The sequence below is a fragment of the Pseudomonas hamedanensis genome, assembly GCF_014268595.2.
In the GTDB taxonomy this organism is placed as follows: domain Bacteria; phylum Pseudomonadota; class Gammaproteobacteria; order Pseudomonadales; family Pseudomonadaceae; genus Aquipseudomonas; species Aquipseudomonas hamedanensis.
This window is the reverse complement of the sequence record NZ_CP077091.1, coordinates 2,439,969-2,553,674: the sequence shown is the minus strand read 5'-3', so window position 1 is coordinate 2,553,674 and position 113,706 is coordinate 2,439,969. Positions and strand designations below refer to the sequence as shown.

109 protein-coding genes, 2 tRNA genes, 1 pseudogene and 1 riboswitch (1 of these 113 cut by a window edge) are annotated in these 113,706 nt (G+C 59.7%); of the genes and pseudogenes, 61 read left to right on the top strand and 51 right to left on the bottom strand.

Annotated elements, in window-relative coordinates; genetic code table 11:
- From HU739_RS10990 to HU739_RS10960, 7 genes are all read left to right on the top strand, one after another.
- Positions 1–796 carry the 3' portion of a hydroxymethylglutaryl-CoA lyase gene (locus tag HU739_RS10990; RefSeq protein ID WP_186548960.1) on the top strand. It extends 131 nt beyond the left edge of the window, so 796 of the gene's 927 nt are visible here — the last part of the coding sequence; its start codon lies beyond the left edge, outside the window; the stop codon is at positions 794–796.
- Between the two features lie 173 nt (positions 797–969).
- On the top strand, positions 970–2,301 hold the full coding sequence (locus tag HU739_RS10985; RefSeq protein ID WP_186548958.1) for an MFS transporter: 1,332 nt from the start codon (positions 970–972) through the stop codon (positions 2,299–2,301).
- Positions 2,302–2,446: 145 nt separating this feature from the next.
- Positions 2,447–3,181 carry a PA3715 family protein gene (locus HU739_RS10980; RefSeq protein ID WP_186548956.1) on the top strand — a complete coding sequence of 245 codons (735 nt, stop codon included), beginning with the start codon at positions 2,447–2,449 and terminating at the stop codon, positions 3,179–3,181.
- A 39-nt stretch (positions 3,182–3,220) separates the two neighbouring features.
- Positions 3,221–3,937 (top strand): PA3715 family protein, encoded by a 717-nt coding sequence (locus HU739_RS10975; RefSeq protein ID WP_186548954.1) that lies wholly within the window; start codon positions 3,221–3,223, stop codon positions 3,935–3,937.
- 4 nt (positions 3,938–3,941) lie between these two features.
- On the top strand, positions 3,942–4,358 hold the full coding sequence (fos, locus tag HU739_RS10970) for a fosfomycin resistance glutathione transferase (protein ID WP_186548952.1): 417 nt from the start codon (positions 3,942–3,944) through the stop codon (positions 4,356–4,358).
- A 60-nt stretch (positions 4,359–4,418) separates the two neighbouring features.
- Complete coding sequence (locus HU739_RS10965) at positions 4,419–5,057, top strand: LysE family translocator (RefSeq protein ID WP_186548950.1); 639 nt, start codon at positions 4,419–4,421, stop codon at positions 5,055–5,057.
- A 192-nt stretch (positions 5,058–5,249) separates the two neighbouring features.
- Positions 5,250–5,753, top strand: coding sequence for a DUF4142 domain-containing protein (locus HU739_RS10960; RefSeq protein WP_186548949.1), 504 nt, complete (start codon positions 5,250–5,252; stop codon positions 5,751–5,753).
- 217 nt (positions 5,754–5,970) lie between these two features.
- Here HU739_RS10960 and HU739_RS10955 read toward each other — a convergent pair whose 3' ends face one another.
- Entirely contained in the window at positions 5,971–6,381 is a 411-nt protein-coding gene (locus tag HU739_RS10955; protein WP_186548947.1) for a low affinity iron permease family protein, read from the bottom strand.
- Between the two features lie 136 nt (positions 6,382–6,517).
- Here HU739_RS10955 and tam point away from each other — a divergent pair, with 136 nt between their 5' ends.
- From tam to HU739_RS26740, 3 genes are read left to right on the top strand one after another with little or no spacing between them, the layout of a single operon-like run.
- Complete coding sequence (gene tam, locus HU739_RS10950) at positions 6,518–7,324, top strand: trans-aconitate 2-methyltransferase (RefSeq protein ID WP_225922828.1); 807 nt, start codon at positions 6,518–6,520, stop codon at positions 7,322–7,324.
- Between the two features lie 31 nt (positions 7,325–7,355).
- Positions 7,356–7,697, top strand: coding sequence for a HipA domain-containing protein (locus HU739_RS26745; protein ID WP_225922827.1), 342 nt, complete (start codon positions 7,356–7,358; stop codon positions 7,695–7,697).
- The gene (locus HU739_RS26740) at positions 7,663–8,049 is read left to right on the top strand and encodes a hypothetical protein (RefSeq protein ID WP_225922826.1); all 387 of its coding nucleotides are present in this window, start codon (positions 7,663–7,665) and stop codon (positions 8,047–8,049) included. Before HU739_RS26745 ends, HU739_RS26740 begins: the two co-directional genes overlap by 35 nt.
- Before the next feature lie 93 nt (positions 8,050–8,142).
- Here the strand turns inward: HU739_RS26740 and HU739_RS10940 are convergent, their stop codons facing one another.
- The 14 genes from HU739_RS10940 to HU739_RS10875 form a co-directional block, all read right to left on the bottom strand.
- A complete protein-coding gene (locus HU739_RS10940; RefSeq protein ID WP_186548943.1) occupies positions 8,143–8,301 on the bottom strand; it encodes a hypothetical protein in 159 nt (52 codons plus the stop codon).
- On the bottom strand, positions 8,298–9,047 hold the full coding sequence (locus HU739_RS10935) for a zeta toxin family protein (RefSeq protein WP_186548941.1): 750 nt from the start codon (positions 9,045–9,047) through the stop codon (positions 8,298–8,300). The genes HU739_RS10940 and HU739_RS10935 overlap by 4 nt, the downstream gene beginning before the upstream one ends.
- 328 nt (positions 9,048–9,375) lie before the next feature.
- Positions 9,376–9,449, bottom strand: a tRNA-Gly gene (locus tag HU739_RS10930).
- A 158-nt stretch (positions 9,450–9,607) separates the two neighbouring features.
- Positions 9,608–10,492 carry an alpha/beta fold hydrolase gene (locus HU739_RS10925; RefSeq protein WP_186548939.1) on the bottom strand — a complete coding sequence of 295 codons (885 nt, stop codon included), beginning with the start codon at positions 10,490–10,492 and terminating at the stop codon, positions 9,608–9,610.
- Between the two features lie 315 nt (positions 10,493–10,807).
- Positions 10,808–11,500: a pseudouridine synthase gene (locus HU739_RS10920; RefSeq protein WP_186548937.1), complete on the bottom strand. Its 693-nt coding sequence runs from the start codon at positions 11,498–11,500 to the stop codon at positions 10,808–10,810.
- 33 nt (positions 11,501–11,533) lie between these two features.
- Entirely contained in the window at positions 11,534–11,764 is a 231-nt protein-coding gene (locus tag HU739_RS10915; RefSeq protein WP_186548935.1) for a cysteine-rich CWC family protein, read from the bottom strand.
- Positions 11,757–13,244: a sensor domain-containing diguanylate cyclase gene (locus tag HU739_RS10910; protein WP_186548933.1), complete on the bottom strand. Its 1,488-nt coding sequence runs from the start codon at positions 13,242–13,244 to the stop codon at positions 11,757–11,759. The genes HU739_RS10915 and HU739_RS10910 overlap by 8 nt, the downstream gene beginning before the upstream one ends.
- Before the next feature lie 226 nt (positions 13,245–13,470).
- Positions 13,471–15,246, bottom strand: a complete 1,776-nt coding sequence (gene atzF, locus HU739_RS10905) for an allophanate hydrolase (RefSeq protein ID WP_186548931.1) — start codon at positions 15,244–15,246, stop codon at positions 13,471–13,473.
- Between the two features lie 24 nt (positions 15,247–15,270).
- Positions 15,271–18,903, bottom strand: a complete 3,633-nt coding sequence (gene uca / locus HU739_RS10900; RefSeq protein WP_186548929.1) for an urea carboxylase — start codon at positions 18,901–18,903, stop codon at positions 15,271–15,273.
- 274 nt (positions 18,904–19,177) lie between these two features.
- Positions 19,178–19,819, bottom strand: coding sequence for an urea amidolyase associated protein UAAP2 (locus tag HU739_RS10895; RefSeq protein ID WP_186548927.1), 642 nt, complete (start codon positions 19,817–19,819; stop codon positions 19,178–19,180).
- Positions 19,820–19,830: 11 nt separating this feature from the next.
- A complete protein-coding gene (locus HU739_RS10890; protein ID WP_186548925.1) occupies positions 19,831–20,556 on the bottom strand; it encodes an urea amidolyase associated protein UAAP1 in 726 nt (241 codons plus the stop codon).
- Positions 20,557–20,581: 25 nt separating this feature from the next.
- Positions 20,582–21,370: an ABC transporter ATP-binding protein gene (locus HU739_RS10885; RefSeq protein WP_186548923.1), complete on the bottom strand. Its 789-nt coding sequence runs from the start codon at positions 21,368–21,370 to the stop codon at positions 20,582–20,584.
- Positions 21,367–22,182, bottom strand: coding sequence for an ABC transporter permease (locus tag HU739_RS10880; RefSeq protein ID WP_186548921.1), 816 nt, complete (start codon positions 22,180–22,182; stop codon positions 21,367–21,369). The genes HU739_RS10885 and HU739_RS10880 overlap by 4 nt, the downstream gene beginning before the upstream one ends.
- A gap of 18 nt (positions 22,183–22,200) precedes the next feature.
- On the bottom strand, positions 22,201–23,268 hold the full coding sequence (locus HU739_RS10875) for a putative urea ABC transporter substrate-binding protein (RefSeq protein ID WP_186548919.1): 1,068 nt from the start codon (positions 23,266–23,268) through the stop codon (positions 22,201–22,203).
- A 63-nt stretch (positions 23,269–23,331) separates the two neighbouring features.
- Positions 23,332–23,432: riboswitch (guanidine-I (ykkC/yxkD leader) on the bottom strand.
- Positions 23,433–23,782: 350 nt separating this feature from the next.
- Between HU739_RS10875 and HU739_RS10870 the strand changes: the two genes are divergently transcribed.
- The 5 genes from HU739_RS10870 to HU739_RS26895 all read left to right on the top strand — a co-directional run bounded on the left by HU739_RS10870 (position 23,783) and on the right by HU739_RS26895 (position 32,015).
- On the top strand, positions 23,783–24,187 hold the full coding sequence (locus HU739_RS10870; RefSeq protein WP_186548917.1) for a hypothetical protein: 405 nt from the start codon (positions 23,783–23,785) through the stop codon (positions 24,185–24,187).
- Between the two features lie 194 nt (positions 24,188–24,381).
- Positions 24,382–25,626 carry a glycosyltransferase family 4 protein gene (locus tag HU739_RS10865; RefSeq protein ID WP_186548914.1) on the top strand — a complete coding sequence of 415 codons (1,245 nt, stop codon included), beginning with the start codon at positions 24,382–24,384 and terminating at the stop codon, positions 25,624–25,626.
- A 1-nt stretch (position 25,627) separates the two neighbouring features.
- Entirely contained in the window at positions 25,628–26,482 is an 855-nt protein-coding gene (locus HU739_RS10860) for a hypothetical protein (RefSeq protein WP_186548912.1), read from the top strand.
- Positions 26,483–26,484: 2 nt separating this feature from the next.
- The gene (locus HU739_RS10855; protein WP_225922825.1) at positions 26,485–30,450 is read left to right on the top strand and encodes a calcium-binding protein; all 3,966 of its coding nucleotides are present in this window, start codon (positions 26,485–26,487) and stop codon (positions 30,448–30,450) included.
- Between the two features lie 65 nt (positions 30,451–30,515).
- Entirely contained in the window at positions 30,516–32,015 is a 1,500-nt protein-coding gene (locus HU739_RS26895; protein ID WP_264082148.1) for a calcium-binding protein, read from the top strand.
- 64 nt (positions 32,016–32,079) lie between these two features.
- Here the strand turns inward: HU739_RS26895 and HU739_RS10850 are convergent, their stop codons facing one another.
- A complete protein-coding gene (locus HU739_RS10850; RefSeq protein ID WP_186548910.1) occupies positions 32,080–33,192 on the bottom strand; it encodes an enoyl-CoA hydratase/isomerase family protein in 1,113 nt (370 codons plus the stop codon).
- 132 nt (positions 33,193–33,324) lie between these two features.
- Between HU739_RS10850 and ung the strand changes: the two genes are divergently transcribed.
- Complete coding sequence (ung, locus tag HU739_RS10845; RefSeq protein WP_186548908.1) at positions 33,325–34,017, top strand: uracil-DNA glycosylase; 693 nt, start codon at positions 33,325–33,327, stop codon at positions 34,015–34,017.
- 90 nt (positions 34,018–34,107) lie between these two features.
- Here ung and HU739_RS10840 read toward each other — a convergent pair whose 3' ends face one another.
- From HU739_RS10840 to HU739_RS10825, 4 genes are read right to left on the bottom strand one after another with little or no spacing between them, the layout of a single operon-like run.
- Positions 34,108–35,142, bottom strand: a complete 1,035-nt coding sequence (locus tag HU739_RS10840) for an AbrB family transcriptional regulator (protein ID WP_186548906.1) — start codon at positions 35,140–35,142, stop codon at positions 34,108–34,110.
- A complete protein-coding gene (locus tag HU739_RS10835; RefSeq protein WP_186548904.1) occupies positions 35,135–36,649 on the bottom strand; it encodes a tripartite tricarboxylate transporter permease in 1,515 nt (504 codons plus the stop codon). Before HU739_RS10835 ends, HU739_RS10840 begins: the two co-directional genes overlap by 8 nt.
- Before the next feature lies 1 nt (position 36,650).
- Positions 36,651–37,109, bottom strand: coding sequence for a tripartite tricarboxylate transporter TctB family protein (locus HU739_RS10830; protein WP_186548901.1), 459 nt, complete (start codon positions 37,107–37,109; stop codon positions 36,651–36,653).
- Between the two features lie 56 nt (positions 37,110–37,165).
- On the bottom strand, positions 37,166–38,143 hold the full coding sequence (locus HU739_RS10825) for a Bug family tripartite tricarboxylate transporter substrate binding protein (protein WP_186548899.1): 978 nt from the start codon (positions 38,141–38,143) through the stop codon (positions 37,166–37,168).
- A gap of 449 nt (positions 38,144–38,592) precedes the next feature.
- Between HU739_RS10825 and HU739_RS10820 the strand changes: the two genes are divergently transcribed.
- Together HU739_RS10820 and HU739_RS10815 are read left to right on the top strand one after the other, a co-directional pair.
- Complete coding sequence (locus tag HU739_RS10820; protein WP_186548897.1) at positions 38,593–39,264, top strand: response regulator; 672 nt, start codon at positions 38,593–38,595, stop codon at positions 39,262–39,264.
- Entirely contained in the window at positions 39,257–40,642 is a 1,386-nt protein-coding gene (locus tag HU739_RS10815; RefSeq protein WP_186548895.1) for a sensor histidine kinase, read from the top strand. The genes HU739_RS10820 and HU739_RS10815 overlap by 8 nt, the downstream gene beginning before the upstream one ends.
- 175 nt (positions 40,643–40,817) lie before the next feature.
- Here the strand turns inward: HU739_RS10815 and HU739_RS10810 are convergent, their stop codons facing one another.
- Both HU739_RS10810 and ygfZ read right to left on the bottom strand, forming a co-directional pair.
- Entirely contained in the window at positions 40,818–41,639 is an 822-nt protein-coding gene (locus HU739_RS10810) for an HDOD domain-containing protein (RefSeq protein ID WP_186548892.1), read from the bottom strand.
- A 34-nt stretch (positions 41,640–41,673) separates the two neighbouring features.
- Positions 41,674–42,615 carry a CAF17-like 4Fe-4S cluster assembly/insertion protein YgfZ gene (gene ygfZ / locus HU739_RS10805; RefSeq protein WP_186548890.1) on the bottom strand — a complete coding sequence of 314 codons (942 nt, stop codon included), beginning with the start codon at positions 42,613–42,615 and terminating at the stop codon, positions 41,674–41,676.
- A gap of 150 nt (positions 42,616–42,765) precedes the next feature.
- On the opposite strand from ygfZ, the gene HU739_RS10800 reads away from it, so the two are divergent.
- Both HU739_RS10800 and HU739_RS10795 read left to right on the top strand, forming a co-directional pair.
- A complete protein-coding gene (locus HU739_RS10800; RefSeq protein ID WP_186548888.1) occupies positions 42,766–43,020 on the top strand; it encodes an FAD assembly factor SdhE in 255 nt (84 codons plus the stop codon).
- Positions 43,004–43,456 (top strand): protein YgfX, encoded by a 453-nt coding sequence (locus HU739_RS10795; protein WP_186548886.1) that lies wholly within the window; start codon positions 43,004–43,006, stop codon positions 43,454–43,456. Before HU739_RS10800 ends, HU739_RS10795 begins: the two co-directional genes overlap by 17 nt.
- On the opposite strand, the gene nadB is transcribed toward HU739_RS10795, so the two are convergent.
- Complete coding sequence (nadB, locus tag HU739_RS10790) at positions 43,425–45,041, bottom strand: L-aspartate oxidase (RefSeq protein ID WP_186548884.1); 1,617 nt, start codon at positions 45,039–45,041, stop codon at positions 43,425–43,427. The genes HU739_RS10795 and nadB overlap by 32 nt on opposite strands.
- 557 nt (positions 45,042–45,598) lie before the next feature.
- Between nadB and rpoE the strand changes: the two genes are divergently transcribed.
- The 4 genes from rpoE (at position 45,599) to HU739_RS10770 (ending at position 49,411) form a co-directional block, all read left to right on the top strand.
- Positions 45,599–46,180 (top strand): RNA polymerase sigma factor RpoE, encoded by a 582-nt coding sequence (rpoE, locus tag HU739_RS10785; protein WP_003172477.1) that lies wholly within the window; start codon positions 45,599–45,601, stop codon positions 46,178–46,180.
- 30 nt (positions 46,181–46,210) lie between these two features.
- Complete coding sequence (locus HU739_RS10780; protein WP_186548882.1) at positions 46,211–46,798, top strand: sigma-E factor negative regulatory protein; 588 nt, start codon at positions 46,211–46,213, stop codon at positions 46,796–46,798.
- Between the two features lie 8 nt (positions 46,799–46,806).
- The gene (locus tag HU739_RS10775) at positions 46,807–47,772 is read left to right on the top strand and encodes a MucB/RseB C-terminal domain-containing protein (protein WP_186548880.1); all 966 of its coding nucleotides are present in this window, start codon (positions 46,807–46,809) and stop codon (positions 47,770–47,772) included.
- Positions 47,773–47,980: 208 nt separating this feature from the next.
- Positions 47,981–49,411: a DegQ family serine endoprotease gene (locus HU739_RS10770; protein WP_186548878.1), complete on the top strand. Its 1,431-nt coding sequence runs from the start codon at positions 47,981–47,983 to the stop codon at positions 49,409–49,411.
- Positions 49,412–49,492: 81 nt separating this feature from the next.
- Here the strand turns inward: HU739_RS10770 and HU739_RS10765 are convergent, their stop codons facing one another.
- Complete coding sequence (locus tag HU739_RS10765; protein WP_186548876.1) at positions 49,493–50,926, bottom strand: M48 family metalloprotease; 1,434 nt, start codon at positions 50,924–50,926, stop codon at positions 49,493–49,495.
- A gap of 98 nt (positions 50,927–51,024) precedes the next feature.
- On the opposite strand from HU739_RS10765, the gene HU739_RS10760 reads away from it, so the two are divergent.
- Together HU739_RS10760 and HU739_RS10755 are read left to right on the top strand one after the other, a co-directional pair.
- Positions 51,025–51,264: a sulfurtransferase TusA family protein gene (locus tag HU739_RS10760; RefSeq protein WP_186548874.1), complete on the top strand. Its 240-nt coding sequence runs from the start codon at positions 51,025–51,027 to the stop codon at positions 51,262–51,264.
- 32 nt (positions 51,265–51,296) lie between these two features.
- Positions 51,297–52,367, top strand: a complete 1,071-nt coding sequence (locus HU739_RS10755) for an AI-2E family transporter (RefSeq protein ID WP_186548872.1) — start codon at positions 51,297–51,299, stop codon at positions 52,365–52,367.
- A 120-nt stretch (positions 52,368–52,487) separates the two neighbouring features.
- Here the strand turns inward: HU739_RS10755 and HU739_RS10750 are convergent, their stop codons facing one another.
- A complete protein-coding gene (locus HU739_RS10750; protein WP_186548870.1) occupies positions 52,488–52,961 on the bottom strand; it encodes a peroxiredoxin in 474 nt (157 codons plus the stop codon).
- Between the two features lie 10 nt (positions 52,962–52,971).
- Positions 52,972–53,532, bottom strand: coding sequence for a glycine cleavage system protein R (locus HU739_RS10745; protein WP_007958014.1), 561 nt, complete (start codon positions 53,530–53,532; stop codon positions 52,972–52,974).
- A gap of 327 nt (positions 53,533–53,859) precedes the next feature.
- On the opposite strand from HU739_RS10745, the gene dapA reads away from it, so the two are divergent.
- The 5 genes from dapA to HU739_RS10720 all read left to right on the top strand — a co-directional run bounded on the left by dapA (position 53,860) and on the right by HU739_RS10720 (position 57,554).
- Positions 53,860–54,738 (top strand): 4-hydroxy-tetrahydrodipicolinate synthase, encoded by an 879-nt coding sequence (gene dapA / locus HU739_RS10740; protein ID WP_186548868.1) that lies wholly within the window; start codon positions 53,860–53,862, stop codon positions 54,736–54,738.
- Positions 54,739–54,755: 17 nt separating this feature from the next.
- Complete coding sequence (gene bamC / locus HU739_RS10735; RefSeq protein ID WP_186548866.1) at positions 54,756–55,871, top strand: outer membrane protein assembly factor BamC; 1,116 nt, start codon at positions 54,756–54,758, stop codon at positions 55,869–55,871.
- Between the two features lie 6 nt (positions 55,872–55,877).
- A complete protein-coding gene (locus tag HU739_RS10730; protein ID WP_186548864.1) occupies positions 55,878–56,639 on the top strand; it encodes an MBL fold metallo-hydrolase in 762 nt (253 codons plus the stop codon).
- Positions 56,640–56,667: 28 nt separating this feature from the next.
- Positions 56,668–57,381, top strand: coding sequence for a phosphoribosylaminoimidazolesuccinocarboxamide synthase (purC, locus tag HU739_RS10725; protein WP_007963288.1), 714 nt, complete (start codon positions 56,668–56,670; stop codon positions 57,379–57,381).
- Positions 57,382–57,464: 83 nt separating this feature from the next.
- Positions 57,465–57,554 (top strand) — tRNA-Ser (locus tag HU739_RS10720).
- Between the two features lie 146 nt (positions 57,555–57,700).
- Here the strand turns inward: HU739_RS10720 and HU739_RS26725 are convergent.
- From HU739_RS26725 to HU739_RS10690, 6 genes and pseudogenes are all read right to left on the bottom strand, one after another.
- Positions 57,701–58,423, bottom strand: a complete 723-nt coding sequence (locus HU739_RS26725) for an HNH endonuclease (protein WP_225922824.1) — start codon at positions 58,421–58,423, stop codon at positions 57,701–57,703.
- Positions 58,424–58,653: 230 nt separating this feature from the next.
- Entirely contained in the window at positions 58,654–59,019 is a 366-nt protein-coding gene (locus HU739_RS10710; protein WP_186548862.1) for a DUF7079 family protein, read from the bottom strand.
- A pseudogene (locus tag HU739_RS10705) lies at positions 59,004–59,787 on the bottom strand (hypothetical protein). The gene HU739_RS10710 and the pseudogene HU739_RS10705 overlap by 16 nt, the downstream one beginning before the upstream one ends.
- A 10-nt stretch (positions 59,788–59,797) precedes the next feature.
- On the bottom strand, positions 59,798–60,343 hold the full coding sequence (locus HU739_RS10700; RefSeq protein WP_186548860.1) for a PAAR domain-containing protein: 546 nt from the start codon (positions 60,341–60,343) through the stop codon (positions 59,798–59,800).
- Between the two features lie 347 nt (positions 60,344–60,690).
- Entirely contained in the window at positions 60,691–61,452 is a 762-nt protein-coding gene (locus HU739_RS10695) for a hypothetical protein (RefSeq protein ID WP_186548857.1), read from the bottom strand.
- 221 nt (positions 61,453–61,673) lie between these two features.
- The gene (locus tag HU739_RS10690; protein ID WP_186548855.1) at positions 61,674–61,865 is read right to left on the bottom strand and encodes a YegP family protein; all 192 of its coding nucleotides are present in this window, start codon (positions 61,863–61,865) and stop codon (positions 61,674–61,676) included.
- Positions 61,866–62,142: 277 nt separating this feature from the next.
- Between HU739_RS10690 and HU739_RS10685 the strand changes: the two genes are divergently transcribed.
- From HU739_RS10685 to HU739_RS10660, 6 genes are all read left to right on the top strand, one after another.
- Complete coding sequence (locus HU739_RS10685) at positions 62,143–63,108, top strand: glycosyltransferase family 2 protein (RefSeq protein ID WP_186548853.1); 966 nt, start codon at positions 62,143–62,145, stop codon at positions 63,106–63,108.
- A gap of 3 nt (positions 63,109–63,111) precedes the next feature.
- Positions 63,112–63,822: a class I SAM-dependent methyltransferase gene (locus HU739_RS10680; RefSeq protein WP_186548851.1), complete on the top strand. Its 711-nt coding sequence runs from the start codon at positions 63,112–63,114 to the stop codon at positions 63,820–63,822.
- Positions 63,819–64,205, top strand: coding sequence for a GtrA family protein (locus tag HU739_RS10675; protein ID WP_186548849.1), 387 nt, complete (start codon positions 63,819–63,821; stop codon positions 64,203–64,205). The genes HU739_RS10680 and HU739_RS10675 overlap by 4 nt, the downstream gene beginning before the upstream one ends.
- On the top strand, positions 64,202–66,298 hold the full coding sequence (locus HU739_RS10670; RefSeq protein ID WP_186548847.1) for a DUF6311 domain-containing protein: 2,097 nt from the start codon (positions 64,202–64,204) through the stop codon (positions 66,296–66,298). Before HU739_RS10675 ends, HU739_RS10670 begins: the two co-directional genes overlap by 4 nt.
- Before the next feature lie 86 nt (positions 66,299–66,384).
- A complete protein-coding gene (locus tag HU739_RS10665; protein WP_186548845.1) occupies positions 66,385–67,305 on the top strand; it encodes a LysR substrate-binding domain-containing protein in 921 nt (306 codons plus the stop codon).
- A 239-nt stretch (positions 67,306–67,544) separates the two neighbouring features.
- Positions 67,545–67,910, top strand: coding sequence for a 5-carboxymethyl-2-hydroxymuconate Delta-isomerase (locus tag HU739_RS10660; protein ID WP_186548844.1), 366 nt, complete (start codon positions 67,545–67,547; stop codon positions 67,908–67,910).
- A gap of 3 nt (positions 67,911–67,913) precedes the next feature.
- Here the strand turns inward: HU739_RS10660 and HU739_RS10655 are convergent, their stop codons facing one another.
- Together HU739_RS10655 and HU739_RS10650 are read right to left on the bottom strand one after the other, a co-directional pair.
- The gene (locus HU739_RS10655; protein WP_186548842.1) at positions 67,914–68,849 is read right to left on the bottom strand and encodes a LysR family transcriptional regulator; all 936 of its coding nucleotides are present in this window, start codon (positions 68,847–68,849) and stop codon (positions 67,914–67,916) included.
- A 185-nt stretch (positions 68,850–69,034) separates the two neighbouring features.
- A complete protein-coding gene (locus tag HU739_RS10650; RefSeq protein ID WP_186548840.1) occupies positions 69,035–70,219 on the bottom strand; it encodes a cyanate transporter in 1,185 nt (394 codons plus the stop codon).
- Between the two features lie 401 nt (positions 70,220–70,620).
- On the opposite strand from HU739_RS10650, the gene HU739_RS10645 reads away from it, so the two are divergent.
- From HU739_RS10645 to HU739_RS10630, 4 genes are all read left to right on the top strand, one after another.
- A complete protein-coding gene (locus tag HU739_RS10645) occupies positions 70,621–72,270 on the top strand; it encodes a phosphoethanolamine transferase (protein ID WP_186548838.1) in 1,650 nt (549 codons plus the stop codon).
- 163 nt (positions 72,271–72,433) lie between these two features.
- Positions 72,434–73,567, top strand: coding sequence for a ribonuclease D (rnd, locus tag HU739_RS10640; protein ID WP_186548836.1), 1,134 nt, complete (start codon positions 72,434–72,436; stop codon positions 73,565–73,567).
- Positions 73,564–73,857 (top strand): YcgL domain-containing protein, encoded by a 294-nt coding sequence (locus HU739_RS10635; RefSeq protein ID WP_186548834.1) that lies wholly within the window; start codon positions 73,564–73,566, stop codon positions 73,855–73,857. Before rnd ends, HU739_RS10635 begins: the two co-directional genes overlap by 4 nt.
- A gap of 105 nt (positions 73,858–73,962) precedes the next feature.
- On the top strand, positions 73,963–74,895 hold the full coding sequence (locus HU739_RS10630; protein ID WP_186548832.1) for a D-2-hydroxyacid dehydrogenase: 933 nt from the start codon (positions 73,963–73,965) through the stop codon (positions 74,893–74,895).
- Between the two features lie 167 nt (positions 74,896–75,062).
- On the opposite strand, the gene HU739_RS10625 is transcribed toward HU739_RS10630, so the two are convergent.
- On the bottom strand, positions 75,063–75,656 hold the full coding sequence (locus HU739_RS10625) for a nitroreductase family protein (protein WP_186548830.1): 594 nt from the start codon (positions 75,654–75,656) through the stop codon (positions 75,063–75,065).
- Positions 75,657–75,821: 165 nt separating this feature from the next.
- Between HU739_RS10625 and HU739_RS10620 the strand changes: the two genes are divergently transcribed.
- The gene (locus HU739_RS10620; RefSeq protein WP_064594159.1) at positions 75,822–76,271 is read left to right on the top strand and encodes a YcgN family cysteine cluster protein; all 450 of its coding nucleotides are present in this window, start codon (positions 75,822–75,824) and stop codon (positions 76,269–76,271) included.
- Between the two features lie 118 nt (positions 76,272–76,389).
- On the opposite strand, the gene HU739_RS10615 is transcribed toward HU739_RS10620, so the two are convergent.
- The 4 genes from HU739_RS10615 to HU739_RS10600 all read right to left on the bottom strand — a co-directional run bounded on the left by HU739_RS10615 (position 76,390) and on the right by HU739_RS10600 (position 78,610).
- Positions 76,390–76,767 (bottom strand): YgaP family membrane protein, encoded by a 378-nt coding sequence (locus HU739_RS10615; RefSeq protein ID WP_186548828.1) that lies wholly within the window; start codon positions 76,765–76,767, stop codon positions 76,390–76,392.
- Between the two features lie 81 nt (positions 76,768–76,848).
- Positions 76,849–77,319 (bottom strand): RNA methyltransferase, encoded by a 471-nt coding sequence (locus HU739_RS10610; RefSeq protein WP_007911337.1) that lies wholly within the window; start codon positions 77,317–77,319, stop codon positions 76,849–76,851.
- Between the two features lie 182 nt (positions 77,320–77,501).
- Positions 77,502–77,873, bottom strand: coding sequence for a YajD family HNH nuclease (locus tag HU739_RS10605; protein WP_007944009.1), 372 nt, complete (start codon positions 77,871–77,873; stop codon positions 77,502–77,504).
- A gap of 50 nt (positions 77,874–77,923) precedes the next feature.
- Complete coding sequence (locus HU739_RS10600) at positions 77,924–78,610, bottom strand: spermidine synthase (protein ID WP_186548826.1); 687 nt, start codon at positions 78,608–78,610, stop codon at positions 77,924–77,926.
- Positions 78,611–78,690: 80 nt separating this feature from the next.
- Here HU739_RS10600 and HU739_RS10595 point away from each other — a divergent pair, with 80 nt between their 5' ends.
- Positions 78,691–78,975, top strand: coding sequence for a hypothetical protein (locus HU739_RS10595; RefSeq protein ID WP_186548824.1), 285 nt, complete (start codon positions 78,691–78,693; stop codon positions 78,973–78,975).
- Here HU739_RS10595 and HU739_RS10590 read toward each other — a convergent pair.
- The gene (locus HU739_RS10590; RefSeq protein ID WP_186548822.1) at positions 78,972–79,445 is read right to left on the bottom strand and encodes a cyclic nucleotide-binding domain-containing protein; all 474 of its coding nucleotides are present in this window, start codon (positions 79,443–79,445) and stop codon (positions 78,972–78,974) included. The two genes, HU739_RS10595 and HU739_RS10590, sit on opposite strands and share 4 nt — an antisense overlap.
- Positions 79,446–79,639: 194 nt before the next feature.
- Positions 79,640–81,694, bottom strand: coding sequence for a S9 family peptidase (locus HU739_RS10585; RefSeq protein WP_186548820.1), 2,055 nt, complete (start codon positions 81,692–81,694; stop codon positions 79,640–79,642).
- A 224-nt stretch (positions 81,695–81,918) separates the two neighbouring features.
- On the opposite strand from HU739_RS10585, the gene HU739_RS10580 reads away from it, so the two are divergent.
- Genes HU739_RS10580 through HU739_RS10570 form a run of 3 tightly spaced genes read left to right on the top strand, consistent with a single transcriptional unit; the run spans position 81,919 to position 83,763 of the window.
- Positions 81,919–82,416, top strand: a complete 498-nt coding sequence (locus HU739_RS10580; protein ID WP_186548817.1) for an MFS transporter — start codon at positions 81,919–81,921, stop codon at positions 82,414–82,416.
- 15 nt (positions 82,417–82,431) lie between these two features.
- On the top strand, positions 82,432–83,208 hold the full coding sequence (locus HU739_RS10575) for a class II glutamine amidotransferase (protein WP_186548815.1): 777 nt from the start codon (positions 82,432–82,434) through the stop codon (positions 83,206–83,208).
- A gap of 12 nt (positions 83,209–83,220) precedes the next feature.
- Positions 83,221–83,763 (top strand): DUF2937 family protein, encoded by a 543-nt coding sequence (locus HU739_RS10570; protein ID WP_034153178.1) that lies wholly within the window; start codon positions 83,221–83,223, stop codon positions 83,761–83,763.
- Positions 83,764–83,955: 192 nt separating this feature from the next.
- On the opposite strand, the gene HU739_RS10565 is transcribed toward HU739_RS10570, so the two are convergent.
- Positions 83,956–84,870 (bottom strand): LysR family transcriptional regulator, encoded by a 915-nt coding sequence (locus tag HU739_RS10565; protein ID WP_186548813.1) that lies wholly within the window; start codon positions 84,868–84,870, stop codon positions 83,956–83,958.
- A 158-nt stretch (positions 84,871–85,028) separates the two neighbouring features.
- Here HU739_RS10565 and HU739_RS10560 point away from each other — a divergent pair, with 158 nt between their 5' ends.
- The 4 genes from HU739_RS10560 (at position 85,029) to HU739_RS10545 (ending at position 88,751) form a co-directional block, all read left to right on the top strand.
- Positions 85,029–86,315: an MFS transporter gene (locus HU739_RS10560; RefSeq protein ID WP_186548810.1), complete on the top strand. Its 1,287-nt coding sequence runs from the start codon at positions 85,029–85,031 to the stop codon at positions 86,313–86,315.
- Between the two features lie 62 nt (positions 86,316–86,377).
- The gene (locus tag HU739_RS10555) at positions 86,378–87,130 is read left to right on the top strand and encodes a 5-oxoprolinase subunit PxpA (protein WP_186548808.1); all 753 of its coding nucleotides are present in this window, start codon (positions 86,378–86,380) and stop codon (positions 87,128–87,130) included.
- Positions 87,127–87,831, top strand: coding sequence for a 5-oxoprolinase subunit PxpB (pxpB, locus tag HU739_RS10550; RefSeq protein ID WP_186548806.1), 705 nt, complete (start codon positions 87,127–87,129; stop codon positions 87,829–87,831). Before HU739_RS10555 ends, pxpB begins: the two co-directional genes overlap by 4 nt.
- Positions 87,828–88,751, top strand: a complete 924-nt coding sequence (locus HU739_RS10545; RefSeq protein ID WP_186548804.1) for a 5-oxoprolinase subunit C family protein — start codon at positions 87,828–87,830, stop codon at positions 88,749–88,751. The genes pxpB and HU739_RS10545 overlap by 4 nt, the downstream gene beginning before the upstream one ends.
- A gap of 90 nt (positions 88,752–88,841) precedes the next feature.
- Here the strand turns inward: HU739_RS10545 and HU739_RS10540 are convergent, their stop codons facing one another.
- The 3 genes from HU739_RS10540 to HU739_RS10530 all read right to left on the bottom strand — a co-directional run bounded on the left by HU739_RS10540 (position 88,842) and on the right by HU739_RS10530 (position 92,208).
- Positions 88,842–90,020, bottom strand: a complete 1,179-nt coding sequence (locus tag HU739_RS10540; protein WP_007956512.1) for a vWA domain-containing protein — start codon at positions 90,018–90,020, stop codon at positions 88,842–88,844.
- A gap of 10 nt (positions 90,021–90,030) precedes the next feature.
- Positions 90,031–90,876, bottom strand: coding sequence for an AAA family ATPase (locus tag HU739_RS10535; protein WP_186548802.1), 846 nt, complete (start codon positions 90,874–90,876; stop codon positions 90,031–90,033).
- A 255-nt stretch (positions 90,877–91,131) separates the two neighbouring features.
- Complete coding sequence (locus tag HU739_RS10530; RefSeq protein WP_186548800.1) at positions 91,132–92,208, bottom strand: DUF748 domain-containing protein; 1,077 nt, start codon at positions 92,206–92,208, stop codon at positions 91,132–91,134.
- 139 nt (positions 92,209–92,347) lie between these two features.
- Here HU739_RS10530 and cysK point away from each other — a divergent pair, with 139 nt between their 5' ends.
- The 4 genes from cysK (at position 92,348) to HU739_RS10510 (ending at position 96,390) form a co-directional block, all read left to right on the top strand.
- Positions 92,348–93,322 carry a cysteine synthase A gene (gene cysK / locus HU739_RS10525; RefSeq protein WP_186548798.1) on the top strand — a complete coding sequence of 325 codons (975 nt, stop codon included), beginning with the start codon at positions 92,348–92,350 and terminating at the stop codon, positions 93,320–93,322.
- A 229-nt stretch (positions 93,323–93,551) separates the two neighbouring features.
- Positions 93,552–94,490 carry an aspartyl/asparaginyl beta-hydroxylase domain-containing protein gene (locus tag HU739_RS10520; protein WP_186548796.1) on the top strand — a complete coding sequence of 313 codons (939 nt, stop codon included), beginning with the start codon at positions 93,552–93,554 and terminating at the stop codon, positions 94,488–94,490.
- A gap of 775 nt (positions 94,491–95,265) precedes the next feature.
- Positions 95,266–95,430 carry a hypothetical protein gene (locus HU739_RS10515; RefSeq protein WP_186548794.1) on the top strand — a complete coding sequence of 55 codons (165 nt, stop codon included), beginning with the start codon at positions 95,266–95,268 and terminating at the stop codon, positions 95,428–95,430.
- 96 nt (positions 95,431–95,526) lie between these two features.
- A complete protein-coding gene (locus HU739_RS10510) occupies positions 95,527–96,390 on the top strand; it encodes a DMT family transporter (RefSeq protein WP_186548792.1) in 864 nt (287 codons plus the stop codon).
- Positions 96,391–96,509: 119 nt separating this feature from the next.
- Here the strand turns inward: HU739_RS10510 and HU739_RS10505 are convergent, their stop codons facing one another.
- Positions 96,510–97,418: a DMT family transporter gene (locus HU739_RS10505; RefSeq protein ID WP_186548789.1), complete on the bottom strand. Its 909-nt coding sequence runs from the start codon at positions 97,416–97,418 to the stop codon at positions 96,510–96,512.
- A 198-nt stretch (positions 97,419–97,616) separates the two neighbouring features.
- On the opposite strand from HU739_RS10505, the gene aceK reads away from it, so the two are divergent.
- The 5 genes from aceK to HU739_RS10480 all read left to right on the top strand — a co-directional run bounded on the left by aceK (position 97,617) and on the right by HU739_RS10480 (position 105,983).
- Positions 97,617–99,338 (top strand): bifunctional isocitrate dehydrogenase kinase/phosphatase, encoded by a 1,722-nt coding sequence (gene aceK, locus HU739_RS10500; RefSeq protein WP_186548787.1) that lies wholly within the window; start codon positions 97,617–97,619, stop codon positions 99,336–99,338.
- Positions 99,339–99,570: 232 nt separating this feature from the next.
- Complete coding sequence (gene hrpA / locus HU739_RS10495; protein ID WP_186548784.1) at positions 99,571–103,482, top strand: ATP-dependent RNA helicase HrpA; 3,912 nt, start codon at positions 99,571–99,573, stop codon at positions 103,480–103,482.
- A gap of 402 nt (positions 103,483–103,884) precedes the next feature.
- Positions 103,885–105,006, top strand: coding sequence for a beta-ketoacyl-ACP synthase III (locus tag HU739_RS10490; RefSeq protein ID WP_186548782.1), 1,122 nt, complete (start codon positions 103,885–103,887; stop codon positions 105,004–105,006).
- Between the two features lie 135 nt (positions 105,007–105,141).
- Positions 105,142–105,753, top strand: coding sequence for an RNA polymerase sigma factor (locus HU739_RS10485; RefSeq protein ID WP_186548780.1), 612 nt, complete (start codon positions 105,142–105,144; stop codon positions 105,751–105,753).
- The gene (locus HU739_RS10480; RefSeq protein ID WP_186548777.1) at positions 105,747–105,983 is read left to right on the top strand and encodes an anti-sigma factor family protein; all 237 of its coding nucleotides are present in this window, start codon (positions 105,747–105,749) and stop codon (positions 105,981–105,983) included. Before HU739_RS10485 ends, HU739_RS10480 begins: the two co-directional genes overlap by 7 nt.
- Before the next feature lie 185 nt (positions 105,984–106,168).
- On the opposite strand, the gene HU739_RS10475 is transcribed toward HU739_RS10480, so the two are convergent.
- Positions 106,169–107,491, bottom strand: a complete 1,323-nt coding sequence (locus HU739_RS10475) for a putative porin (RefSeq protein ID WP_186548775.1) — start codon at positions 107,489–107,491, stop codon at positions 106,169–106,171.
- Between the two features lie 280 nt (positions 107,492–107,771).
- On the opposite strand from HU739_RS10475, the gene HU739_RS10470 reads away from it, so the two are divergent.
- A complete protein-coding gene (locus tag HU739_RS10470; protein WP_186548773.1) occupies positions 107,772–108,896 on the top strand; it encodes a GNAT family N-acetyltransferase in 1,125 nt (374 codons plus the stop codon).
- Between the two features lie 118 nt (positions 108,897–109,014).
- Here the strand turns inward: HU739_RS10470 and HU739_RS10465 are convergent, their stop codons facing one another.
- The 4 genes from HU739_RS10465 to HU739_RS10450 form a co-directional block, all read right to left on the bottom strand.
- Positions 109,015–110,847 (bottom strand): ABC transporter ATP-binding protein, encoded by a 1,833-nt coding sequence (locus HU739_RS10465; RefSeq protein WP_186548771.1) that lies wholly within the window; start codon positions 110,845–110,847, stop codon positions 109,015–109,017.
- An 88-nt stretch (positions 110,848–110,935) separates the two neighbouring features.
- Positions 110,936–111,499: a peptidylprolyl isomerase gene (locus HU739_RS10460; RefSeq protein WP_186548769.1), complete on the bottom strand. Its 564-nt coding sequence runs from the start codon at positions 111,497–111,499 to the stop codon at positions 110,936–110,938.
- A gap of 3 nt (positions 111,500–111,502) precedes the next feature.
- Positions 111,503–112,306, bottom strand: a complete 804-nt coding sequence (locus tag HU739_RS10455) for an alpha/beta fold hydrolase (protein WP_186548767.1) — start codon at positions 112,304–112,306, stop codon at positions 111,503–111,505.
- Between the two features lie 14 nt (positions 112,307–112,320).
- The gene (locus HU739_RS10450) at positions 112,321–113,244 is read right to left on the bottom strand and encodes a LysR family transcriptional regulator (RefSeq protein WP_186548765.1); all 924 of its coding nucleotides are present in this window, start codon (positions 113,242–113,244) and stop codon (positions 112,321–112,323) included.
- A 49-nt stretch (positions 113,245–113,293) separates the two neighbouring features.
- Here HU739_RS10450 and HU739_RS10445 point away from each other — a divergent pair, with 49 nt between their 5' ends.
- Positions 113,294–113,608: a 3-phosphoglycerate kinase gene (locus tag HU739_RS10445; protein ID WP_101158571.1), complete on the top strand. Its 315-nt coding sequence runs from the start codon at positions 113,294–113,296 to the stop codon at positions 113,606–113,608.
- Positions 113,609–113,706: the final 98 nt, after the last annotated feature.

Here is a 113,706-nt window from a genome sequence, read left to right as displayed (position 1 = left end):
CAGCCGCATCGAAGCCGGCTCGTTCGTCTCGCCCAAAGCCATCCCGGCCCTGCGTGACGGTGAGCAGGTGTTCAACGGCATTCAGCGCCAGCCGGGGGTGATTTACGTGGCGTTGATCCCCAACCTCAAAGGCGCACAGCGGGCATTGGCGGCGAACGCCGATGAACTGAATCTGGTGATGTCCGCCAGCCAGACCCACAACCTGGCCAATATGCGCATGCGGTGCGAGGACTCGCTGGCCGCGTTTGCTGACATCGTCGCGTTTGTCAGTGGCTCGGAAGTGCGCCTCAACGGCAGCATCGCCACCACGTTCGGTTGTCCGTTCGAAGGCAAGATTGACGAGGGTCGCGTGCTGCAAATCGTCGACGCTTATCAGGAGCTCGGTATTCAGGGCATCAGCCTCGCCGACACCACCGGCATGGCCAATCCGCGGCAGGTCGATCGCCTGGTGCGGCGGGTGCTGCAGCGGGTTTCGCCGGCCGATCTGACCCTGCATTTCCATAACACCCGCGGCCTCGGCCTGTGCAATGTACTGGCCGCATACGAGGCCGGCGCGCGGCGCTTCGATGCAGCGCTCGGTGGCCTCGGTGGCTGTCCGTTTGCGCCGGGGGCGTCGGGCAATATCTGCACCGAGGACCTGGTGAATCTGTGCGATGAAATCGGCATTGCCACCGGTATCGACTTGCCGCTGCTGCTGAAGCTTTCGCGCGGTTTGCCGGCGCTGTTAGGCCACGAAGTTCCCGGCCAACTCGCCAAGGCCGGGCGCAGCTGCGATCTGCATCCGATGCCGACCTGAGACACATCAATCCCTTGTAGGAGTGAGCCTGCTCGCGATAGCGGTGTATCAGGCGCCGCATAGGTTGCCTGACACACCGCCATCGCGAGCAGGCTCACTCCTACAGTTGAAACCGCATACCAGACAACAAAAACAATCGGACGTCCATCGACAGTCCGCCTGGAGAAAAAACCATGAGCCTCAACGTATTGGAGGCGGGCGTGAATCCGTCCGTCGATCACGACGCCGAAAAAGCCCTGATCAGCAAAGTCGCCTGGCGCCTGATGCCGCTGATCATGGTCTGCTACCTGTTTGCCTTTTTCGATCGCATCAACATCAGCTTTGCCAAATTCCAGTTGCAGACCGACCTGAGTCTGAGCGACACCGCTTATGGCCTCGGCGCCGGGCTGTTCGTGGTCGGTTACGTGCTGTTCGAAGTGCCGAGCAACATGATGCTGTACAAGGTCGGCGCGCGGCGCTGGATTGCGCGGATCATGATGTCGTGGGGCGTGGCGACGGCGTTGATGGTCTTCGTCACCAGCGAGTGGCAGTTCTACGCGTTGCGCTTTCTGATCGGCGCGATGGAAGCCGGGTTCGCCCCGGGTGTGCTGTATTACCTGACACTGTGGTTTCCGCAGCATTTCCGTGGCCGCATCACGTCGATGCTGTTTCTCGCCTCGGCGTTCGCCGGACTGGTCGGCGCGCCGTTCTCCGGGCTGGTGCTGCAACACCTCGACGGCGTATTGCAGATGCGCGGCTGGCACTGGCTGTTCCTGCTCGGTGGCGTGCCGTGCATCGGTCTTGGGTTCCTGGTGCTTACGCAGCTCAAAGACCGAATCGAGGACGCGCACTGGCTCACCGTTGACGAGAAGAAACTGCTCTCCAGCCGCATCGCTCATCACGAGCCACACAAGAGCGGCGGCTCATTGCTCGCGGCGCTGAAAATTCCCGGTTTCCTGACGTTGGGTTTGATTTACTTCCTGATCCAGGTGGCGTCCTACGGCCTGAATTTCTGGGCACCGCAATTGATCCGCAGCGCCGGCACCGAAAGCCCGGTGATGATCGGTCTACTGACCGCCATTCCCTACATCTGCGGTGCGATCAGCATGGTGGTGATCGGACGCCTGTCCGACGCCACGGGTGAGCGGCGCAAGTTTGTCGCCGGGCTGGTGATCGTCGGCGCGATCGGCTTCTTCAGCGCGGGGATCTTCGCCAGCCACACGACATTTCTGATCGTCGCTCTGGGGCTGCTCGGCGCAGGCATCATCGCTTCGATTCCGAGCTTCTGGACCCTGCCACCGAAATTGCTGGCAGGCGCCGGTGCCGGCGCGGCAGGCGGGATCGCGGTGATCAATACCCTGGGGCAATTTGGCGGGATCGTCAGCCCGGTCATGGTCGGACGCATCAAGGACCTGACCGGCAGCACCACCCCGGCGCTGTATGTCATCGGCGTCGCGGCGCTGATTGCGGCCGCTTTGCTGCTGTGGGGTTTGCCGCAGAAATTGCGCACGCTGGACAAGTATTGAGATTGACGGCGTCTGTGAAGACGCCTTCGCGAGCAGGCTCGCTCCCACCTTTGGAATGCGCTTTCGCAATTTGGAAGTGGATTGTTGAATCACAGGGTCGAGGAGTGGATAGTACGCCGCTGAAAACGAAATCAAGGAGCGGCAAGTGACAGTGAAGTCCAGGTGGTTCGGCGGTGCAGTGCTCTGCGGGTGTTTGATGGCGGGGCAGGCGCTGGCTGATTGCACACCGCCCGCCGTGTCGGGTGATCTGGATTTTTCGGTGTGCAAGGAATGGCCGGCTTATCCTGGACAGGCCATCAGCGCCAAAGCAGGTTTCAAGCCCGCCGCCGATGACGGCGAAGGCGGCACGTACGGGTTCTATGATCTCGATTTGTCTGTTGCGCAAGACGGGCAACCCGGCCCTGTCGCCACTTATCGTCAAACCTCTGCATACGAATCGGATGGCGTAGCGTTATCGCAGATGTCACTCGATACGGCACGCTACACACTCACCACCGACCTTCGTGCCTTCGGCGTGCGTGCCCGTTTTACTAACGCATCGCGCCTCAATCCGATGGAAGAGGTTCAGCTTTCGCTCTACGTCAGAGAGGGCGCGACGTTGCGCCCGGTCTTGCAAAAATTATTGGTTTACCAGTTCAGCGGTGAATGGGATGACGATTGCACCGGTCAGCGAAGTGAAATGACCAGAACGGTGGAAGTGGCTAAAACCAGCTCTCACGGTTACGCGGACCTGATCGTCAAGACTCAGCAGACTGGCACAACCAGTGCGGGAAAGGGGGAGACTTGTAAGGACAGCTCCACAGTTTATAAACCTGCCCTGACCACATTGCGTTATGACGGCAAATCCTACGTTCTGCCGCAAGGCTTCAAAGGCTTGTAATCGGCCTGATCCAAACGACTTTTATCAAGGAAGAACACCATGTTTCCCCGTGCCCCTCTGCTGATTGCCCTCAGCCTTCTTGCCCTGGCCACTCAAGCCCAGGCGTCTTGCGACATCAAAGCCTTCGATGGCAAATCCCTGTCGCGCTGTAAGGTCTGGCCTTCCGCTCAAAATCAGGCGATCGCCGTCAAATCCACTTATCTGGCGGATTCGGATGACGAAGACGTCGGGGTGTTCGATCTCGATCTCGCGCTCGTTAATGCCAGCGACGCCAAGCCCATCGCCACTTACCGCAAACCCGGCGCTTACAACTCCGACGCCATCCGCTTCGATGACCTGCGCATCGACACCGGGCGCTATCGGCTGGCGTCGGATGTCAGGGCCTTTGGTCTGCGTTCGAAATTCACCCACCGCTCTCGCGCTATGCCATATGAGAAAACTGATCTGGCGCTGTATATCCGCGAAGGCAATGAGTTGCGACCGGTGCTTGAAGGCTTGGTGGTCTACAAGAACAATGGTGAATTCACCGGCGACTGCGACGGCTATGTCAAACAGGTTCGCCGCACCGTCGAGATTGGCCCGGCCAGCCACCATGGTCTGGCTGATCTGCTCGTCATCAGCAACGGCACCCGTGTGAAAAACACCCGGTCAGGCAAAGAGTGCCTCTCGAAAACCACGCACCTTAAACAAACCCGAGTCACCCTGACCTACGACGGCGAGCAATACACTGTCCCCGAAGACCTCAGAGGGTACTGAAACGATGCTCACCGGCCTCAACCACCTGACATTGGCGGTCCGCGATCTGAATCGCAGCCTGCGCTTCTATCGCGATGTGCTGCAACTGCGCGTCGAGGCCACGTGGGATAGCGGTGCTTATCTGTCCTTGCCGGGGCTGTGGCTGTGTCTATCGCTTGATCCGCTGCGCAAGACCGAGCCCTGCGCCGATTACACGCATTACGCCTTCAGCGTGAGCGCGGCGGATTTCCCGGTTTTCGTGCAGCACTTGCGAATGGTCGACGTCGAGGCGTGGCGGGATAACCGCAGCGAAGGCGCGTCGTTCTACTTTCTCGACCCCGACGGACACAAACTGGAAGTGCACGTCGGCGATCTCGCCTCGCGACTGGCGGCCTGTCGGCAGAAACCGTACGCCGGCATGCGTTTTCACGACGAACCGTGATCCGGCGTAGTCGGCTGATATAGACTGGCGGTCACGTGTTCTGGCACTTGCAGGTTTTCCATGACTCCATCGTTGCTTATGGCCATTCTGGCCTCGGGTTTCATCTACGGCATCACGCCGGGGCCAGGTGTGCTGGCGGTGTTCGGCATTGGCGCCGCTCATGGGCGACGGGCCGGGGCCGGATTTCTGTGCGGGCACTTGCTGGGCGATGTGGTCTGGTGCAGCACGGCGCTGATCGCGATTGTCGGCGCCCGGGAAATCGGCAGCACTGCGTTTGATGTACTCGGCGTGCTCAGCGGTCTGTATCTGTTCTGGCTCGGCTGGCGCGCCGTGCGTGCGCGGCGGCGCAACGGTGATGAGCCGCAGGGGGCGGCGCGCAATCCGTTCTGGCACGGCATCGTATTCGGGTTGACCAACCCCAAGGCCTACCCCGTGGCGGTGGCAACGTTTACCGCGTTGCTGTCGAGTCGCGCCGAACTGCTCAACTGGTCGATGCTGCCGGCGCTGATTGCCCTGAGTTTTGTCGGTGGCGCGCTGGCCTACGCCATCCTCATTGGCGTGGTCGGGGCGCAACGGGTGCGCACGGTGTATCAGCGTCACGAACTGCTCATCACCCGGTTGTGCGGAGTGATGTTCATCGGTTTTGCTATCAACGCGCTGATGCACGCGCTGCCGGGGCTGATGCCGAACAAGGCGTGAGGTCCGGCAGAAGGCTGCCCGGCGGCGCGGGCGCGCTCACTGACGGCGCCGTTCGTCGCGGCCCGGAGGTTTTTTCTAAACCTTTGACCGCCAAAGGATTCCTAACTGAGGCGGGCGTTGGCTCGCCACGAACATTTCAGCCGCAGGGCGCTCCAGTGCCTGCTTGAATTTTCAACGAAGGAGGGCGCGACCATGAGCCGGATGGCCACCCGTATACGCAACGTCAGTTTTGCCGCCCTGTTCAGCCTGTGCGCGAACAGTGCCTTTGCCCAGTCGCCTGCCGAATTCATCAACGATGCGTCAGCCAAAGGCATGGCCGACATCGAGGCCAGCCGCTTGGCCCATGGCAAAGCCGAATCCAAAGAGGTCAAGGATTACACCATCGTCGTCATCAACGACCGCACCACTGCCAACCAGCATTTGGCGAAAATTGCCAAGAAGCTCGACCTGCCTGTCGCGCCCCGCGAAGAACTGGCCGACAAGGCCAAGGCGCTGATGCCGCAAGTGCAGGACGGCGCGACGTTCGATCAGGCCTACGCCGCCAGCCAGGTCAAGGCCACCGAAGAGGCCATCACCCAGATCGAGCAGCAGGCGAAGACCACCGACGTGCCGGAAATCAAAGCCTTCGCCGATGAGACTTTGCCGAAACTGCAGAGCCATCTGGAGAAGGCCCGCGCGTTACAGGCCAGTCGCTAATCTCACCGAATGGTTGTAACGCGGCCCAAGCCTTCGGCGGTACCTGCTTGATGCAGGCACTGCCGAAGGTTTTTTTGCGCCCGCCAGTTGAAATGCGATGTGTCCCCTGTGGGAGCGAGCCTGCTCGCGAAGGTGGAGTTTCAGGCGAACCAATATTCGCTGACACACCGCCTTCGCGAGCAAGCTCGCTCCCACTGACGTCTACACCGTGGATTGCTCAGCACTCATTCAGATCCTGCTTCGGCTTGCTCTTGTCCCCCAGCCCGTCAAGATTGAACACCTCGCTTTCGCCCAACGAACGGTAATGCCGGCGCAACGCCTCAAGTTGCTTGAGATCCAGCGCCTCCAGCCCGAGCATCGCGTTCTGCGCTTCCTTGTTCACCCGCAGCAATTCATCAAGCTTTAAATGCAGAATGTCGGTGTCACGGTTTTGCGTGTTCTGAATCAGGAAGACCATCAGGAACGTAATGATCGTCGTCGAGGTATTGATGATCAGTTGCCAGGTATCGTTGTAGCCAAAAATCGGTCCACTCAAACCCCACAACCCGATCAGGATCAACGCCCCCATGAACGTCTTCGGGCTACCGGCCCACAGGGCAAGTTTCTGGGCAATTTTTGCGAATTTCATGATGGAAGTCCTTGTTTTGGGAGCTTGAAATTCAGACAGCGACGTTGCGCTGAAAATTCTGTTTACAAATCACGTCGCAGGACTTTGGTAGGGAAGGCACGCCGCGCGGATCGCTGTATCGTATCGGCAGCTGTTTTTGCCCGTTGCCAGAACGCCCCGACAGGAGAACGCCATGAGTTGGTCTGCCCAGCAATACGTCACTTTCGAAGATGAACGCACCCGCCCGGCACGTGATCTGCTGGCGGCGACTCCCACAGCGCAGGCGCGGGCGGTGGTGGATATCGGTTGTGGGCCTGGTAATTCCACGGAATTGTTGGTGCAGCGGTTTCCCGAGGCGAATGTCAGTGGCCTGGACAGTTCGGCAGACATGATCGATGCCGCGCGCAAGCGCCTGCCCGGGTTGCAGTTTGAGGTGGTCGAAATCGACCGATGGGCCGATGCCGGCCCGTTCGATGTGATCTTCGCCAACGCGGTCCTGCAATGGGTGCCTGATCACGCCTCGTTGCTGCCAGCCCTGGTGAGCAAACTCGCCGCCGGTGGCAGCCTGGCGATCCAGATGCCGGATAACCTCAACGAACCGTCCCACCGCTTGATGCGCGAAGTGGCCGCCAATGGGCCGTGGGCGCGCAAACTCAGCGGCGCCGCCGGACAGCGCACCGACATGGCGAGTGCCACTGAGTATTTCTCGATGCTGCGGCCGCACTGCGACCGCGTCGATGTGTGGCGGACGACTTATCACCATCAGTTGCCGGGTGGGGCGGCAGGGGTGGTGGAGTGGTTCAAGGGCAGCGGGTTGATTCCGTTTTTGAATCCGCTGACCGAGGAGGAGCGGGCGCAGTATCTGGAACGGTATCTGGCAGCTGTTTCAGAGGCTTATCCAGCATTGGCTGATGGCTCAGTGCTGTTGCCGTTTCCACGGCTGTTTATCGTTGCGACTCGGTGAATGCCGCGTCTCTCTGTTTTAGTTCAACAGGTTGTTTCAGGTCGGCGCGACTCTGGAAAAGAATTCAGTCGATATTCTGGATGTGCAGATGCCTGGCGGCGAGGTTGAGCGTTTCTTTACAACCAAGCGCTTTGATCGCGACGGCGAGCGCAAGATACACATCATGACCGTCTCGGCGCTTATGTACGCGGATTACCGCGCATTGTCATCCATCGACTACCCGAACCTGCTGAAGCTCACCCAGATGTTGACCAAAAGCTCAGTTGAAGTGGAAAAAATGGCCAGGTTGATGATCTTCAATGCGCTGTCTCACAACCATGACGATCATGCGAAGAACTTTGCGTTTCTTTGCCACTATCCTGAAAAAAGGTGAGAAGGAAACCTGGACGCTGTCTCCGGCATACGACCTGACGTTCGCAAACGCCATGGGCGAGCACACCACTGACTTCGGCGGCCGCACTCCCGGCAAGCCTACGCGCAAGCGAATCATGGAGATCTGCAAAGATTACAAATACCTCAAAGCCGAAGAATACATCGAGCAGACTCTCGCTGCGCTCGCTGACTGGAAGACGGTATTCACTCGATTGAATGTCCCGCACAAACCGGGGAGCCGATTTTTAATGTACTGGCGAAGCTGCAGCAGGATTTCGAGAAGTAACCTGCGGACGGGGGGCAGTATTGTCAGGTCGGTTGCTGACGCTGAAACTGAAATCCCCGGGCACTAAAAAGCGACCAGCAAGGCAATCCCAACGCGCCGTGACAACCGCCAAATAAAAAGCCCGGCGTATGCCAGGCTCTTCTTCATTCCATTAGCGCCGTCATGCTTGCTTTTCACGTGCCGCCAGCATCACTTCAATCTGCTTTTTGGTAGCCTCGGTCAGCACTTCGCTGTAAACACGCTTTTTCTCCTCCGATTTAGCATTTCGGATGAAGTCTGCGAACGGACTGGTGGATTCCTTCTGGGATCCGAATTTCATGTGATTGCTCCGTCTGTGATCCCAAGCATAGCCATCAATTCAGGTCTCGTATGCTTCTCGGGGATATGGTAGTCGATCTTGTCAATTCCAGCCTTGTAGAGACGCCCGGAATTATCAATATGCTTCACAAGAAGATCGACATGCAGATCTTTGCCAAACTCTAGCTTAAGCGTGTTGACCACGTCACGGGCTGCGAAGTATTGGTCGACGAAATGCTCTGGTCGGATTCTCCGTCCTTCGGCTTCCTCTCGACTCCGAACGAAAGACCAAGCAAGTCTTGGATCTTGATAAACGTAGAGAATTTGCACAAATCTCCCTTTATTGAGACACCGTTGCACATTGTTCCTTGCGATCTCGATATTGGACAGTGTTCCATCCAGCAGAAAAGATTGCTTTCGGTCCAACGCAAGGTCTATCAACTTGCCAATGAGAATCGAGACTGCGCCTTGGAAAAGCCAGGCATTGCCCCCTCGGTAGGCTTCGAACTCGCTCCTGAGTTCGTCGGGATCAATTCGCAGGATTGGCGTGTCAGAGAAAAAACTAAGCAGCGCTAACGAGGCCTCTGTTTTACCTGCGCCCGGTGATCCAGCCATAAAAACCGAAACTGGCTCCTTTTCAGGTGGATATTTGCCCTGATCGGTAAGCCGCTTGCCAATAGCCTTCTTGTTCGATCGAGCAAACCGGATTGCGCCATCACAGATGGCCAGCTCTTCTTCCGTCATTCCATGCCGTTTGTCTTCTTGCATGAATGAGGCCTTTTTGAAGTGAAAGTGATTTGCAGACTCTTCCTCCGGTTCTACTTTGTTGCGGTCTCTTCCACATCTCGAAGTGCCATGACGGCTGCGTTTTCGCGGTGAGACCGCACTGTGGGCCCCGGCCATGGCTCTGCTTGAATTTGTTGGGAGAGTGAAGCGTATGTGGAAATGGGCGATTTGCAATCTACGGTTTGTTTCTGGATTGGTCTGCGCTGACAACCTGATCTCAAATCCGACGCACAAAAAAACCGGCCATCAAGGCCGGTTTTTCTATTTCTGCATCCCCCGTCAGACAACACGACGCGAGATCAATATTCGGTGGAGCGGGTAGAGGGAATCGAACCCTCATCTAAAGCTTGGGAAGCTTTCGTTCTACCACTAAACTATACCCGCTCAGAGCGGCTGACTTTGTACCAGAGTCGGCCACGGATTTGAAGTTTTCTTTTCTATCCGATGGCTTTTGTCACGCTAAGACGGTCAATCGCGAGCAAGGGCTGCGCCGGTGCAAACAAACACCTCAAGCGTGCAGCCCTGCCCGCGATGACGCTGTTTCAAATGGCCAATGCATGTTGATCCTGCACAAACGAGTAGCGCGTTCGGCTGGCCTGCGGCGCAGGTTTCAGAAAGCCGAGCAGGGCGTTCTGGCTGTCGCGGCACGCGGCTTTGTGCTCCATGTCGAGAAAGTGCCCGGTGGCTTGCAGAGTGGTGAAGGTGCTGTGCGCGACGTGATTGCCGAACAGGCGCGCATCTTCGGCGGCGGTGTATTCGTCCCATTCGCCGTTTAAAAACAGCACCGGTACGTTGATCTTTTTGGCCGCATTCAAATAGCACTGTCGATCGCTGTGCAGCACGTCGTTGATGTGGAAGTGCATCTGCCCGTATTCATGCTCGGCCAGGCTGCTGACGTGGCGGTAGTTGAAGCGTTTGAACAACGACGGCAGGTGTTTGCCGATGGTGTTGTTGACCAGATGGCCGACCCGGTCGCCGTCCCGGCTGCCGAGGTAGTCGACGCCGCGTTCAAGGTAATCGAGCATGTGCGCATTGATCACTGGTGAGAACGAGCTGATCACGGCTTTTTCGATGCGCCGGGGCTGCTGGGCGAGGGCGACTAGCGTCGCGGCGCCGCCCCAGGAGAACGACAGCACGTGTTCGGCGGCGAAGTGATCGATCAGCTCCAGTAGAATCTGCCCTTCGACTTCCTTGGTCAGATGCTTCTCGTGCAGGTTGTGGGATTTGGACCGTCCCGCGTAGGGCTGGTCGTAGCAGACCACGTTGAATTGCGGGTGCAGGTTTTTCACGGTCTGTGCAAACGACGCAGTCGTGGCCATCGAGCCGTTGACCAGAATGATGGTCTTTTCTGCGGCGTCTGCGCGATAGAACTCCGTGTAAACCCGATACTGACCCTGTATATCCAGCACAGCGATTTCTGGCCTCATGTCATAAGACTCCTGGCAAGCAAGCGGGTATGCGCGCAATCGAGATTGCACGAGCTTTGTGACAGGTAGGCATACGCCTGGAATTTGCTGGCCCATGTCGATCCGGTACGGCAGGTCGACGGGTGTTGTTATTGGCGGGCAGATTGCCGGCTGAGGCGCAGTCCTTGGGACTGACGACCGGCAAAAAGTTTCTTGGAAGTATGTGGTGACTCATCGGTCACATTTCGGCCGACGTCCTGATTCAAGCAGGGGACTCAGGATCACGCAAGTGCCGTTGGCAAATTGTTCGACAACTTCGGCTGAGCGGTCGCCGGCTTAGAACAAATGAATCTCTTCGGTGCGCAAAGCGCGGTATTCGCCCGGTTTTAGCGCGTTATCCAGGGCCAGTTCGCCCATCGATTCGCGGTGCAGGCGCAGGACTTTGTTGTTGAAGAAACCGAACATGCGCTTGACCTGATGATAACGGCCTTCAACGATACTCAGCCGCGCCGAGCGCGGGCCGAGCAGCTCGAGCTGCGCCGGTTGCGTGGTCAGGTCCTCGAAGGCGAAGTAGATGCCCTCGGCAAATTGCAGCGCATAGTCCGCGCCGATGTCCTGCTCGGTCTCAACGTAATAGACCTTCGGCAGTTTCGTTTGCGGCTGGGTCAGGCGGCGCGACCAGGCGCCATCGTTGGTGATCAACATCAGACCGGTGGTATTGAAATCCAGACGCCCGGCAATGTGCAGGTCGTCCTTGTCCGGATCATCGAACAGGTCGAGCACGGTCATATGCTGCGGATCGCGGGTGGCGCTGACGCAGCCTGGCGGTTTGTGCAGCATGAAGTAGCGCGCCGCCTTGCCGCTCTGCAGGACCTCATCGTCGACTTCGACCTGGCTGAACTCCAGCACTTCAGTGTGCGGATCGCTGACGATTTTTCCGTCGACCCGCACGCGCTTTTCCACCAGCAACAGGCGAACCTGCTGGCGGTTGTAGCGGGGCAGATTGCTGAGGAAGCGGTCGACGCGCATGGTCAGATTTCAACGGATAAAGGGCCGCGCATCTTACGGGATCGCTGGCTTGGCCGCTTGCAGTTGCGCCTCGGCCTGGGCGCAACGCGGGCACAGGCAGGACTTGTCGCGTAATGCTGCGGGCAGAGCTTCAAGCACGGCCGGGTCGATCGTCACGGCGTAGCACCAGCATTCGCGGTCGGCGGTACGCGGGTCGGCGAGGCTGCAATCGTTGCGTGCGCCGCAGGCCGGGCAGTGGTCGGGTTTGACGTCGGTATCAGGCATAGGTCGAGTGGGGCATTTCCATGCAGGTGCGGTTGCGCCCGGTTTGTTTGGCGCGGTACATCGCATGATCGGCCCGGGACAGCAGACTGTGCAAGGTGTCCTCGCGTTGCAGGGTGGTGGCACCGATGCTGACGGTCAGATGAAGGCTGTGGCCGTTGTAGGCATATTCGTGTTGTTCGACGTGTTGACGGATCTTCTCGGCAATTTTCTGACCGGTGTCACCGTCGGTGTCCTTCAACAAAACGATAAATTCCTCACCGCCCCAGCGGCAGACGATATCGGCATGGCGCAGACAGCTTTGCAGATCCCGGGCGAAACCGATCAGTATTTGATCGCCGGCCATGTGCCCATAGGTGTCGTTCAACGCCTTGAAGTGATCGAGGTCGAGCAGCAACGCGGTCAGCGGTCGGGTCTCGCGTTGGGCTTCGTGCAGGGCTTGCACAGCGAGAATGTCGAAGCCGCGGCGGTTCGGCAGTTCCGTGAGGCTGTCGAGGGTGGCCTGGGCGTGGATTTTGCTCTGGAAGCGCTTGATCACGCGGTTGAGCAACGCCAGCACGCTCAACGTCACCAGCAGGCAGATCAGCAGATTGAGATACAGCGACTGGCGGATTTCACTCAGCGCGCCGTCTTCGCGTTTGTCGACAAACAGGTACCAGTTCAACTCGGGGATAAACCGCACGTTGAGAAAATGCCCCTGGCCGTGGGTGGAATATTCGTAGCTGCCGCTGTGCGGTTTGGGCAACTGGCTGACCAGACTTTTCATGCTCTCCAGTTCGCCGAGGCCCTGACCAATGCGCGCACCTTCCGGGCCACCCTCGGCGCCGGTCAAGACGAGGCGGCCAAAGGTATCAACGAAGTAAACGCTGCGTTGATAACGCTGTTGATACTTGTCGATCAGTTTGATCACCGCATCGACGGTCAGGCCAACGCCTGCCGCGCCGATGAAACGGTTGTGATAGTCGTAGACCTTGTAGTTGATGAAAAAAGTCAGGTTGTCCTTGTTGGCCAGATCCGGGTCGACGTTGATCTCGTACGGATCTTTCATGTCGCGCACGCGGAAGTACCAGGCATCGCGCGGCTCATCGATCTTGACCTGCTTGAGCACGCCTTTGGCGTGGTAATAGGTCAGGCTGGTGTTGGAAACGAAAAACGCGGTGTAGGCGCCGTAATGGGTCATTACCTCGTCGAGGTAGCGGGTCATCTGCTCGGGGTTCTGCTCACCGTTGACCACCCAGTCGCGCATGAAGGTGTCGCGCGACATCATCGAAGAAATGAGGATCGGTCGGACCAGGTCTTTCTGGATTTCCGAATAGACCGTGTCGGACGTCAGCGGCAGTTCGGTGTTGACGATGTTGCCGCGGATCGACGCGCGCGAGGCGTAATAGCTCAGCAGCGACGTGGCGAGAAACCCGGCGCCGAGCAGGGCGACCAGGGTGAGCACCAGTGAGCGTTGCGAGTACAGCGAAGAACGAAGCGGCATGGCAGTTCCGTTGGCAGTGGCCCGATGGGAAGCATTCTAGTGGCACTGCGCGCAAATAACTGCTCCCTGTGCGGCGTGAATGGTCGTTCCTGCGTTCGCTGGCCAAACGCAACCCTGTGGGAGCGGGCTTGCTCGCGAAGGCGTCAGGTCAGCCACCTCACGGCTGAATGACCCACCGCCTTCGCGGGCAAGCCCGCTCCCACAGGAGTTTTGCAGTGTTATTGAATTATGTGTTCAGGGTTTTGAGGTACGTCCGCCATCCCCCCAAATGGCTGATATCCACCGCACCCTCCAGTCCATACGGCTCACAGATAAACCCGCTCTCCCAGCGCCCATCCGCCAGTTGCACCTTGCCCAACCCCAGCGGCGCTGGAATGCCGGTGAGGAACGAACCCAGTTCGCTGCTCGGCAATTCCCAGACCTCCACGGCAATCGCCACGCCGCTGTCCTTCACCCGCACCATGCCCGGCCGCAGCGGTGGGCCGCCGGCCAAGGCGTGCAGGCGATAGTCCGGCGAACTGAACGTGGTTTCCAGCAAGCGCCCGCCACGCTGGGTCAACTGCCAGTTCAAGGCCAGACCTTGCAAATGCGCGCCGCAGACCACGAGCCGCGCGCGGTCATTGCGCGCAGTATTCGCTGGAGTTGGCAGTGCGGTTTGCTGCTGACGCTGCAACGCATCCGCCACGCTCAGCAAGTATTGATCGGTAAACACCCGACCAAACAACGTCACGCCCCACGGCAAACCGTTGCTCATGAATGCGGTCGGCACGGCAACGGCAGCGTAATCGAGCAGGTTCATGAAGTTGGTGTAGTAACCCATTTCGGAGTTGCGCAGCACCGGTTCGGCGACAAGCTCCGCCAGCGTCACCGGACGGCCGATGGTCGGCGTCAGCACACAGTCGAGATTTTCCAACGCCTCATCGCAAACAGCCTTCAATGCCTGCAATCGATACTGCGCGCGGAAAGTCTGCACGCCGGTCACGGCCGGCGCCTTCGCCAGCACCGCCCGGATCACCGGCAGCACCGCGTCGGGATTTTGTTCCATCAGTTCACCGGCAACGCTGTAGCGCTCGGCAACCCACGGCCCGTCATAGAGCAAACGTGCCGCTTCGAGGAACGGTGACAGATCCAGCTCGACCGCTTCGCCACCGAGGGCCTTGAGCCGTTCGACCGCGGCTGCGAACAATGGCGGCCCTTCGTCGCAGCCGAAAAACTCCAGGTCCTGCGCCCGTGGCACGCCGAAGCGAAACGGCCGTGGTGCGCCGAAGGCCGAGCCGTCATTCCATGCAGGATTGGGGCGGCTGTATTCATCGCGAGGATCGGGTTTTGCCGTCAGCGCCAGCAACTGACTGGCCTCACGGGCGGTGGCGGTGAACGTGGTTACGCAGTCCAGCGTGCGGCACGCGGGCAGCACACCAGCGGTGGAAATCAGCCCTTTGCTCGCCTTCAAACCGACCAGATTATTCAGCGCCGCCGGCACCCGGCCCGAGCCGGCAGTGTCGGTGCCCAAGGCGAAACTTGCCACGCCCAGCGCCACCGCCAGGGACGACCCGGCGCTGGAACCGCCTGATGGATATTCCTTCAACACGCTGTTGGGGCACGCACCATAAGGTGAGCGGCTGCCATTGAGGCCCGTGGCGAATTGATCAAGATTGGTCTTGCCCAGCGGAATCGCGCCCAGCGCCAGCAGTTGCTCGACGATGGTCGCCGAACGCTGCGGCACATAAGCAAACGCCGGGCACGCGGCGGTGGTGGCAATGCCGGCCAGATCGATGTTGTCCTTGATCGCGAACGGCACGCCGTACAGCGGCAGGCTGTCGAGGTCGCGACCGTCGAGAGCGGCGAGGTAGGGTTCCAGTTCTTCAATGCTGAGCAGGTGAATGAACAGGTGGTAATCCGGGTTCAGCGCAGCGGCTTTCTCCCGCAGTGCCAATAGCAATTGGCGCGGTGTGGTCTCGCCATTGCGATAGGCCTGGCGCAGTGCATCGAGTTGCAGATTCATCAGTTGATCCTTATCCAAATGGCTTCAGTCAAGTTCCAGCACCACGACCCGTTGCCCGGCGCGAACTGCTGAACCGGGTTGCACGCGAATCTCGCGCACCACGCCGGCCAGCGGTGCGAGCAGCGGGATTTCCATCTTCATCGACTCGAGAATCACCAGCACATCGCCCGCCGCGACACGCTGACCGGCCTTGACCTCGACCTGCCAGAGATTGCCGGCGATGTGGCTGTCGACGCTGTGCTGATCGCTGGCCAGTGGCGCGTCTTCGCTTGCTTGTGGCACAACTTCTTCGCTGTCGAAGTGCGCCTGGCCGCTAGCGATCCAGCGTTCGCGCTCGGCGTTGAAGGCGCCCTGTTGCTGCGCGCGAAAGGCGCTGATGCCCTCGGCCTCCTGGCTTAGAAAGGCCTGATAGTCGGCGAGGTTGAGCTGGCTGTACTCGATGTTCAGGTCGAAGCGACCGAGCGGGAAGTCGCGGCGAATACGCAGTAATTCCTCGGCACTGACCGGGTAGAACCGAATCTGATCGAAGAAGCGCAGCAGCCATGGTTTGCCATCGAACGCGGCCACCTCGCGGTAGCGATTCCACATTTGCAACGTGCGCCCGACGAACTGATAACCGCCCGGACCTTCCATGCCGTACACGCACATATACGCACCGCCGATGCCCACCGAATTCTCGGCGGTCCAGGTCCGCGCCGGGTTGTACTTGGTCGTCACCAGACGATGGCGCGGATCCAGCGGTGTGGCCACCGGCGCGCCGAGGTAAACGTCGCCAAGGCCCATCACCAGATAGCTCGCATCGAACACCGTGCGCTGCACTTCGTCGAGATTCGGCAGGTCGTTGATGCGCCTGATGAACTCCAGATTGCTCGGGCACCATGGCGCGTCCTTGCGCACGGTGGTCATGTATTTTTCGATGGCCAATTGGCAGGCCGGGTCATCCCAGGACAGCGGCAAATGCACGATGCGCGACGGCACTTGCAGCTCCTTGGCGGCGCACACGGCGTCCCATTCGCCGGCGATGATGCCGAGCAGATCGGCCAGCGGCAGTTGCTCGGGTTGGTAGTGCACTTGCAGCGAACGAATGCCCGGGGTGAGGTCGATCACACCGTGCAGGGTTTTGCTATCCAGCGCTTGCATCAACGCGTGGGCACGGAAGCGCAGGACCAGATCGAGTTCGGGCGCGCCGATTTCCAGCAGCAGATGCGTGTCGCCAGAAACCCGCCCGACAAGCCGCCGATCCCCATGACCCAACTCAAGAACCACAGGCGACACGATCCCCTGTAGGAGTGAGCCTGCTCGCGAAGAGGCCAGATCAGACACCGCGTGAACTTCATCGCGAGCAGGCTCACTCCTACATTGATCCCATTTCAGGGCGAGGTTGCGCGCGGTTTTGAGATCGACGGGAAGGAACTGAATTTTATCGCCGGCCTTGAGCTGTCCCAACTGCCACAGATCGGCCTCAATCACCGTCACCGGGCAGACAAACCCGCCCAGACTCGGGCCATCCGGGCCAAGAATCACCGGCATGTCCCCGGTGAAATCCACCGCACCCATCGCATACGGATTGTCATGAATGTTCGACGGATGCAGCCCCGCTTCGCCACCGTCGGCACGCACCCATTCCGGCTTCGGTCCGATCAGGCGCACGCCGGTGCGGCTGGAATTGAAGTGCACCTCCCATTGCGTGGCGAAGAAGGTGGCGATGTAGTTTTCCGTGAAATATTCCGGCGCGCCGTGCGGCCCGTAGATCACCCGCATCTGCCGCACGTCGGGCAACGCGGTGATGTGGTGTTCGGCGAGCGGTTGGCCGGCGCTGCGGTCGGTCAATGCCGGCACATGCAACACGTCGCCGGCGCGTAACGCCCGTCCGCCGTGACCGCCAAACTGGCCGAGGGTGAAGGTGCTTTTGCTGCCCAGATAATCCGGGACCTGCAAGCCGCCGCGCAGGCACAGATAACTGCGCGCCCCGGCACCGTCGAGGCTGCCCAAATGCAACGTCGCGCCTGCCGGGATCAGCAGCGCGGTGTTCATCGGTACGTTTTCACCCTCAAGCGCCAAGGCGATCGGCGCGCCGGTCACGGCGACCACGGCATCGCAATTGAAGCGCAGCAACGGCCCGTTCATGGTGATTTCCAGCGCGGCTGCGCCTTCTTCGTTGCCGAGCAGGCGGTTGCCCAGGCGCAGCGCACGACTGTCCATCGGACCCGAAGGTGGCACGCCAACGGCCCAGTAACCGAGGCGCCCGGGATAATCCTGCACCGTGGTCTGCGTGCCGGCACTGAGCACCTCGAAAGTGTTGGCGCGGTAGACAAGCTTTTCCAGGCAACGGGTCCACGGCTCACCACTGGCGAACGGAGCGTCGAGCAAAATCTGGCGTAGGTAATCACGATTGGTTTCCACGCCATACAGCAGACTGCCGCCCAGCGCTTGATGCAGTTCGGCGCGCGCCTGTTCACGGCTCGGCGACCAAGTGATGACCTTGGCAATCATCGGATCGAAATACGGCGGGATCTCGACGCCGGCCTCGACCCAGGTATCGATGCGCAATTCCACGCCGTTGGCCGGCGGGAATTGAACAGCGGTCAGCAGGCCCGGACTCGGCTGAAAATCGCGCCCCGGGTCTTCCGCGTACAGACGGGCCTGAATGGCATGACCCTGCGGATCCAGCCCTTGATACAGCTCGTGCAACGGCGGCAGATCATCGGCGGCCAGTTCGATCATCCAGCGCACCAGATCCACGCCCCACACCTGTTCGGTGACGCCGTGTTCAACCTGCAACCGCGTATTCACTTCAAGAAAATAGAAACGCTGCGCCTCGCTGTCGAAGACGAATTCGACGGTGCCGGCGCTGCGGTAACTGACGGCTTTGGCCAGTTTGATCGCCGCAGCGCACAGCTCATCGGCCATGCCTTCGGGCAGGTTGGGCGCCGGGGTTTCTTCGAGGACTTTCTGGTTGCGCCGCTGCACCGAACAGTCGCGCACACCAAGGGCGATGACTTCACCGCGACCGTCGCCGAACACCTGTACTTCCAGATGCCGCGCGCGCTCGATGTATTTCTCGATGAACACACCGGCGTCGCTGAAGTTGTTCTGGCCGAGGCGTTTCACTGCGTCGAACGATTCGCTCAATTCGCTGGCGCTGCGGCACACACGCATGCCAATGCCACCGCCGCCAGCCGTGCTTTTCAGCATCACCGGGTAGCCGACGTGTTCGGCGGCGGTCAGTGCGGCGTCGAGGCTGTCGAGCAGGTCGCTGCCTTCGAGCATCGGTACGCCGTGCTGTTTGGCCAGCGCGCGGGCAGTGTGCTTGAGACCGAACACCCGCAGTTGCGCAGGCGTCGGGCCGATGAAGGCTATGCCCCGGGCTTCGCAGGCTTCGGCGAAGGCTGCGTTTTCCGACAAGAATCCGTAGCCAGGATGAATGGCTGTCGCGCCGCTTTGTTTGGCAATCGCGAGAATTTTGTCGACCGCCAGATAGGTCGTGGACGCCGCGCCTTCGCCGAGACTGTGCGCTTCAGCGGCTTGGGAGATGTGCAGGCTGGCAGCGTCGGCTTCGGCATACACGGCGACGCCTTTGGCTTTCAGCACGTCAATCGTGCGCAGGATGCGACAGGCAATCGCGCCACGGTTGGCGATGAGAATTTTTTCGAACATGGCATAACCCCTGAAGGGCAAGCGGGCCGTCCCGCTGTTTTTCGACAGACATCCGGGCCGTCCCGGATGAAAAAACTTTCAGACACCACCGCCCCTTGTAGGAGTGAGCCTGCTCGCGATAGCGGTCCATCAGGCACAGTTGTTTCGAATGACCCACCGCTATCGCGAGCAGGCTCACTCCTACAGTTTGATCGGTGGTGGCTTCACTTCTTCAGGCACTGGCCGGAACGCGCCTGGCACAGGGCGAAAAGCCAACGCCGCAAACGGCTGATGTTCAGTTCCATACCAGCAACTCCGCCGGTGTCGGGTTGTAGGCATTGCACGGATTGTTCAACTGCGGGCAGTTGGAAATCAGCACGATCACGTCCATCTCCGCGCGCAAATCGACGTACTTGCCCGGCGCCGAAATCCCGTCCTCGAAGGTCAGCCCGCCATCCGCCGTCACTGGCACGTTCATGAAGAAGTTGATGTTCGGCCCGATGTCGCTTTTGCCCAGGCGCCCGTCGTGGGCGCAGGCGCGCAGGTAGTTGTCGCGGCAGCTGTGCATGTAGCGTTTTTCCAGGGCGTAGCGCACGGTGTTGCTCTCTTGCGCGCAAGCTCCGCCGAGGGTGTCGTGGCGTCCGCAGGTGTCGGCGACGATGGTCAGCATCGGGCGGCCGAGGTTGGAATACAGCACGCTGCCAGTGCTCAGGTAGACGCTGTTCTGCCGGCGCAAGGTGCGTTGCACGTCGTAGCGTTCCCTGGGATTGGCGAGGCTGTAGAACAAGGTGTCGACCGCTTGATTGCCCTCAAGATCGAGGATGCGCAGGGTCTGGCCGGCCTGGACTTCCATCAGCCAGGGTTCGCCGGCAGGAATGGTCGCGCGGTAGATCGCGCTGTCGGCTTGCTTTTGCGAAGTGGCGATTGCGAGTGACATGGCAGCGATCCTCAGGCGAACAAACGGTCGGTGTTGATGAAGCCGCGCTCGTTTTCCGGGCGCGAGGTGCGGCAGTGTTCGGCGACGCTGGCGTCGGCGTTCATCCAGCTCAGCTTCAATGGTTTCGGTGCGTATTCAGGGGACGGATCCATCGGATGTTGCAGGGCGGTGAGCACCACCAGCGTGTCCATCGGCGCGTACAACTCGATGTAGTCGCCGACCTTCGAATGGCCTTCGACGAAGTGGAAGCGGCCGGCCTCATCGACGTTGACCCGGCTGAACAGATTGAGGGTCATCAGCAGGTCGGACAGGCCCAGGCCCCACTTGCCGAGTTCCACCAACAGGTTGTCGGCGCCGTTGCGGAAGAAACCGTTGCGCAGTTCCTGATAGCGACCCTGACCGTATTTTTCGGCGACCTCCTCAGCGCAGAGCACGCCGCCGAGGCTGTCACTCCAGCCGCAGGTGTCGGCAGTAATTGCGGCCAGGACGCGGCCCATGTCCGAGTACAGACAATGGCCGGCGGTGAGCTTGGCGGTGTGTTGGCATTTGAGGCTGTCGGGCAGGTTCAGCCGCTCGGTTTTTTCATTGGCGTTGAGCAACGTCAGGCTGACGTTGGCGCCGCCGCGCAGGTCGGTCAGGCGCAGCAATTGTCCGCGCTTCAGTACGAACGAGCGGTGGCCGCCACCGGGCAGCAGTTCTTCGGCGAAGGGCGGAAACAGTTGGGTCGAATCAGTCATCGGCTGGTTCATCAAAGCAGTCCTCTCAAGCAGTGCGAAGGGTGCCCGCCAGCGGCAGCGGCAGGGCCTCGACGGCGGCGCGCCGGGCGCGGCGGTCGCTGTTCAACGGGATGTCGTAGGTGATGCATGCGCCATAGGCGCCGGGGGCGTGGGGGTCGAGGCGAACCTTGTCGAACACCAGCAGGCGTGTGCCGAGATTGAAGCCCTCGGACAAGTCGTGAGTGACCATGAACACCGTCAGCCGGGTCTCGCGCCACAACTCCAGCAGCAGTGCATGCATGTCTTTGCGGATGCCCGGATCGAGTGCGCCAAACGGCTCGTCAAGCAGCAACACGCGCGGTTTCATGATCAGCGCCTGGGCAATCGCCAAGCGTTGCTGCATACCGCCGGACAGTTGCGCCGGGTATTTGTCCAGGGCGTGGCCGAGGCCGACTTTGTCCAGCAGCGCCGCTGCCTGCTCGCGGGCCTCGCGTTTGGCGCCACCGAACAGCCGACCCAGCAATGGTGCGCGCGGTAATTCGAGGCCTAGGGCGACGTTGTCGAGCACGCTCAAATGCGGGAACACCGAATAGCGCTGGAACACCACGCCACGACTGGCATCGGGTTCGCTGGCCAAGGGTTGGCCGTCGAGCAGGATCTCGCCGCGACTGGCAGTTTCCTGGCCGAGCAGCAGGCGCAGGAAGGTCGATTTACCGCATCCGGACGCACCGACCAGGGTGCAGAACTCACCCTCGTTGACGCTCAGGTTCAAGCCTTCGAGCACCACTTGATCGGCGTATTGCTGCCAGACGTTTTTCACCGTGATGAAGCTCATTTTGCGGCCCCCTCGTACCAAGGGAAGGCCCGGCGGGTCAGCTGTTTCAAGCCCCAGTCCATCAGCCAGGCGAGCAGGGTGATCCACACCACGTACGGCAAAATCACGTCCATCGCCAGGTAACGGCGCACCAGAAAAATCCGGTAGCCGAGGCCATCGGTCGAGGCAATGGCTTCGGCGGCAATCAGGAACAGCCACGCCGAGCCGAGCATCAAGCGCAGCGAGATCAGCAAGCGCGGCAACAATTGCGGCAGGACCACGCGCAGCATCAGCGTCCAGGTCGAGGCGCCGAGCGTCTGCGCCTTGATCAGCAATTCGGCCGGGATGTCGCGGGCACGCTGTTCCAGATCGCGAGCCAGCGCCGGAGTGATGCCGATGACAATCAGCATGACTTTCGACAACTCGCCCAGCCCGAAGACGATGAACAGAATCGGCAGGATCGCCAGCGGCGGCACCATCGACAGCACCGTCAGCAGCGGCGACAACGGCGCGCCGAACAGCGGCAAAGTACCGGCGGCGATGCCCAGGCACAGCCCGGCCAGTGCGGCGATGCCGAGGCCGATGGCCAAGCGCCGCAGACTCGACGCGGTGTCTTGCCACAGCAGGTATTCACCGGTGCGGCTGTCGGCGTTGAAAGCCAGGCGTTTCACCGCGTCGCTCATCTGCACGGCGCTGGGCAGCAGTTTGTCGTTGGGGTTGTCTGCCAGGCGTTCGGCCGAGCCTGTGAAGTAGGCGAACAGCACAAGCGCGAACGGCAGGATCACCAGCAACAGGCGACTCGGGCGATCGGGGTGGCGATTGATCAGGCGCATGGCCAAATCCTCCGTGGCTTACAGCTTGGCGTCGGCGGCCATCTGCACGTAGGTCGGATCGAAACGCAGCTTGATGTTGGCGGTGTCGCCGCTGGTCACGCCGTTGGCGAAGCTCATGCCGACCGCGCTGGAATCTTTCGCGCCTTCGCCAAGCAAGCCGTGTTCGAAGGAGAACTCGGCGACCTTGCGCAGGGTGTCCGGCAGTTGCTTGCTGGTGGCGAAACTCAGCGCTTCGCTCGGTGTGGCGAACAACCTGGTGGTGTCCAGTTGCGCCTGGAATCCGGCCAGATCGGTGCCCGAGGCCTTGGCCATGTGTTCCAGCGCGGCTTTGCTCGCGGCGTTCTTCGCGTTCATCAGAGCGACCACTTCGAACCACGCACCGGTCAGGGCTTTGCCCAGTGCCGGGTTGTCTTTGAGGGTGGCGCTGTTGACCACCATGATGTCCATGATCTCGCCGGGGATCTGGCTGGAATTGAACACTTCGGTGACGCCGGGTTTGGCCTTGATATCCGAGAGCATCGGGTTCCAGGTGGTCACGGCGTTGACTTCGTCGGTGTTGAAAGCGGCGGCAATGTCGGCGTCGGAGGTGTTGACCACTTTCAGGTCTTTCTCGGTCAGGTCTACCGAATCCAGCGCACGGGCCAACAGATAATGCGAGACGGACAGCTCGACCAGATTGACGTCCATGCCCTTGAGATCGGCGACTTTCTTGCCTTCGCCCTTGATCACGATGCCGTCGTTGCCGTTGGAGAAGTCGCTGACGATCAGCGCAGTGCTGTCGACGCCACCGGCCGCAGGAATGGTCAGCGCGTCCATGTTGGTCATGGTGCAGCCGTCGAACTGGCCGGCGGTGTACTGGTTGATCGATTCGACGTAATCGTTGAGCTGCACGACGTCGATCTTGATCCCGTACTTCTTCGCCCATTTGTCGACGATGCCTTGGCTGCTGGCGTATTCCCACGGCATCCAACCGGCGTAGATCGTCCAGCAGACGCTAAAGTGGTCTTTCTGTGCGGCAAAAGACTGGGTGCTGATGAGCGCGGCGAAGGCGGCGGCGAGCAGGGCGGGCAAACGTAGTCGGGTCATGGCGGATTCTCCAGTTGATCGAGGGCGGACAGGAAGGCAACGCGGCACCGCGAACGGTGGCTTGTCTCCCGGGCTTTTGTCCCGCCGTGTAACCTCAACTGGAGGTCGCCAACTCTCGGACCAGCCACTCGCGATTGCGAGCCGGAACCCTAGTCAGCCATTGCAAATTGTGGTGCCGCGAACCTGTGATGACTCCTGCACGGGTTTGCTAAGGCGAGAGACGTGCCAAGTCCGGCAGAGGCCTCTGGGGCGGGGATCTGCTGGATTGCCGAGGCGCGCGGGGCGACCAATGGCGCATCGTGGTGGTGCGCGATTGCACCGTCATGCAGCGTGTCCGGGGTTCAATTGATCGGTCATTTGCGGATTAACAAGATTTCATAATCACTTGTTTCAACTTGTTGCAGGAACGCACCAGATTCCGAAATCGCTGTCTGATTCTTCGACAGTCACCCAATTGATGATTGTCGCCTGCCAGCGTCGCTGGTGTGGCCAACCCGCGGTCCAGGAGGCCGCCATGTATCGCCGAATCCTACTGCTTGCCGTGATGCTTTTTTCCCTTGGCGGATGCGTCCCTTATTCCTATGGAGACAGCTATTACAGGTCAGAGGTCTACACATCACCCGCACCGGGGTACTACAGCGGTGGCGGCTCTTATTACCGCAGCGGCGGCACCTATTACACCCAGCCGCGCTACTACCAACCGGCGCCGCGGTATTACCAGCAACCGCGTTATTACCAGGCGCCACGTCACTATCAACCGGCCCCGCGTTATTACGAAAGTCGTCGCTGGCACGGCAATGATCGCGGGCGCTGGGAAGGCCACCGTCGCGGTGGCTGGGACAACGACCATCGGGGTCGCGGCAATTACGACCGCCACAGCAATCGTCGTGACCACAACGGCCGTGGCAACCGCTGGTAAATCACCGCAATGGACAAGCGGCGCTTAAAGCGCCGCTTTTTTTTGCCTGTCGAAAAGTCGTCCCATTTGCCTTCTCCCAAGGATTCCCGGAAGCGTCCTACAGTTTCATTTGGTGGCATTTGTTAGCGTTTGTCGATGCCGGACGAGGCGAGAAATCCTCAGCTCGATAGCGGCGATAAATGGACGTTAGCGCTATGAAGCTTCTGGTTATCCATCAAAATTTTCCGGGTCAGTTCCGTCATGTGGTGCTGGCAGCGATGGCCCGACGTGATGAGGTTGTGGCGATAGGCCGGGACACAGCGCCGGGCCTCGTCGGGGTGAAAACCCATCGATATCGAGCGACCAGCCGAGCGCCCGGCAATATTCACCCGTATCTGATCCGCTACGAACAAGCGGTGATTGACGGGCAGAAGGTCCTTGAAATTCTGAGCAGGCTGAAGCAGTCGGGTTATCAGCCCGACGTGATTCTTGCTCATCCCGGATGGGGCGAAACGTTGTTCGCCAAGGACGTCTACCCCGATACGCCGCTTGTTCACTATTGCGAGTATTACTATCGAGCGCAGGGTGCCGATTCCGGCTTTGATCCTGAATTTCCGCGCGCCACAAGAGAGTCGTCAAGGCTGCGAGTGCTCAATTCGCTGCATCTTTTGAATCTTGATCAATGTGATATCGCCATCGCGCCTACGCAATGGCAGCGCAGCCTTTTCCCGGCTGCTTACCGGTCGGCGATTCGGGTCATTCACGAGGGCGTCATTCAAAGCGCTGATCTGGACAAAGTTTTAACAGTCACATTGCCCAATGGCGTCGAGCTGCGAGCCGGACAACCGATCGTGACTTATGTCGCCAGAAACCTTGAGCCTTATCGCGGCTTTCACAGTTTCATGCGGGCGATCCCGCTTATTCAGGCCGAGTGCCCCGATGCGCAGATCATCGTGGTTGGCGGTGATGACGTCAGTTATGGGGGGAGGCCTCTTGGATTTGCAAATTGGCGCAGCAGGATGGAGGCAGAGGTGAGTTTTGATCACTCCAGAGTGCATTTCACAGGGAAGCTTCCTTACCAGACTTACCGAGCGGTTCTGCAGTGTTCGAAAGTCCATGTTTATCTGACGTATCCGTTTGTTTTGTCATGGTCGTTATTGGAGGCGATGGCATCGGGTTGCGTGGTAGTAGCGTCGGATACGGCACCGGTAAAGGAAGTGATCGTTGATGGGGTTAATGGCGTGTTGGTGGATTTTTTTGACCATCACGGAATTGCCAATAGTGTATGCAAGGTTTTGAAGTCTTCTGGTAATTACGACTTTCTTGGCTGCGCTGCGAAGTTGGCGGCAGCTCGATTTAGTGTGAAATCTGGCGTGAGCCAATACTTTGAGATTTTTGAAAGCGCGATGTCCGCGCATGGCGATAAAAAAACCGTTCCCGAGTTTGATAGGGAGGTTTGAAATGTCCAAGACGTCGCGTAAGCAAGCGATCAAGTGGTTTAAAAGGTTATTGAAGTATGGCCTGTTTGTGTATGCCTGTTATTGCGTTGCGGATTTTTATATTCGCAAAGAACAATCTGCCGAGTCGGCGGTTATTCACCACGCAGCCGAGAAAGCTTGTCAGAGCAAGCTGGCGAGCATGAAACAGGTGCCCATACTGGGCGGCGCCTATGTGGATAAGACGCTGGTCCCCGAGTTTTATGTTGGCATGCCTGAATTGGTGAATAAAAAAGCATGCCTGGCAATTGCTCTCAAGGGGCTTTTCTGGTGGACCGGGACGGGACTGCACCGATATCAGGATCAGCGCGCAGAGTCGATCCCCGAAAGTTGGCGGCTTTATAAATTGAATGCCGGGCTTTTCACCAGAAAGGACACCACTGAACCCCATGAACGGGGTTATCGACACGTCAACTGGCCGGATGAGTTGATTGTGAAGCTAAAGAATTATCCGGGGCTTGAGGTTTGGCTGGACGCGCCTCCGCCGCATTTCAAGAATGAAGATTCGGTTAGAACGTTTGTCATTACTGGCTGGCCGCGGCGTGATGGCACTCCTCGGTTAATATACTGTGATGGTTTGATTCGCCCGGCTTCCGAGGAAAAACTGACTGACGAGAAACTGGCAAAGTTCAGCAGGGCTGAATTGGAAGATCTGGATTTTGGCAAGCTGAATTTCTTCTGCACTATCAACCTGGATAACTTCGACTTCGCTGGGGGGCACGGTAGTGTAAGCCTCGGTCTGTCGTCATTACGCGAAGCACCTGAGATGCTCAAGTATCTCAGTGATTATCTTTCACGCTCTGTTATTACAAGGAAGTAACAATGAGTTATGTTTTTAGCGATATGGAAAAATCAGAGATTTTCAACGCAGCCAATATTTGCAAAGGAATGAGGTTGCGCCCAAAAGAAATTCAGTACGATGCAATGAAATCAGCAGGGGCGAGCTGCGCTCCCTTATATCAAAAACTATTCGATATTATTGGCGGAAAAGTTTCTGAGGTTTTCGCTGCCGATAAAGAGGCTGGAAAAGTTCTGAAAAACGCCAGGCTCTGGCTCGCCGTGGCCATCGATGCCAACGGTGGCAGCGGTGCCTACTCCGCCCTGATTCGCGGCTACACCTCGCGCCAAGGCGAACTGAGACTGAATAAAAGTTTCAGTGAAGATCTGATGCAGCTTTCATCCAACCAGGTCGCCGTTAATTTCATCAATACCCTGATCAACGGATCCCTTGCCGGTCAACTGGCACCCTGGACCGTTCCGTCAATCAGCCAGATCGCAGAAATCGACGCTAGCGCGATTGGTGAAGCACTGTTCAGGGGGGCTTGCGGGGTGGACGATACGGCCGTGAAACGAAACGCCGGCTGGTCCGGGACCGTCGGTTTCAGCCTGTTGGGTGGAACGCCACCCTATGAAACCTGGAGACTGGTCTCTGCTGGTGAACCGGAGGTGAACGATGACGGCCCGCCGATTCACGCAAAAGCCAACAGGCTCGACGACTATAAAAACGTTCTCTTCGCCATCGATTCCTACAGCGTCGGCCTGCGAGCGGCGATCAGCAATTTCGGCGTCAATCCATTGCAAAGTCTACTTTCAGTGGTGCCGGAGCAAATCAATATCGCACTCGCCAGTGGCAGTGTGAATCCGCTGATTCAGCATGTAGTGAAAGGCACGTCCGTTGCCGCCGTGGTCGACATGATATTGCGCCATGGCCAGAACGAATTTCTCGACATGTTCAAGCGCACCTACGACGGCGATTCTGCCGCTGTACCCACCACCAACGAAACCTTCGCCAGCAACGCCTACGCATTCTTCTCGGCATTTTCCCCAGAGCAGTCGCAAAGCATCATCACCAGAGCAATAGGCGAATACGGCAACGTGAATTCCTGGGCAAAACTGGCAGGCGAGGCGACGCCGCTCGGTCTGGCGTTGCGCAACTCTTTGCAGCAACTCAGTGAAGTCGTCATAGAACGAACCGACGGTTATCCCGACCGCAACCTCGAGCTTTACGATCCGCACACTGGCGAAGGTTTTATCACCGCGCAGTGGCTGGCGGATCGAGCGCAAATGCTGGCGCGGTTGATTGCCCGAACCCAGGGCTCGTTTGGAGAACACTCGCTGCAGAAGTTTTCCTACTCCGATCTCGCCTCGGGCAAACAGGCGCCGATGACCACCGGTGTGTTGAACCCGCTGGCCCTGTTCGGTGACGACGGTGGGCGATCTTTCGCCGGTGGCACAAATGCCGATCATCTGTATGGCGGCGTGGGCAATGACTCGATCGATGGGATGGCCGGTCACGATGTTATTGAAGGTGGTCGCGGTAATGACTCGCTTACCGGAGGTGACGGCAATGATGAGTTGTACGGGATGGCCGGTGACGATGTTCTGATCGGAGGAAAGGGTAACGATTATTTGGTCGGGGGCGAAGGCAACGACCGTTATGAATTCTCCAGCGGCGATGGCCTCGACGAGATTCTTGATGCCAATGCCAATGGGCAGCTGTGGATCAACGGCGCACCGATTCCCGCACTCAAACGCCGCGCGCCGCTGAGCAATATCTGGTCTACCGAGGATCAGTCCATCACCCTGACGCTTGTTGAACACACCCTCAACATCAAATACGGCCAAAGCGATCTGGTGGTCATCAAGAACTTTCAGCCCGGTATGCTTGGCATCCGCCTCCCTGAATATGAGGGGCAGCCGCTCACTGCTGCGGATCTGACGCTTCAGGGCGACTGGAAAGCAAAAGACGCTGATCCCACCGTCCCTGGCGATCAGCCCTCCTTTGATGAGCTGGGCAACGTGGTGCTGCTGCCCAAGGTCAAACAGCGCAACAAGGCCGACGTACTTTACGGTTCCGCCGCAGACGACATCATTCTCGGCCTGGGCGGTTCTGATCGATTGTTCGGCAAGGCTGGAGACGATCGGTTATTCGGCGACAAGCAGACGACGCTCGAAAAAGCTATGGCCGACGGTGACGCCAAAGGCAAGGCGAATCGCGGAGACTGGCTCGACGGCGGGCAAGGTGACGATTTGCTTATCGGTACGGCATCCCGAGATGTTCTGCTCGGTGGCAATGACCGGGATACCTTGATCGGTGGTGCTGGCGACGATGTGTTATCCGGAGACGAAACCACCGGTGCGCTGGAACAAGGTTGGGCGGTCAAGCGCGCGGACGTCACCATAGCTGGCGGTGTGATCAGTCACCGAACGGTCTATTCAAAGGCCTCGATAAACAGTGCGCCCGAGGGCGGTGACGACGTGCTGTACGGGCAGGGTGGCAAGGACTTTATCGACGGCGGCTGGGGTGAGGACGTGCTTGACGGCGGAGCTGACGACGATTTGCTCGAAGGCCAGCAAGGTCACGACACACTGGTCGGTGGCAGCGGCAACGACACGATGCTCGGTGACAACCTCGATTGGGGCGGTGGCCTGCCCAGCAGACACCATGGTAACGATGTGCTTGACGGCGGTAGCGGTGATGACTGGCTCGCCGGCAACGGTGGCAGCGACGCGCTGTATGGCGGCCTTGGCAACGACACTTTGCAGGGCGATGACGACGTAGAGGACGGCGTCGACGGTAATGCCGCGCACTTTTTCGGCGATGATCTGTTGGACGGTGGTGCCGGCGACGACCGGCTCGGGGGCGGCGGTGGCGATGATTTGCTCTTCGGCGGCGAAGGCAATGACGATCTGACTGGCGATAGCCCTGACCATTCTGTTGTTTATCACGGCAACGACTTTCTTGATGGCGGCGCGGGGGATGACACCCTGCGCGGCATGGGCGGCGCGGATACGCTGGCGGGGGGCGCAGGGGCTGATTTTCTCGATGGCGATGTGTCTGACCTGGAGCCGGGCGGAATTAATAATGACGTACTTCAGGGCGGTGAAGGAAACGATACGTTACAGGGTGGCTTCGGTGCGGACACCCTGTACGGTGGCGCGGGTGACGACATGTTGGCCGGCGATTACGAAAACAGCGCTGAGGCCGAGCAGAATGCCGATTATCTGAACGGTGGCTCAGGTAACGACACGTTGCTCGGTGGCGTCGGCAACGACACCTTGCTGGGCGGGGAAGGGACGGACTACCTGCGCGGCGATTGTGGCGACAACGTGTTTGATGGCGGACCCGGTGCTGACGTACTGGATGGCATGGATGGCGCTGACATCTACTATTTCGGCGCTGGCGACGGCCTGGATATCGTCACCGATGCCGGCGGCCGCAACATCATTAGATTCGGTGCAGGGTTTTCCGCGCAAAGCCTGAAGGCCGACGTTATCGAAGTTACCGTCGGCACGGTGTTGCGACTGGCCAATGGCACGGGCGACGCGATACTCATCAAGAATCACGAGCGGTGGAAGGATTCCACATTCAGTTTCGGCGACGGCGTGGTACTTGATTACGCAGATGTCCTGCGCGAAACACTGCCACCGATAGAGATGGCCGAGACACCCGTACCAGAACGTGTTACCGCCCCAGCAACCACTGAAAGCAAAGTTGCGGATCCGGTTAAGCCAGACGATGTAATCGCTGCGACGCAAGGCCCAGTGGCATCTGCTCAAGCCGTTGACTGGACCGATGAGTTCCTCGCGCAAATCAAGTCAAAGCGCTCCGCCCGCAGACACGCCACAGGTTTTACCTTGAATGAGCAAGGCGTCTGGGTTCGCAGCCATATCACTACCACCGACACCGGTTACACCACTCACACCGAGCTGATCGATGGCAGCGTCGAAGCAGGAACACTGTCTGAAACGCCGCCATGGATGAAGGCTGATGCGGGCAAGCCGTAGTCAGTGAAAGGCAGTCGAAAACCACAACCCGCGTCGAACATAAACCGGTGAAAGCCGAGGGAGCAATGCCTTCCTCAGCTCAGGCGCCTCGCTATTATCGATCCGGCTCGGCCAACGGGTTTTCATTCAATACGGGCGATGTATTGGTGGAAGACCGAAAGGAATCCGGCGCGCTTGAAGGCTGGTACGTCTATCCGGCGGCAAGCTTCGGTTCGGCCGGAACGGTGCACAAGGAATTCCGCTGGGAGGTCGAAAGCACGACGATCAAAGGCAAAATCGTCCATGGCAACGATGCCGGCGGGCGAATCAACGTCGAAGTGGAAAACGTTTTCCACGGCGGCGCGGGAGACGATCTGATCGTCGCTTATGCAGGCTCCCCACTTGACTACGGCACTGTCGGCGACAGAACACCGGGCGCGTTTTTATCCGCTGGTGCAGGTGACGATACCTTGCTGGGCTCCGAGGGCGCCGACTATCTGGTCAGCGGGGCAGGGGATGACTGGCTTTACGGCGAAGACGGCGCTGACACCTACATCGTGCAAGCGCACGCCGCAGCGACCACCACGATTGCGGATGTGCCGAACCCTGTTTTCCACCGCGCAGAAGTTGGCGCAGCGGAGTGGAAAGACGAGTACGGAATGATCGATCAGGACACGGTCGTTCTTCCTGCAGATGCGCAGCGCGATGCAGTGCAATTGAGCTGGGGTGCTGCGCTGATAGAGACCACCCATGTCGAGCTGGAACCCAACCCGGGTCGCGGGGCTTACCGCAACCCGCCGAGAGCGAAAATGCTTCATCCGACACTCGATATCCAATGGGGCGGGACACAGAAAGTCCGCATCGTCTTGCCCCTCAACGGTGAACTTGAGGGGGCCGGGATTGAGCTCTTGAAGTTCGCCGATGGGGCGGTCGTAAGTTTGAAGCAACTGTTGCAATCAACTCAGCTGGGACCTGCGCCCGAGACTTTTCATACGGGGGTAACCGTTAACAATTCAACGCGTTTCTCGTCTCTGCGAAACGGACGGGCGCTGCCGTTAGTCGGTGGTCGAGGCAATGACACGATAAGCGGCGCGGGGGAGATCCGAGGCATGCACGGGGATGACGTGCTCACAGGCAGCCCCGGTGATGATCTGCTGCTGGGTGGGCCGGGCAATGACACGCTGGCCGGCGGCGCTGGGAATGATATCTACCGATACGATGGCCTCGGCAGAGACGTGATCATCAACAATGGAGGCGGCCTGGATGGAATCGATTTTTCCGAACGCAGGCTGACGATCGACAACCTGAAGTTTCATCGTGAGCGCGAAGATCTGGTGATTGTGGTGGATTACGGCATGGCGCCGAAAATCCGGGTTTCCAGGCACTTTGCCGCAGGTGAAAGCGCTATTGGCTTCATAAGAGTCAGCGAAGGAACAGGGACTCAGGACTACAGCGCAACGCAAATTGCTGAACGTCTGCACCCGCTTCCGCCACTGAGAGATGTCGAAGACATTTTGATAAAGGGCGACGATGAAGCGCAGCGGGCAATGAAAGAAATCATTGAGTTCTACGAACTGAATGTCTGACAAGACGACCGATTGAGCCGGCCCGCGATGGAAATCCAGTCGCCATCGCGGGCCTCGCGTCACCTCAATACTGGGTCAGATCCGCTAACGGATGTCGCCCCTCCCAGACCTTGTGAAAATGCGCCTCGACCACCGCCTCCGGCACGTTATTGATATCCGGCCAATGCCAGTGCGGTTTCTGGTCCTTGTCGATCAACCGCGCGCGCACACCTTCGCTGAATTCCGGGTGACGGCAGCAATTGAGGCTCAGGGTGTATTCCATCTGGAATACTTCGGCCAGCGACATGTGTCGGGCGCGGATGATTTGTTCCCAGACCAGATGCGCGGTCAGCGGTGAGCCCTCGGCCATGGTTTTCGCCGCGCGGGCGATCAGCGGATCGTTGCTGTCGCGGTGCAGACTGATGGCTTTCCAGGCGCAGGCTACATCGCTGACGTCGAGCAGTTCGTCGATCTGCTGACGGCGCGGCAACCACTGCGCTTCGGGCATTTGTGCGAGCGCTTCCTGCTGCAGGGCCTTGAGCAGACTGTTGAGCTGCATTGCGGTCTGTTCCTGCCAATTGAGTTGCAGCAGGCCTTCGATCAGTTGCGGTTGTTGCTCGTCGAGCAGGAAACGGTCGGCCAGATCCAGGTCCAGCGCGTCTCGGCCATTGATGTGCGCGCCGGTCAGACCGAGAAACAGGCCAAGCTTGCCCGGCAGCCGGGCGAGAAACCAACTGGCGCCGACATCCGGGTACAGGCCAATGCTGATTTCCGGCATCGCCAGACGACTGCTCGGCGTGACAATCCGTGTGCTCGCGCCTTGCAGCAAGCCCATGCCGCCGCCCAGTACATAGCCGTGACCCCAGCAGATCAGCGGTTTGGGGTAGGTGTGCAGGCTGTAATCCAGACGATATTCGGCGCTGAAAAACTGCGCAGCCAGCGGCGGTACTTCACCGGGGTGCGCACGGCAGGCTTCAACCAGGCTACGCACTTCGCCACCGGCGCAGAACGCCTTGGCACCGTTGCCGCGCAGTAGTACGCAGACGATTTGCGGGTCGTTGGCCCAGGCTTGCAGCCTGTCGCTCAAGGCATTGATCATCGGCAATGACAGCGCATTCAGCGACTTTTCAGCATCGAGGGTGGCGATGCCGAGGCGGGCGCCATCGGTGCCGGTGAGTTCTTCGAAGTGCAGATTCATCGTGACCTCGCTCGGAAATTTGAACGATCAGTATGATCGCTGCGTGGGAAAGTGCCTGATCTGCGTCAGATCAATTGACAAGCGTGGTCGGCTTTCCTAGGGTTCGCCCCATTGTTTTTGCCGGGTATGACCATGACTGCTGACGACCGTATCAAACTCGAACCAAGCTGGAAGGAGGCACTGCGTGCTGAGTTCGACCAGCCCTATATGGCAGAGTTGCGCAACTTTCTGCAGCAGGAGCGGGCGGCCGGCAAGGAAATCTATCCGCCGGGACCGATGATTTTCAATGCGCTGAATTCGACGCCACTGGATAAAGTGAAAGTGGTGATCCTCGGCCAGGATCCGTATCACGGCCCGGGCCAGGCCCATGGTCTGTGCTTTTCGGTGCAACCGGGCGTGCCGGCGCCGCCGTCGCTGGTCAACATCTATAAAGAGTTGAAGCGCGACCTGAACATCGACATTGCCAATCACGGCTATTTGCAGAGCTGGGCTGATCAGGGCGTGTTGATGCTCAACACCACCATGACCGTCGAGCGCGCCAATGCCAATGCGCACAAGGACAAGGGCTGGCAGCACTTCACCGACCGGATCATCGAAGTGGTCAGCGAAAAGCAGCCGCACCTGGTGTTCATGCTCTGGGGCGCCCATGCACAGAGCAAGCAGAAGCTGATCGACGCGACCAAACACCTGGTGCTGACCTCGGTGCATCCGTCGCCGTTGTCGGCGTATCGCGGATTTTTGGGCTGCGGACATTTCAGCCGCACCAACAAGTTTCTCGAACAGAATGGCGAAACGCCGATCGAGTGGCGCCTTCCGCCGATTTAAAGGCATCGCGAGCAGGCTCGCTCCTACAGGGAATACATTCCAATGTAGGAGTGAGCCTGCTCGCGATAGGGGGCAACTCGGTCTTCAGACCTACTCTGGATTGCGGTTCCAATACTTGAACAACGGCTCCGCCAGAAACAGCACAAACAACAGCCGCATCACCTGCATCGCCGTCACCAGTGGCACCGACAATTGCAGGGTTTCCGCCGTCAGGCTCATCTCGGCAATCCCGCCGGGCATCATGCCCAGCGTCAGCGAACGCAAATCCAGATGGGTCAGGGCACTCAAGCCCAATGCCGCCAGTGTGGCGATCAGCATGGTCAGCGCCGTACCGATCAGCGTCCGTCCCATAAAGGACGGCGCGCGCCGGAAGAACTGCCGGTTGAAGTGACAACCCAGGCCGCTGCCGATCAGCCATTGGCCGATCTGGCTACCGCCGTCGGGCAAGCCGATGTGCAGATCCCAGCCGATGCTCACCGCCGCACTTACCAGCAGCGGCCCGAACAGCCACGGGTTGGGTTGGCGCAGACGTTGCCAGAGCCAGGCGAGCAGGGCGCCCGCAGGAAACAGAAGCGCCAGCCAGCGCCAATCCACGCTGCCGGCATGGGACATCGGCGTGCCGTCGCCGAGCAGATACTTGAAGGCCGCCGGCACGCACAAAACCACCACCAGCACGCGCAAACTTTGTCCCGCCGCCACATGGCTAAGCAGAGCGCCGTTGCGCGCGCCGAGGTTGACCATCTCCCCGGAACCACCGGGCATGCTCGAAAAAAACGCCGTGGCGCGATCCTCGCCGGTGCGCCGCATCAGCCACACGCCGACCACCGCCGACAGGCTGGTGACCAACGCACCGAAGAAAATCAAACCGAAATGACTGAGCACCTGCTCCATCACTTGCGGGGTGAAATGCAGGCCAATGCCGATACCGACGATCCACTGGCCGCACTTGCGGCCGCCTGGGATTTCGGCAAGTTGCCAGGGCGTCAGGCAGCGCACCAGGATGATCGCCAGCAACGAGCCGACCATCCACGGTAGCGGCCAGCCGATCTGGCTGGCGATGTAGCCGCCCAGCAGACCGACCAGCGGGGTGCCCCACCAGGCTTTCAGGGAGAGGCGATCAGACATCCGCGATGACGCGACGCGCAGCCGAGCGTTTGCGCCAGATACGAATTATCGGCATCAACAGCATGATCGCCGTCAGTATCCAGCAACCGAAGGTGATCGGACTCGACCAGAGAATCTCCAGAGCGCCATTGGAAATCGACAGGGCGCGACGCAGATTCTGTTCCATCAGGCCGCCGAGGATGAAGCCCAGCAGCAGCGGCGACAGCGGGAAGTCCAGCTTGCGCAGGATGTAACCGAAGATGCCGATACCGATCATCAGGAACAGGTCGAAGGTGGTGGCGTGAACCGCATAAACGCCGATCCCGGTGATGATCGCGATGACCGGCACCAGTGCCCAGTTCGGCACGGCGAGGATGCGGGTGAACACGCGGATCATTGGAATGTTGAGGATCACCAGCATGACGTTGGCGATGAACAACGAAGCGATCAGGCCCCAGACAATGTCCGGTTGCTGTTGAAACAGCAGTGGACCCGGGGTGATGTTGTACAGCGACAGCGCGCCAATCATCACCGCGGTGGTGCCCGAACCAGGAACGCCCAGGGTCAGCATCGGCACCAGTGCACCGCACGCTGCGCCGCCGATAGCGGTTTCCGGCGCGGCGAGCCCACGGGGGTCACCTTCACCGAATTTACCGCTGGCGCCGGCGATGCGCTTCTCGGTCATGTAGGCCACGGCACTGGCGAGCGTTGCGCCGGCACCCGGCAATACGCCCATGATGAAACCGAGCACGCCGCAACGGACGTTGACCACGAAGACCGATGCCGCTTCCTTGAAGTTGAACATCATGCGGCCGGTGGCTTTCACCGCTTCCTGGCCGTGGTGGGTTTTTTCCAGCAACAGGAGGATTTCGCTGATCGAGAACAGGCCCAGCACCAGCACGACGAACTGGATGCCGTCGGTCAGGTGGATGTTGTCGCCGGTGAAACGGTACACACCGCTGTTGGCATCGATGCCGACGGTAGAAAGGAACAGACCGATCAGCGCCGCGATAAAGGTTTTCAACGGTCGATCGCCGGCCATGCCGCCGAGACAGACAATCGCAAACACCATCAACACGAAGTATTCCGCAGGTCCGAAGGCGATCGCCCATTTCGCCAGCAGCGGCGCAAACAGCACCATGCCGCAAGTGGCGATAAACGCACCGATGAACGAACTCCACGCCGACAGGGACAGCGCGACACCGGCCAGGCCTTTGCGGGCCATCGGGTAGCCGTCGAGGGTGGTCATTACGGTGGATGCTTCACCCGGAATGTTCAGCAGGATCGAGCTGATGCGCCCGCCATATTCACAGCCCAGGTAGACCGCCGCGAGCAGGATCAGCGCCGACTCGGGTGGCAGACCGAGGGCAAACGCGATGGGAATCAGCAATGCCACGCCGTTGATCGGGCCGAGGCCCGGCAGCAGGCCGACGACGGTGCCGATCAGGGTGCCGCACAGTGCGGTGACCAGGTTGTACGGGCTCAGCGCAACGCCGAAGCCCTGACCCAAATAGCCAAGGGTATCCATATCAGTTCTCCAGGACGCTGAGCAGGCCGAGGGGCAGCGGAACATCCATCAAGCGATCGAACAGCAGATAGAGACCAATCGCCATCAGGCTGATGATCACTACACTCGGTAGCCAGCGGCCGCCGTACAGACGGGCCATCGGCACACCGGTAATGATGCTGGCGACGATGAAGCCAAGGGGTTCGAAGGTGCCGGCAAACACCAGCAACAACGCGACACAGATCGCGATCTTGGTCAGGGTTTCACGATCCAGCGGCGGCTCGTCGTCGCTGTGTTTGATCGGCGCCGGGCGGAACACCATGTACAACAGGGCCGCGCCCATCAGGCCGAGCATCAACAGCGGGAAGGCGCGAGGGCCGACCGGTTCGTAGGAAAAAGCCGCCTGGTACGGCCACGCCATCAGAGCCAGGCCGGCACACACCAGCAACAGCACCGAGGCGAAAATACGTTGAATAAGCATGGGAACTCCTGTGCTGCGTCCCCGGAACCGGGGACGCAGCCGCTAGACAGAGACGATCACTGGATCAGGCCGAACTCTTTGGCCAGCACTTTGTAGTCCGCGACTTGCTTCTTCACATAGGTGTCCAGTTCCGGCCCGGTCATGGCGAACGGGAACAGTTCACGCTGATCGCGCAGGGTGGCGAACTCGTCGGAGGCCAACAGTTTGTCGAACGCGTCTTTCCACCAGGCGTAGTCTTCGTCGCTGACTTTTGGCCCGAGATAGAAACCGCGCACCACCGGCCAGACGATGTCGTAGCCCTGTTCGCGAGCGGTCGGGATGTCCTTCATTTCCGGCTCGTCGAGACGCTTGTCGGCGAACACCGCCAGCAGACGCATATCACCGCTCTGGATGTGTGGCATGGAGTCGGAGATATCGGTACTGCCGACCTGGATGTGACCGCCGAGCAGGGCGGTGGCGATTTCACCGCCGCCTTCGAGCGCCACGTAACGCAGCTCGCGCGGATTGATCCCGGCGGCCTTGGCGATCAGTGCAGTCTGCATCCAGTCCTGGCTGCCGACGGTGCCGCCGGAACCGATGACTACCGAGCCTGGATCTTTCTTCAGGGCCTGAACGAGATCGTCGAGGGTCTTGTAGGGCGAATCGCTTTTAACGGCGATGGCGCCATAGCTGGTGCCGACGGCCGCGAGCCAGCGCACGTTGGTTTCATCGAAACGGCCGAACTTGCCCTGAGCCAGGTTCAACAGCGAACCGCTCGACCAAGCGACCAGCGTGCCGGCGTCGGCCGGGCGCTGCGCGACCACGGCGTTGTAGGCCACCGCGCCGACGCCGCCGGGCATGTAGGTCACGCGCATCGGTTTGGTCAGCAATTTCTGATTGACCAGTGCGCTCTGCACCAGTTTGCAGGTCAGGTCGAAACCGCCGCCCGGGGAGGCCGGCGCGATACATTCCGGGCGTTTCGGTTCGGCCATGAGTTGGCCGGCGAATAGCATCGCGCCAGCGGCGAGAGCAACTTTACGCAGTGATAAGTTCATCTGAGTCTCCTTGGGGAGTTGTTGTTATGGACGTGCAGAATTACCAAAGGGCAACGCTTGGCTCAGCAACAGGCGCAGGTTTTCGCAGCGCGGGCGCATTGACGGGTACATCGGAAGGGAAATCGGCATGGCCCGGCACGCAAATATCGGCCAGGGCGGGGTTGTAGCGGGGAGGGTGGGCCTGTGTGATAGCCCTGGGTTGCATGGACGGCATGCGGGTGTGCTCCGTTTATTGTTCTTATTGGTCGAAAACGCTTCGTGGCGTTTTTCGTGCGCTGTGTGGCAGCAGCGACGGCAGTCGAAACTGTCCGTAAACCGACTCTAACCGGCTAACCTTTCAACAACCTTTCAGCTGTCTTTCACGGTTTTCGGGCTTCACAGCGGCGGTTGCGGCTGTAAACTCCGCGGCAAAGCGTGGCGTCGGCCATCCCAGAACGAGGTAAAAATCCATGCGTGTCCTGCTCGTCGAAGACCATCTGCAACTGGCCGAAAGTGTCGCGCAGGCGCTCAAGAGCACCGGGCTGACCGTGGATGTGCTGCACGATGGCGTGGCCGCCGATCTGGCGCTCGGCAGTGAGGAGTACGCCGTGGCGATCCTCGATGTCGGCCTGCCGCGCATGGATGGTTTCGAGGTGCTGGCGCGCCTGCGTGCGCGCGGCAAGAACCTGCCGGTGCTGATGCTGACCGCGCGCAGCGATGTGAAGGATCGGGTGCACGGCCTTAATCTCGGCGCTGATGATTACCTGGCCAAGCCGTTCGAACTGACGGAGCTGGAAGCGCGGGTCAAAGCCCTGTTGCGCCGCAGTGTCCTGGGCGGTGAGCGTCAGCAGCGCTGTGGCGTGCTGGCCTATGACCTCGACACCCGGCGCTTCACCCTTGGCGAAGAATTGCTGACGCTGACCTCGCGCGAACAGGCCGTGCTCGAAGCGTTGATCGCCCGGCCGGGGCGGGTGATGAGCAAGGAGCAACTGGCCGCCCAGGTCTTCGGTCTTGACGAAGAAGCCAGTCCGGACGCGATCGAAATCTACGTGCACCGGTTGCGCAAGAAGCTCGACGGCCATCCCGTGGCCATCGTGACCTTCCGCGGCCTCGGCTATTTGCTGGAAAGTCGCGATGCATAAGCCCAGCAGTCTGCGCTGGCGTTTGCTGTGGAACCTCGGATGGTTGCTGGTAGTGCTGATGCTCGCCAGTGGCTTGAGTGCTTACTGGAACGGCCGCGAAGCTGCCGATACCGCCTATGACCGCACGCTGCTGGCCTCGGCGCGAACCATTGCCGCAGGTTTGTCGCAGCGTGACGGCAGCCTCAGTGCCGACGTGCCTTACGTGGCCCTCGATACCTTCGCTTACGACAGCGCCGGACGTATTTATTACCAAGTCAACGACATCCATCAAAAGCTGATTTCCGGCTACGAAAACCTCCCCGGTCCGCCACCCGGCACACCACGCACCGACAGCTATCCGGCACTCGCGCGGTTCTATAACGCCAAGTACAACGGCCAGAACGTGCGGGTGGTCAGCCTGCTCAAAGCCGTGACCGAACCGAACATGAACGGCATGGCGGAGATCCGCGTCGCCGAAACCGACGAGGCGCGGGTAAGCATGGCGCGCAGTCTGGCGGCCGATACTTTGCTGCGTCTGGGCATGCTGGCCGTGGGTGCGTTATTGCTGGTGTGGTTCGCAGTCAGTGCGGCGTTGCGCCCGCTGGAGCGCTTGCGTACTGCGGTGGAAGAGCGCCAGCCCGACGACTTGCGCCCACTGCCGTTGGTGGAAGTGCAGCATGAGTTAGGCCCCTTGGTTCGCGCGCTCAACCATTTCACCGAACGCCTGCGCGGTCAGTTCGAGCGGCAGGCGCAGTTCATTGCTGATGCCGCCCACGAATTACGCACGCCGTTGGCGGCATTGAAAGCGCGGCTGGAGCTGGGCCTGCGCTCCAATGAGCCGGAGATCTGGCGCACAACCCTGGAATCTTCGGCGCAGAGTACCGATCGCCTGACGCATCTGGCCAATCAGTTGCTATCGCTGGCCCGTGTCGAAAACGGCGCCCGGGCGATTGCCGAGGGCGGCGCGCAGTTGCTTGATCTGAGTCAGTTGGCCCGGGAACTGGGCATGGCCATGGCGCCGCTGGCACACAAGCGCGGTGTGGCGCTGGCACTGGAGGCCGACGAACCCGTGTGGCTGCGCGGCGAGCCGACCCTGCTCAACGAGCTGCTGAGCAATCTTGTGGATAACGCGCTGGCGCACACGCCATCGGGCGGCAATGTGATATTGCGCGTGACGGCGCCGGCGGTGCTTGAGGTCGAAGATGACGGACCGGGGATCCCGCTGGAAGAGCGCGACCGGGTGTTCGAACGGTTTTACCGGCGTAATCAGCAAGTGGCGGGATCGGGCCTGGGGTTGGCGATTGTCGGCGAGATCTGCCGTGCGCATCTGGCACAAATCACGTTGCATGATGGCGAGCGGGCGGGGTTGAAGGTGCGGGTGAGTTTTATCGCCGGGTAATACATTTGTGGCGAGGGGATTTATTCCCGGGTAGTAATTTTGTGGCGAGGGGATTTATCCCCGCTCGGCTGCGCAGCAGTCGCGGTTCAGCAATCGCAATCTGTCTGGTAAAACCCGGATCGCAGAGTTTAGGGTCGCTTCGCAACCCAACGGGGATAAATCCCCTCGCCACAGATCAGTAAAACATCGTCCGCGATTCTTCCAGGTCCGCGCACAATTGCTTGTTTTCCGGATCAATCCGCAGCTTTCTGAATGCCGGGACACTCAACGGGTCAATCCGCGCAAACGGATGGTCGCTGTCCTTGTTGCAATACAGACTCGCGACCTGCACGACATCGACGTAATCAATGCTCGCCGAGTCGCGCTCGAAGTTCTGATAGAGCAACGGCAGTTGCACCAGGCGTTCGGGAAACTCCCAGACCCGCAACAGCTTTTCACCCAGCAATGGATGAATCTGCTCGATCACATGGGTTAGGCTGACCGCATCCGAAAGCAGTTCGTTGTGGTCTTCGGCGTACGTCAGAATCGGCAGCACACCAATCTGATGCACCAGCCCGCCGAGCGCCGCTTGATCGGGCTTGAGCTGGGTGTGACGACGACACAGCGCATAGCTGACGCCGGCGATCTCCAGGCTGCTGCGCCAGACGTCGCGCATCTTCTGTTCGACCACTTCGGAGCGAGCGTTGAAAATCTGCTCCATCACGAGGCCGATCGCCAGGTTACTGCTGTAATTGATGCCCAGTCGAGTGATGGCGGTGTGCAGGTCGGTGACTTCCTGCGCAGCGCGCAGCAACGGACTGTTGACCACTTTGATCAGGCGCGCGGACAGCGCCGTGTCACGACCGATCACTTTGCTCAGGTCGCTGACGCTGATTTCCGGATCCTCGGCCGCCTTGCGAATTTGCAGTGCCACTTCCGGCAGCGTGGGCAGAACCAGGTCATCGTTATCGATGGCCTCAACCAAATCCTGTTGGACCTTTTCCGCCAGTTCGCTCATTTAGACTCTCTAGGGTGTTGCAACAATGCTGCGATCAACGCTGGATTTCGCGGTCGCGATCCAGTTCGTAAGGCAGGTCGAGCACGCGCAACGCGGGGCCTTCGAGGGCGCCCAGATGCAAATCGCCGGCTTCGGCAGCTTCGGCCTGCAACACTGCCAGGAGTTCAATGTTTCCTGCGGCACTGGCCGCAAGGACCACTTCACCGATCGCGCTGTTATGGCTCGGCGCGAACAGAGGCGTGCCCGGCTCGGGCAGCTCGGCGCTGTCCAGGCTCAAGCGATACAGGCGGCGCTTGAGTTTGCCCAGGTACTGCATGCGCGCGACGATTTCCTGGCCGGTGTAGCAGCCTTTCTTGAAACTCACACCGCCAACCGCTTGCAGGTTGAGCATTTGCGGGATGAACAGTTCGCGCGTGCTCGGCATGACCTGGCCGATACCGGCGCGGATCTGGCCCAGCAGCCATTGATTCAGCTCGCCTTCAGGCAGTGCTGCGGACAGTTGGCCTTTGACGCTTTGCGCCTGAGCGGCGGGCACCCAGAGTTCAGCGCGCTCGGGCGAGACGCGAATCGCGATCAGGCCGTCGTTGCGCACGACGCTGTCGGTTTCGGCGGGCAGTTCCAGGCCGATACCGGTCAGGACTGCGTCGCCATGCTCCACGCCGAAGCGCACCCAGGCGGCGCTTTCATCGGTCAGTTTCGATTTGGAGAACACCGCGTACTTTTTCAGGTCAGCCAGTTGCGGTTCGAGCAATTCGCTGGCCATCGCCAGAACCAACCCGTCACCCTCGAGCAGAATGCGGAAGCTGGACTGCATCCGGCCTTTCTGCGTGCAGCGGGCGCCGAGGCTGGCGCGGGTGTCACTCAGGTAATTGATATTGCAGGTCAACTGGCCTTGCAGGAATTTTCCGGCGTCCGCACCGCGAACCGCGAGTACGCCTTCATGAGACAGGGTGCAGAAAAAAGCAGAATCGGCCATGGGTCATCGCAGGGTAAATAGACTGGGGCACATCATAAGGGCGCGTTGTTGAAATGGGTAGTTGATAAAGGATCAAGGGTGCCCGACCAAAGCCGACTGTGCGGCCCGCGTCTGGGCTGTATACTGCCCGGCAAATTTGAGGAGGGCTCCATGGTCGAACAAGTTGAACTCAATCGCCTCTTTTGGCACAGCCGTCGCGGGATGCTTGAACTTGACGTGTTGCTGGTGCCTTTCGTGCAGGAGGTCTACGCGACGTTGAACCAAGTGGATCGCGATCTGTATGTGCGTCTGTTGACCTGCGAGGATCAGGACATGTTCGGCTGGTTCATGGAGCGCAGCGAATCGGACGATCCCGAACTGCAACGCATGGTCCGGATGATCCTGGACCGTGTCCAGCCCAAGTAATACGTTCGAATGTCGCTGGCATGCCTCACGGCAGTTGCTGGCGGCGTATCTGCTGGCTCAGGCGTTCGCCCTGGGTTCTGTGTTTCTGCTGGCGCTTCCGCTCTGGGCCAGTCTGCTCGCGGCGTTCGGCTGTGTGCTGCATGGCGTTTGGGTGCTGCCCAGGCAGATTTTGCTGAGTCATCCGAACGCTTTCTGCGGGTTGCGTCGTGACGCCGACGGCTGGCAATTGTGGAATCAAGCCAATGGCTGGCAAGCGGTGCAACTGCGCCCGGACAGTCTGGCGCTGCCGCTGATCGTGGTGTTGCGCTTTCGTTTGCGTGGGGAGTGGCGGGTCAGATCGATCTGCGTGCCACGTGACTCGCAGGCGGCGGATATGCACCGCCGCCTGCGAGTACGGCTCAAGTTCAGCCGACGTAGGTGGGCGGCACCAGAATAGTGTCGAGGGCCTCGGGCAGCAGGTTCGGGTAGTCGAGGGTGTAATGCAGGCCGCGACTTTCCTTGCGCTCCATGGCGGAGCGGATCATCAGTTCGGCGACCTGCGCCAGGTTGCGCAACTCGATCAGGTCACGGCTGACCTTGTAATTGCTGTAGAACTCGTCGATCTCGTCGAGCAGCAGGCGCACACGGTGCTGGGCCCGTTGCAGGCGCTTGTTGGTGCGCACGATGCCGACGTAGTCCCACATGAAACGCCGTAATTCATCCCAGTTGTGCGCAATGATCACGTCTTCGTCGGAATCCGTCACTTGGCTGGCGTCCCAGGCCGGAAGCGCGCTTGGCGCTGCGACTTTGTCCAGTTGCGCAAGAATGTCCGCCGCCGCCGAGCGCGCATAGACGAAACACTCCAGCAGCGAATTGCTCGCCATGCGGTTGGCGCCGTGCAGGCCGGTGAAGCTGGTTTCGCCAATCGCATACAGCCCCGGCACGTCGGTGCGGCCGTGTTGATCGACCATCACGCCGCCGCAGGTGTAATGCGCGGCGGGCACCACCGGGATCGGTTGTTGGGTGATATCGATGCCGAAGCCCAGGCAGCGCTCATAAACAGTGGGGAAGTGGCTTTTGACGAACGATTCGGGTTTGTGACTGATGTCGAGGTAGACGCAGTCGACCCCCAGACGCTTCATTTCATGGTCAATGGCGCGGGCGACGATGTCCCGTGGGGCCAGTTCGGCGCGCGGATCAAAGCGCGACATGAAGCGCTCGCCATTGGGCAGCTTCAGATGTGCGCCTTCGCCGCGCAGGGCTTCGGTGATCAGAAAACTCTTGGCCTGCGGGTGATACAGGCAGGTCGGGTGAAACTGGTTGAATTCCAGATTCGCCACCCGGCAGCCCGAGCGCCAGGCCATGGCAATGCCGTCGCCGCAGGCACCGTCGGGATTGCTGGTATAGAGGTAGACCTTGGCGGCACCGCCCGAGGCGAGAATCACGAAGCGTGCGCCGTAGGTGTCGACTTCGCCGGTGGCGCGGTTCAACACATAGGCGCCGAGGCAGCGATCGCCTCCCAGTCCCAGGCGGCGCGCGGTGATCAGGTCGACGGCGACACGCTGTTCCAGCAGTTCGATGTTCGAACGCTCTTTTGCCTGGGCCAGCAGGGTCTTGAAGATAGCGGCGCCCGTGGCGTCGGCGGCGTGGATGATGCGCCGATGGCTGTGGCCGCCTTCGCGGGTCAGGTGAAACTCGAAACCGCCGTCTTCGGTGCCGGACTGTTCGTCTCGCGTGAACGGTACGCCTTGGTCGATCAGCCACTGAATCGCTTCGCGGCTGTGCTCGACGGTGAAGCGCACGGCGTCTTCATGGCACAGCCCACCGCCGGCATTCAGGGTGTCGTCGACGTGGGATTCGACAGTATCGGTATCGTCAAGCACCGCCGCGACACCGCCCTGCGCCCAGAACGTCGAACCGTTGGCCAGATCACCTTTACTCAGCACGGCAATGCGCAGGTGATCGGGCAGGGTCAGCGCGAGACTTAAACCGGCAGCACCGCTGCCAATGACCAGAACATCGTGTTGGAACTGTTGGCTCATTTCAGGATTCCGCTCAAAGCGACCCGGGTCGGGGTTGGCGCAAGACAGCTGGATCGGCGAGTCAAGACAGCCACACAGCCCACTAGTATATAGAGGGGTTGGGCGGCACAATAGCCGGGCCCATATGGCATTGTGAAACTACTGTGACGAAAAAAACCGCTTGCTTCGTCGGAAGGGTTTTTCCGCAGCTTTGCGTAAAGACCGCTGTATCGGCGCTGAAACACGGTTTTTCGGTTCAAGGTCGTTCAATGTCCGGTGGGACGTCTATAAATAATTGGAACTTTTGCCAAAGGCCCAAGATCAATAGACGGTGCCAGAAACCAGGGACAGTGTCGGCTTCAATGCGGAATCTGAGGTTGGATTCCTGCCGGCGAAACCGATGACAAGATTATTCGCGCAGCCGGTTTATCCCGCGCTGCGTTTTTCGTGCGTGCCAAATCAGAGCCCGCAGGAAACTTGCTTGGAGGGGGAGAACTTTTGCGAAAAGCCCGAGTCTATGTTTGCAAGTCTGGTCGTTTAGTAATGCAAGTCTCCTCCGGGCTTATCGAGGAGTGTTCATGCTAACCCAGGAAGAGGATCAGCAGCTGGTCGAACGCGTTCAGCGTGGCGACAAGCGAGCTTTCGATCTGCTGGTGCTGAAATATCAGCACAAAATTCTCGGGTTGATCGTGCGTTTTGTGCACGACACCCATGAAGCCCAGGACGTTGCTCAGGAAGCCTTTATCAAGGCGTATCGAGCACTTGGAAACTTTCGCGGCGACAGTGCGTTTTATACGTGGCTGTACCGTATTGCCATTAACACGGCGAAGAATTACCTGGTTTCACGCGGCCGCCGGCCGCCGGATAGCGATGTAAGTTCAGAGGATGCAGAGTTCTACGACGGCGATCACGGCCTCAAGGATCTCGAATCACCAGAACGAGCACTGCTGCGGGATGAGATCGAAGGCACCGTCCATCGAACCATCCAGCAACTGCCAGAGGATTTGCGTACGGCTTTAACTTTACGTGAATTCGATGGTCTGAGTTACGAGGACATTGCGAGCGTCATGCAGTGTCCGGTGGGTACCGTGCGCTCCCGGATTTTCCGCGCTCGGGAGGCCATCGATAAAGCCCTGCAACCTTTGTTGCAGGAAAACTGAGACAGCGGCGACAGCCAAGAGAGGAACGCCATGAGTCGTGAAGCCCTGCAGGAATCGCTGTCCGCAGTGATGGATAACGAAGCGGACGAACTGGAATTGCGTCGAGTGCTCAACGCACTGGATGATGTTGAAACCCGTGAGACCTGGGCTCGTTACCAGATTGCTCGGGCAGCCATGCACAAGGATCTGCTGCTTCCGCGTCTGGATATCGCTGCGGCAGTGTCTGCTGCGCTGGAAGACGAAACGGCACCGGCCAAAGTTTCCCGCAGCCCATGGCGCAACCTGGGTCGTCTGGCTGTAGCCGCCTCGGTGACCGTTGCCGTTCTGGCCGGTGTTCGCCTGTACAACCAGGACGAAATTGCCGGCGTCGAACTGGCTCAGCAAAGCAGTCAGACCACTCTGGCTACTCCACAGGTCAAGGGGCCGGCTGTATTGGCAGGCTATAGTGAGAGTTCTGAAGCCACTGGTCCTATGGCCAACGGCGTATTGCAAGGTCAACCAGGCTGGCACGATCAGCGTCTGCCAGGCTATCTGCGCCAGCATGCGCAACAGGCTGCGCTGAAAGGGACTGAAAGCGCGCTGCCTTACGCACGTGCGGCAAGCCTGGAAAACCGTTAAGGAGGATCATGCGCGCCATACCTGTACTTTCGCTTCTGCTGAGTGGCTGGTTCATCGTTCCAGCCCATGCCGATGACGCTCAGGATTGGTTGACCCGTCTGGGCCAGGCCGAGCAGAAGCAAAGCTTCCACGGCACTTTCGTTTACGAGCGCAACGGTAGTTTTTCCACCCATAACATCTGGCATCGTGTCCAGAATGGCCAGGTCCGCGAGCGTTTGCTACAGCTCGACGGTTCGGCTCAGGAAGTTGTGCGCATTGACGGACATACTCAATGCGTCAGCGGCACCCTGATTGCGGGTCTTGGAGATTCACCCAATTCGACCGCTCGTTCCCTCGATCCCCAAAAGCTGAAGAACTGGTATGACCTTGCTGTCATTGGCAAGTCGCGCGTGGCCGGGCGGGATGCGGTAATCGTATCGCTGACGCCTCGCGACCAACACCGTTACGGTTTCGAATTGCATCTGGACAAGCGAACCGGCCTGCCCCTCAAGTCGTTGTTGCTGAACGACAAGGGCCAGTTGCTCGAACGCTTCCAGTTCACCAGCCTGGACACTGATGAAGTTCCGTCGGATAAAGACTTGCTCGCTGACGCCGATTGCAAGCCGATTACCCTCGACAACAACAAGGCGTCTGCGGTGAAAACGGCGCAGGTCTGGCGCTCGGACTGGCTGCCACCGGGTTTCGAACTCAGCAGCAGCACCTCGCACAAAGATGCGCAGACCAAGACTCAGGTCAACAGCCTGATGTATGACGATGGTCTGGCGCGTTTCTCGGTGTTCCTGGAGCCTTTGAACGGCGCGACGGTCACCGATACCCGCACGCAGTTGGGTCCGACCGTGGCCGTCTCCCGTCGCTTGACCACACCGCAAGGCGAAATGATGGTCACGGTGGTGGGGGAAATCCCGATTGGCACCGCTGAGCGAATCGCCTTGTCGATGCGCAACAATGATGGCGCTGCGACCAGCAAGCAGTGAGCTGATTTCGGTCATTCCCACTTCGTCGTCGAGACGTAGAAATGTTTGCTGAGCATTTTCATTTGCAAATCACCTGAAAATTTTTTATAGGTCAGAGCCTCACGGCTCTGGCCTTGTTTGTTGTTCCCGGAACAAAAATGCCGGTCAGTGGTTTCCGGTGTTCCTTTGCTCCATATCGCTTAACCCTGCTCGTCGTAACGGGAGCTGTATGTCGATACCTAGTTTGAAGTCTTATCTTTCCATCTTCGCCACCGTGCTGCTGCTCGGTCAGGCGGTCCCTGCCGTGCAAGCGGCCGATCTGCCTGATTTCACCCAGCTGGTCGAACAAGCCTCGCCAGCGGTGGTAAACATCAGTACCACGCAGAAACTGCCGGACCGTCGAGTGAATCAGCAAATGCCGGACCTGGAAGGGCTGCCACCGATGCTGCGCGAGTTTTTCGAGCGCGGTATGCCGCCTCAGCAACGTTCGCCGCGTGATGGTCGCCAGCGTGAAGCGCAATCGCTGGGCTCGGGCTTCATCATTTCTCCGGATGGCTACATTCTCACCAATAACCATGTGATTGCCGATGCCGACGAAATTCTGGTTCGTCTGGCTGACCGCAGCGAAATGAAAGCCAAGCTGATCGGCACCGATCCACGCTCCGACGTGGCGCTGCTGAAAATCGAAGGCAAGGACTTGCCAGTACTCAAGCTCGGCAAATCCCAGGACCTCAAGGCCGGCCAGTGGGTAGTAGCGATCGGTTCGCCATTCGGTTTCGACCACACCGTGACCCAGGGCATTGTCAGCGCCGTGGGCCGCAGCCTGCCGAACGAAAACTATGTGCCGTTCATCCAGACTGACGTGCCCATCAACCCGGGTAACTCCGGTGGCCCGCTGTTCAACCTCAACGGTGAAGTGGTCGGGATCAACTCGCAGATTTACACCCGCTCCGGAGGTTTCATGGGCGTGTCGTTCGCCATCCCGATCGATGTGGCGATGGACGTTTCCAACCAACTGAAGAGCGGCGGCAAAGTCAGCCGTGGCTGGCTGGGCGTGGTGATTCAGGAAGTGAACAAGGATCTGGCGGAATCGTTTGGCCTGGATAAACCGGCCGGCGCACTGGTTGCGCAGATTCAGGATGACGGCCCGGCAGCCAAGGGTGGCCTGCAAGTGGGCGACGTGATTCTAAGCATGAACGGCCAGCCGATCGTCATGTCCGCTGACCTGCCGCATCTGGTCGGTGCCTTGAAGGCTGGCGCCAAAGCCAACCTGGAAGTGATTCGTGAAGGCAAGCGCAAAAACGTCGAGCTGACGGTGGGCGCGATCCCTGACGAGGACAAGGAGCTGGACGCGTTGGCGAAGTCTGGCGCTGAAAGCAGCAGCAACCGCCTCGGTGTGGCGGTAGGTGAGCTGACTGCCGAGCAGAAGAAAGCCTACGACCTCAAAGGCGGGGTGGTGATCAAGGAGGTGCAGGACGGACCTGCGGCCCTGATCGGTCTGCAGCCGGGTGATGTGATCACTCACCTGAACAATCAGGCGATCGGTTCGGCCAAGGAGTTCACCGACATCGCCAAGGCGTTGCCGAAGAACCGTTCGGTGTCGATGCGCGTTCTGCGTCAGGGTCGCGCCAGCTTCATTACCTTCAAACTGGCTGAATAAGCCGGCGGCAAGGTAAAAAGAAACCGCCTCGAAAGAGGCGGTTTTTTTGTGCTTGTAGCTTTTGTCTGACGCAGAAAATCTTCAGCCCATCATGTCCTTGATCATGCGTTCCTGCTCCATCAACTCCCGCTGGCGCGCGTCGATTCGCGAGGACAGAGGGAAGTTGTTGCCCGCCTTGCGCTTGGCGAAGTCCAGTTGCTGAATGGCCTGACGGTAATCGCCGACCAGCGCGAAGTATTCGGCCCGCGCCTGATGCAGGCCAATGATGTTGCCCGACAAGCCACGGGTTTCGGCCACCTGATACCAGACGTCCGGATCATCCGGGCGTGACTTGAGCAAACTGTCCAGGGCCTTCTCGGCCTCGGCGGCGCGATTTTGTTTCAGCAACAAATCGACGCGCACCTGATTCAGCGGATAGTTGCCCGGGAATTGCGTGAGCATGCGTTCAACCCGTGATTGGGCGTCGGGCAGGCGATTGTTGGTGATGTCCAGGTCGATCTGCGCGAGGTTGTAGATGATTTCGTTCGGCGATTTGACCAGCAACTGTTTGAGGTTTTCCCGTGCTTCATTCAATTGGCCGCCCTTGATCTGCGCGATCGCCAGGCCGTAGCGAGCGACGTCGTTTTGCGGGTGCTCATCCAGTTGCGCGCGGAAGCGCTTGGCGCCCAGGCCCGGGGTTTCTTCGTAGATCAACTGTACGCGTGCGCGAATCAACTGATAGCGCTTGGAGTCCTCGATACCGCCCGGTTTGGCCTGCTCGGCACGGTTGCGGGTGTCGGCAATCCGCGACTCGGTGACCGGGTGAGTCAGCAGGAACTCCGGCGGCTTGGCGTCGAAACGATACTGGCGCATCAGGCGTTCGAACATGGTCGGCATCGAGCGCGGGTCGTAACCGGCCTTTTCCAGGTTAAGAATGCCAATGCGATCGGCTTCCTGTTCATTCTGGCGCGAGAAGGTCCGTTGTGACTGGATCGCCGCTGCCTGGGTACCGGCGATGGTGGCAATTCCTGCGTCGCCGCCGCCGGCTGCGGCAATGACGATCCCGGCCAGCAGTGCGGCCATCATCGGCACCTGCATCCGCTGCGAGGCTTCAACGCCACGGGCGAAGTGGCGCTGCGACAAGTGAGCCAGTTCGTGGGCCAGTACCGAGGCGTATTCGCCCTCGGTCTGCGCGTTGAGGAACAGACCGCCATTGACCCCGACAACCCCGCCGGGGGCAGCGAAGGCGTTGAGTTGCGGACTGTTGATCAGGATGAATTCAAGGCGTCGGTCAGTGACCTGGCTGGTCTCCACCAGCTTGTAAACGCTGGATTCGACATAGTCCTTGAGCTGTGGATCATTGAGCTGGGAAACCTGGCTGCGCAACATGGCCAGCCAGGCGCGCCCGAGCTGATATTCCTGTTGTGGCGAGACAATGGCAGAACTGGCGTCGCCAAGTGACGGCAGATCGTCGGCAAAGCCCGGTGAGGCGAGCAGGCAAGCGAGCGTCAGCAGGGTAGGGCGCAGAAAAGTCATGCACAAAGCCTTAGAAGACAAAGACCTTACTGTAGCCGGACACCGAAGCTGCGACCAGATATTCTAGGTGGCCCGAATGACCTGAACGGAGTGCCGCAATGACTGACGCTGTAGCCCATGACGTGGAACTGGACGCCAGTGGCCTGAATTGTCCGTTGCCGCTGCTCAAGGCAAAAATGGAACTCAATAAACTGCAGAGCGGCGCTGTGCTCAAGGTGATCGCCACGGATGCTGGCTCGCAGCGTGACTTCCGTACCTTTGCCAAACTGGCCGGTCATGCGCTGCTGCGTGAAGAAGACGACGCTGGCGTCTACCGTTACTGGTTGAAAAAAGCCTGAAGCGACCGCGTTAAAAACCGAAGGGATTATTGATGTTCAAAGTGTTACGCGACTGGATTCAGCGTTATTTCTCCGATGAAGAAGCGGTGGTGCTGGCGGTGCTGCTGTTTCTCGCCTTCACCGCCGTGCTCACCCTTGGTGGCATGCTCGCGCCCGTGCTGGCGGGGATGGTGCTGGCCTATCTGATGCAAGGTCTGGTGGTCACGCTGGAGCGAATGCGTGTGCCCGGCGGCGTGGCGGTGGGGTTGGTGTTTGCGCTGTTCATGGGCGTGCTGATGCTGTTTATCGTCGTGGTGCTGCCGTTGCTGTGGCATCAGTTGATCACGCTGTTCAACGAACTGCCGGGCATGCTCGCCAAGTGGCAGTCGCTGTTGCTCTTGCTGCCAGAGCGCTATCCGCATCTGGTGTCTGACGAGCAGGTGTTGCAAGCCATCGAAGCGGCGCGGGGGGAGATCGGCAAGTTCGGGCAGTGGGCGCTGACGTTCTCGCTGTCGAGCCTGCCGTTGCTGGTGAACATCATGATCTATCTGGTGCTGGTGCCGATTCTGGTGTTCTTCTTCCTCAAGGATCGCGCAATGATCGGTGAGTGGGTGCGCGGTTATCTGCCTCGCGAGCGCGCGCTGATCACTCGGGTCGCCCAGGAAATGAACCGGCAGATCGCCAATTACATTCGGGGCAAAGGCATCGAAATCGTGATCTGCGGCGGCGTGACTTATATCGCCTTCATCGCCTTGGGCCTGAACTATGCGGCGCTGCTGGCGTTGCTGGTCGGATTGTCCGTGGTGGTGCCGTATGTCGGTGCCGTGGTCGTGACCGTGCCGGTCATGCTGATTGCCTTGTTCCAGTGGGGCTGGAGCGATCAGTTCATCTACCTGATGGCGGTCTACGGAATCATTCAGACGCTGGATGGCAACGTGCTGGTGCCATTGCTGTTTTCCGAAGCGGTCAATTTGCACCCGGTGGCGATCATCTGCGCAGTGCTGTTGTTCGGTGGGCTGTGGGGATTTTGGGGAGTGTTCTTTGCGATTCCGTTGGCGACGCTGTTCAAGGCTGTGCTTGATGCGTGGCCGCGCAAGGAGCCGGTGGTGGCGCCGTTGTTGTAGCGGTGATCTGGAATTTGTAGAGAAGCTATTCGCGAGCAGGCTCGCTCCCACCAATTGAAATGCAATCAACTGTGGGAGCGAGCCTGCTCGCGAAGGCGTCCGTGCAAACGACGCAGAAACTCAGGCGTTATTCAGAGCCTGAGCGGCAGCCAGCACGGCATCAACATGCCCCGGCACCTTCACGCCGCGCCATTCCTGACGCAGCACACCATCCTTGTCGATCAGGAAAGTGCTGCGATCAACGCCCAGGTATTCCTTGCCATACAGCTTCTTCAACTTGATCACGTCGAACAGCTGGCATACCGCCTCGTCCTTGTCGCTGATCAGCTCGAACGGGAATTCCTGTTTGCCTTTGAAGTTTTCGTGCGACTTCAAACTATCGCGAGAGATGCCGAAGACTTCAGTATTGGCAGCCTTGAACGCCGCATATTGATCCCGAAAACCCTGGCCTTCGGTGGTGCAGCCCGGGGTGCTGTCCTTGGGGTAGAAATAGATCACCACTTGCTTGCCCTGCAAGGCAGACAGGCTGACGGTTTGCCCGCTGGTGGCAGGCGCTTCGAAATCCGCAACCGGCTGGTCGATGACAACGGCCATTAAAGCTTCCTTACATTGGGTTTTGTGGGCGCCAGGGCTCGATCAGCGCATCCAGATTCATCGCATCGGCGAAATCGAGGAACTGATCGCGCAGCCAGCTGATCTGGGTGCCGGCCGGCAGGGTCACGGTGAATGTGGCGTTGAGCATGGTGCCACCGGTCTGTGGCGCCTGATAGGTATCGCAGGTCAGGTTTTCCAGTTCGACGTTGTGATCCATGAAGAACTGGCACAGCTCATTAATGATGTCCGGGCGATAGGCCGAGCTGACGTAAGCCACGTAGGGCAGGGCCTGTGGACGATTCTCCAGCGCCGCGCTGCGCACCACGTTGACGGTGAAGGCGTGACGCTTGGCGAGTACCGGCAGGCTGCCTTCCAGGCGAGCCAGGGCGTCCCAGCTACCGGAGACTTCCAGTACCAGAGCGCTGCACTCGCCGTGGCGGGTCAGGCGTGACGTGACTACGGCGCAGCGGTTTTCATGGCTGGCGCGGCACAGGACGTTGGTCAGCTCCATGGGGTTGGCGCCGAGGGCACTGATGACAAGGAATTGTTCGCGAACTGTGGGGGTGGACATGCAGCATTCCTAAAGCGATGAGCGGTCGGTAGGTTTACGCGCGTTGTCCGTCGGGGAAGTGCCTGAGCGTGCCGTTCCGTCAGTCCCGGCAAGCGCTCGCGGTTCGCTCCACGGTGGCGGGAGCGCGTCGAGGCGACGCAGGAACGGGGTCTGGGAGGCCGAAAAGGGAGGCTGGAACCCGGCGTACAAGCTGATCAGTACCGATCAAAGTCTGAAGGGTAGCGAAAAGCGGCGCCAAGGGGAATGGCGGCAGCGCAGTACTTCGCTTGTGCAAGCATCTTGGCGCCAGTACCATTACCGCTCTCTTTTTCCGGCAGGAGCGGTTTCATGATTGCGGGCAGTATGGTGGCACTGGTCACTCCCATGGATGCACAAGGGCGTCTGGACTGGGACAGCCTCAGCAAACTCGTGGACTTCCACCTCAAGAACGGCACCCATGCCATTGTCGCCGTCGGCACCACCGGCGAGTCGGCAACCCTTGATGTAGATGAACACATTGCCGTCATCAAAGCCGTGGTCAAACAGGTCGCCGGGCGTATTCCGGTCATCGCCGGCACGGGCGCCAACTCGACCCGCGAAGCCGTCGAGCTGACCCGCAATGCCAAGGAAGCCGGTGCCGATGCCTGCCTGCTGGTGGTTCCTTATTACAACAAGCCGACTCAGGAAGGCTTGTACCAGCACTTCAAGCACATCGCCGAAGCGGTCGACATTCCGCAGATTCTCTACAACGTTCCGGGCCGCACGTCTTGCGACATGCAGGCCGAGACCGTGATTCGCCTGTCCACCGTGCCGAATATCATCGGCATCAAGGAAGCGACCGGCGACCTGAAGCGAGCCAAAGCGATCATCGAGGGTGTGAGCGAGGATTTCATCGTGCTGTCCGGCGATGATCCGACCGCTGTCGAGCTGATCCTGCTGGGCGGCAAAGGCAACATCTCGGTGACCGCCAACGTCGCACCGCGTGAAATGGCCGACCTGTGTGAAGCCGCGCTCAAGGGTGACGCCGACACCGCGCGGGCCATCAATGAAAAACTGATGCCGCTGCACAAAGATCTGTTCATCGAAGCCAACCCGATTCCGGTGAAGTGGGCGCTGGTCGAGATGGGCCTGATGCACGAAGGCATCCGCCTGCCACTGACCTGGCTGAGCACACCTTGTCATGAAACGCTTCGCACGGCCCTGCGCCAGTGCAGCGTCCTGGTTTAATTGAGGAAGTACAACGCATGAAGCGAATGGCCGGACTTTCCGCACTTGCCTTGATTATCTCCAGCACCAGCGGCTGCGGATGGATCTGGGGTCCGGAAGGTTATTTCCGCGACCGTGGTAGCGATTACCTGCAAGCGCAACAGACTGCACCGATGCAACTGCCACCGGATGTCAGCACCTCCAAGCGTCTGGATCCGCTGTTGCCGATCCCGCGTAACGTCGCCGACGACACCGCCAAGGGCGAATACATCGTGCCGCGTCCGCAGCCGTTGTCCGCTGTTGCCGATGCCAGCGATTACTCGCTGCAAAAGAGCGGTGACTCGCGTTGGGTCGTCGCCCAGCATCCCCCGGCCGAAGTCTGGCCTGTGGCGGTGCAGTTCTTCCAGGACAACGGTTTCCGCCTGGACGAGCAGCGCCCGCAGACCGGCGAATTCACCACCACCTGGCAGCATTCCGACGAAATGTCGGCGTCCATGGCCAAGCGCCTGAGCGCCGCCGGCATCGCCAGCGACAGCGAAACCCGTGTGCGCGTGCGCATCGAACCGGGCGTGCAGCGCAACACCAGTGAAATCTACGTGGTCAGCGCCGAGCGTCCTGCCGGCAGCACGGCCGACGTCGCGTTCACCAACCGTTCGGTCAACACTGGCCTGGACGCTGCGCTGGTCGACGACATGCTCGCGAGCATGAGCCGTACTTCCGAGAAGGGCGGTTCGGTGTCGATGCTGGCATCGCGTGATTTCGACGCGCCGAGCCGTGTCAGCCTCAGCGAAGACGGCAGTGGCAACCCGGTGTTGAACGTCGGCACCGATCTGGACCGTGCCTGGTCGAGCGTCGGTCGCGCGCTGGAACAAGGCGAATGGCGCGTTGAAGACATCAACCGCAGCCTGGGCCTGTACTACATCAACCTGGCCGAAAAAGCCGAGAAGAAAGACGACAAGCCTGGTTTCTTCAGCAGCCTGTTCGGCAGCGCGCCGAGCAAGGAAGAAGTCGAAGCCCGCGCCGAGCGCTATCAGGTGCGCCTGAGCAAGGTCGGCGAGAACATTCAGGTGACCGTCGAGAAAAACATCAACACCGTGGCACCGGCTGACGTTGCCCGTAAAGTGTTGAGCGTGATTCAGGACAACCTGGGCTGATCGACCATGCGTTTTGCCGTTCTCGGCAGCGGTAGCCAAGGGAACGGCACGCTGATCGCCAGTGCTGATACGTATGTGCTGGTGGATTGTGGTTTTTCCCTGCGGGAAACCGAAAAACGCCTGCTGCGCTTGGGTGTGCACCCGGCGCAACTGAGCGCGATACTCGTAACCCACGAACATGCCGACCACGTGCATGGCGTGGGTTTGCTGTCTCGGCGCTACAATCTGCCGGTCTACCTCAGTCGCGGCACACTGCGCGGGATGCGCAAACCGATTGAACCCGCAGGCTTGCTGGCCGGCGGCGAGCAACTGCAGATCGGCGCACTGAACATCGGGGTCATTGCCGTGGCCCATGATGCGCAGGAACCGACCCAGTATGTCTTCAGCGATCATGAACAGCGGCGCTTCGGCCTGCTGACCGATCTGGGGTCCTACTGCGAGCGGGTGCTGGACGGTTATCGGGACCTCGATGCGTTGATGATCGAGTCCAACCATTGTCGCGACATGCTGGCGCGCGGGCACTATCCGTACTTTCTCAAGCAGCGGGTGGGCGGCGAGCTGGGACATTTGAACAACCATCAGGCGGCATTCCTGGTGGCCGAGTTGGGCTGGCAGGGGCTGCAACACCTGGTCCTGGCCCATCTGAGCAGCAAGAACAACCTGCCGCAGCTGGCCCGGCAATGTTTTGTCGACACCCTCGGGTGCGACCCGGACTGGCTGCAACTGGCCGATCAAGATTCAGGGCTCGACTGGCGCCACATCGCCTAGCCCACCTACTTAGCAAGCGGAGCCCATCATGGAAAAACGTGAAGAACTCTACCGCGGCAAAGCCAAATCGGTTTACAAGACCGACGACGCTGACCGCTTGATCCTGCTGTTTCGCAACGACACCTCGGCGTTCGACGGCAAGCGCATCGAACAGCTCGATCGCAAAGGTATGGTGAACAACAAGTTCAACGCCTTCATCATGCAAAAGCTCGAAGCGGCCGGCATTCCGACCCAGTTCGACAAACTGCTCGGCGACAACGAATGCCTGGTGAAGAAGCTCGACATGATCCCGGTTGAATGCGTCGTGCGTAACTACGCCGCCGGCAGCCTGGTCAAGCGTCTGGGCGTCGAGGAGGGCATGAAGCTCAATCCGTACACCTTCGAACTGTTCCTCAAGGACGACGCCAAGGGCGACCCGTTCATCAACGAATCCCACGTCGTGGCATTCGGCTGGGGCACCGCCGAACAACTGGCACGCATGAAAGAACTGTCGCTCAAGGTTAACGAAGTCCTGAGCAAACTGTTCGACGACGCCGGCCTGCTGCTGGTCGACTTCAAGCTTGAATTCGGCGTGTTCAGCGACGGCTCCATCGTCCTGGGTGACGAGTTCAGCCCGGACGGCTGCCGTCTGTGGGACAAGGACACCAAGAAGAAAATGGACAAGGACCGCTTCCGCCAAGGCCTCGGTGACGTCATTGAAGCCTACGAAGAAGTCGCCAATCGTCTGGGTGTACCGCTTTAATCGACGCAAGCATCTGATAGCACGAAGAAATTTTCGAAAGAGGGTTTGCTTTCGGTAGAAGTGTTGTTATGATGCGCGCCGTTGGAGAGATGCCAGAGTGGCCGAATGGGACGGATTCGAAATCCGTTGTACCTTCACCGGTACCTAGGGTTCGAATCCCTATCTCTCCGCCATTATTGAAACAAGACGAAGCCCCCGTAATCATTGCTGATTACGGGGGCTTTTTCGTTTCTGGCGTTTTGTTGAGGACGTTTGTAGGACATATGCCAATTACGTACTCTTTGCGCTTTCAAAGCACTTGGCTGGCCTCATCGTTCAGTCAACCGAAATGCTTGCGTCTGTGACAGTTCGGACAGAGGGCAATTGCGTTCTCGACTGTGTCATTACCGTCATCCGCCAAGCGAACTATGTGGTGCACCTCAAGGTAAGCGGTGCCATTTGATCGCCGATTGAAGGGCGCTGGCTCACCGCAGCCTTCGCATGCACCTTGAGCCCTATTCAGAACCTCCACAATGACATCAGCATTACGGTAATAGTCATGCACGATACGTACGGTTCGTTTCGGCTTTGTGATTGCGACAGCCAACCTCTGGCGTCGAAGGACCGCATCATCTGCAGATGCTTTACGTACTCGACTTTCAAGATCGAGGTCGGAGTGGGAAATTTGTGCCGAAACTGCAAGCCGCATTTGGAACTCTTGGAGCAGAGCTTGTAAGGCGATGAGATTTTTTCCGCGACCAGCAAAGTAGTCCAAATGTCCTTTTACGGATTGCAGGGCAGTGAGCAAATTATTCGCCCCGACAGATGCGACAGTTTCTAATATCGCTCGGACAGCATGTACAGCTACGGTTGCTTTCCAAGGTGTACCGCGTCGTAGGTGCGGATAGCAATTTAAGTAAGCGTTGGCAGTGTGCGGCGCGAACTGGTGAATGGTTGTTAAAAGATTGAATGCCGCCGCGCGCCGTAAGTGACCGCTTTCCACTCGTTGTGCGAGATCCAGCGCAATTGCAGCATCTGCTTCTGAAACAAAGTTGCGGGACATAAAATGCTCTCTGGGAACGAGGGTCGTATTTCCACCTAAGAAAACTTGGCTGAAACTGTCATTGGGACGCCAAGAGGAACAGGATGCCGTGTGGTGAGTTGACCGAGTTCCGCATGACGTTCACCCTGCGTTTCCCACTTAAGTGGCATTAAAGTGGGATCGCTGCTACCGGGTGGCGACGTCAAGCGCAAGCCAGGCTGTGCCAGCTCAGGTTGGTCCCCCAAGGGGGACTACTGAGGCTTGAGGGATTTCGCAAGCTCCTTCCAAATGTAACCATAGCTGTAGCGTAGCCATGTGACCTTTAACAGATGGAAGCTACGGCCTAGCCAGCTGGCTTTCCGCGCTTTAAGTTCTTCGGCGATTTCCTTTAGTAGCCATTCATCCTGAAAACCACTCCAAACTGGCGGGACGGGGGTTTCAAGGTTGCTGAAACATACAGGCGCGACCTCAGAGTACAGGATGTCCTCAACAACCTTTGGGTCAAAGCCTCGGATTCGCTCTGCAATGGAGGCATAGTCAACAGTACTGTCCACGAAGGCTTCTGCCAGCGCAATTTGGATACGTGCTCGATCCGCGTCAGTTAGAATATATCCCAATGGGCCAGCTCCTCTAACTCTGCGTCGAACGTGTCAGCCGCAACCCCGCCGGCAATGCCACCGGCGATGCTTCCAATTAGAACAACTGCTATGGCGCAGGCCGGAGCTCCTGGCCCACAGATAGCGGATACCCCCAAACCTGCCAGAAATCCACCCGCTGCACCTCCACCCAGAATCGTGGCTTGACGAGCCGTTTCCTTGGCCTTGTCGTCTGCATTCAGTATCTGATATGTAGCCAATACCGCTGTCAGGACAATACCAACCTTGCCCATGACAGACATGATTTTGGTTCCAGCGGTGAACTTGGCGTTAGCGCTGCCTGATCGTTCCAGAGCTCTGTACAAGACCTCTTTCTGTTGCGCTTTTGAAAGCTGGTCGTAGTTCTTTTTGAATTGAGCTTGCGATTTTTTCGTTCAGAATCTCGTTGTATGTTCGGCCGTTTTTTTTCTTTTTTTCCGCGATGGCCAAGCCCTGTGCAGAGGTCATCTTGCGGTGTTCGAACATAATTTTATTGCGCATTTCGTTGCTGAACCTGGTCGCATCTTCAACGCTGATATTACCGGCTTTCACATCGGCAAATATTTGTTGAGACATTCGTCGAATATTGCGCTCGTAGTTAGCGCGGACACGTTCATCTTTAATGGCATCAGTTGCGAAGCGACTGGCTGCCCCTTCCATGCCAGCGACGGCCATCTCAAGGGGAGAGCGCTCGAGCGTATGTTCACTTTTGACGATATAACTTCCAGTTACCAGGTTTGGTTCCGTCACAAGAATATCCTTATCCCAAGATGTCATTCAGCAGCCCGTCAATACCTGCGGTTGTGCATGTATTTTCGTGATGGGCGAATGCCAAGGTATGGCACGTTTTTCCGGTGGGGTTGGTGAATTTGACCGAGTTGTTTGCGTCAAAGACGCCGGGCATGGAGGAGCCATCGTCAAAGTGTGCCGTACAGGCAAGCCCTTGATAGCTTTCTTTCGCAGGTATTCTAAAGCCGATCCAGTTCCCGTGGAGGACCATGGGCGTAGGCGGAATAAAGGGGGCTGGGGTATGTGAGCTTCCGATAATGACCGTACCCGAGCCGCCGATCACGACGTCTCCATGGTTACCGACAGTGCCGACTAGCGCAGCATTTTGGCCGTTAATAAACACTGTGGAAGACACTGCCGAGGTTAACGCACTACCGCAGGTGCACTTATCATCTTTGCGAGCGGCTGCAAGACCGTCGAAAAACACATTAGGAGATCCGGACGCGATAGCTTTCGGTCCGTGTCCAGGGATGGGACAACTGGTTGGGTCGGTGATGCGCGCTGCTGGCTTTGCCATGATTGACTCCCTGTCAGTGAAATAACGGGATGACTGTATCAAACTTCCTTTGAAGAGTGGCTTGCGGAGATGCGAGGTTGTGTCCAAGGAATGGGCGTGAAAATGAGCCAGGGCTACTCGCCCTGATAAATACTTGGGGCAAAAATGGGGACTGACGCCAACCAGTGCCGTTCAATGCCAGATAGGTTATTGGCGTCTGACGGCTCGCGGGTTGGATCGATGGGGTTCGAATCCCTATCTCTCCGCCATACATAGAAAAAGCCCCGTAGATGAAAATCTACGGGGCTTTTTCGTATTCGTTGTCTCGTCAGCCAACCGGGCGCTGACGTAGCCAGCGCCCACAGCGATCAACGCAGATCGATCTCGCTGAATTTGAGGGTGAGGGTTTCATCATTCAGATCGTTGAATACAAGCTTGACGGCGGGAGCCTTGGTCAGCTTGCTGTTGCTTTGCTGAAAGATCAGCGTGACCCGCGTCGGAACGTTGCGGATCAGCTGGAACCGCAGCCACGCGCGGTCTTCAACCTGGCCGACTCGAATTGATTCGAACTTTAGCGGGCCACCCGATTCGTCGAAGAGGCGGGTGCTTTCGTCGAAGCGGAAACTGCGATCGACGTTCAGGTTCGTCAGCTCGAACGTACACGTTGGCAACCGGCCGATATTTTCACAGCCATCCAGCTCAATGCGGACGTTGTCCAAGACTTCCATTCGCTTGCCGAGCAGGTTGCTGCCCTCGTTCTCCACGATTTTTGACTGCAGTTTCGCGAATTCGAATGAGGGTTTGGCGTATTCCGTGCCGAGAATAAAAAAACCGAATGAAATACCGGCAATGATCAGAAACTGCAGGCTTCCTCTAATCAGGGGCGTGAAATTGCGAATTTGCCATCCGATCGACACAGCGCCCAGAAACATGAAGGTGCTGACGAGCAAGACGACATTTTTCCAACTGATGAAGCTGAAGCCAAAGACGCTCGGGTCTGGCACGGCGTAGGTGATCAGTGCCCACATGCCGCTGAGTAAAACAGCCAGCCCGGCCATGCCTCGCGTTATAAGGGAAGTGAGTTTCTGTGTCCGGGAGACAGGAGCTGAAAGATCTTGGGGGAGGGTCAACGTTACGAACTCCTTTCGTAGCCTGATCACGTATCCATGAGGGTGACTGTCGGGCCGATGAGACGAAATCCCTGGCGTCAGGGATCGGTGATTTGTGGCAGGTAGCCATTATCCATCTGCAACGGTCTGGGTAAAGTCGTATCTTGGTCGATTGAAAACCTGGCGGGGTGCGGAACGCGATATCCGAGTGCTGCCTACATTGATAGGCAGCACGTTTGCGCTTAGATCTCCTTTATCGGCGTCTCCCCCTGCACAGCCTTGATCAACCCGATCACGTGCAAACAGTCAGCCTTGTTCACATAAGATTCGCCGCTGGCGAGGGTCTCGTGATTGCCTGCTCGTAGCCGCCAGCGCCATTGGCCTTTGCCGGTGCTTGGGGTGCCTCTGGATTGTCGGTAAATCTCGAAATACATTCGGTTCGCTCCCTGCGATTTGTCGGTGCAACAGCCTGTGTGGTGCACCGACGCAAGACTAGCCGAGCGAGGTTTTTTGGCTATCGAGGATTTGTTTCCAATCGTTCGCGAATGTTTCTGAAGGGCGCATTCCAGAGTGCGTGGATTGACCTCTGGATTGGCCAATATGACGCCGTCCGGCGCTTGCAACCGAGAGGACGCTACTGCTTAATACGGGACGGCTCATGGCGTCGGCAAGTGATCGGCGACCGATAAACACTATAAGAAGAGCACTCCTTTGACTGAGCATGGAACGCAGCAGGCCGCTCGGGTGGCGTTGTCACTGGTTGTCCCGGTTTTTAACGAGGAGGACAGCCTCGACCGGTTTCTCGCGCGCATCGATCAGGTCTTTGCGGCGCAAGCGCTGATCGATCTTGAATTGGTGTTTATCAACGACGGCAGCACCGATGCCACCCTCGAGCGTTTGCTTGAGCATCAGCGCCGCGATTCGCGCCTGCGCATCGTCGATTTGAGTCGCAACTTCGGCAAGGAAGCAGCGTTGTCCGCCGGTTTGCAGATGGCGACCGGGCAGGTCGTGGTGCCGATCGACGCCGACCTGCAGGATCCGCCCGAAGTCATCCTGCAGATGATCGAGCGCTGGCGTGAGGGCTATGAAGTCGTACTCGGCCATCGCATCAGCCGCCACAGCGATACCTGGGCCAAGCAGACGTCGGCGCACTGGTTCTATCGCCTGCACAACCGCATTGCCGAACAGCCATTGCCCGAAAACGTCGGCGATTTTCGTCTGATGGACCGCTGCGTGGTTGATGCTCTGCTGACCTTGCCCGAGTCGCGACGCTTCATGAAAGGCCTGTTTGCCTGGGTCGGCTTCCGCACCACTCACGTCGATTACGAGCGCCCCGAGCGCGTGGCGGGGCACAGCAAGTTCAACGGCTGGCGCTTGTGGAACTTCGCGCTGGAAGGCATCACCAGTTTCAGCACCGAACCGCTGCGGATCTGGACCTATGTGGGCGCCGCGGTGTCGCTGGTGTCCTTTGCCTTCGCCATGTTCATTGTGCTGCGCACGCTGATTCATGGGGTCGACATGCCGGGGTACGCCTCGCTGATGGTTGCCGTGACCTTTCTCGGCGGCCTGCAATTGATCGGCATTGGCATCCTCGGCGAATACCTGGGCCGTACGTATATCGAATCCAAACGCCGGCCGGTTTTTCTGGTGCGTCGCGTCTATGACCCGAAGGACTGAAACATGGATCTCAAGGAAACCGACATCCTCGGCGGCAGCATCGACGAGCATTGGTATTACTGCTCCAAGGCCGCCGCCACCCGACGGTTGCTGGGCGATGAGCCGATCAGGCGCATTCTTGATGTCGGTGCCGGGTCGGGGTTTTTCTCCCACCATCTGCTGACCCATACCGATGCGCAGGAAGCGTGGTGTGTGGACATCAGTTATCCCGCCGACTCCAGCGCTACCACCGCGGGCAAACCCGTGCATTACCGTCGCGGGATCGATGCCATCGACGCCGACCTGGTGCTGCTGATGGACGTGTTGGAGCATGTCGATGATGACCTCGGTCTGCTCAAGGCTTACGTCGACAAAGTGCCGTCGGGCAGTCGTTTTCTCATGACCGTGCCGGCGTTCCAGTTTCTGTGGAGCGGTCACGATGACTTCCTTGAGCACAAGCGTCGCTACACCCTGGCGCAATTCGAAACACTGGCCCGTGACGCCGGGCTGACGGTGCGGCGCGGTGCCTATTATTTCGGTGCGGTGTTTCCTTTGGCGGCGGCGTTGCGCTTATTGCCGCAAGGTCGGCAGGCAGCGGAGCCACGTTCGCAGCTCAAGCGCCATCACCCGTTGGTGAACGCGGCGCTGAAGACGCTTTGCCGGGTGGAGCTGCCGTTGCTGAGTCTGAATCGTCTGGCCGGCCTGAGCGTCTTTGTGCTGGCGCAGAAACCGTGACATCCAGTGAAAAGTCAGCTCTGATCCAGCGTGGTCTGCGTTTCGCGGTGACCGGCTTGTTCGTCACCGCCCTGCATGCACTGGTGGCCGTGCTGTTCATCAATTTTGTTGTCGCGCTGCCGCCCCTCGCCAACGGCGTGGCCTTTGTTGTGGCGACGGTGGTGTCGTATGTGATCAACACCACCTGGAGCTTTTCCGCCCGATTGCAGGGCCGCACCCTCTGGCGTTTCCTCGCCGTGTCGGCATGTGGTTTTGTGTTGGCGATGTTTGTCGCCTGGGCCGCGCAGGTGGCCGGCCTCCACTACGGGTTGGGCATTGGCGCCGTGGCGCTGACCATCCCGGCATTCACGTTTGTCCTGCACAACTTCTGGACGTACCGATGAAGGAATGGAACAAGTCTCCAGCCCTGGCGATTTTGCCGTTGTTATTGGGAGCGCTGGCATTTCTCCTGGTGATCGGCCCGCGCGCACTGGATCCGCAAAACATCGCCTGGCTCGCCGAAGGGGATCCGGCGACGCATTATCTGGGGTGGGTATTTTTCCGTCATTCACCGTGGACGTTCCCGCTTGGACTCAATCCTTCCTATGGGATGGAATTGGGCAGCGCGATTATTTTTTCTGACTCCAATCCGTTATTGGCGCTGCTGTTCAAACCGTTCAACCAGTGGTTGCCTGAGACGTTCCAGTATTTCGGCATCTGGCTGCTGGCCTGTTTTGTTCTGCAAGCCTGGTTCGCCTGGAAACTGCTCGGTCTGATGACGGCAAACCCGCTGCTTCGCCTACTGGGCGCAGGGCTGTTGGTATTTTCCCCTCCGATGTTTGTCCGTACCGGCGGGCATTTATCCCTGGCCGGGCATTTTCTGATTCTGGCCGCGCTGTACTTCGCGCTACGTCCGTCCCTGCAGCGACGGCGTCTGGCCTGGGGCGTCTTGCTGTCGGCTACAGCGCTGGTGCACGCTTACTTGTTGGTGATGGTCGCACTGATCTGGGTTGCCGATGTGTTGGGCAAAGTCACGGCCGCCAAATTGACTCGACGGCAGGGGCTGATCGAGTTCGGCGGTCTGTTCGCGCTGGTCAGCGTGTGTTGTTGGCAGGCGGGTTACTTCAGCATTGTCGATGGCGCCGGTGGTGGTGGTTTCGGCTGGTATCGGATGAACCTGCTGGCATTGTTCGACGCCGATGGGTGGTCGCTCCTTTTACCGGACATCAAGACGGCCGGCGGCGACTACGAGGGCTTCAACTATCTGGGGCTCGGCGCGCTGCTGCTGTTGCCCTTGGCGGTGTTGGCGTTGTTCTCCGCGCGCATCGACGGCAAGGCGCTGCTGCGCAGTTATCCATGGCTGTTGTTGGCGATGCTTGGGCTGAGTCTGTTTGCGTTGTCCAATCAGATCGGCGTAGGCCTGCACACGTTCAGTTATCCGCTGCCCAAAACCATCGAGGGCCTGGCGAGTATTTTTCGTGCCTCGGGGCGCATGTTCTGGCCGGTGTTCTACGGCATTGTTCTGTTGCTGATCTATCTGGTGGTCCGCGGCTACCGGCCGGCCATTGCCATGGCCCTGCTGGCCATGGCGCTGACCGCGCAAGTGCTCGACACCCGCTTGGCCTGGGCCGGTTTGCGTGCGGCAAAAATGCTGCCGCCGAGCGCCGCCTGGGCCAGTCCGATGCGCGATCCGTTTTGGGCCAGCGCTGCCGCTCACTACCGGAATATTCGCGTGCTGGCGCCGCAGAACCAGGCAGAGCGCTGGCAGGTCATCGCTGATTTCGCCGGGCGGCATCGATTGAAAACCGATGCGGTGTACATGGGACGGGTGAGCCCTTCGGCACTCGCCGAAGCCCAGCGCGAGGCCCGGCGTCGTCTCGAGTCCGGGCAGTATGAGGCCGACTCGCTGTACATCCTTGACGACGACTCCCTCGACCTCGCCAGCAAAACCCTTCGCAGCGATACCGACTTGCTGACTCGGGTCGACGATTTTGTCGTGCTCGCGCCGGGCTGGAAACGCTGCGAGCGATGTCTGCCGATGGCTGATGAAGGTCGCGCGATTTCCTCCCTTGTGCTGAGCCGTCCGGGACTGGTGCACACGTACGATCGCAAGAGTCGGCAATTGGTCAGCGGTTGGGGCGCTCCAGAGACCTGGGGGACCTGGAGCGAGGGGACAGAGGCGCACATTGCGTTACGCGTTGCCCCGCAAACGCAATCGATCGTCATCGAAGCGCTGGCATTCGCCTTGCCTCCTGGCCTCAGTCAACGTGTCATCGTCAGCATCGATGGCGTTGAGGTGCTGTCGACGCGCCTGACCCAGGCTCAGGGCAATCGACTGCAAATCCCCCTGAGCGCGGCGATCCGCCAAACCCTGGCGCAGGACGCTACGCTGAGGCTCCAGATACAGCTTCCTGACGCCGCCAGCCCGCGCAGTCTGGGGGCCAACGATGATGCTCGCGTCATGGGCATCGGTATCAAGACCCTGACCGTGCAATGAGCGCGAGCGGGGCGCGTAAAGGTTAATGGACGCCAGCCCGGCAGCCTTTCTACACTGCGGCTATTCCGGGGAGCAGGGGGCAATGGATGAACCGCAATGAACTACGCAAGGCCGACATCAACCTGATGGTGGTTTTCGAGACCCTGATGCTGGAGCGCAACGTGACCCGGGCGGCCGAGAAACTGTTTCTCGGTCAGCCGACCATCAGCTCAGCGCTCAACCGCTTGCGCACCATGCTTAATGATCCGCTGTTCATCCGCGTGGGCCATCGCATGGAGCCGACGGCTCGTGCCGAAGATATCTACCGCCACCTCAAGCCCGCGCTGGATTCGCTCTCGGTCGCGCTGAGCCTGACCCGTGATTTCGACCCGGCTGTCAGCACCATGACCTTTCGCATCGGCCTGTCCGACGACGTCGAGTTCGGCCTGCTGCCGCCGCTGTTGCGTGCGTTGCGTCAGGAGGCGCCGAACGTGGTGTTTGTCGTGCAGCACGCCGACTACTGGCGAATTCCCGACCTGCTCGCCGCCGGTGACATCACCGTCGGCATCAGCCAGACCCGCGGCCTGCCGGCCAATGCCAAGCGCAAATTACTGCGGCACATCCAGCCGAGCATCCTGCGTGCCGACGCCAGCGAGCACCCGCTGACCCTCGATGAATATTGTGCGCGTCCGCATGTGCTGGTTTCCCACACGGCCAACGTCAGCGGTTACGCCGATGAGTGGCTGGCAGAGCTGGGCCGAACTCGTCAGGTGGTGTTGTCGGTGCCGCAATACAGCGCATTGCCAGCGCTGCTGGCCGGCACGGACCTGATTGCCAGCCTGCCGGATTACACCGCCGCGGCGATGGCGGCTTCGGGGCTGCTGTTCAAGGAGTCGTTTCCGTTCAAGACGCCCATGCTGGATCTGTCGATGGTCTGGCTCAGTCACGTCGACAGCGACCCGGCCGAGCGCTGGCTGCGTTCGCGCCTCGAAGCCTTTATGAGCGAACGGCCGCTGATTGCGTCCTGAATTTCAACACGACTACCTGTAGGAGTGCGCCCTGTGGCGAGGGGATTTATCCCCGCTGGGCTGCGCAGCAGACCCGGATTTTTTAGGGCCGCTGCGCGACCCAACGGGGATAAATCCCCTCGCCACAGGGCGCACTCCTACAGGAACGGTGCCAGGCTCGCGGCAATAATCCGTCGCAAACAGCAGGACAACGTTGTGCTATATGTACACCCTTTCTGCCCATTGAATGGAGATCTGCAATGCCACACCTGCACATGGAATACACCGCCAATCTGCCGCAGTTGAACGCCGACGTTGCGTTGATCCGGCTCAATAACACGTTGGTGGGGTCCGGTCAGTTCGGGGCGGAATTCGATATCAAGAGCCGCGCGGTCAAGGTCGAGACCTTCAAGGTGGGCACGGCCATGGGCGAGCGTGCGTTCATTCACGTGAAGCTGGCGCTGCTCAGTGGTCGTTCGCCGCAGATCAAAAAACAGTTGTCGCAGAGTCTGCTTGCCGTGTTGCAGGACCTCTGCGAATGGCCGGCCGGACTTGAAGTGCAACTGTGTGTCGAACTGGTCGACATCGATCGCGAGTCCTACAGCAAAACCGCAATCGGCGTTTGAGGCTCAGGCCGCTTCCAGCTCGCTGCACACCTTGATCACCTGCTCGCGCAGCCAGACGTTGGCGCTGTCCTGATCGGCGTTCTGGCTCCACTGCATGTCTAGGGTAAAGCCCGGCAAGCCGTTCGGCGCTTCGCAGTGATTGAACACCGCCTCGTTGGTCAGCAAGCGCTGGATCCGTCGCGGCAGGGTGAGAATAAAGTCAGTGCCGGTGATCATCTTCAACGCGGCGCTGTAACTGTTGGAGCGGGCAACAATCTGGCGTTTCTGCGCCTGCCGCGCCAGCCAGCCGTCGACCATGTTGGTGGTCGACAGCCACGGCGTCGGGAACACATGGCGACGCTCGGTGAACGCTTGCAGGCTCAGGCGTGGTTCCAGCGGCGTGGCGCGTTTGTCGAAGACACAGACCAGATCATCTTCCAGCAGCCTGCGCGATTTCAGATCGGCGTGGTGACGATGGAAGTTAGGGCCGAAACTGATCACCAGATCGAGGCTGCCATCGCGCAACTCATCCGCCGGCACATCGGTTTCAAACTTGTGCACGTTGACCATCACCGGCAAGTCATCGAAGTCGAAACGCTTCAACAACCGCGGCAGGATCAACTGCTCGAAATATTCCGGGGCGCAGATGTTGAAGGTGACTGCCTGTTGCGTGGGGTCAAATGTCGGCGCCCCGGCGTGGCACAGGTTGATGCTCTCGAGGATTTTCTGCACATGGCTGTACATGCTGCTGGCCTTGTAGGTCGGGCGCATGCCGGTGCGGGTATTGATGAACAGTTCGTCTTCGAAACTGGTGCGCAGTTTCTTCAGGCAATAACTGACGGTGGACTGACTGACAAACAGCGTTTCCGACACATCGGTGACGCTGCTCTGCTCATACACGGCGATAAACACCATGAGGTCCTGCATGTCGAGCTTTCGAAGCAAGTTACTGTTCAGCATCCGTTCCGTCTCGCTGTGCTCCTTGCGCTGATACCGCGCAAACGTGTGCGAACGATCCTAGCGGAACGATGGTGCCAGGAGAAACCCCTGTAGGGCATTTCACGGACAGTTGTGAGACAGAAACTTTTAGCAACACGACGTCATCGAACAAAGCGCTAAAACATGGCCAGAGGCCTGCAGCCTGATCAGCGAAAGTGTCGCCGGTAATACCGTGGATCGAAGCGCAGCGTCATCAGCAGCATCACCACCATCACCAAGGTCAACGACCACCAGGCCCATTCGAAACTGCCCAGTCGGTCGCGGATCAGTCCGGCCAGTAGCGGCGAGAGGCCGGCAATCAGGTAACCGATGCCTTGCACAAACGCGGTCAGGCCACCGGCGCGTTGCGGATCGTCGAGGTGGTCGAGCGAGACGATCAGGCTCATCGGAAACAAGCCGCCGATGCCCAGGCCCAGCAGGCACGGCCACAGCAGGCTGAGGGACTGCGGACTCAGGATCAAGCCACAGAAACCGCCGATGATCAGGCCGAGCAGCGCTGCCAGCACCCAGCGTCGATCGCGGCTGCGATTGGCGATGGCGGGCACTACCAGGCCGGAAATTACCTCCATGGCGGTCAGAAAACCCAACAGCAGGCCGGCGTTTTGTTCGCTCCAGCCGTTCTCCACGTAGTACGGCGCAAGCCATGCCAGCACACAGGTGTAGGACGCCGTTCCGAGACCGAAGAAGATTGCCAGCAGCCAGGCGCGGGCATTGCTGAACAGGGCATCCTGGCGGGGCGCCTTCGCCGTGGGCGACGCCAGGTTGTGGCGTTGCGACCAGACGAACAGCAGCGCGAGCAAGGCCAGCGCCGCCCAGATCGCCAGACCGCTGCGCCATTGCCCGGTGTGCGCCAGCACCAGCGGTGCGAACGAGGCGGCAATCGCCGCGCCGCCCATGATCGAGGTGACATACAACCCCATGCACAGCGCAACGCTGTTGGGGAAGCGCGACTTGATCAAGGCCGGCATCAGCGCCTGAATCAGCGCGATGCCCAGACCCGCCAGCACCGCGCTGGCGATCAACTCGGCGGCCGAGTCGACCAACAGGCGCGACAGGGTTGCCAAGCCGATGATCAGCAATGACAGCAACAGCGTTCGCTGTTCGCCCAATCGCCGAGCGATGCCGAGGCCGACAAACATCGCCAGCCCCATGGCCATCACTGGCAGCATGGTCAGCAGCGACGCGACACCAAAGCTCAACGCAATGTCGCCGCGAATCGCCGAGAGTAACGGCCCGACCGCTGCCATCGAAGGACGCAGATTGAGCGCGACCAGCATGATCGCGAGCATCAGCCAGACAGCGGGGCGGGCGGTGGTGCGTACGGTTTCCATCTTCGGGCCTTTGAACAGGAGGCCGACGATTAGGCGCGGCGAGCGCTGGCGCAAGCAAATCAGAAAATCCCGAGCCGCACCTAAAAAATCGATATCACGCCGCCCCCTTGTAGGAGTGAGCCTGCTCGCGATAGCAGTCGGTCAGTCACCACTGCTTTATCTGAACCACCGCTATCGCGAGCAGGCTCACTCCTACAAGGAACTGTGAACGGTCCTGAACTGAATAAAACCTGAACCATTCTCAAATACTTGCAACGTTCCATTGTTATTACCTCGCTCCAACTAATCATTGGCATCTTTTTCACGAAAAATTGATCCGCGCCTGCCTAAAGTTTGTCATGCCTCGGTGAATGAAATTTTCACAATTAACGAGACTCTTCTTTCAGGAACTGTCACTCATCATGTTGAAGTTAAAAGCCGTGCGCCCGGAATGGGTGACGTTGATCGCCAGTGCCTTTCTGTTGCTCGGTTTCAATTTCGTGCTCTGGCAGCACCTGACTGACATCACCGGCACCGAGGGTAAAGGGATTGCCCTGCGCGTGGCGTTTGCGGTGATGATCTTTGCCGCGTTCAACCTTGTCCTGACGGTGCTGGCTGTTCGACCGCTGCTCAAACCACTGCTGACCGCGATCTTTCTGGTCAGCGCGGGTGTCGCGTATTTCATGAGTCAATATGGCGTCATGATCGATGCCGGCATGTTTCGCAACTTTGCCGAAACCAATGTGACGGAAGTGCGCGATCTGCTCTCGTTAAAGTTGTTTGCTTATATTGTCTTGCTCGGAGTTTTACCGTCCTGGTTATTATGGAAAGTACCGGTCGACTATCGCCGCTGGCACCGTGAGCTATTAAGTAAGGTGATTGTCAGTGTCGCCTCGGCAGCGGCGATCGGGGGTGTCGCGCTCGCCAACTATCAGGGCCTGTCCTCACTGTTTCGCAATCACCACGAAATACGTTTGATGTTGGTGCCGAGCAACTACATTGGCGCGTCGGTTGGCTACCTGCGTGAGCAGGTCGTTTCGGCACAGCAACCCTTCGTTAAGATCGGTGAAGATGCCCAGCGTAATCCCGAGGTGAAGCTGCAACCGCGTCGCTCCCTGACCGTACTGGTGGTGGGTGAAAGTGCCCGTGCGGAAAACTTCGGCATTCTTGGTTATCACCGCGACACCACGCCGCAACTGGAAAAAGAAGCCGGGCTCATTGCTTTTACCGACGTGCATTCCTGTGGCACGGAAACCGCCGTTTCGGTGCCCTGCATGTTTTCCAACATGGGGCGCAAGAACTACGACGCGAGCAAGGCGAAGAACGAAGAAGGCCTGCTTGATGTTCTCCAGCGGGCCGGGATCGACGTGATCTGGCGCGATAACCAGTCTGGGTGCAAAGGCACCTGCGATCGGGTGACGGTCCAGGATGTCAGCAACCTGAAAGATCCGGCGCTGTGCGCCAACAGTGAATGCCGCGATGAAATCCTGTTGCAAGGGCTTCAGAGTTTTATCGATCACCTGGACAAGGACACCGTGCTGGTCCTGCATCAGATGGGCAGCCATGGCCCGGAATACTTCAAACGTTATCCGAAGGAGTACGAACACTTCACGCCGGTGTGTGAAAGCAACGCGCTGAACAATTGCAGCCGTGACAGTATCGTCAACGGTTACGACAACACGCTGGTGTATACCGATCATGTGCTGTCGAGCCTGATCGATGTGTTGCGCAGCAATCAGGACAAGGTCGATACCGCCATGTTGTATCTGTCCGATCACGGCGAATCCCTGGGCGAATACAACCTGTTCCTGCACGGGACGCCTTACATGTTGGCGCCGGAGCAACAAAAGCATGTGGCGATGCTGGCGTGGTTCTCCGACAGCTATCAAAAGGCTTATTCGGTCGACACTCACTGTTTGCAGATGAGCCGCGACAAACCGCTGAGCCAGGACAACCTGTTCCATTCCACGCTTGGCCTGCTGGAGGTGCGCAGCAAGGTGTACGAGCCGGATCTGGACCTGTTCGCCGGTTGCCGCGGCGCGGTGATCGACGGCGTGCTGGCCACGGAGTGAGGGGTTTTCGGCCCGTGACGTCGATGCGGCGGGCTTTTCCATTCTGGCTGTCAGACTATTCTTGCTGACAGGCAAGACATTTCCTTACAGCTCTTGCCCTTCAAAGGCGCGTAAATCGCCGGTGGCGATATATACTGCGCGCCATTCTTCAAGGGAGAGCCGTGTGGCTATCGATATTCACTGGATTCGCGACAACGAAAGCCTCGCGCAGTTTTGCGCCGAGTGGCAGCAACTGCCGTTCGTTGCCCTCGACACCGAATTCATGCGGGTCGACACCTTCTACCCGATTGCCGGCCTGTTGCAGATCGGCGACGGCAAACGCGCCTACCTGATCGATCCGTTGACCATCAATGCCTGGCAGCCGCTGGCCGCGTTGCTGGAAAACCCGGCAGTGCTCAAAGTGCTGCACGCCTGCAGCGAAGACCTCGAAGTGCTGTTGCGCCTGACCGGCAGCCTGCCGGCGCCGTTGTTCGACACGCAATTGGCCGCGGCTTACCTGAACCTCGGTTTCTCGATGGGCTATTCGCGGCTGGTGCAGGAAGTGCTTGGCATCGACCTGCCCAAGGGCGAGACCCGCTCCGACTGGCTGCAACGTCCGCTGTCCGACACGCAGATCAGCTACGCCGCCGAAGACGCCGTGCACCTGGCCGAAGTGTTCGTCGAGCTGCGTCCCCGACTGTCCGACGACAAGTTCGCCTGGGTACTGGAGGACGGCGCCGAACTGGTCGCCAACCTGCGTCGCGAAACCGATCCGTACGAGGTCTATCGCGAAGCCAAGCTGGCGTGGAAACTGTCCCGTGCGCAACTGGCCGTGCTGCGTGAGCTGTGCGCCTGGCGTGAACGCGAAGCCCGCGCTCGCGATTTGCCGCGTAACCGTATCGTCCGCGAACATTCGTTGTGGCCCCTGGCCCGCACGCAGCCGGATAATCTCGCGGCGCTGGGCAAGATCGAAGACATGCATCCGCGTACCGTGCGTCAGGACGGTCAGTTTCTGCTTGATCTGATCAAGCGCTCTGGCAGTGTGGGGCCTGATCAATGGCCGCCCGCCGTGCCGGAGCCTTTGCCGATCGAAGCGGCGGCACTGATCAAACAACTGCGCGCATTGGGTCAGGCCGAGGCCGAGCGCCTGGGCATCGCCCCGGAACTGATGCTGCGCAAGAAAACCCTCGAAGCCTTGGTCAAAAGCGGCTACCCCGAGGGTCCTTACCAATTGCCCGATTCGCTGCGTGGCTGGCGCCGCGAATTGCTGGGTCAGAAGCTGCTCGACAGCCTGGCCACTGCCGGAGAACAGCCTTGAAACGTATTTGCTCCATCTACCAAAGCTCCAAGCGCAGCGGCATGTACCTTTATGTGCTTAAAAGCGATGCGCTTGAGCGCGTGCCCGAAGCGCTGATGCTGGCCTTCGGCAAAGCCAGACACGCTTTTGACCTGGTGCTGTCGCCCGAGCGCAAACTCGCCAGCGAGGACATCGTCGTGGTCCTGGAAAACCTCGACAAGCAGGGCTACCACCTGCAAATGCCACCGGCAGAGGACGAGTACATCGAGCACTTGCCCGAAGAGTTGCTGCGACGCAACGACCCGGTCTGATCCGCGAGGCCCTGTTCTGGGCCTCGGTTAACCCTGGAACTGTTTTTACCGCGATGGCCGCCCTGAGTCTGGCGGCCGTCTGCTCGGTTTGCGAAAGGTTTGAAGATGCGCGTTCTGATTGCCGAACACGACCACGCGATATACGCCCGGCTGCTGCGTCAGGCACTGCCTGAAGCTGAAGTCCTGACCAGCGGTGATTCCGCCGAGCTGGCCCGTCAGGCCGCCGATTGCCCGGTGTGGCTGGGCCAGCCGGATCTGCTGGCCACCCTGTTGCGTCAGGGCCATCAACCGCAATGGCTGCAATCGACCTGGGCCGGCATCACGCCGCTGCTCGCCGACGGTTTGCGCCGCGATTATCGCTTGACCCGCGCGGTGGGGATTTTCGGTCAGGTCATGGCCGAGTACGTCCTCACTTACATTCTCGGCCACGAGCGCGAAGTACTCGCGCGACTGGTCAGCCAGGTCGAGCGCAAGTGGGACAACCGCAGCGGCCAGAGTCTGGCCGGGCGCAAAGTGCTGATCGTCGGCACGGGCGACATCGGCCAGAGCGTGGCGCAATTTCTGTTGCCGTTCGGCATCGAGTTGTACGGCATCGCCAGCAGTGCCCGGCAACAGGCACCGTTTGTCGAAGTCGGTTCGATGGCTGATCTGCCGCGACTGGTGGGCGAGGTGGATTATGTGGTCAATCTGCTGCCCAACACCGAACACACCCACGATATCTACGACGCGGCGCTGTTCAGGCAATTCAAGCCGACCGGGTTGTTCATCAATGCCGGGCGCGGCGTCGCCGTGGTCGATGCCGATCTGGTCGAGGCGTTGAAAGAAGGGCACCTGGCGGGCGCGGTGATCGACGTCTGCCGTCAGGAGCCGTTGCCACAACGCCATCCGTTCTGGACCGCGTGGGGCTTGCTGCTGACCGGGCACAGCTCGGCGCCGACGTCACCGGCGTTGATGGTGGATTTGTTTGTGCAGAATCTGAAGGCGTATGAAGCGGGCGAGGCGTTGCGTGGGGAAGTGGATTTCACTCGCGGTTATTGATCGACCGCCCATCCCATTGTGGGAGCGAGCCTGCTCGCGAAGAGGGCGTGATCGTTCCCACGCTCCGCGTGGGAATGCAGCTGGGGACGCTCTGCGTCCCATTGGAACGCGGAGCGTCCCGTGAGGCATTCCCACGCGGAGCGTGGGAACGATCAGCCACTACGGTCTCAGAGGGTGAAGTCACCTTCAGCCACCAGTTCGCTCAACGGACGACGCGGGCTGGGCGTTTCACGGGCTTGCAGGTACTCCGCCAGCGTTGCCTTGTCACCCAGTTTGCCCACCGCCACCATTGCGTGCAGGGCGTACTCCTGGGGAATGTTCAGTTCCTGGCGGGTCAACGCCTGATCGAAACCGGCCATGCCATGGGTGTGCCAGCCGCTGAGGCTCGCTTGCAGCGCCAGATGGCCCCACGCCGAACCGGTATCGAACGTGCTCCACAGTGCCGGGGTTTCTTCGGTCGCGCCCGGTGCGGTGAAGGTGGTTTTGGAAATGACGATCACCAGCGCCGAGGCGTGCTGCGCCCAGCTGCGGTTGAACTCATTGAGCAGACCCAGATAGCGTTCCCAGTTCGGCGTATCGCGACGTGCATAGAGAAAACGCCACGGTTGCGAGTTGTACGCCGACGGCGCCCAGCGCGCGGCTTCGAAGAAGCTCAGCAGGGTTTCTTGCTCGATCGCTTCGCCGGTGAAGGCACGCGGCGACCAGCGGTCAGTGAACTGCGGGTGAATGGCGTAATCGGCAACGCGAGGGTTGGCACTCATGCACGGATTCCTTGCAACGGTTGGATATAGAAGTTCGTCGAAAAACCCTACTGGGCGGCGCCTGGGCTGACAAGCGGATTTACCGACAGTCGCCAACGCTTGGCCCCCGCGTTCGCTGGCACTAGACTGGCGGCCTTTTCACCACCTGATGTTGATGCTTGAGCCATGGCCGCCAAAGTCGAACCGTTCTGGATACGTAAAACCCTCGATCAACTCGACCACGAGGAATGGGAATCGCTGTGCGACGGCTGTGGTCTGTGCTGCCTGCAAAAACTTGAGGATGAGGAAGACAACAGCGTCTATTACACGCGCATCGCCTGCAAACTGCTGGACCTGAAAACCTGTCAGTGCAGCGATTATCCGAACCGCATGCAGTTCGTCCCGGATTGCATCCAGCTCACCCCGGGGCAGGCTGAAGAATTCAAATGGCTGCCGCCGACCTGCGGTTATCGTCTGGTCAGCGAGGGCAAGGATCTGCCGTTATGGCATCACCTGGTGTGTGGCGACCGCGACGCGGTGCACCATGAGCGGATTTCCCAGTCCGGACGGATGCTCGCCGAAGGCAGCGTGCCGGAGGATGACTGGGAAGATCATCTGATTTTTCGCGCGGGTTAATAGTTGAAAGATTCGAAGCCGCTATCGCGAGCAGGCTCACTCCTACAATTGGAATGCGTTCCCATGTAGGAGTGAGCCTGCTCGCGATGGCGTCATACGCTTCACCGCAATATTTGGCTCAAACCCCGGCTTTCGGCGATTTCAGCGAATCATTGCCGGTGACGGTTGCCGTTTCGGTGGCCACCTCGGCATTGGTTTTCAGCTTGTTCAGTTCTTCCCCGGCCCGCTCGATTTTCGCTCGCACGTTATTCATGTCCTGACGGCTCTTCTCCAGCAGACTTTTCGCCGAACAATGGCCGGTAATACCACGGGCGACCGCCATGCCGCCGAGCGCGACCTGAATCAAGCCGAACACGCCGCCGCGGCGCAGGCCCTTGCCGAGCATGATCACGCCGCCGGTCAACGAACCAATGCGTTCCCAACCGTGGACGTTCTGCTGCGATGGCGTCTGAAACGGGGTGGTTTCGATGCGTTCAACGCGTTTGAGCTCGCTCATGATCTATCTCCAGGCAGTGTGCGATTGATAGATAAGCTGACTGCCGGGGCGCTCAGCTCGTTCCATCGGATGTGCGGCGTTTCAGCGGAATTTTGGCCCGGAGCGGGTGTTCAAGCCCTTGGCCATGCGGTCGTAGAGCACGACGTTGACCGTGGCGGCGAGGTTCATGCAGCCAGTGGTCGGTATGTACACGACGTCTTCGCACCAGTCGCGAATCTCTTTATCCAGCGAGCCGTCTTCAGGGCCGAAGATATACAGGGCGCGGTCGGGGTGGGTGTATTCCGGTAGCGGGCGGGCGCCTTCGACCAGTTCCACGGCCACGGGCACGCAGTTGAGCGGAAGAATCTTCTTCAGGTCGTCGATGCCGATCAACGGGATGTCGTAGTGCACGCGTTTGGTGTCGGTGACGAAGTCGGCGGCGCGTTCATAACGCTTGCCGGTGTAGAACACCGACGCCACGCCGTAGCAGCCTGCGGCGCGCATCACCGAACCGACGTTCTCCGGTGATTTGGGGTTATACAAACCAATGCAGCTGTACCGTTTGTCTGCCACGAGCGGGGTGCCTTCGGGAAAAAGAGGGCGATTATACGGGGATTGGGGGAGGGCGGGCAGATTCGAGATCTGTGGTGTCCAGGAGATCGTTATCGCGAGCAGGCTCACTCCTACTTTTGGAATGCGTTCCCCTGTAGGCCTTCGCCTGCTCGCGATGAGGCCCTTACGGCCAATGAAGATCTTCAGTCTTCTTTTTTCATCAGGCCAGCAAGGGCCGCAAACGGATTATGCGTCGCCTTGGCAATCTTCGGCGTGCTCAGCGAGCCCTCGCCGAAATACTGCTGGTCGGTATAACGCGAATGTTCATTGTCGTGGCAGTACAGGCACAACAGCTCCCAGTTCGAACCGTCCTGCGGGTTGTTGTCGTGGTTGTGGTCGCGATGATGCACGGTCAGTTCGCTCAGGCGCTTGCCGGAAAATTCACGGGCGCAGCGGCCGCACACATGCGGGTACATTTTAAGGGCCTTGTCGCGGTAGCCCATTTCCTTGTCGCGCTGGTTGTCGGCAAGGATGCGATCCAGTTTCGACGTGTTGGTGGGGGTGGACGAACTCATGGGTTCACCTTTGTAAAAAAGACGGATGACGGTTATGCGCAGAGTTTAGCTCAGCCCTTGAGCTTCTCGGCAATCCAGATCGTGTGCCGTGTGCCCTTGTTACCGTGGGCGAAGACCTGGACTTCTTCGGCCTTGAAACCGGCCTTCTTCAATTTGTCGGAAAATTGCCGGTCGGCGCTGGCCGACCACACGGCGAGCATGCCTTTGGGGCGCAGTGCCTTGGCACAGGCATTGAGCCCGGCGGCGGAATACAACCAACTGTTGGCTTTCTGGGTCAGGCCTTCGGGGCCGTTGTCGACATCGAGCATGATCGCGTCAAAGCCGCTCGGCTCGCTTTGCAGCACGTTGGCGACATCGTCCTGACGGATCACCGTGCGCGGATCGAGCAGCGGACGACCGGACTTTTCGCCGAGCGGACCGCGATTCCACTCGACCACACCGGGCACCAGTTCAGCGACCACCACTTCGGCGGTCTTGCCCAAGTGCTTGAGCGCCGAGGCGAGGGTGAAGCCCATGCCCAGCCCGCCGATCAGCACGCGCGAATTCGGCCGCCCGGCGACCTTGCGGCACGGAATCTCGGCCAGTGCGTCTTCCGAACCGTGCATGCGCGTATTCATCAGTTGCCCGCCGTCGCCGCCCTGGATCTTGATGACGAAATCCTCGCCATACTTGAACAGGCACAGGGCACCGCCGCTTTCAGGGATCGGCGTGGTGTCGAGCAGAACGAAACGTTTCATGGAAATCTCTACAAGGGGGGAAGGCAAGCAGGCGCGTTGGGAGTAGCCTGAACACAGACTAAGGCCAAACGGAGCCCTTGATGAAGCGCACCATTCTAACGGTCATTACCCTGGCCGCGCTCGCGATTACTGCAGTGCAGGCCCAGCAAAGCATTCCGGTCAGCCCGACGCCGCAGCCCGGCTCGCCCGGCACCGCGACGCCCACCCCGTATCCACAGATCACCCCGATTACCCTGCCCAAGTCGGGCGCCGGCAGTGGCAGTCCGCCGCTGGTGCCGATCGAAATGCCCAGCCCGCCGAGCAAGGATCAGCCGGTGCCGGGCCTCGAGCCGAACGGCGGCAAGGCTAAATCCCCCGGCGGCTAAACCTGCTGCGCGGCCAATTGACCGTCGGCCATGCGCAGGCGCTTGGACAGCGAGACGGCAAGGGCGCGGATGATCTTGGCGGCAATCTTCGGCGCGTCGTTGAGCATTTTTTCCAGCGAATCCTTGCCCAGGTTCAGTAACTGACAGTTGCTCGCGGCGACGCAGGTGGCCGAACGGCGCTCGCCATCGAGCACGGCCATCTCACCGAAGGCGCGGCCACTGCGCAGCGTGGCCATGGTGATGACCTGACCGTCGGCGCCGGTTTTCTGCACGGCGACCTGGCCGGTGTGGAGGATGCACATGAAACTGCCGGCATCGCCCTCACGGAAAATCGCCTCGCCTTCAGCCACGGTGCTGATGCTGAAATAGCCGGACGCCGCCGCGAAGTCGGCCAGCTGCAATTGATCGAACAGGCCACAGTCCATCAGCCAGTCGCGGATTTCGTTGTTCAGTAGGGTCGGTTCTGACATGTCGATGCGGTCTTTTGGATTTCACATTTTTAGGCGTTACACAGTCCCTTGTAGGAGTGAGCCTGCTCGCGATAGCGGTGTGTCATTCAAAATCACTTTGGCTGACACACCGCTATCGCGAGCAGGCTCACTCCTACATTGGATCTTCGGTGGCTCGGGTCTGGTGTTAAGACCCAAGCCACCGACAGAGTTCCTCAGGCAATCCCCAAAACCTTGAACACAAACGCATATTCGAGCGCTACGTCACGTAATCCCTGATAGCGCCCGCTCATCCCGCCATGGCCTGCGCCCAGCTCAGTCTTGAGCAACAGCAGGTTGTCGTCGGTCTTGGTCGCGCGCAATTTCGCCACCCATTTGGCCGCTTCCCAGTACTGCACGCGGCTGTCGTTGTAGCCGGCGATCACCAGCATCGGCGGATAATCCTGCGCGGTGACGTTTTCATACGGCGCATAAGCCTTGATCCGATCATAGACCTCCGGTTCTTCCGGGTTGCCCCATTCGTCGTATTCGGTCACGGTCAGTGGCAGTTCGGGGTCGAGCATGGTGTTGAGCACATCGACGAATGGTACTTCGGCAATCGCCACGCCGAACAGGTCCGGACGCTGATTGAGCACTGCGCCAATCAGCAAACCCCCGGCGCTGCCGCCGCTGATCGCCAGTTGTTCCGCTGTGGTGATGCCGTTGAGAATCAGAAATTCGGCGCAGGCGATGAAGTCGCTGAAGGTGTTGTGTTTATGTTCCTGCTTGCCGGCGCGATACCAGGCTTCGCCCAGCTCACCGCCGCCCCGCACGTGGGCAATGGCGAACGCCATGCCGCGATCCAGCAAGCTCAGGCGCGCGTGGGAGAACCATGGATCGAGGCTCGAACCGTACGCGCCGTAACCGTACAGGTACAGCGGCACCGCTTGGCCGACCATCTCGCGTTTCATGACCAGGCTGATCGGCACCTGCGTGCCGTCCGGGGCGCTCGCCCACAGGCGCTGGCTGACGTAGGAATCGGCGTCGAACGGGCCGAGGACCGGAGTTTCCTTGAGCACGGCTTGCTCGCCAGTGGCGAGGATCAACTGACGCACCTGGGCCGGACGATTCAACGCTTCGTAGCGCAGGCGAATGCGATCGCTGTCGAATTCCAGGCTGTTCTGCACATAAAGGCTGTAGGCCGCGTCCGGCAATTGCACGCGATACGGCGCCAGCCCCTGCGGGTGAACCTCGATGATCGGCAGGCCGCCTTCGCGCAGACTGAGGGTCATGGCCCGGGTGTTGAGGCTGACGCCGTCGAGCATCACCTCGTCGCTGTGCGCAATCAGGTTCTGCCAGTCGGCCTCGCTCGGCGGCACGCCGGTATCCGGTGCCTGATACAGGGCGAAGTTGATACCGTCGCGGTTGGTGCGGATAAACCAGGTCCACTCGCCGTCGAGCAGGCCGTGGTCGACATCGTATTCGTGATCTTCGACCCGTGGCGCCAGGCACGTGAACGGCAGGTGCGGCTGATTGGCGTCCAGCACCCAGACTTCGCTGGTGGTCTTGCTGCCCAGCGTCAGCAGCAATTGCTGCTCGGAGCTGGCGCGATAGCAATGCAGGAAAAAGCGCCCGTCCGCTTCGTGGAAGACTTCTTCGGCGGCGGTGCCATCGAGGCGGTAGCGGAACAACTTGTGCGGGCGGTGGGTGTCGTCAAGCACGCCGAAAAACAGGGTCAGGCTGTCGTTGGCCCAAGTCATGCTGCCGTCGCAGTCTGTGAATTCCAGCTCGCTGACCTTGTCGCTGGCCAGTTCCTTGACGAACAGCGTGTAGACCTCATCGCCCGAGGCATCGACGCTGTAGGCCAGACGCTGGTGATCGGGGCTGATGCTGAACGCGCCCAGCGAAAAGAAGCCACCGTTGGCCAGCTCATTCGGGTCGAGCAGCAGTTGCTCGCGGCTTTCGTCCAGCGTCAGGCTGTCGTCCGCCGGACGCGGGCAGCGGTAATGCCGAGCGTATTCGTCACCGGCCGTGGTGCGCGTGTAATAGAGATACGGCCCCCACGGCGACGGCAGGGACAGGTCGGTTTCAAGAATCCGCCCCTTGATCTCTTCGAACAGGCGCTCGCGCAACTCGGCCTGATCGGCGGTCTGCGCCTCTTGATAAGCGTTTTCGGCCTTGAGGTAATCAAGCACCGCGTCGGTGTCGCGTTCCTGCAGCCAGGCATACGGGTCGACGCCGGCGGCCCGGTGGGCAATCGGGGCAGTGATGACATTGGCGGATTGGGGCATGGAAGGCTCTCGGACAATATACAAATAGGGTTTTTCGCAGCACTTGAGACTGCCGCAAACCCTGTAGGCCTTCGCCTGCTCGCGATAGCGGTGGGTCATTCAAATCAATTCTGACTGATACACCGCTATCGCGAGCAGGCGAAGGCCTACAAGGGATGTGTCTATTGGGACAAGCCGCATGGGCGAAAAGTCGTTACTATAAGCGTCTCTTTGCCTGCCTTGCCATGGACACCATGACCGAGAACGACTATCTGATCGCCTGGGGCCTCTACGCCTTTGCCGCTGTGGGCTGCCTGTTGGTAGGAATGCGCCTGACCACCTGGATGTGGCGCTGGCTGCGTGAACCGCTGCGGGTACTGATGGCAGTCTTGCTGTTCAGCCCGACCATCGTCGACCCGGTGAAGGCCAAGGTCGCGCCGTCGGTCGCCATCACCGCGCTGGACCTCGCCTTCAAGGTCGGCAATAACGCTTGGCGGGCGGTTTCCGATTTGTTCATGTACGGCATGATCGCTTTCGGTCTGTATCTGATCTTCGTGCTGATCCGCTTCCCGCTCGAACGCGCGTCGAAAGCCCGCCGCGAACAGGCCGAGGCGGCCAGGGCGGCGGCCCGCGCCGATGAGCGTGACGACGACCAGCCGTTCGGCGCGGCCGGTGATGACCGTTACGGTCGCCCACCGGTACCGAGCAATCCGCAGCGCATGCGGGTCGAGCCGCGTCTGTAATCCGAGAATCCGCACATGTGTGAATTATTGGGCATGAGTGCCAACGTGCCGACCGACATTGTGTTCAGCTTCACCGGCCTGATGCAGCGCGGCGGTCGCACCGGGCCGCACCGCGACGGCTGGGGCATCGCCTTCTACGAGGGCCGTGGCCTGCGCCTGTTCCAGGATCCGGCGGCGAGCAGCGAGTCCGAAGTCGCCAATCTGGTGCAGCGCTATCCGATCAAGAGTGAAGTGGTCATCGGCCACATCCGCCAGGCCAACGTTGGCAAGGTCTGCCTGTCCAATACCCATCCGTTCGTGCGCGAACTGTGGGGACGCAACTGGTGCTTTGCGCACAACGGCCAGCTCGCCGGTTTCACCCCGATCAAGAGTTTCTACCGCCCGGTCGGCGATACCGACAGCGAGGCGGCCTTCTGCGATTTGCTCAACCGTGTGCGTGCAGCCTTTCCGGAACCGGTCGATATCGAAGCGCTGTTGCCCGATCTGGTCGCTGCCTGCGCCGAGTATCGCAGCAAGGGCGTGTTCAACTGCCTGCTCAGCGACGGTGACTGGCTGTTCTGTTATTGCTCGACCAAACTGGCACAGATCACCCGGCGTGCCCCGTTCGGCCCGGCGCGGTTGAAGGATGTCGATGTGATCGTCGATTTCCAGGCCGAAACCACGCCCAACGACGTGGTCACCGTTATCGCCACCGAGCCTTTGACCGAAAACGAAACCTGGACCCGCTACGAACCGGGCCAATGGAGCCTGTGGCGACGCGGTGAATGCGTAAGCCACGGCAAGACCGAATAAGGATTGCACCTCATGTTGCTCAGTTATGTACGGCTGGTGTTGTTTGCAGCGGGTCTGTTGATCGGTGTCCAGGTGCCGGGGTTCATCAACGATTACGCCAAGCGCGTCGAGGCGCACCTGATCGAAGCGCAGACGGGCCTGCGTGGTTTTCAGGGCACGGCCGAGCAGTTTTTCAAAGGCGATATGCAGGCATTGGTTGCGCATTACCGGGCCAGTGAAGACCCGATCTTTCGCAGCGATGCCGACAGCCTGAATACCTTGCTCACCCGACAGGTTGCTTTGGATAAACAGTTTCAGGCGATGCAGGGGCCGTGGTACATCCGCTTCCTGCAGGTGGTACTGGCCGCCGATCCGGACATCCGCAAGGAGACCTGGAATGGCTACAGCTATCAGATTCTGCTGACGCCCGAAGCGATGATCTGGGGCATGAGCGGGGCGTTGCTGCTGTCGTTCGGCATTGAATGCCTGTTCCGCCTGATCGATTGGGTGGTGCTCGGTGGCCGGCGTCTGCGCCAGAGCCGGCCGATCGAAGATCGCGACGTGCGTGGCTTGTAAGGCTTAAGACAATCCGCTGAGTCAAGAGGGGATTCTGTGGCAGGGGGATTCTGTGGCGAGGGGATTTATCCCCGTTGGGCTGCGCAGCAGCCCCAAAACCTGCAACTGCGGTGCCTCTGAAAGATCGCATTGGCCGTAATGACGACTGCTGCGCAGCCGAGCGGGGATAAATCCCCTCGCCGCGGGATGTGGTCAGTCAGTGAGGGTGATGCAGTCCTTGCCCATCTTGTGCGCATACCCCGCCAGCACCTGCTGACACAACGTCACAATTTCCTCGACCCACTCAACCCCGACCCGCCACGACACCACCACTGGCAGATTCTCCGGTCGCTGATCGATGTCGAGCAAGGTCAATTCCCCGCGCGCCAGCTCTTCAGCCACCAGCACCGGTGGCAGCGCGCCAATACCAAAACCATCACGCAGCAATCGGGTAATCGCCGACACCGAATTCACGCAGTTCAAGCGCGGTGCCATGATGCCGTTGGCCTGCATCAGCGCGAGTATGTCCTGGTGCGGTCGTGAGTTTTTCGAGTAGGTGATGATCCGCTCCTGCGCCAGTTCGGCGAGGTCGGCGTAGTCGCGGTTGTAGATCGAGTTGCTGGCGACAATCCAGCCCAGCGGATGGCTGGCCAATTCCAGGCTGCGCACGCTTTCATGACGTACCAGGTCGGTCTGCAGAATGATATCGAGAAAGCCTTTTTGCAGCTGATCGCAGAGATTCAGCGCGGTATCGGCCACCAGTTCGATTTCCAGCCGCGGATACAGATCGGTGATCTGCGCCACCAACGGGCTGAGCCAGGTATGGATGACCGTGTCCATCACACCGATGCGCACCCGGCCGACCTTGCTCGAACGGGTCTCGATCGACTGTTTCAACGCCGCCATGGTGTCGAGCATCTGCTCGGCATAGTCCAGCACTTTCAGACCTTCTGGCGTCAGGCTGACACCTCGCGAATCGCGCAGAAACAGCTTGACCCCCAGCTCGCCCTCAAGCACCGCAATGCGGCTGGAAATCGACGCCTGGGTGGTGAACAGCTTGTCGGCGGTCAGGCGAAAACTCTTCAGTCGGGCGACCCAGACAAAGGTCTCGAGAAACTTCAGGTTCATGGGCAAGGCTCGGGTGACAAATTTTTCTTATGCCTAAGGCGGGTTTTTATTCGTTGGACGGCGCAGGGCGGGGCGACGAAAAATCGGCGCATCCGGTTCCCACGATAGGCGTCGTCGGGGCTGCGAACAAGACCAATAAAAACCTGCGGAGATTTGCCATGAGTGCTCCAGACACCGTCCCTTTACCCAAGCCTGCGGCACGTCCGGGGCCGTTCGACTGGTATCGCAACATCAATCAGCAGGAGCGCCGGACTTTCTGGAGCTGCAAGATCGGCTATGGCCTGGATGGCATGGACACGCAGATGCTCAGCTTCGTCGTGCCGACGCTGATTGCAATGTGGGGCATCACCACCGGTGAAGCCGGGCTGATCCACACCAGCACACTGATCGCCTCGGCCATTGGCGGCTGGGTCGCCGGTATTCTCTCTGACCGCATTGGTCGCGTGCGCACCCTGCAACTGACCGTGCTGTGGTTTGCCTTCTTCACCTTTCTCTGCGGCTTCGCGCAAAACTACGAACAACTGTTGATCGCCCGCACCCTGATGGGCTTCGGTTTTGGTGGCGAGTGGACCGCCGGCGCCGTGCTGATCGGTGAAGTGATCCGCGCCCAGGATCGCGGCAAAGCGGTGGGCATGGTGCAATCTGGCTGGGCGCTGGGCTGGGGCCTGACGGCGATTCTGTATGCGCTGCTGTTTTCGGTGTTGCCACCGGAAGATGCCTGGCGCGCGCTGTTCATCCTCGGCATCGTGCCGGCGGTGTTCGTGATTTTCGTCCGTCGATTGGTGAAAGATCCGGAGATCTATCGCCAAGCCAAAGCCGCGCAAACGCCTGAGAATCCAGCGAAGTTCTACGAGATTTTTGCCCCGGGCATGCTCTTCACGACCTTTCGCGCTTCGTTGCTGACCACCGGCGCGCTGGGCGGTTACTACGCGATCACGTCCTGGCTGCCAACCTTCCTCAAAAACGAGCGCGGTTTGAGCGTGCTTGGCACTGGCGGTTATCTGGCGATGGTCATCGTCGGCTCCTACGTCGGCTATGTGGTCAGCGCTTATCTGACCGATCTGTTGGGACGCAAAAGAAACTTCATCCTGTTTGCCGTCGGATCCTTCACCATTGTGTTGCTGTACACCCAGATGCCGGTCAGCAACGGTGTGATGCTGTGGCTGGGCTTTCCGCTGGGCTTCTTCGCCTCAGGCATATTCAGCGGCATGGGCGCGTTTCTTACCGAACTGTTCCCCACGCGCATTCGCGGTTCGGGACAGGGCTTCTGCTACAACATCGGTCGAGCGCTGGCAGCGCTGTTTCCCCTGCTGATCGGTCTGCTCAGTCAGAAAGTGCCGCTGAGCATGGGCATCGGTGCCTTCGCGGCGGTGTCCTACGGCGTGGTCATTCTCGCGGCGTTGAGCCTGCCAGAGACGCGGGGCAAGCAACTCGACGCGCAGTAACTGATAACCTGCGGGGCACTGTCCTACAGATAAAAAGACAAGCAGCTACAGGAGTGTTCACCGTGAGCCGCCTGCTATTGAATTGCGACATTGGCGAGAGCTTCGGCAGCTGGACGATGGGTCTGGATGCCGAGGTCATGCCCTTCATCGATTGCGCCAACGTCGCCTGCGGTTTCCATGCCGGTGATCCGAGCATCATGCGCGAAACCGTGGCGCTGGCGCTCAGGCACGGTGTGCAGATTGGCGCGCACCCGGCCTATCAGGATCTGGTCGGTTTCGGTCGCCGCTCCATGGCGTATTCCGCGCAGGAACTGCAAGACATCCTGCATTACCAGATCGGCGCCCTCGACGGCATCTGCAAGGCGCAGGGCGGACGGGTCAGTTACGTCAAACCCCACGGCGCGATGTACAACGACATGATGGCCAATCCAGCGCAATTGCGTGCGGTCATTCAGGCCGTGGCCGCTTATGACCGCAGTCTGCCGTTGATGCTGATGGCCACCTGTGACAACGCGGCGGCGCAGCAGATTGGCGATGAACACGGCGTGACGCTGTGGTTTGAAGCCTTCGCCGATCGCGCCTACGACAGCGCAGGCCGGCTGGTTTCGCGGCAATTGCCGGGCGCGGTGCATCACGATCCCGAAAGCATCGTCGCGCAAGCTTTGACCATCGCCCGTGGCGGCGAGCTCATTGCCAGCGATGGCAGCGCTTTACACTTGCGCGCCAATACCCTCTGCGTACACGGCGACAATGCCAGCTCGGTGGCCGCGGTGCAGCGTATCCGCCAAGCCCTGAATGCGCAGGGCGCGTCATGAACCCAAGGATCGAAGTCGTGGCGGTGGACTGCCTGATGCTACGTCTGTTCGACGACATTGCCGAAGTCAACATGCCATGGATGCTCGCCGCTGCAGAGCGCTTGCGGGTGGGGTTCGGCGCACAGCTCATCGATCTGGTGCCGTCGTATACGACGTTGATGGTGCATTACGATTTGATGGTTTTGTCTCCGGCTCAGGCGCGAGAGCTGATCGCCGATGCGTTGATCGACCTGTCGCCGACTGCACGAACCGGTGGCCGATGTCACGTCTTGCCGGTCTGGTATGACCTGAGTGTCGGCCCGGAACTGAGCCTGTTGGCCGAACGCAGCGGGCTGGCGGTGGAGGAGGTGATTCGTCGCCACAGTGCGCGTGAGTATCAAGTGTTCGCCCTCGGTTTTGCGCCAGGGTTTGCCTTCATGGGACTGGTCGAAGAAGTTCTGGCAGCACCACGCCTGGACACACCGCGCAAAAAAGTCGCCGCCGGCAGCGTCGGCATCGCCGAGCGACAGACGGCGGCTTATCCGGTGGTATCGCCCGGTGGCTGGAACCTGATCGGGCGCACCCCGGCAAAACTGTTCGATCGCCATCGCGACGGTTACAGCCTGATGCAGCCCGGCGACACGGTACGCTTCGAAGCGGTCGACCACGCCGAATTCGTAAACCTGGGCGGCGACGACACGCCACTGGGGGCGCGGGCATGAGTCGGCTGACGATTGAAGCGAGTACACCGCTGTGCCTGTTGCAAGACGCCGGGCGGTTTGGCGTACGGCATTTGGGCGTGACCCAGGGCGGTGCGGCGGACTGGTGTTCGATGAGCTGGGCCAACTGGCTGCTGGGCAATGGGCTGGATGCCGCGGTGGTAGAAATCACCCTCGGCGGGTTCGCCGTGACGGCTGAGGAGGATTGCCTGCTGGCGCTGGCCGGGGCAGATCTTGGCGCGCAAATCGACGGCCAGCCGCTGGCGCCGTGGCGCAGTTTCGCACTGGCGAAAGGGCAGACATTGCGGCTCACCCAGCCTTTGCTCGGTGCTCGCGCCTACCTCGCAGCGCCCGGTGGTTTTGCCGCGCCGCAGGTGCTGGGCAGCCGTGCCACGGTGGTGCGCGAAGAACTGGGCGGTCTCGATGGGATGGGTTCGCCGCTCGGCAAAGGAGCGACGCTCGGTTATGGCGGGGAAGGGCTGGCGGCGCGTGAAGTGCCTTTGGCGCTGCGGCCGGATTTCACCAGGGACACACCTCTGCATCTGGTACTGGGCGCACAGATTGGTCAGTTCAGCGGGCAGAGTCTGTTTGATGTCTTCAACAGTGCCTGGACGCTGGACAGCCGCGCCGATCGCATGGGCATACGTTTGCTGGGCAAGACGCTGCACTACCAAGGCTTACCGATGATTTCGGAGGGCATTCCGTCAGGAGCATTGCAAGTGCCGCCGGACGGACAGCCGATTGTGTTGCTCAATGATCGGCAGACCATTGGCGGATATCCGCGACTGGGCGCGTTGACACCGCTGGCATTGGCGCGGCTGGCGCAGTGCCTGCCGGGGGCGAAGGTGAGATTGAGGCCGGTGGTGCAGGAAGTGGCTCATCGCGAGCATGTCGCGTATTTGCAGCGCTTTGAAGATCGCTAAAAGCTTCGCGAGCAGGCTCGCTCCCACAGGTAAATGCGTTCCAGTGTGGGAGCGAGCCTGCTCGCGAAGGCGTCGGTCCAGCCAGCGGGATTATTTGGAAAGAAACCGCATCCCTTCCTCAAGCCCGCGCAACGTCAACGGATACATCTGATCCTCGATCAGATCCCGCACGATATTGGTCGAGGAGGTATAACCCCACGTGTCTTTAGGATATGGATTGATCCAGATGAGCTTCTTGTACTTCTCCATGAAGCGCTGCATCCACACATAACCCGGTTCTTCGTTCCAATGCTCGACACTGCCGCCGGCCTGGGTGATTTCATAGGGCGCCATGGCGGCGTCACCGATGAAAATCACTTTGTAGTCGGCGCCGTACTTGTGCAGCAGATCCTGGGTCGAGGTGCGCTCGGACGTGCGGCGCATGTTGTTCTTCCACACCGACTCATAAATGAAGTTATGGAAATAGAAATACTCCAAGTGCTTGAACTCCGTCTTGCACGCCGAGAACAACTCTTCGCAGATCTTCACGTGCGCGTCCATCGAGCCGCCGATGTCGAACAGCAGCAACAGCTTCACCGTGTTGCGGCGCTCCGGGCGCATCTGGATGTTCAGCAGGCCGGCATCCTTGGCGGTATGGTCGATAGTGCCGTCGATGTCGAGCTCTTCCGCCGCGCCCTGGCGGGCAAATTTGCGTAAACGGCGCAGGGCGACCTTGATATTGCGCGTGCCCAGTTCCACCGAGTCGTCGAGGTTCTTGTACTCGCGCTGATCCCAGACTTTTACCGCTTTGCCCTGGCGCTTGCCGGCGTCGCCTACCCGAATGCCTTCGGGGTTGAAACCGCCGGAACCGAACGGGCTGGTGCCGCCAGTGCCGATCCATTTGTTGCCGCCGGCGTGGCGTTCCTTCTGTTCTTCCAGGCGCTTCTTGAATTCTTCAATCAGCTTGTCCAGACCGCCGAGGGACTGGATTTGCGCGCGTTCTTCGTCGGTCAGCGAACGCTCGAATTCCTTGCGCAGCCAATCTTCGGGAATCAGCGCCTGCAAGTGATCGTCGAGTTTCTCCAGACCGTTGAAGTAGGCGCCGAACGCCCGGTCGAACTTGTCGAAATGTCGCTCGTCCTTCACCAGAATCGCCCGCGACAGGTAATAAAACTCGTCCATATCGGCGAAGGTCACGCGCTGTTTCAGCGCATTGATCAGGTCGAGCAGTTCGCGCACCGACACCGGCACCTTGGCTGCACGCATTTCGTTGAACAGGTTGAGCAGCATGACGATGGCCTTATCGAGAGCCGCGACGGCTCATGAATGCAAGGCGCTCAAGCAACTGCACGTCTTGCTCGTTCTTTACCAGCGCGCCTGCCAGCGGCGGAATCGCCTTGGTCGGATCGCGCTCGCGCAGCACCGCTTCGCCGATATTGTCGGCCATCAGCAGCTTCAGCCAGTCGACCAGCTCCGATGTCGAAGGCTTTTTCTTCAGGCCCGGCACCTTGCGCACGTCGAAGAACACGTCCAGCGCTTCGCTGACCAGATCCTTTTTGATGTCCGGGTAATGCACGTCAACGATTTTCTGCAGCGTGGTGCGGTCGGGGAACGCGATGTAGTGGAAGAAGCAGCGGCGCAGGAACGCATCCGGCAGCTCTTTCTCGTTGTTGGAGGTAATGATGATGATCGGGCGCTTTTTGGCCTTGATGGTCTCGTCGATCTCGTAAACGTAGAACTCCATCTTGTCGAGTTCTTGCAGCAGGTCGTTGGGGAATTCGATGTCGGCCTTGTCGATTTCGTCGATCAGCAGAATGACCCGCTCCTCGGACTCGAAGGCCTCCCACAGCTTGCCCTTCTTCAGGTAATTGCGCACGTCGTGGACTTTTTCATTGCCCAGTTGCGAGTCGCGCAAGCGGCTGACCGCGTCGTACTCGTACAGACCTTGATGAGCCTTGGTGGTCGACTTGATGTGCCAGGTGATCAGCCTAGCGCCGAACGATTCGGCCAGTTGCTCGGCAAGCATGGTCTTGCCGGTGCCCGGCTCGCCCTTGACCAGCAGCGGTCGCTCCAGGGTGATGGCGGCGTTGACGGCCAGCTTCAGGTCATCGGTGGCGACGTAGGCCTGGGTGCCTTCGAACTTCATCTGTTAATCCTCGAACGGTAACGCTGACCTTGCGGGCAGGGCGGGGCGAAATAATCGGATGCCCGACTATAACGCGCAGTCCGGTCAACTGTGAACGCAGACGGCTTATTCAGTCTCTGAATGGAGCGTCACATGTTGACTCAGTCTCGGCGGATGGCCAGTATTCTCATTGGCCTGTCTAGGCTGGGATTCGCTGCAACAGCGCTCATCAATAGCGGCTGAGGACACTGGTCGATATGTCGTCAGCCGCAAAACTTAGCCCTCATCCGGCGTCGGCCGCTCGTACCGCGCATTGAAGGCCTGGATAAATCCATTACGCAAAATCTGCAAGAACGCTTCGAAGGCGTTGACGTTTTGCTGGTGGACATTGCCGCTGAGTTCGACGCGGGTGGCGAACTGGTTTTTGTTCTGGTTTTTCAGTGCAGTTTCGGTGCCGCCGACCAATGCTTCCCAGATTGAGCGGAACAGGCCCTTGTTCTCGTTCTCGACGTCCTGCTGCCAGTTGAACACGTCGACGTCGCGCAGCAGGGGTTTGATATAGCCGGTCAGGCGAGCGTTCTCTGCCTTGGCTTCAATTACCACATCACCGTGGCCGGCATTGAAATCGAATTTACCGTAGGCCGCGGCGAAGTCGTTCATGCGCTTGAGCTCGATGTTGCGAGCGCGCAGGCGAAATTCGAAGTTTTCGAAGTTGCTCAGCGGGTCGAATGTCGCGGTGGTTTCCATTGGCGCGTGGCCGAGCAACAGGGCCTTGCCTTCGAAACGGGCGTCACGCTTGCCCTCCTTGTCGACCACGTTGGTCAGGTTGTAAAAACTGGCGTTGACGTTGCTGGCATTCAGGTTGACGGGCGGTTTGGAGTTGAAGTTGCGGAACGTGATGCGACCATCATTGATCTGCACCTCATCGAGCGTAATCGGCAACAATTTGCCCAATTGCTCGCGCCAGTCGGTGCCCTGACCGGTCTGCGAGTTCTGTTTGTTGGCGCCGCCATCGACGAAGTTGATCTCAGGGTTGAGGAATTGCACCTGTGCGACCACGGCATGGTCGTACCACAGTGAATGCCAGCTGACTGACAGGTCGATCAGCGGTGCGTCGACGAAGGGCACCGGCACCTTGCCGTCGACCTTGACGATTTTCAGGCCGTTGATTTTGTACGCGCCGCGCCACAGCGCCAGATCGACATCGGTGATCTGGCCGCGGTAATCGCCCATGTCCGCCAGCTTGTCATTGAGGTAGTCGCGCACCAGATAAGGCAGGGCGATGTGCAGGGCGACCAGCAGCACAACGACCCCGGCGAGGGTCCAGAGCGGCCAACTGTAACGACGCTTCATGATGGTTCCTTGGTCAGGGTTCCTTGATGACTCAATGCGATTGACTGCCGGCATTTGCAGACGTTCGACCCGACTGGACTGTGATGGACAACAGGCTTACCTTGAAAAGCTGAATTCAACGCTGCACAAGGACCCAGCCATGAGCCGTATATTCGCTGACAACGCCCACTCCATCGGCAATACGCCGTTGGTACAGATCAACCGCATCGCGCCGCGTGGCGTGACCATTCTGGCCAAGATCGAGGGGCGCAACCCCGGTTACTCGGTGAAGTGCCGGATCGGCGCGAACATGATCTGGGATGCCGAAAGCAGCGGCAGACTCAAGCCAGGCATGACCATTGTCGAACCCACTTCAGGCAACACCGGTATCGGCCTGGCCTTCGTTGCCGCTGCGCGCGGGTACAAATTGATGTTGACCATGCCGGCTTCGATGAGTATCGAACGTCGCAAGGTGCTGAAGGCATTGGGCGCAGAACTGGTGCTGACCGAACCGGCCAAAGGCATGAAAGGCGCCATCGAGAAAGCTACTGAAATCGTTGCCAGCGATGTCGGCAAGTACTTCATGCCGGCGCAGTTCGATAACCCGGCCAACCCGGCGATTCACGAAAAGACCACAGGCCCGGAAATCTGGAACGATACGGATGGTGCGGTTGACGTGCTGGTCGCCGGCGTCGGCACCGGCGGAACCATCACCGGTGTTTCGCGGTATATCAAGAACACGGCGGGTAAACCGATTCTGTCGGTGGCGGTCGAGCCGGTCTCGTCCCCGGTGATCACCCAGGCGCTGGCAGGCGAAGAGATCAAGCCGAGCCCGCACAAGATCCAGGGCATCGGCGCCGGATTTGTGCCGAAAAACCTCGATTTGTCGATGGTCGACCGGGTCGAGCAGGTCACCGACGAAGAATCGAAAGCCATGGCCCTGCGCCTGATGCAGGAAGAAGGGATTTTGTGCGGGATATCCTGCGGTGCAGCCATGGCGGTCGCGGTGCGCCTGGCAGAAACCCCGGAGATGCAAGGCAAGACCATCGTGGTGATTCTGCCGGACTCGGGCGAGCGCTATCTGTCGAGCATGTTGTTCAGTGACCTGTTCACCGAGCAGGAAACCCAGCAATAAAAAGGATCGCAGCCACAGGCGCTGCCGACGGCTGCGATTTTTCAGGCTTTTTGATGCAGGTCAGCCAGGGTTCAGGAGTCGCATGTTAATAAATGCTTTGTTGCGCAGCGCTTGATACTGAATCTTCTGTCAGGCGGGTTTTTCCCGAGGCCGGTAGTGTTTATCATGGCCGGCTGCCATGTCGGGTAAAGGGCATTGTGCAGCGTTGTCTTTATTCAAGGAGTTGTTGATGACCTTTTCGTTTGCCGCCAAGGCGTTTGTGCTGTTGCTGTTTCTGGGCAGCACGCTCTTTGTGCATTTGCGCGGCAGGGCGCGTTTGCCGGTCCTGCGTCAGTTCGTCAACCACTCGGCGCTGTTCGCCCCGTACAACGCCTTGATGTACCTGTTTTCGGGCGTGCCGTCCAAGCCGTATCTGGATCGCAGCAAGTTTCCTGAGCTCGATGTCCTGCGCGAAAACTGGCAAACCATCCGCGACGAAGCCATGCACCTGTTCGACGAGGGCTATATACGCGCCGCCGAGAAGAACAACGACGCCGGTTTCGGCTCGTTCTTCAAGAAGGGCTGGAAGCGTTTCTACCTCAAGTGGTACGACAAACCGCTGCCATCGGCCGAGGCGCTGTGCCCGAAAACCGTGGCGCTGGTCAGTGCGATTCCCAACGTCAAAGGCGCGATGTTCGCCTTGCTGCCGGGCGGCAGTCACCTCAATCCGCACCGCGACCCCTTCGCCGGTTCGCTGCGTTATCACTTGGGGCTATCGACGCCAAATTCCGACGATTGCCGGATTTTCGTCGACGGTCAGGTCTATGCCTGGCGCGACGGCGAAGACGTCATGTTCGACGAGACCTACGTGCATTGGGTCAAGAATGAAACCGAGCAGACCCGCGTGATCCTTTTCTGCGATATCGAACGTCCCCTGAGCAACCGCTTCATGACGCGCATCAACCGCTTTATCAGCGGCTGGCTCGGCCGCGCCACCGCGCCACAGAACCTCGATGACGAACGCGTTGGCGGTATCAATCAGGCTTATGCCTGGAGCAAGCGTTTCAGCGACCGGTTCAGCGGCATGGTCAAACAGTGGAAACGCCGCCATCCCAAGGCCTACCGCGTGATGCGGCCGGTGTTGGCGGTGCTGGTGCTGACGTTGTTGGGGTATTGGTTGTTTGGTTGAAGTCGGACCAGAAATAAAAAACCGCTCCTTTGGAGCGGTTTTTTTCAGAGTCGGCCAGCAGCAAGCACACAGGGCTCGTCTTCGATGCCGTTGATTACCAGTTGCAAAAGACGCCGTTGACTGGCTGTCAATGCACGATCAGCCGATCCTTTGGTTTTCAGCGACCTGACTATCGTCTCGGGAGGTCTTTTTCTTGATTTACTCATAGCCCCTCCCGTTTTGGTTATTAACTGATTGGTTTTCACAGTACTGGATTCTCCAAGGTTTTGTTCTTCGTCGACTATTGTTCGGGTTCGCAAAGCACAGGCCGCAGAGCAGCCCATCGAACCAGATAGAGAAATCCTGGGAGCGTGGCTCACGCGCTTTCCATGCGATGACTTCATGCCAGGAAAAGTATGGGGCTTCCCATAGTTCCAAGGCATTCAGCGCCTGCCTGTTTATAGGTTCGAATCGAATCAGGGATAAATCCATAATCGAAGCGTCGGCCGTCTTGAGTTGACCCTGTAAGCAGGCGAGATGCGAAGCTGCCCGCTTCCGCGCCTCTGACCGATACCACTGATACCGCAAATACGTCCGTTCCCTTGGCATGTAATCCCGTGCATTCCATGTCTCCTGACAATCCGCTGTCACCGCCAATCACCCTAATCACCCAGCGCCGCACTGTCGCTACCGGCCCTTTGCCCAAGTCATTGCAATCTGTGTCCTGCGCTGGTTATAGTCAGCTCGCGCGAGCCGCCGTGCTCACGCTTTCATCTCTCAATGAAGATCTGTATCCATGCCTGCATCCCTCATCAACGCGGTAGTCGATTCAGCGGTCAACGCTGGCGTCGTGCCGTGCGGGAATCAGCAGCCTGTGCAGATCAGCCATTACCCACCACCTGTCAGTAGCACGCCGGTGTGCGCAGTCGTAGCGCCGCCGGGCGTTGGTGTTCCGGGCTGATCGGCCGTTTCTGCCGACTCCCGCGCCCGCCACAAAAAAACTACTGAATTTCAGCTTCGGCTGAATTGGCTATTTGCCTGACTACAGGTGGTATTCATGTTTGTCCTTTCGAAACAATCCGCGCTCGCGGCGGCGTCCACGAGCCTGTTCGTTCTGCTGTGGAGCAGCGGGGCGATTTTCTCAAAATGGGGCCTGGCCCATGCTTCGCCCTTTGCCTTTCTACTGATTCGCTTCGCAATCGCGCTGTGCGGGCTGTTGCTGCTGGCGCCGCTGCTGAAATTGAGGTGGCCCAAGGGCGGCAAACCGATGCTGTTTGCGATCGCCACGGGGCTGGTGTTGCTTGGGGCCTATCAGATCTTTTATCTGCTGGCCCTGAACAGCAAAGTCACCCCGGGGGTGATGGCGACGATCATGGGCGTGCAGCCGATCCTGACGGTGGTGCTGATGGAACGGCAGCGCTCGGCCAGCCGGATGTTCGGACTGGCGCTGGGGTTGGCGGGGCTGATCATGGTGGTTTATCAGGGCATCGGTCTGGCCGGCATGTCTTGGGCGGGAATGTTGTTCGGACTGCTGGCGCTGGCGAGCATGACACTCGGCTCGATCATGCAGAAACGCATCACCGACAATCCCCTCGGCACGCTGCCGGTGCAGTATCTGGCCGGGTTGCTGCTGTGCGCGGTTTTCGTACCGTTTCAGCCATTCCACTTCGAGCACAGCAGCGGTTTTGTCGTGCCGGTTTTGTGGATGGGTCTGGTCGTCTCGGTGCTGGCGACGCTGTTGCTGTATCGCCTGATCGCGCGGGGTAACCTGGTCAACGTCACCAGCCTGTTCTATCTGGTGCCGGCGGTGACAGCGGTGATGGATTACCTGATTTTTGGTAATCGGCTGGCGGCGTTGAGTGTGTTGGGGATGGTGTTGATTATTGTTGGGTTGGCATTTGTGTTCCGTAAAACCGGATAGCGGAAAGATAGGCGGTGGCTGTTCGGGCGCCATCGCGAGCAGGCTCACTCTTACAGTTGGAATGCATTCCCCTGTAGGAGTGAGCCTGCTCGCGATGGCGATTCTATAAACAAAGCAGATTACCGATTCATAACTTCTGCAGGCTTCACCACTGCCGGCTTCAACACCAGCCACAGCGCCAGCGCAATCAACACCCCACCATAAACATGCGCCATCGACAGCGGCTCATCGAGCAACAACGCCCCCCACAACACGCCAAACGGCGGGATCATGAAGGTCACGGTCATCGACTTTACCGGGCCGATCGAGCTGAGCAGGCGGAAATAAATGATGTAGGCAAACGCGGTACAGCCCAGGCCCAGACCGAGCAGCGACAGCCAGACGCTCCAGCCGCCCCAACTGACCGGCGGAGCGCTGATGACGCTATAACCGAACAACGGCAGCAAAAACAACGTTGCGCCCAGCATACTGCCCAGCGCCGACAGACGGCTGTCCAGCCCGCCCGCCTGATCCAGCCAGCGCCGTGCGAGGAATCCGGCGAAACCGTAGCAGGTAGTCGCCAGCAGGCAGGCGACCGCCCCCAGCAGCAGTTGCAGATCGAACGCCACCGGCCCGGCACGGGTCAGCACGCCGACCCCGAACAGACCGAGGAACACGCCCGCCAATTTCGCCGCCGAGAGTTTTTCACTGAAAAACAGTCCGCCAATCAGCACGCCCATCAGCGGCGTGGTGGCGTTGAAAATCGCCGAATACCCGGCCGGCAGCACTTGCGCGGCCACCGAGTACAGCGTTGCCGGGATCGCCGAATTGATCACGCCCAGCAACATCACGGTTTTCAGCTTGCCCTTGAAATCCCAGCTGATGCGCATCAGGCCCAGAATCACCAGCAGGCCTGCGGCGGCGATCGACACGCGGAAAAAACCGGTCGGAATCGTGCCGATCACTGGCGCAATAATGCGCATGAACAGAAAACTCGCGCCCCATATAGCGGCCAGCGACAACATGCGGAAAATATCGACGGGGCTCACGGGCGGCTCCTGGCTTGATCGGGACGAGAGTGTTGCCGAGGGACCTGACGATGGCAACCGTAATTCGGGCAATTAATTGTCTCGGCGAAAAATCCCGCACCGTACGTCCGGGTTCGGCTTTTGGCCGATATTGCACTTCTCCAAAGGCCCGTTCCGTGGCTAAGCTCAAGCTTTCGAGCGCACGCAGAGGTTTCATCTATGCCGCAGCAATGGCCAGCCACCGACATCGCCCGCATGATCCTCGATGGCTTTGACGATTACCGCGAGCATTTCCGCCGGATCACCGACGGCGCCCGGGAGCGTTTCGAGCAGGCGCGCTGGCAGGAAATACAAACCGCATCGGCGGCGCGGATCAACCTCTACGAGGAAAAGGTCGGCGAAACCATCACCCGCCTGCGCGAGTATTTTGATGACGAGACGTTGATGAATGTCAGCTGCTGGCCGCTGGTGAAAAGCGCCTATATCAGTGTCATCGACCTGCGCTTCGACGATGAACTGTCCGAGACCTGGTACAACTCGATCTTCTGCGGGCTGTTCAGCCACGACCTGATCAGCGACGGCTGCATGTTCATCCACACCACGCGTCCGAGCCTGCGTCGTGCCCGGGCTGCGCAAACGCGCACATACAAGCCGCAGGGGCAGTTATCGGCGATGCTTGCGAGTATTTTCGCCGACTATCGCTTCAGCGAGGATTACGCCGACCTGCCAGGCGACGTGCATCGCCTCGAAGCGCAACTGCGTGAAAACCTGCCGGACTGGGTGTGCAAGGACCCGGAATTGAGCGTCGAGCTGTTTTCCTCGGTGCTGTACCGCAACAAGGGCGCGTACCTCGTCGGGCGCATCTACACCCGCGACGAACAGTGGCCGCTGGTGATTCCGCTGTTGCATCGCGAGGGGCGCGGGATTCAGATCGACGCGTTGATCACCGACGAAGCCGACGTGTCGATCATCTTCTCCTTCACCCGCTCCTATTTCATGGTCGACGTGCCGGTGCCGGCGGAATTTATCGGGTTTCTGCGGCGCATTCTGCCCGGCAAGCACATCGCCGAGCTGTACACCTCGATCGGCTTCTACAAGCATGGCAAGTCGGAATTTTACCGCGCGCTGATCAATCACCTGGCCAACACCGACGACCAATTCATCATGGCCCCGGGCGTGCGTGGCATGGTCATGAGCGTGTTTACCCTGCCGGGCTTCAATACCGTGTTCAAGATCATCAAGGATCGTTTTTCCCCCTCGAAAAACGTCGACCGCGCCACGGTCATCGAGAAGTATCGACTGGTGAAAAGTGTCGACCGGGTCGGCCGCATGGCCGATACCCAGGAGTTCGCCGATTTTCGTTTTCCGCTGAGCAAATTCGATCCGGCATGCCTCGAGGAATTGCTCGAAGTCGCGCCGTCCACGGTCTCGGTCGAAGGCGAAAGCGTGCTGATCCGCCACTGCTGGACCGAGCGCCGGATGACCCCGCTCAACCTTTATCTGGAAAACGCCAACGACGCGCAGGTACGTGAAGCGCTTGAGGACTACGGTCTGGCGATCAAGCAATTGGCGGCGGCGAATATTTTCCCCGGCGACATGCTGCTGAAAAACTTCGGCGTCACCCGCCACGGCCGAGTGGTGTTTTATGACTACGACGAAATCTGCTTTCTGACCGAAGCCAATTTTCGCCACATCCCGGCACCGCGCACACCGGAAGACGAAATGGCCTCTGAGCCGTGGTATTCGATCGGGCCGCTGGATGTGTTTCCCGAGGAGTTCCCGCCGTTTCTGTTTGCCGACGCCGGGCAGCGCAAGCTGTTCGATCAGTTGCATGGCGAGTTGTACAACGCCGACTACTGGAAGAGCCTGCAAGAGGCGATTCGTGCCGGTAAAGTCATCGACGTGTTCCCGTATCGGCGCAAGGGCCTTGATAACGAATAAATCCCCCTGAATACATTGTGGCGAGGGGATTTATCCCCGATGGGGTGCGAAGCACCCCCAAAACCATTCAACTCAGACGCTTCAGATCGACGTTGATATCCAGTCGGCGACTGCTGCGCAGCCGATCGGGGATAAATCCCCTCGCCACAAGAGCACCTCACAGTCGTGTTCGGTGCCGCAAATCTGCGACAATCCGCCCCCTGCACAAATAGACGACCGAATTGCCTACCCGATGACCGACGAATCGCCCTCCATCGACAAACTGCTGAAAAATCTCGATCACGCCATGCTCGCCGACCGTCACCGGCTGCGGCGGCAGTTGCTTGAGCTGCGCAAGAAACCCGACGAAGCCAAACTGGCGCAGTGGGTGACGCGCATGCAGGCGTCCTGTGATCAGGTGCTGGCGCGCCGCGCCAGCCTGCCGGTGATTCGTTACGACGACAGTTTGCCGATTGCAGCCAAGCGCGACGAGATCAAAAAGGCCCTTGAGCAACATCAGGTGCTGATCATCGCCGGCGAAACCGGTTCGGGCAAAACCACGCAGTTGCCGAAAATCTGTCTGGAGATCGGTCGCGGTCAGCATGGCCTGATTGGCCATACCCAGCCGCGTCGGATCGCCGCGCGCAGCGTTGCCAGTCGCGTTGCCGAGGAGCTTGGCACGCCGCTCGGTGCGCTGGTCGGCTATCAGGTGCGCTTTGAAGACCAGAGCGATGCCAACACCCTGATCAAGCTGATGACCGACGGCATCCTGCTCGCGGAAACCCAGAACGACCGCTACCTCGAACGCTACGACACGATCATCGTCGACGAAGCCCACGAGCGCAGCCTCAACATCGACTTCCTTCTCGGCTATCTGAAAACCCTGCTGCCGCGGCGTCCCGACCTGAAAGTCATCATCACTTCGGCGACCATCGATCTGGAGCGCTTCTCCAGGCATTTCGACGATGCACCCATTGTCGAAGTGTCGGGCCGTACCTTCCCGGTGGACACCTGGTATCGCCCGCTGACGCTGGAGCAGGACGAGGAGGGCAACCGCGTCGAGGATGACTTGACGGTCGATCAAGCGATTCTCGCCACCCTCGACGAAATCGCTGCGTACGAGCGTAGCGAGCGCCGCAGCCCCGGTGATGTGTTGGTATTCCTGCCGGGTGAGCGCGAGATTCGCGACGCCGCCGACATGCTGCGCAAGGCCCAGCTCAAACACACCGAAATCCTGCCGCTGTACGCGCGCCTGTCGCCGGCCGAACAGCAGCGGATTTTCCAGTCGCATCCGGGCCGCCGCGTGGTACTGGCGACCAACGTTGCCGAGACCTCGCTGACCGTGCCGGGCATTCGCTACGTGATCGACAGCGGCACCGCGCGCATCAGCCGCTACAGCTACCGCGCCAAGGTCCAGCGTCTGCCGATCGAAGCGATTTCCCAGGCCAGTGCTAATCAGCGTAAGGGCCGTTGCGGGCGGGTCGAGCCGGGCATCTGCGTGCGTTTGTACAGCGAGGAAGATTTCCTCGGTCGTCCGGAATTCACCGATCCGGAAATTCTGCGCACCAACCTCGCCGCCGTGATTTTGCAGATGCTGCACCTGCGCCTCGGCGAAATTACCGCGTTCCCGTTTATCGAGCCGCCGGACGGCAAGGCGATCAGCGACGGCTTCAATTTGCTGCAAGAGCTTTCGGCGGTGGATCGCAACAGCCAACTGACGCCACTCGGTCGGCAGTTGGCGCGCTTGCCGGTGGATCCGCGCATGGGCCGCATGCTGCTCGAAGCGGCAAAACTCGGCAGTCTGCAGGAAGTGCTGATCGTCGCCAGTGCCATGTCGATTCAGGATCCGCGCGAGCGGCCGCCGGAGCGTCAGCAAGCGGCCGACCAGGCCCATGCGCAATGGAAGGACCCTGACTCGGATTTCGCCGGGCTGGTCAATTTGTGGCGTGGTTTCGAAGAGCAACGCCAGGCGCTGACCGCCAGCCCGTTGCGCAACTGGTGCCGCAAGAACTTCCTCAATTATTTGCGTTTGCGCGAGTGGCGCGACTCTCACCGCCAGTTGAGCCTGATCTGCCGCGACATGCAGTTGAGCCTGAATAAAGAGCCGGCGGATTATCCGAAGCTGCACAAAGCGGTGCTGGTCGGTCTGCTCAGCCAGATCGGTCAGAAAACCGAGGACGGCGATTACCTCGGCGCGCGCCAGCGGCGCTTCTGGATTCACCCCTCTTCAGGCATCGGCAAGAAGCGCCCGCAGTGGTTGATGACCGCCGAACTGGTGGAAACCACCAAGCTCTATGCGCGCATGGTCGCCAAGATCGACGCCGACTGGATCGAACCGCTGGCCGGGCACCTGATCAAGAAAAACCACTTCGAACCGCATTGGGAAAAGAAGCGCGGCCAGGTCGTGGCGTACGAGCAGATCACCCTGTTCGGGTTGATCGTGGTCGGTCGTCGTCCGGTGCATTACGGTCCGGTGGACCCAGTGGTCTCGCGTGAGCTGTTTATCCGCGAAGGCCTGGTGCGCGGCGAGATTCAGTCGCGGGCCAAATGCCTGAGCGCCAATCAGAAACTGCTCGAGCAGCTCGACGAACTGGAAGCCAAGGCTCGCCGTCGCGACATTCTCGCCGACGAAGAAACCTTGTACGCCTTCTACGATGCGCGTCTGCCGGCGGAGATCCACCAGACCGCGACCTTCGACAGTTGGTACAAGGTCAACAGCCAGAAAGACCCGCAGTTGTTGATCATGCGCGAAGAAGACGTGCTGGCCCGCGAGGCCAGCGAAGTCACCGCCCGCGATTACCCGGATACGCTGCATATCGGCGATCTGGAGCTGGCGCTGACTTACCACTTCGAACCGAATCACCCGCGCGATGGCGTGACCTTGCGCGTACCGGCGCCGCTGCTGCCGATGCTGCCGCCGGAACGTCTGGAATGGCTGGTGCCGGGGCTGATCGAGGCCAAGTGCATTGCGCTGGTGCGCAACCTGCCGAAAGCCCTGCGCAAGAACTTCGTGCCGGTGCCGGACTTCATCAAAGCCGCGCTGCAGCGCATGACCTTCGCCGACGGCTCGCTGCCGCAAGCGCTCGGCCGCGAGCTGCTGCGCATGACCGGCGCGCGGGTCAGCGATGAAGCGTGGGCGGAAGCTGCGCAACAGGTCGAAAGCCATCTGCGCATGAACCTGGAAATCGTCGACGGCCAAGGCAAGTTCCTCGGTGAAGGTCGCGATCTGGCCGAGCTGACCGCACGCTTTGCCGAAGCCAGTCAGGCCGCACTGGCGGTGCCGCAGAGTGCGAAAAGTCAGCAACCGGTCGAGGCGAAAGTCTTCGCGCCGGTGGCGGAAAAGACTCAGCAGAAGATCGCCGGGCTGTCGATGACGGTGTACCCGGCGCTGGTGGAAGAGGGCGGTACGGTCAAGGAAGGGCGTTTCTCCACCCCGGCCGAAGCCGAGTTCCAGCATCGCCGTGCCTTGCAGCGCTTGTTGATGCAACAACTGGCCGAGCCGGCGAAATTCCTGCGTGGCAAGTTGCCGGGGCAAACCGAGCTGGGGCTGCTGTATCGCGAACTGGGCCGGGTCGATGCGCTGATCGAAGACATTTTGCTGGCCAGCCTCGACAGCTGCATTCTCGAAGGCGAAGACCCGTTGCCCCGCGACGGCGCCGGGTTGGCGGCATTGGCCGAGCGCAAACGTGGTAACTGGACCGAGCATGCCGAGCGCGTGGCGCGGTTGACCCTGGAAATCCTCAAGATCTGGCACGGCCTGCAAAAGCGCTTCAAGGGCAAGATCGATCTTGCTCAGGCAGTGGCGCTCAACGACATCAAGCAGCAGATCGGCCATCTGGTCTATCCGGGCTTCGTCCGCGAAACGCCGATGCAGTGGCTCAAGGAACTGCCGCGTTATCTGAAAGCGGTCGAGCAGCGTTTCGAGAAACTCGGCGCGCAAGTACAGAAGGACCGGGTCTGGAGCGGCGAACTCGCCGGCCTGTGGGCGCAATACCAGACCCGCGCGGCCAAGCATGCGCAGGAAGGCAAACGCGATCCGCAACTGGAATTGTACCGCTGGTGGCTGGAGGAATACCGCGTGTCGCTGTTTGCCCAGCAGTTGGGCACGAAAGTACCGATCTCCGACAAGCGCCTGAACAAACAGTGGAGCCAGGTAGAGCCCTGATTTTCAGGCTTGCACAATCCCCTGTAGGAGCGGGTTTTGTGGCGAGGGGATTTATCCCCGTCGGGTGGCGAAGCCGCCCCAAAACCTACAACCTCGGTTCATCAGTTATACCGAGCGCGGTGGGGTGGCGACTGCTTCGCAGTCGAGCGGGGATAAATCCCCTCGCCACAGAGTTGAGTTCATATAGTGAATGGCAGTTGTGCTTGGGAATGGCGCCAAAACCTCGGGTTTATGGCAAACTTCGCCACCATAACCCGCCGTTTCGCGACCCAGAGCCTTCGGCCGTGTCGCGCCGCGGAATAAAACGATGCCAGGTTTGCGTCCCCCGGATGGGAATAGACCCTTTGCGTGTTGGTACGACGGTTCCAGCACTTTCTGCCTGAACAGATTAGAGAAACGACCATGCATAACGTCGTCATCAGCGGCACCGGCCTGTACACACCGGCCAACAGCATCTCCAACGAAGAGCTGGTGCAGTCTTTCAATACCTATGTCGCGCAGTTCAATGCGGACAACGCCGAGGCCATCGCTCGCGGTGAAGTCCAGGCCCTGACCGAATCCAGTGCCGCGTTCATCGAAAAAGCTTCGGGCATCAAGAGCCGCTTTGTCATGGACAAGGACGGCATCCTTGATCCGCAACGCATGGCCCCGCGCCTGCCGGAGCGTTCCAACGACGAATGGTCGGTGCTGTGCCAGATGGCCATCGGCGCTGCCGAGCAAGCCTTGCAACGTGCCGGCAAGACCGCCGCTGACATCGACGGCGTCATCGTTGCCTGCTCCAACCTGCAACGCGCTTATCCAGCCATCGCCATCGAAGTCCAGGAAGCGCTGGGCATTCAGGGCTTCGGTTTCGACATGAACGTGGCGTGCTCTTCGGCCACGTTTGGCATTCAGGCCGCGGCCAACAGCGTGCAACTGGGCCAGGCGCGGGCGATCCTGATGGTCAACCCGGAAGTCTGCACCGGTCACCTGAACTTCCGTGACCGCGACAGCCATTTCATCTTTGGTGACGCGGCGACTGCGGTGATCATCGAGCGCGCGGATCTGGCGACGTCGAAATATCAGTTCGACGTGGTCAGCACCAAGCTGCTGACCAAGTTCTCCAACAACATCCGCAACAACTTCGGTTTCCTCAACCGTGCTGCGGAGGAGGGCATCGGCGCCCCCGACAAGCTGTTCGTGCAGGAAGGCCGCAAAGTGTTCAAGGACGTCTGCCCGATGGTCGCCGAACTGATCGGTGCACACCTGCAAGAGAACCAGCTCAACGTCGCCGATGTGAAACGCTTCTGGCTGCACCAGGCCAACCTGAGCATGAATCACCTGATCGTGCGCAAGCTGCTGGGGCGCGAAGCCACCGAGGAAGAAGCACCGGTGATTCTCGATACTTACGCCAATACCAGCTCGGCGGGCTCGGTGATTGCCTTCCACAAAAACCAGGATGATCTGGCGTCGGGTTCGCTGGCGGTGCTGAGTTCGTTCGGTGCCGGTTACTCGATCGGTAGCGTGATTCTGCGCAAGCGCTGAAACAGGTTAATTTCCCCTTAATCGCGTCGCCCTTTCCTACATCCGAAGCGGCTGAAACGCTGTAATTTTTCGGACATGGCGGCAGGTGAATACCTGCCGCGTTCATTTTCGAAGTCCGGACAAGGGGATTGATGGATGGCGGCTGACGACACCCAATTGCTCGCGCGCTTGCTGGCGGGGGAGCAACAGGCGTTCAAGGAACTGGTCACGACTTATCAAAGCGCCATGCGCGCGGTGGCTTATGCGATTGTCGGCCAGCGTCATGTCGAAGAAGTAGTGCAGGATGCCTGGCTGTCGGTGGTGCGCCATTTGGGTAGCTTCGAGGGCCGATCCAGTCTCAAGACCTGGTTGCTGACCATCACCGCCAACTCGGCCAAGAGTCGCTACAAGCTCAATCGCCGGGAAGTGCTGATGGACGATCTGCCGGCGCCGCACGGCACCCTTGGCGATGAACGCTTCTCCTCAAGCGACGGGCATTGGCTGGTCGCGCCTTTCGCCTGGCATCAGGACACTCCCGAAGCGCTGCTGACCGAAAATGAACTGCGCGAATGCCTCGAGCACACCTTGCTGAGCCTCTCTGAGTTACAAAGCAGCGTATTGCTGTTGCGCGAACGGCAGGGCCTGGAGCTGGAAGAAATCTGTAATCTTCTGGAAATATCGCTCTCCAATGTCCGCGTGCTGCTGCACCGGGCGCGCTTGAAGGTCTTTGCGACCGTGGAACATTTTGAGGAGACGGGAGAATGTTGACCTGCAAGGAGCAAGTGGCACGATCCAGCGATTATCTCGACGGCCAACTGAGCTTTCGTGAGACGCTGATGGTGCGTCATCACCTGTTGTTCTGCCCCAACTGCCGGCGTTTCATGCGGCAGATGCGCTTGATGCAGGCGACGCTCAAAGCCATGCCGGAACAACCTGACGAGAATGTTGATGCGCTGGCCGAGCGCTTGGCCGAGCAGCGCCGCAACAACAGTCCTTGATGGACATGTGGCGAGGGAGCTTGCTCCCGCTGGGTCGCGAAGCGGCCCCCGCTTTACAAAAGCAGAGGGCCGCTTCGCAGTCCAGCGGGAGCCAGCTCCCTCGCCACAGATCAATGAATAACCCAAGTGCGGATGAAACGAACGGATGATGGGGATCGTCCCGCCCGCACCGGGCCATTACTCTTTTAGAACTTGGCTTCGGCATCCAACTGCAAGGTGTTGGCATCGGCATCGCGCTGACCACGGCTGGCGAAATCAGCCTTGGTCAGGAAGTACGTGGCGCCGACGGCGAAGTTCTTGTCGATGTCGTAACCGACCTTGAACTTGTGCCCGCGCGAGCCGGTAGTGCCGTTGGCAAAGTCGGAGTCGGTGAAGGCACCGACCACGGCGTTGCGCTGCACGTCACGATAGTTGTAGTCGAGGTTGAAACCGAAGACTTTCGACTTGGCACCGAGCAACCAGGCAGTGTCCTGATCGGTCACGGCATCGTTGTTCTTCACGTACTGGCCGTAGAACGACAGCGGCATCGGCAGACCGCCGATGTCGACCTGGCTGAACCCCTCATACAGACGGAATTCGTTGTTGGCCGAGTTGCCGTTGACCGCCAGGGCGCACGGCGTGGAGGTGCCGGTGCAGCGGCTGTCTTCATCGTTCTGGTAGGCGTAGACGCTGCCGCCCAGAGTCAGTTTCAGGTTGTCGGTGATGTTGAAGCGGCTCCCCAACTGGCCGGCGGTCAGGCGCAGGTCGTGGCGGAATTGCACGCCGTCGCCGTCAACGTTGTCCTTGAGGTTGTAGTTACCCAGGCTGCCGAACAGTTCGGCGCTGCTGCCCAGTGGATATTTGTAGGTAACGGCCAGACCTTCCGGGTTGATGTCGCTGTCCCAGATCACGTCGCCCATGCTGACCCACGGTTGCAGCATCTTGCCGCCGATGACGTGCAGGTTCTTGATTTGATCCGGGTGGTAGTCGATGTAACCGAGGTCGAGCCAGATCTGCTTCTTGTCGAAGTAGTTGTCCTGGTCCTGGTTGGTCGAACGGGCATCGTCGCCGCCGCCGGTGGCGATACGGATGCCGGTGTCGACTTGCGGGTTGATCTCGGTGTAAGCGCCCAGACGTGCACGGATGCGCTGACGGTCCTTGTCGCGGCCGCCGTTGTTCGGCTCGCCGTCGATCTTGATGGTTTCCTGACGGATACGCACGTCGCCCTTGAACTGAGTCTTGGCCGCCCAAGCCAGTTTCTGGTCGAACGCGCTCTGTTCGTTGGTCTTTTTCGCGACCGCCGCCACTTGCTCGTTGGTTTCCTGCTGCGCCTGCCGGGCGATCTGCTGAGCCTTCTGATCCTTGGCCAGTTCTGTTTGCAGCTCGATGTACTGCGCCTGGGAAATCGACCCGTTGGCTTTGAGCATGTCGAGCAGTTTGGCGTCGACTGCAGCACTGGCCGGAACGCTCATGGCCAGCAACAAGCCGCCGCACAGGGCCGCCGCAGTTTTGGTGGAAGCAAGACGCATAGCAATCTCCAAAGATGAAAGGGGATGGCTGAACCATCCTGGGCACAACCGACACGAGGTCGGAAAACTGTGTCCGGGCTAGAACCCGGCGCTCTAAAAACAGGCGCCAGTATCGCGATCGTTTATGACAGAGCGGTGGCACAGTGATGGCAGGTTGATGACGATGCAGGTCGGGCGTGAACTATTGAGTTAGAGCGCTGTCGGCCGATTGAGCGTGTGCAACGGCTCGCGATCAGCGATACTCGCCGGGCTTTGTCGCCAAGCTGTGGAGTGCCAGTGGATGCCGTTGCAACGCCTGCAAAACCTGTCAGAAATCACCCCGGCAAGCTGGGATGCGCTGGTACCGGATAACCAGCCGTTCCTGCGTCACGCTTTTCTGAGTGCGCTGGAAGACAGTGGCAGTGTCGGCCCACATTCGGGCTGGCAGCCGGAGCATTTGCTGCATATCGAAGGTGATCGACTGATCGCCGCGCTGCCCAGTTACCGCAAGTGGCATTCCTACGGCGAGTACGTGTTCGATCATGGCTGGGCCGACGCCTGCGCGCGGGCCGGCATCGATTACTACCCCAAACTGTTGACTGCCGTGCCGTTCAGTCCGGTCAGCGGCCCGCGCTTGCTGGCGGCAACAGTCGAGGATGGTTTCGAGCTACTGAAGAGCCTGCCGGGGTATCTGCAGATCGAAGAGCTTTCCAGTGCGCACATCAATTTCACCGATCCGTTTACTGACGCGGCGATGGCTGAGCAGCCGGGCTGGTTGCAGCGCATCGGTTGCCAGTATCACTGGCAGAATCGTGATTACCGCGACTTTCAGGATTTCCTCGACGCCCTCAGCTCACGCAAGCGCAAACAGATGCGCAAGGAGCGCGAGCAGGTGGCGGGGCAGGGCTTTGAGTTTGAATGGCTGGAAGGTCGCGAGTTGGACGAGGCGCAGTGGGATTTTGTCTACGCCTGTTATGCCAACACCTATGCGGTGCGACGGCAGGCGCCGTATCTGACCCGCGAATTCTTCAGCCTGCTGGCCGAGCGCATGCCCGAAGCGATTCGCGTGGTGCTGGCGAAGCAGGGCTCAAGGCCGGTCGCAATGGCCTTCAGCCTGGTCGGTGGCGATAGTTTTTACGGGCGCTACTGGGGCTGCCTGGCCGAGTTTGATCGGCTGCATTTCGAGACGTGTTTTTATCAGGGCATGGATTATGCGATTGCCCATGGCATCCAGCGCTTCGATGCCGGCGCTCAAGGCGAGCACAAGTTGATTCGTGGTTTTGAACCGGTGATCACCCATTCCTGGCATTACCTGCGCCATCCGGGATTGAAAGCGGCGGTAAAAGATTTTCTTCAGCAAGAGCGCGTCGGGGTCCTGGCGTATGCCGAAGAGGCGAGAACGGCGTTGCCCTATCGCCAAACCTAGATCCCTTGTAGGAGTGAGCCTGCTCGCGATAGCGGTGTGTCTGTCAATATTATTGGTGCTGACACTCCGCTATCGCGAGCAGGCTCACTCCTACAGGGGGGGGCGGTGATCGGCAATCTCAATCGATGCCGACAAAGCCTCCGGTCTGGTGCGCCCACAACCGCGCGTACAAGCCTCGATGCGCGAGCAGCTCGGCATGGGTGCCGCTCTCGGCGATCTTGCCGTTCTCCAGCACCACCAGCCGGTCCATGCGTGCGATGGTCGAGAGGCGGTGGGCAATCGCGATCACGGTTTTGCCCTGCATCAAAGTCTCGAGGCTTTCCTGAATCGCCGCTTCGACTTCCGAGTCCAGCGCCGAGGTGGCTTCGTCCATGATCAGGATCGGCGCGTCCTTGAGCAACACCCGCGCAATCGCGATGCGCTGGCGCTGACCGCCGGACAGTTTCACCCCGCGCTCGCCGACATGCGCATCGAAACCGGTGCGGCCTTCAGCGTCGGACAGCAAAGGAATGAACTCATCGGCGCGAGCCTTGTGCACCGCATCCCACAACTCGGCATCGGTCGCATCCGGTTTGCCGTAAAGCAAGTTGTCGCGGATCGAGCGGTGCAGCAGCGAGGTGTCTTGAGTGATCATGCCGATCCGCGCACGCAGGCTCTCCTGGCCGACTTCGGCGATGTTCTGCCCGTCGATCAGGATGCGCCCACCCTCGACGTCGTACAGGCGCAGCAACAGGTTGACCAGGGTCGACTTGCCGGCGCCGGACGGCCCGATCAAGCCGATTTTCTCGCCCGGTTTGATGGTCAGGTTGAGGTCGCCGATGATGCCCTTCTGCTTGCCGTAGTGAAAATCCACCTGCTCGAAACGCACTTCGCCACGGGCCACGTCCAGCGGTTTGGCCTGCTCGCGGTCGGTGACGCTGACCGGTTGCGAGATGGTGCGCAGACCGTCCTGAACCATGCCGATGTTCTCGAAAATGCCGGTGACCACCCACATGATCCAGCCGGACATATTGACGATGCGAATCACCAGGCCGGTGGCCAGGGCAATCGCGCCGACGGTGATCAGCGATTGTGTCCACAGCCACAAAGCCAGCGCGGTGGTGCCGACGATCAGCAAGCCGTTCATGGCAGTGATTGCCACGTCCATACTGGTGACCACGCGTCCGGCCATCTGCGCCTTGACGGTCTGTTCTTCGATGGCTTCTTTCGCGTAGTGCTGTTCGAAGTTGGTGTGGGCGAACAGCTTTAGCGTGGCAATGTTGGTGTAGCCGTCGACGATGCGCCCCATCAGTTTCGAGCGCGCGTCGGAGGCTTCCACCGAACGGTCTTTCACGCGGGGAACGAAGTAGTACAGCGCGCCGATGTAGGCGACGATCCACGTCAGCAACGGAATCATCAGCCGCCAGTCCGCCTCGGCGAACAGCACCAGCGAACTGATTGCGTAGATCACCACGTGCCACAGCGCGTCGACCGCTTGTACGGCAGAATCGCGCAGCGAGTTGCCGGTCTGCATGATGCGCTGTGCGATGCGCCCGGCGAAGTCATTCTGGAAGAAGTTCAGACTCTGCTTGAGCACATAGCTGTGGTTCTGCCAGCGGATCATGCTGGTCATGCCGGGACTCAGGGTCTGATGCACCAGCAGGTCGTGCAGGGCGAAAAAGATCGGTCGCAACACCAGCGCGACCACCAGCATCCACGTCAACTCGAGAGCGTGGTCACTGAAGAAATTCGGGTTAGGCGTGCCTTGGGCCAGATCGATGATGCGGCTCAGGTAACTGAACAGCGCCACCTCGATCAGCGAGGCAAACAGGCCGATGACGAGCAGGGCGGCGAAGCTCGGCCAGACCTGCTTCAGGTAATAGATGTAGAAGGGCCAGACGCGGTCCGGCGGGGACGCCGTCGGGGCGTCGCGGAAGATATCGATCAGTTGTTCGAAACGGCGATAGAGCATCAGATAACCGCCCGGAATCCGGGCTCTCCTTTTATCAGTGCGAGCGGCGCAGGCTCAGCCCGGCGCCGCTCGATATGCCCGGCGAAACTCAGTCGATGCGCTTGGCCGACTTGATGATCACAGGGTCGACCGGCACGTTTTGCATGCCGCTTTTGGTGGTGGTCTGCGAGTTGACGATGACGTCTACGACGTCCATGCCCTTGACCACTTTCGCAAACACCGCGTAACCGGCGTCACGGCCCGGGTCGAGGAAGGCGTTGTCGGCAACGTTGATGAAGAACTGGCTGGTGGCCGAGTCAGGGTTGGAGGTGCGCGCCATCGACAGGGTGCCGCGAACGTTGTGCAGGCCATTGCTGGCTTCGTTCTTGATCGGCGCCTTGGTGTCTTTCTGTTGCATCTGCTGAGTGAAACCGCCGCCCTGGGCCATGAAGCCCGGGATCACACGATGGAAAATGGTGTTGTTGTAGAAACCGCTGTCGACGTACTCAAGAAAGTTCTTGGTACTGATCGGTGCCTTGACCGGGTCCAGTTCGATTTCGATCTGGCCGTTGGTCGTGTCCAGCAGCACGTGGGGTGCTTTGGCCGGCGTGGCAGCCATCAGGTTGGCGGCGAACAGCACGGTACCAGCGGCGAGGGCGAGTTTTTTCAGCATGGGTCAGTGATCCTGAGATTGAAGGTCGGCTGCCTGTAGAAATTCCAGCAGCGTTTGATTGAAACGTTCGGGTTGATCGAGCGGAGTGACGTGGCGCGAATCGGCAATCACCGCCAGCCGCGCATTCGGCAATAGTTTCACATAGGTTTCTTTCAATGCCACCGGTGTGTAGTCACGGTCGGCGCTGATGACGAGCGTTGGACAGGACACCCGGGAAAGTCGTTCCTGAACGCCCCAGCCAACAATCGCATCGAAGCTGGCGAGATAAGCACGTTTGTCGTTTTTTGCCCAGCGTTCAGCCATTTTACGGCGCAGATCGGCTTGTTCCGGTTTTGGAAAAAGTTTGCTGCCGAGGGCCTTGCCGATGGTTTCCAGGCTGAGCAGGCGCATCAGGCTCCAGCGCTTGAACCACTGCCAGTAATCGTCGCGAGTGCGCACTTTGACTTGTGGCGCGCTGTTGACGATGGTCAGGCTCTTGAGAAGTTGCGGCTGATCGACGGCCAGTTGAAAGCCGATCATGCCGCCCATCGACAGCCCGACGTAATGCACCGGGCCGAGCTTCAGGTGTTCGGCCAGAGCCACCAGGTCAGCGCTGAAACCGGCGATGCTGTAGCGTTCGCGCGGTTTGTCCGAACGCCCGTGGCCGCGAATGTCCGCGACGATCACCCGGTAGTGCGCGGCCAGCGCCGGGATCTGCATCTCCCAGTCCAGCGTGCTCGAGCCGAGCCCGTGAACCAGCAGCAACGGCGCACCGTGGCCATATGCCTCGTAGTGCAGGTTGCAACCTTCGTGCTCGAAATACGCCATCGGTGAACTCCGTGTCAGGCTTGTTCGGGGGCGGCGAACGGTGCGTCCAGCGGCAAGGTGTCGAAGGTGCGCAACAACTCGATGAGGATTTGCGTGGCCGGGCCCAGGGGTTTTTCCTTGTTCGTGTACAGGTAGAAGTTGGAGTTGCGGCTGCGACCCTGATCCAACGGTAGCAGCTTGAGCGAACCTTCTTTCAATTCCCGTTCGATCATGTGGCGCGGCAGCCAGGCGAAGCCCAGGCCGTTGCTGACGAAGGTGGCCGCCGTGGCCAGGCTGCCGACCGTCCAGCGCTGCTCCGCGCCGAGCCAGCCGACGTCCCGTGGCTGCTGGCGGCCGGAGTCGCGAATCACCACTTGCATCTGGTTTTCCAGGTCCTGGAAGCTCAGCTCGCGGTTGAGCCGGTGCAGTGAGTGTTCCGGGTGGGCGACGGCGATGAATTCGACATCGCACAACTCGGCGCCGAGATAACCGGGAATGCTCAGCCCGGTGATCGCCAGATCGGCGACGCCTTCGAGCAATACTTCCTCCACGCCCGACAGGACTTCTTCGCGCAGACGCACGCGGCAGCCACGGCTTTGCGGCATAAACGCGGTCAGCGCGCGGACGAGGCGGGCGCTCGGATAGGCCGCATCGACCACCAGTCGCACTTCCGCTTCCCAGCCTTGCTCCATGTGATGGGCGAGGTCCTCCAGTTGGCTGGCCTGTTTCACCAGTTGGCGCGAGCGCCGAAGCAGCACGCCGCCGGCTTCGGTGAGCACGGCTTTGCGCCCGTCGATGCGCAGCAGCGGCACGCCGAGCTGGTCCTGCATGCGCGCCACGGTGTAGCTCACCGACGACTGCGAACGATGCAGGGCCTCGGCGGCCTGGGCGAATCCGCCGTGGTCGACCACGGCCTGCAATGTTCGCCACTGATCAAGGGTTACGCGGGGCGCTTTCATCAATAGCTCCTCTTGTCCTAAGCTGGCCGTCCCTCATGGAGACTGCCGAATGAAAAAATTCTGTTGTGTGCTGCTGGCGCTGCTGCCGTTGACCGCGTTTGCCTATCCGATCGATGTGCAGAAGGATCTCAACGGCATGAAGATCGACTACGAGACTTTCGATACCGACAACGACATCGGCTCGATCCGGGTGGCCAACTACGGGGACGTCGACGCGACCTGCCGGGCAGTGTTCAGCAACGGTCCGGAAGCACCGCGCACGCGCAGCATCGACGTACCGGCCGGCAAACATAAAAACGCCACGGCCAAGTTCACCCGCGAGATCATCAAGCTGCGCATCAAACTGACCTGCACCCCGAAATAAGCGGTTTTCCATTTGTAGGAGTGAGCCTGCTCGCGATAGCGGTGTATCAGGTACATCAATGTTGCCTGACACACTGCTATCGCGAGCAGGCTCACTCC

Bases quoted from the DNA above. Each gene is read 5' to 3' on its own strand.
- HU739_RS10825 (WP_186548899.1), bottom strand. From the start codon at position 38,143: ATGAACTTATCACTGCGTAAAGTTGCTCTCGCCGCTGGCGCGATGCTA.
- HU739_RS10490 (WP_186548782.1), top strand. From the start codon at position 103,885: ATGCATAACGTCGTCATCAGCGGCACCGGCCTGTACACACCGGCCAAC.
- HU739_RS10615 (WP_186548828.1), bottom strand. From the start codon at position 76,767: ATGAGCGAGCTCAAACGCGTTGAACGCATCGAAACCACCCCGTTTCAG.
- HU739_RS10915 (WP_186548935.1), bottom strand. From the start codon at position 11,764: ATGCCTGATACCGACGTCAAACCCGACCACTGCCCGGCCTGCGGCGCA.
- HU739_RS10670 (WP_186548847.1), top strand. From the start codon at position 64,202: ATGAAGGAATGGAACAAGTCTCCAGCCCTGGCGATTTTGCCGTTGTTA.
- HU739_RS26725 (WP_225922824.1), bottom strand. From the start codon at position 58,423: ATGTCCCGCAACTTTGTTTCAGAAGCAGATGCTGCAATTGCGCTGGAT.
- rpoE (WP_003172477.1), top strand. From the start codon at position 45,599: ATGCTAACCCAGGAAGAGGATCAGCAGCTGGTCGAACGCGTTCAGCGT.
- HU739_RS10820 (WP_186548897.1), top strand. From the start codon at position 38,593: ATGCGTGTCCTGCTCGTCGAAGACCATCTGCAACTGGCCGAAAGTGTC.
- HU739_RS10775 (WP_186548880.1), top strand. From the start codon at position 46,807: ATGCGCGCCATACCTGTACTTTCGCTTCTGCTGAGTGGCTGGTTCATC.
- HU739_RS10730 (WP_186548864.1), top strand. From the start codon at position 55,878: ATGCGTTTTGCCGTTCTCGGCAGCGGTAGCCAAGGGAACGGCACGCTG.
- HU739_RS10665 (WP_186548845.1), top strand. From the start codon at position 66,385: ATGAACCGCAATGAACTACGCAAGGCCGACATCAACCTGATGGTGGTT.
- HU739_RS10760 (WP_186548874.1), top strand. From the start codon at position 51,025: ATGACTGACGCTGTAGCCCATGACGTGGAACTGGACGCCAGTGGCCTG.
- HU739_RS10560 (WP_186548810.1), top strand. From the start codon at position 85,029: ATGAGTGCTCCAGACACCGTCCCTTTACCCAAGCCTGCGGCACGTCCG.
- HU739_RS10890 (WP_186548925.1), bottom strand. From the start codon at position 20,556: ATGACTGATTCGACCCAACTGTTTCCGCCCTTCGCCGAAGAACTGCTG.
- HU739_RS10755 (WP_186548872.1), top strand. From the start codon at position 51,297: ATGTTCAAAGTGTTACGCGACTGGATTCAGCGTTATTTCTCCGATGAA.
- HU739_RS10530 (WP_186548800.1), bottom strand. From the start codon at position 92,208: ATGAAGCGTCGTTACAGTTGGCCGCTCTGGACCCTCGCCGGGGTCGTT.
- HU739_RS10975 (WP_186548954.1), top strand. From the start codon at position 3,221: ATGTTTCCCCGTGCCCCTCTGCTGATTGCCCTCAGCCTTCTTGCCCTG.
- HU739_RS10910 (WP_186548933.1), bottom strand. From the start codon at position 13,244: ATGCCGCTTCGTTCTTCGCTGTACTCGCAACGCTCACTGGTGCTCACC.
- HU739_RS10450 (WP_186548765.1), bottom strand. From the start codon at position 113,244: ATGAAAGCGCCCCGCGTAACCCTTGATCAGTGGCGAACATTGCAGGCC.
- HU739_RS10660 (WP_186548844.1), top strand. From the start codon at position 67,545: ATGCCACACCTGCACATGGAATACACCGCCAATCTGCCGCAGTTGAAC.
- purC (WP_007963288.1), top strand. From the start codon at position 56,668: ATGGAAAAACGTGAAGAACTCTACCGCGGCAAAGCCAAATCGGTTTAC.
- HU739_RS10570 (WP_034153178.1), top strand. From the start codon at position 83,221: ATGTTGCTCAGTTATGTACGGCTGGTGTTGTTTGCAGCGGGTCTGTTG.
- HU739_RS26895 (WP_264082148.1), top strand. From the start codon at position 30,516: ATGCCTTCCTCAGCTCAGGCGCCTCGCTATTATCGATCCGGCTCGGCC.
- HU739_RS10455 (WP_186548767.1), bottom strand. From the start codon at position 112,306: ATGGCGTATTTCGAGCACGAAGGTTGCAACCTGCACTACGAGGCATAT.
- HU739_RS10960 (WP_186548949.1), top strand. From the start codon at position 5,250: ATGAGCCGGATGGCCACCCGTATACGCAACGTCAGTTTTGCCGCCCTG.
- HU739_RS10645 (WP_186548838.1), top strand. From the start codon at position 70,621: ATGTTGAAGTTAAAAGCCGTGCGCCCGGAATGGGTGACGTTGATCGCC.
- HU739_RS10460 (WP_186548769.1), bottom strand. From the start codon at position 111,499: ATGCTGAAAAAACTCGCCCTCGCCGCTGGTACCGTGCTGTTCGCCGCC.
- HU739_RS10565 (WP_186548813.1), bottom strand. From the start codon at position 84,870: ATGAACCTGAAGTTTCTCGAGACCTTTGTCTGGGTCGCCCGACTGAAG.
- HU739_RS10510 (WP_186548792.1), top strand. From the start codon at position 95,527: ATGTTTGTCCTTTCGAAACAATCCGCGCTCGCGGCGGCGTCCACGAGC.
- HU739_RS10780 (WP_186548882.1), top strand. From the start codon at position 46,211: ATGAGTCGTGAAGCCCTGCAGGAATCGCTGTCCGCAGTGATGGATAAC.
- HU739_RS10605 (WP_007944009.1), bottom strand. From the start codon at position 77,873: ATGAGTTCGTCCACCCCCACCAACACGTCGAAACTGGATCGCATCCTT.
- HU739_RS10655 (WP_186548842.1), bottom strand. From the start codon at position 68,849: ATGCTGAACAGTAACTTGCTTCGAAAGCTCGACATGCAGGACCTCATG.
- HU739_RS10520 (WP_186548796.1), top strand. From the start codon at position 93,552: ATGACCTTTTCGTTTGCCGCCAAGGCGTTTGTGCTGTTGCTGTTTCTG.
- ung (WP_186548908.1), top strand. From the start codon at position 33,325: ATGACTGCTGACGACCGTATCAAACTCGAACCAAGCTGGAAGGAGGCA.
- HU739_RS10985 (WP_186548958.1), top strand. From the start codon at position 970: ATGAGCCTCAACGTATTGGAGGCGGGCGTGAATCCGTCCGTCGATCAC.
- HU739_RS10895 (WP_186548927.1), bottom strand. From the start codon at position 19,819: ATGTCACTCGCAATCGCCACTTCGCAAAAGCAAGCCGACAGCGCGATC.
- bamC (WP_186548866.1), top strand. From the start codon at position 54,756: ATGAAGCGAATGGCCGGACTTTCCGCACTTGCCTTGATTATCTCCAGC.
- HU739_RS10870 (WP_186548917.1), top strand. From the start codon at position 23,783: ATGTATCGCCGAATCCTACTGCTTGCCGTGATGCTTTTTTCCCTTGGC.
- HU739_RS10650 (WP_186548840.1), bottom strand. From the start codon at position 70,219: ATGGAAACCGTACGCACCACCGCCCGCCCCGCTGTCTGGCTGATGCTC.
- HU739_RS10690 (WP_186548855.1), bottom strand. From the start codon at position 61,865: ATGTATTTCGAGATTTACCGACAATCCAGAGGCACCCCAAGCACCGGC.
- HU739_RS10535 (WP_186548802.1), bottom strand. From the start codon at position 90,876: ATGAAGTTCGAAGGCACCCAGGCCTACGTCGCCACCGATGACCTGAAG.
- HU739_RS10745 (WP_007958014.1), bottom strand. From the start codon at position 53,532: ATGTCCACCCCCACAGTTCGCGAACAATTCCTTGTCATCAGTGCCCTC.
- HU739_RS10585 (WP_186548820.1), bottom strand. From the start codon at position 81,694: ATGCCCCAATCCGCCAATGTCATCACTGCCCCGATTGCCCACCGGGCC.
- HU739_RS10770 (WP_186548878.1), top strand. From the start codon at position 47,981: ATGTCGATACCTAGTTTGAAGTCTTATCTTTCCATCTTCGCCACCGTG.
- HU739_RS10875 (WP_186548919.1), bottom strand. From the start codon at position 23,268: ATGACCCGACTACGTTTGCCCGCCCTGCTCGCCGCCGCCTTCGCCGCG.
- cysK (WP_186548798.1), top strand. From the start codon at position 92,348: ATGAGCCGTATATTCGCTGACAACGCCCACTCCATCGGCAATACGCCG.
- dapA (WP_186548868.1), top strand. From the start codon at position 53,860: ATGATTGCGGGCAGTATGGTGGCACTGGTCACTCCCATGGATGCACAA.
- HU739_RS10620 (WP_064594159.1), top strand. From the start codon at position 75,822: ATGGCCGCCAAAGTCGAACCGTTCTGGATACGTAAAACCCTCGATCAA.
- HU739_RS10600 (WP_186548826.1), bottom strand. From the start codon at position 78,610: ATGAAACGTTTCGTTCTGCTCGACACCACGCCGATCCCTGAAAGCGGC.
- HU739_RS10480 (WP_186548777.1), top strand. From the start codon at position 105,747: ATGTTGACCTGCAAGGAGCAAGTGGCACGATCCAGCGATTATCTCGAC.
- HU739_RS10935 (WP_186548941.1), bottom strand. From the start codon at position 9,047: ATGCAAGAAGACAAACGGCATGGAATGACGGAAGAAGAGCTGGCCATC.
- HU739_RS10575 (WP_186548815.1), top strand. From the start codon at position 82,432: ATGTGTGAATTATTGGGCATGAGTGCCAACGTGCCGACCGACATTGTG.
- HU739_RS10470 (WP_186548773.1), top strand. From the start codon at position 107,772: ATGCCGTTGCAACGCCTGCAAAACCTGTCAGAAATCACCCCGGCAAGC.
- HU739_RS10815 (WP_186548895.1), top strand. From the start codon at position 39,257: ATGCATAAGCCCAGCAGTCTGCGCTGGCGTTTGCTGTGGAACCTCGGA.
- HU739_RS10835 (WP_186548904.1), bottom strand. From the start codon at position 36,649: ATGGATACCCTTGGCTATTTGGGTCAGGGCTTCGGCGTTGCGCTGAGC.
- HU739_RS10750 (WP_186548870.1), bottom strand. From the start codon at position 52,961: ATGGCCGTTGTCATCGACCAGCCGGTTGCGGATTTCGAAGCGCCTGCC.
- HU739_RS10445 (WP_101158571.1), top strand. From the start codon at position 113,294: ATGAAAAAATTCTGTTGTGTGCTGCTGGCGCTGCTGCCGTTGACCGCG.
- HU739_RS10545 (WP_186548804.1), top strand. From the start codon at position 87,828: ATGAGTCGGCTGACGATTGAAGCGAGTACACCGCTGTGCCTGTTGCAA.
- HU739_RS10465 (WP_186548771.1), bottom strand. From the start codon at position 110,847: ATGCTCTATCGCCGTTTCGAACAACTGATCGATATCTTCCGCGACGCC.
- HU739_RS10850 (WP_186548910.1), bottom strand. From the start codon at position 33,192: ATGAATCTGCACTTCGAAGAACTCACCGGCACCGATGGCGCCCGCCTC.
- HU739_RS10840 (WP_186548906.1), bottom strand. From the start codon at position 35,142: ATGTCTGATCGCCTCTCCCTGAAAGCCTGGTGGGGCACCCCGCTGGTC.
- HU739_RS10830 (WP_186548901.1), bottom strand. From the start codon at position 37,109: ATGCTTATTCAACGTATTTTCGCCTCGGTGCTGTTGCTGGTGTGTGCC.
- HU739_RS10485 (WP_186548780.1), top strand. From the start codon at position 105,142: ATGGCGGCTGACGACACCCAATTGCTCGCGCGCTTGCTGGCGGGGGAG.
- hrpA (WP_186548784.1), top strand. From the start codon at position 99,571: ATGACCGACGAATCGCCCTCCATCGACAAACTGCTGAAAAATCTCGAT.
- ygfZ (WP_186548890.1), bottom strand. From the start codon at position 42,615: ATGGCCGATTCTGCTTTTTTCTGCACCCTGTCTCATGAAGGCGTACTC.
- HU739_RS10865 (WP_186548914.1), top strand. From the start codon at position 24,382: ATGAAGCTTCTGGTTATCCATCAAAATTTTCCGGGTCAGTTCCGTCAT.
- HU739_RS10700 (WP_186548860.1), bottom strand. From the start codon at position 60,343: ATGGCAAAGCCAGCAGCGCGCATCACCGACCCAACCAGTTGTCCCATC.
- HU739_RS10955 (WP_186548947.1), bottom strand. From the start codon at position 6,381: ATGAAATTCGCAAAAATTGCCCAGAAACTTGCCCTGTGGGCCGGTAGC.
- HU739_RS10680 (WP_186548851.1), top strand. From the start codon at position 63,112: ATGGATCTCAAGGAAACCGACATCCTCGGCGGCAGCATCGACGAGCAT.
- HU739_RS10920 (WP_186548937.1), bottom strand. From the start codon at position 11,500: ATGCGCGTCGACCGCTTCCTCAGCAATCTGCCCCGCTACAACCGCCAG.
- uca (WP_186548929.1), bottom strand. From the start codon at position 18,903: ATGTTCGAAAAAATTCTCATCGCCAACCGTGGCGCGATTGCCTGTCGC.
- HU739_RS10515 (WP_186548794.1), top strand. From the start codon at position 95,266: ATGCCTGCATCCCTCATCAACGCGGTAGTCGATTCAGCGGTCAACGCT.
- HU739_RS10580 (WP_186548817.1), top strand. From the start codon at position 81,919: ATGGACACCATGACCGAGAACGACTATCTGATCGCCTGGGGCCTCTAC.
- HU739_RS10625 (WP_186548830.1), bottom strand. From the start codon at position 75,656: ATGAGTGCCAACCCTCGCGTTGCCGATTACGCCATTCACCCGCAGTTC.
- HU739_RS10940 (WP_186548943.1), bottom strand. From the start codon at position 8,301: ATGAAATTCGGATCCCAGAAGGAATCCACCAGTCCGTTCGCAGACTTC.
- fos (WP_186548952.1), top strand. From the start codon at position 3,942: ATGCTCACCGGCCTCAACCACCTGACATTGGCGGTCCGCGATCTGAAT.
- HU739_RS10880 (WP_186548921.1), bottom strand. From the start codon at position 22,182: ATGCGCCTGATCAATCGCCACCCCGATCGCCCGAGTCGCCTGTTGCTG.
- atzF (WP_186548931.1), bottom strand. From the start codon at position 15,246: ATGAATCTGCAACTCGATGCACTGCGCCAGGCCTATCGCAATGGCGAG.
- HU739_RS10860 (WP_186548912.1), top strand. From the start codon at position 25,628: ATGTCCAAGACGTCGCGTAAGCAAGCGATCAAGTGGTTTAAAAGGTTA.
- HU739_RS10590 (WP_186548822.1), bottom strand. From the start codon at position 79,445: ATGTCAGAACCGACCCTACTGAACAACGAAATCCGCGACTGGCTGATG.
- HU739_RS10925 (WP_186548939.1), bottom strand. From the start codon at position 10,492: ATGAGGCCAGAAATCGCTGTGCTGGATATACAGGGTCAGTATCGGGTT.
- HU739_RS10595 (WP_186548824.1), top strand. From the start codon at position 78,691: ATGAAGCGCACCATTCTAACGGTCATTACCCTGGCCGCGCTCGCGATT.
- HU739_RS10475 (WP_186548775.1), bottom strand. From the start codon at position 107,491: ATGCGTCTTGCTTCCACCAAAACTGCGGCGGCCCTGTGCGGCGGCTTG.
- HU739_RS10965 (WP_186548950.1), top strand. From the start codon at position 4,419: ATGACTCCATCGTTGCTTATGGCCATTCTGGCCTCGGGTTTCATCTAC.
- HU739_RS10765 (WP_186548876.1), bottom strand. From the start codon at position 50,926: ATGACTTTTCTGCGCCCTACCCTGCTGACGCTCGCTTGCCTGCTCGCC.
- nadB (WP_186548884.1), bottom strand. From the start codon at position 45,041: ATGAGCCAACAGTTCCAACACGATGTTCTGGTCATTGGCAGCGGTGCT.
- HU739_RS10630 (WP_186548832.1), top strand. From the start codon at position 73,963: ATGCGCGTTCTGATTGCCGAACACGACCACGCGATATACGCCCGGCTG.
- aceK (WP_186548787.1), top strand. From the start codon at position 97,617: ATGCCGCAGCAATGGCCAGCCACCGACATCGCCCGCATGATCCTCGAT.
- HU739_RS10800 (WP_186548888.1), top strand. From the start codon at position 42,766: ATGGTCGAACAAGTTGAACTCAATCGCCTCTTTTGGCACAGCCGTCGC.
- pxpB (WP_186548806.1), top strand. From the start codon at position 87,127: ATGAACCCAAGGATCGAAGTCGTGGCGGTGGACTGCCTGATGCTACGT.
- HU739_RS10810 (WP_186548892.1), bottom strand. From the start codon at position 41,639: ATGAGCGAACTGGCGGAAAAGGTCCAACAGGATTTGGTTGAGGCCATC.
- HU739_RS10540 (WP_007956512.1), bottom strand. From the start codon at position 90,020: ATGCTGCTCAACCTGTTCAACGAAATGCGTGCAGCCAAGGTGCCGGTG.
- HU739_RS10885 (WP_186548923.1), bottom strand. From the start codon at position 21,370: ATGAGCTTCATCACGGTGAAAAACGTCTGGCAGCAATACGCCGATCAA.
- HU739_RS10855 (WP_225922825.1), top strand. From the start codon at position 26,485: ATGAGTTATGTTTTTAGCGATATGGAAAAATCAGAGATTTTCAACGCA.